Origin of the sequence: Devosia aurantiaca, from assembly GCF_011058215.1 — a bacterium.
In the GTDB taxonomy this organism is placed as follows: Bacteria; Pseudomonadota; Alphaproteobacteria; order Rhizobiales; family Devosiaceae; genus Devosia; species Devosia aurantiaca.
Map to the genome: position 1 here is coordinate 1 of NZ_JAALFG010000005.1, position 115,343 is coordinate 115,343.

94 protein-coding genes, 4 tRNA genes and 16 pseudogenes (1 of these 114 running past the window's edge) are annotated in these 115,343 nt (G+C 61.9%); 33 read left to right on the forward strand and 81 right to left on the reverse strand.

The genetic code is table 11. From position 1 onward, the window contains the following. The 9 genes and pseudogenes from G5575_RS22425 to putA all read right to left on the reverse strand — a co-directional run. Positions 1 to 320, reverse strand: a pseudogene (locus G5575_RS22425) (NADH-quinone oxidoreductase subunit D-related protein); the annotation flags it as partial. Positions 321 to 503: 183 nt separating this feature from the next. Beyond that, complete coding sequence (locus G5575_RS17375; RefSeq protein ID WP_164535433.1) at positions 504 to 740, reverse strand: hypothetical protein; 237 nt, start codon at positions 738 to 740, stop codon at positions 504 to 506. A 307-nt stretch (positions 741 to 1,047) separates the two neighbouring features. Continuing rightward, positions 1,048 to 1,536, reverse strand: a complete 489-nt coding sequence (locus tag G5575_RS17380) for a complex I 30 kDa subunit family protein (protein ID WP_407924880.1) — start codon at positions 1,534 to 1,536, stop codon at positions 1,048 to 1,050. A gap of 210 nt (positions 1,537 to 1,746) precedes the next feature. Further along, complete coding sequence (locus G5575_RS17385) at positions 1,747 to 1,989, reverse strand: NADH-quinone oxidoreductase subunit B family protein (protein WP_164535434.1); 243 nt, start codon at positions 1,987 to 1,989, stop codon at positions 1,747 to 1,749. 213 nt (positions 1,990 to 2,202) lie between these two features. Next, positions 2,203 to 2,554 (reverse strand): annotated as a pseudogene (gene ndhC / locus G5575_RS17390) (NADH-quinone oxidoreductase subunit A). A gap of 420 nt (positions 2,555 to 2,974) precedes the next feature. Next, a complete protein-coding gene (locus G5575_RS17395) occupies positions 2,975 to 3,310 on the reverse strand; it encodes a hypothetical protein (RefSeq protein WP_164535435.1) in 336 nt (111 codons plus the stop codon). Between the two features lie 137 nt (positions 3,311 to 3,447). Next, positions 3,448 to 4,047 carry an outer membrane protein gene (locus G5575_RS17400; protein ID WP_164535436.1) on the reverse strand — a complete coding sequence of 200 codons (600 nt, stop codon included), beginning with the start codon at positions 4,045 to 4,047 and terminating at the stop codon, positions 3,448 to 3,450. Between the two features lie 298 nt (positions 4,048 to 4,345). After that, positions 4,346 to 5,047, reverse strand: a complete 702-nt coding sequence (msrA, locus tag G5575_RS17405; RefSeq protein ID WP_164534712.1) for a peptide-methionine (S)-S-oxide reductase MsrA — start codon at positions 5,045 to 5,047, stop codon at positions 4,346 to 4,348. A gap of 93 nt (positions 5,048 to 5,140) precedes the next feature. Then, a pseudogene (putA, locus tag G5575_RS22430) lies at positions 5,141 to 8,533 on the reverse strand (bifunctional proline dehydrogenase/L-glutamate gamma-semialdehyde dehydrogenase PutA). Positions 8,534 to 8,650: 117 nt separating this feature from the next. Between putA and G5575_RS17415 the strand changes: the two are divergent. Beyond that, complete coding sequence (locus tag G5575_RS17415; RefSeq protein ID WP_207633121.1) at positions 8,651 to 9,133, forward strand: Lrp/AsnC family transcriptional regulator; 483 nt, start codon at positions 8,651 to 8,653, stop codon at positions 9,131 to 9,133. A gap of 26 nt (positions 9,134 to 9,159) precedes the next feature. Here the strand turns inward: G5575_RS17415 and G5575_RS17420 are convergent, their stop codons facing one another. From G5575_RS17420 to G5575_RS17525, 24 genes and pseudogenes are all read right to left on the reverse strand, one after another. Then, a complete protein-coding gene (locus G5575_RS17420) occupies positions 9,160 to 9,981 on the reverse strand; it encodes an HpcH/HpaI aldolase/citrate lyase family protein (RefSeq protein WP_164535437.1) in 822 nt (273 codons plus the stop codon). After that, positions 9,978 to 11,174 carry a CaiB/BaiF CoA transferase family protein gene (locus G5575_RS17425; protein WP_164535438.1) on the reverse strand — a complete coding sequence of 399 codons (1,197 nt, stop codon included), beginning with the start codon at positions 11,172 to 11,174 and terminating at the stop codon, positions 9,978 to 9,980. Before G5575_RS17425 ends, G5575_RS17420 begins: the two co-directional genes overlap by 4 nt. After that, positions 11,171 to 12,228: pseudogene (locus tag G5575_RS17435) on the reverse strand (ABC transporter ATP-binding protein). The gene G5575_RS17425 and the pseudogene G5575_RS17435 overlap by 4 nt, the downstream one beginning before the upstream one ends. 15 nt (positions 12,229 to 12,243) lie before the next feature. After that, positions 12,244 to 12,624: a hypothetical protein gene (locus G5575_RS20790; RefSeq protein ID WP_235936122.1), complete on the reverse strand. Its 381-nt coding sequence runs from the start codon at positions 12,622 to 12,624 to the stop codon at positions 12,244 to 12,246. Further along, the gene (locus G5575_RS17440) at positions 12,585 to 14,342 is read right to left on the reverse strand and encodes an ADP-ribosylglycohydrolase family protein (protein ID WP_235936123.1); all 1,758 of its coding nucleotides are present in this window, start codon (positions 14,340 to 14,342) and stop codon (positions 12,585 to 12,587) included. The genes G5575_RS20790 and G5575_RS17440 overlap by 40 nt, the downstream gene beginning before the upstream one ends. A gap of 126 nt (positions 14,343 to 14,468) precedes the next feature. Continuing rightward, positions 14,469 to 15,638: an ADP-ribosylglycohydrolase family protein gene (locus G5575_RS17445; protein ID WP_164535440.1), complete on the reverse strand. Its 1,170-nt coding sequence runs from the start codon at positions 15,636 to 15,638 to the stop codon at positions 14,469 to 14,471. 147 nt (positions 15,639 to 15,785) lie between these two features. Continuing rightward, entirely contained in the window at positions 15,786 to 17,255 is a 1,470-nt protein-coding gene (locus G5575_RS17450) for an extracellular solute-binding protein (protein WP_164535441.1), read from the reverse strand. Between the two features lie 192 nt (positions 17,256 to 17,447). After that, entirely contained in the window at positions 17,448 to 18,347 is a 900-nt protein-coding gene (locus G5575_RS17455; RefSeq protein ID WP_164535442.1) for a carbohydrate ABC transporter permease, read from the reverse strand. Then, positions 18,347 to 19,225, reverse strand: a complete 879-nt coding sequence (locus tag G5575_RS17460; protein WP_235936124.1) for an ABC transporter permease — start codon at positions 19,223 to 19,225, stop codon at positions 18,347 to 18,349. The genes G5575_RS17455 and G5575_RS17460 overlap by 1 nt, the downstream gene beginning before the upstream one ends. Positions 19,226 to 19,362: 137 nt before the next feature. Beyond that, positions 19,363 to 20,418 (reverse strand): LacI family DNA-binding transcriptional regulator, encoded by a 1,056-nt coding sequence (locus G5575_RS17465; RefSeq protein ID WP_164535444.1) that lies wholly within the window; start codon positions 20,416 to 20,418, stop codon positions 19,363 to 19,365. Between the two features lie 212 nt (positions 20,419 to 20,630). Further along, a complete protein-coding gene (locus G5575_RS21305) occupies positions 20,631 to 21,320 on the reverse strand; it encodes a gamma-glutamyltransferase (RefSeq protein ID WP_207633240.1) in 690 nt (229 codons plus the stop codon). After that, on the reverse strand, positions 21,320 to 22,288 hold the full coding sequence (locus G5575_RS21310; RefSeq protein ID WP_207633241.1) for a gamma-glutamyltransferase: 969 nt from the start codon (positions 22,286 to 22,288) through the stop codon (positions 21,320 to 21,322). Before G5575_RS21310 ends, G5575_RS21305 begins: the two co-directional genes overlap by 1 nt. A 2-nt stretch (positions 22,289 to 22,290) precedes the next feature. Then, positions 22,291 to 23,172: an ABC transporter permease gene (locus G5575_RS17475; protein WP_164535445.1), complete on the reverse strand. Its 882-nt coding sequence runs from the start codon at positions 23,170 to 23,172 to the stop codon at positions 22,291 to 22,293. Beyond that, positions 23,165 to 24,118 (reverse strand): ABC transporter permease, encoded by a 954-nt coding sequence (locus tag G5575_RS17480; RefSeq protein ID WP_164535446.1) that lies wholly within the window; start codon positions 24,116 to 24,118, stop codon positions 23,165 to 23,167. Before G5575_RS17480 ends, G5575_RS17475 begins: the two co-directional genes overlap by 8 nt. A gap of 84 nt (positions 24,119 to 24,202) precedes the next feature. Next, positions 24,203 to 25,729, reverse strand: a complete 1,527-nt coding sequence (locus tag G5575_RS17485; RefSeq protein WP_207633243.1) for a peptide ABC transporter substrate-binding protein — start codon at positions 25,727 to 25,729, stop codon at positions 24,203 to 24,205. Between the two features lie 142 nt (positions 25,730 to 25,871). Then, positions 25,872 to 26,801 carry a 2-hydroxyacid dehydrogenase gene (locus G5575_RS17490; RefSeq protein ID WP_164535447.1) on the reverse strand — a complete coding sequence of 310 codons (930 nt, stop codon included), beginning with the start codon at positions 26,799 to 26,801 and terminating at the stop codon, positions 25,872 to 25,874. Between the two features lie 163 nt (positions 26,802 to 26,964). Next, positions 26,965 to 27,956, reverse strand: a pseudogene (locus tag G5575_RS17495) (ABC transporter ATP-binding protein). Continuing rightward, positions 27,949 to 28,971, reverse strand: coding sequence for an ABC transporter ATP-binding protein (locus G5575_RS17500; protein ID WP_164535448.1), 1,023 nt, complete (start codon positions 28,969 to 28,971; stop codon positions 27,949 to 27,951). The pseudogene G5575_RS17495 and the gene G5575_RS17500 overlap by 8 nt, the downstream one beginning before the upstream one ends. Beyond that, complete coding sequence (locus G5575_RS19625; protein ID WP_207633244.1) at positions 28,968 to 29,657, reverse strand: DUF885 family protein; 690 nt, start codon at positions 29,655 to 29,657, stop codon at positions 28,968 to 28,970. The genes G5575_RS17500 and G5575_RS19625 overlap by 4 nt, the downstream gene beginning before the upstream one ends. Next, positions 29,612 to 30,586: pseudogene (locus G5575_RS20800) on the reverse strand (DUF885 family protein); the annotation flags it as partial. The pseudogene G5575_RS20800 and the gene G5575_RS19625, both read right to left, overlap by 46 nt. Beyond that, complete coding sequence (locus tag G5575_RS17510) at positions 30,583 to 31,698, reverse strand: Gfo/Idh/MocA family protein (RefSeq protein WP_164535449.1); 1,116 nt, start codon at positions 31,696 to 31,698, stop codon at positions 30,583 to 30,585. The pseudogene G5575_RS20800 and the gene G5575_RS17510, both read right to left, overlap by 4 nt. After that, the gene (locus G5575_RS17515; protein WP_164535450.1) at positions 31,695 to 32,777 is read right to left on the reverse strand and encodes a ketopantoate reductase family protein; all 1,083 of its coding nucleotides are present in this window, start codon (positions 32,775 to 32,777) and stop codon (positions 31,695 to 31,697) included. The genes G5575_RS17510 and G5575_RS17515 overlap by 4 nt, the downstream gene beginning before the upstream one ends. After that, complete coding sequence (locus tag G5575_RS17520; protein ID WP_207633245.1) at positions 32,704 to 33,975, reverse strand: hypothetical protein; 1,272 nt, start codon at positions 33,973 to 33,975, stop codon at positions 32,704 to 32,706. The genes G5575_RS17515 and G5575_RS17520 overlap by 74 nt, the downstream gene beginning before the upstream one ends. Positions 33,976 to 33,986: 11 nt before the next feature. After that, the gene (locus tag G5575_RS17525; protein WP_164535451.1) at positions 33,987 to 34,397 is read right to left on the reverse strand and encodes a VOC family protein; all 411 of its coding nucleotides are present in this window, start codon (positions 34,395 to 34,397) and stop codon (positions 33,987 to 33,989) included. Between the two features lie 128 nt (positions 34,398 to 34,525). Here G5575_RS17525 and gcvA point away from each other — a divergent pair, with 128 nt between their 5' ends. Further along, positions 34,526 to 35,416: a transcriptional regulator GcvA gene (gene gcvA, locus G5575_RS17530; RefSeq protein WP_164535452.1), complete on the forward strand. Its 891-nt coding sequence runs from the start codon at positions 34,526 to 34,528 to the stop codon at positions 35,414 to 35,416. 128 nt (positions 35,417 to 35,544) lie between these two features. On the opposite strand, the gene G5575_RS17535 is transcribed toward gcvA, so the two are convergent. From G5575_RS17535 to G5575_RS17555, 5 genes are all read right to left on the reverse strand, one after another. Next, positions 35,545 to 35,621: transfer RNA gene (locus G5575_RS17535), tRNA-Asp, on the reverse strand. Positions 35,622 to 35,840: 219 nt separating this feature from the next. Beyond that, positions 35,841 to 35,916: transfer RNA gene (locus G5575_RS17540), tRNA-Val, on the reverse strand. 131 nt (positions 35,917 to 36,047) lie between these two features. Further along, on the reverse strand, positions 36,048 to 36,323 hold the full coding sequence (locus tag G5575_RS17545) for an HU family DNA-binding protein (protein ID WP_164535453.1): 276 nt from the start codon (positions 36,321 to 36,323) through the stop codon (positions 36,048 to 36,050). A gap of 197 nt (positions 36,324 to 36,520) precedes the next feature. Further along, positions 36,521 to 37,726 carry a TCR/Tet family MFS transporter gene (locus tag G5575_RS17550; protein WP_164535454.1) on the reverse strand — a complete coding sequence of 402 codons (1,206 nt, stop codon included), beginning with the start codon at positions 37,724 to 37,726 and terminating at the stop codon, positions 36,521 to 36,523. Between the two features lie 118 nt (positions 37,727 to 37,844). Next, on the reverse strand, positions 37,845 to 39,323 hold the full coding sequence (locus G5575_RS17555; protein WP_164535455.1) for an NAD(P)H-hydrate dehydratase: 1,479 nt from the start codon (positions 39,321 to 39,323) through the stop codon (positions 37,845 to 37,847). A gap of 174 nt (positions 39,324 to 39,497) precedes the next feature. Between G5575_RS17555 and G5575_RS17560 the strand changes: the two genes are divergently transcribed. Together G5575_RS17560 and G5575_RS17565 are read left to right on the forward strand one after the other, a co-directional pair. After that, complete coding sequence (locus tag G5575_RS17560) at positions 39,498 to 40,139, forward strand: PilZ domain-containing protein (RefSeq protein WP_164535456.1); 642 nt, start codon at positions 39,498 to 39,500, stop codon at positions 40,137 to 40,139. 312 nt (positions 40,140 to 40,451) lie between these two features. Beyond that, positions 40,452 to 40,892: a PilZ domain-containing protein gene (locus G5575_RS17565; protein WP_164535457.1), complete on the forward strand. Its 441-nt coding sequence runs from the start codon at positions 40,452 to 40,454 to the stop codon at positions 40,890 to 40,892. A 62-nt stretch (positions 40,893 to 40,954) separates the two neighbouring features. Here G5575_RS17565 and glnA read toward each other — a convergent pair. Beyond that, positions 40,955 to 42,362, reverse strand: a pseudogene (gene glnA, locus G5575_RS17570) (type I glutamate--ammonia ligase). 52 nt (positions 42,363 to 42,414) lie between these two features. After that, the gene (locus G5575_RS17575) at positions 42,415 to 42,753 is read right to left on the reverse strand and encodes a P-II family nitrogen regulator (RefSeq protein ID WP_046136017.1); all 339 of its coding nucleotides are present in this window, start codon (positions 42,751 to 42,753) and stop codon (positions 42,415 to 42,417) included. Between the two features lie 327 nt (positions 42,754 to 43,080). On the opposite strand from G5575_RS17575, the gene G5575_RS17580 reads away from it, so the two are divergent. The 5 genes and pseudogenes from G5575_RS17580 to G5575_RS17600 all read left to right on the forward strand — a co-directional run bounded on the left by G5575_RS17580 (position 43,081) and on the right by G5575_RS17600 (position 47,170). Then, a tRNA-Leu gene (locus tag G5575_RS17580) sits at positions 43,081 to 43,165 on the forward strand. Between the two features lie 45 nt (positions 43,166 to 43,210). After that, a pseudogene (gene tig / locus G5575_RS17585) lies at positions 43,211 to 44,589 on the forward strand (trigger factor). A 599-nt stretch (positions 44,590 to 45,188) separates the two neighbouring features. Next, positions 45,189 to 45,497: a PRC-barrel domain-containing protein gene (locus G5575_RS20805; RefSeq protein WP_235936133.1), complete on the forward strand. Its 309-nt coding sequence runs from the start codon at positions 45,189 to 45,191 to the stop codon at positions 45,495 to 45,497. 117 nt (positions 45,498 to 45,614) lie between these two features. Next, entirely contained in the window at positions 45,615 to 46,781 is a 1,167-nt protein-coding gene (locus G5575_RS17595) for a GGDEF domain-containing protein (RefSeq protein ID WP_164535459.1), read from the forward strand. A gap of 92 nt (positions 46,782 to 46,873) precedes the next feature. Beyond that, complete coding sequence (locus G5575_RS17600) at positions 46,874 to 47,170, forward strand: GIY-YIG nuclease family protein (protein ID WP_164535460.1); 297 nt, start codon at positions 46,874 to 46,876, stop codon at positions 47,168 to 47,170. Positions 47,171 to 47,329: 159 nt separating this feature from the next. Here G5575_RS17600 and G5575_RS17605 read toward each other — a convergent pair whose 3' ends face one another. Then, a complete protein-coding gene (locus G5575_RS17605; protein WP_164535461.1) occupies positions 47,330 to 48,844 on the reverse strand; it encodes an ATP-binding cassette domain-containing protein in 1,515 nt (504 codons plus the stop codon). A gap of 664 nt (positions 48,845 to 49,508) precedes the next feature. Between G5575_RS17605 and parE the strand changes: the two genes are divergently transcribed. Next, complete coding sequence (parE, locus tag G5575_RS17610) at positions 49,509 to 51,512, forward strand: DNA topoisomerase IV subunit B (protein ID WP_164535462.1); 2,004 nt, start codon at positions 49,509 to 49,511, stop codon at positions 51,510 to 51,512. On the opposite strand, the gene G5575_RS17615 is transcribed toward parE, so the two are convergent. Continuing rightward, the gene (locus G5575_RS17615; protein ID WP_164535463.1) at positions 51,509 to 52,336 is read right to left on the reverse strand and encodes a DUF1206 domain-containing protein; all 828 of its coding nucleotides are present in this window, start codon (positions 52,334 to 52,336) and stop codon (positions 51,509 to 51,511) included. The two genes, parE and G5575_RS17615, sit on opposite strands and share 4 nt — an antisense overlap. A gap of 328 nt (positions 52,337 to 52,664) precedes the next feature. Between G5575_RS17615 and G5575_RS17620 the strand changes: the two genes are divergently transcribed. The 3 genes from G5575_RS17620 (at position 52,665) to G5575_RS17630 (ending at position 55,397) form a co-directional block, all read left to right on the forward strand. Beyond that, the gene (locus tag G5575_RS17620) at positions 52,665 to 54,197 is read left to right on the forward strand and encodes a DEAD/DEAH box helicase (RefSeq protein ID WP_164535464.1); all 1,533 of its coding nucleotides are present in this window, start codon (positions 52,665 to 52,667) and stop codon (positions 54,195 to 54,197) included. Positions 54,198 to 54,334: 137 nt separating this feature from the next. Beyond that, positions 54,335 to 54,796 carry a hypothetical protein gene (locus G5575_RS17625; protein ID WP_164535465.1) on the forward strand — a complete coding sequence of 154 codons (462 nt, stop codon included), beginning with the start codon at positions 54,335 to 54,337 and terminating at the stop codon, positions 54,794 to 54,796. 46 nt (positions 54,797 to 54,842) lie between these two features. Then, the gene (locus G5575_RS17630; RefSeq protein ID WP_164535466.1) at positions 54,843 to 55,397 is read left to right on the forward strand and encodes a GGDEF domain-containing protein; all 555 of its coding nucleotides are present in this window, start codon (positions 54,843 to 54,845) and stop codon (positions 55,395 to 55,397) included. Positions 55,398 to 55,509: 112 nt separating this feature from the next. On the opposite strand, the gene G5575_RS17635 is transcribed toward G5575_RS17630, so the two are convergent. The 8 genes from G5575_RS17635 to G5575_RS17670 form a co-directional block, all read right to left on the reverse strand. Then, positions 55,510 to 56,775 (reverse strand): 3-phosphoshikimate 1-carboxyvinyltransferase, encoded by a 1,266-nt coding sequence (locus G5575_RS17635; RefSeq protein ID WP_164535467.1) that lies wholly within the window; start codon positions 56,773 to 56,775, stop codon positions 55,510 to 55,512. Positions 56,776 to 56,853: 78 nt separating this feature from the next. Beyond that, positions 56,854 to 57,234 carry a HesB/IscA family protein gene (locus G5575_RS17640; protein ID WP_164535468.1) on the reverse strand — a complete coding sequence of 127 codons (381 nt, stop codon included), beginning with the start codon at positions 57,232 to 57,234 and terminating at the stop codon, positions 56,854 to 56,856. A 50-nt stretch (positions 57,235 to 57,284) separates the two neighbouring features. Then, the gene (locus tag G5575_RS17645) at positions 57,285 to 57,617 is read right to left on the reverse strand and encodes an SUF system Fe-S cluster assembly protein (protein ID WP_233280669.1); all 333 of its coding nucleotides are present in this window, start codon (positions 57,615 to 57,617) and stop codon (positions 57,285 to 57,287) included. A 49-nt stretch (positions 57,618 to 57,666) separates the two neighbouring features. Continuing rightward, positions 57,667 to 58,887: a cysteine desulfurase gene (locus G5575_RS17650; RefSeq protein WP_164535470.1), complete on the reverse strand. Its 1,221-nt coding sequence runs from the start codon at positions 58,885 to 58,887 to the stop codon at positions 57,667 to 57,669. A gap of 141 nt (positions 58,888 to 59,028) precedes the next feature. Further along, positions 59,029 to 60,243, reverse strand: coding sequence for a Fe-S cluster assembly protein SufD (gene sufD / locus G5575_RS17655; RefSeq protein WP_164535471.1), 1,215 nt, complete (start codon positions 60,241 to 60,243; stop codon positions 59,029 to 59,031). Continuing rightward, the gene (gene sufC / locus G5575_RS17660; protein ID WP_164535472.1) at positions 60,243 to 61,004 is read right to left on the reverse strand and encodes a Fe-S cluster assembly ATPase SufC; all 762 of its coding nucleotides are present in this window, start codon (positions 61,002 to 61,004) and stop codon (positions 60,243 to 60,245) included. The genes sufD and sufC overlap by 1 nt, the downstream gene beginning before the upstream one ends. Before the next feature lie 93 nt (positions 61,005 to 61,097). Next, positions 61,098 to 62,627 carry a Fe-S cluster assembly protein SufB gene (gene sufB, locus G5575_RS17665; RefSeq protein WP_164535473.1) on the reverse strand — a complete coding sequence of 510 codons (1,530 nt, stop codon included), beginning with the start codon at positions 62,625 to 62,627 and terminating at the stop codon, positions 61,098 to 61,100. A gap of 66 nt (positions 62,628 to 62,693) precedes the next feature. Beyond that, positions 62,694 to 63,839 (reverse strand): cysteine desulfurase family protein, encoded by a 1,146-nt coding sequence (locus G5575_RS17670; protein ID WP_164535474.1) that lies wholly within the window; start codon positions 63,837 to 63,839, stop codon positions 62,694 to 62,696. A 280-nt stretch (positions 63,840 to 64,119) separates the two neighbouring features. Here G5575_RS17670 and G5575_RS17675 point away from each other — a divergent pair, with 280 nt between their 5' ends. Both G5575_RS17675 and tyrS read left to right on the forward strand, forming a co-directional pair. Continuing rightward, the gene (locus G5575_RS17675; protein ID WP_164535475.1) at positions 64,120 to 64,782 is read left to right on the forward strand and encodes an alpha/beta hydrolase; all 663 of its coding nucleotides are present in this window, start codon (positions 64,120 to 64,122) and stop codon (positions 64,780 to 64,782) included. 134 nt (positions 64,783 to 64,916) lie between these two features. Then, complete coding sequence (gene tyrS, locus G5575_RS17680) at positions 64,917 to 66,155, forward strand: tyrosine--tRNA ligase (RefSeq protein WP_164535476.1); 1,239 nt, start codon at positions 64,917 to 64,919, stop codon at positions 66,153 to 66,155. A gap of 65 nt (positions 66,156 to 66,220) precedes the next feature. Here the strand turns inward: tyrS and G5575_RS17685 are convergent, their stop codons facing one another. Next, positions 66,221 to 69,709 carry an AsmA-like C-terminal region-containing protein gene (locus G5575_RS17685; protein ID WP_164535477.1) on the reverse strand — a complete coding sequence of 1,163 codons (3,489 nt, stop codon included), beginning with the start codon at positions 69,707 to 69,709 and terminating at the stop codon, positions 66,221 to 66,223. Positions 69,710 to 69,845: 136 nt separating this feature from the next. Here G5575_RS17685 and G5575_RS17690 point away from each other — a divergent pair, with 136 nt between their 5' ends. Together G5575_RS17690 and G5575_RS21955 are read left to right on the forward strand one after the other, a co-directional pair. Then, positions 69,846 to 70,334 (forward strand): peroxiredoxin, encoded by a 489-nt coding sequence (locus G5575_RS17690; RefSeq protein ID WP_164535478.1) that lies wholly within the window; start codon positions 69,846 to 69,848, stop codon positions 70,332 to 70,334. 67 nt (positions 70,335 to 70,401) lie between these two features. Then, positions 70,402 to 71,520 carry a M23 family metallopeptidase gene (locus tag G5575_RS21955; protein WP_207633247.1) on the forward strand — a complete coding sequence of 373 codons (1,119 nt, stop codon included), beginning with the start codon at positions 70,402 to 70,404 and terminating at the stop codon, positions 71,518 to 71,520. Here G5575_RS21955 and prfB read toward each other — a convergent pair. Further along, a protein-coding gene (prfB, locus tag G5575_RS17700; protein WP_164535479.1) for a peptide chain release factor 2 occupies positions 71,517 to 72,639 on the reverse strand; the annotation gives its coding sequence in 2 pieces (ribosomal slippage) (positions 71,517 to 72,569 and positions 72,571 to 72,639; 1,122 coding nt in all). The genes G5575_RS21955 and prfB overlap by 4 nt on opposite strands. Before the next feature lie 99 nt (positions 72,640 to 72,738). Between prfB and G5575_RS17705 the strand changes: the two genes are divergently transcribed. The 5 genes and pseudogenes from G5575_RS17705 to G5575_RS17725 all read left to right on the forward strand — a co-directional run bounded on the left by G5575_RS17705 (position 72,739) and on the right by G5575_RS17725 (position 76,749). Further along, positions 72,739 to 72,814 (forward strand) — tRNA-Arg (locus G5575_RS17705). A gap of 120 nt (positions 72,815 to 72,934) precedes the next feature. Next, entirely contained in the window at positions 72,935 to 73,846 is a 912-nt protein-coding gene (osmF, locus tag G5575_RS17710; protein ID WP_164535480.1) for a glycine betaine ABC transporter substrate-binding protein OsmF, read from the forward strand. A gap of 32 nt (positions 73,847 to 73,878) precedes the next feature. Next, positions 73,879 to 75,074 (forward strand): annotated as a pseudogene (locus tag G5575_RS17715) (ABC transporter permease). Further along, complete coding sequence (locus G5575_RS17720) at positions 75,071 to 76,006, forward strand: ABC transporter ATP-binding protein (protein WP_164535481.1); 936 nt, start codon at positions 75,071 to 75,073, stop codon at positions 76,004 to 76,006. Before G5575_RS17715 ends, G5575_RS17720 begins: the two are co-directional and overlap by 4 nt. Further along, positions 76,003 to 76,749: an ABC transporter permease gene (locus G5575_RS17725; protein WP_164535482.1), complete on the forward strand. Its 747-nt coding sequence runs from the start codon at positions 76,003 to 76,005 to the stop codon at positions 76,747 to 76,749. The genes G5575_RS17720 and G5575_RS17725 overlap by 4 nt, the downstream gene beginning before the upstream one ends. Here G5575_RS17725 and G5575_RS17730 read toward each other — a convergent pair. The 3 genes from G5575_RS17730 to G5575_RS17740 form a co-directional block, all read right to left on the reverse strand. Beyond that, positions 76,746 to 78,482, reverse strand: a complete 1,737-nt coding sequence (locus G5575_RS17730; protein ID WP_164535483.1) for an ABC transporter ATP-binding protein — start codon at positions 78,480 to 78,482, stop codon at positions 76,746 to 76,748. The genes G5575_RS17725 and G5575_RS17730 overlap by 4 nt on opposite strands. A 64-nt stretch (positions 78,483 to 78,546) precedes the next feature. Further along, entirely contained in the window at positions 78,547 to 79,362 is an 816-nt protein-coding gene (locus G5575_RS17735; protein WP_164535484.1) for a sensor histidine kinase, read from the reverse strand. 92 nt (positions 79,363 to 79,454) lie between these two features. Next, entirely contained in the window at positions 79,455 to 80,126 is a 672-nt protein-coding gene (locus G5575_RS17740) for a PDC sensor domain-containing protein (RefSeq protein ID WP_164535485.1), read from the reverse strand. 157 nt (positions 80,127 to 80,283) lie between these two features. Here G5575_RS17740 and G5575_RS17745 point away from each other — a divergent pair, with 157 nt between their 5' ends. Together G5575_RS17745 and G5575_RS17750 are read left to right on the forward strand one after the other, a co-directional pair. Then, complete coding sequence (locus G5575_RS17745) at positions 80,284 to 80,772, forward strand: CAP domain-containing protein (RefSeq protein WP_164535486.1); 489 nt, start codon at positions 80,284 to 80,286, stop codon at positions 80,770 to 80,772. Next, positions 80,762 to 80,992, forward strand: coding sequence for a sulfurtransferase TusA family protein (locus tag G5575_RS17750; RefSeq protein ID WP_235936126.1), 231 nt, complete (start codon positions 80,762 to 80,764; stop codon positions 80,990 to 80,992). Before G5575_RS17745 ends, G5575_RS17750 begins: the two co-directional genes overlap by 11 nt. Here G5575_RS17750 and G5575_RS17755 read toward each other — a convergent pair. Next, positions 80,989 to 82,158, reverse strand: coding sequence for a D-alanyl-D-alanine carboxypeptidase family protein (locus G5575_RS17755; RefSeq protein ID WP_164535487.1), 1,170 nt, complete (start codon positions 82,156 to 82,158; stop codon positions 80,989 to 80,991). The genes G5575_RS17750 and G5575_RS17755 overlap by 4 nt on opposite strands. 153 nt (positions 82,159 to 82,311) lie before the next feature. Here G5575_RS17755 and G5575_RS17760 point away from each other — a divergent pair, with 153 nt between their 5' ends. After that, positions 82,312 to 82,728 (forward strand): winged helix-turn-helix transcriptional regulator, encoded by a 417-nt coding sequence (locus G5575_RS17760; RefSeq protein ID WP_164535488.1) that lies wholly within the window; start codon positions 82,312 to 82,314, stop codon positions 82,726 to 82,728. A 3-nt stretch (positions 82,729 to 82,731) separates the two neighbouring features. Here G5575_RS17760 and G5575_RS17765 read toward each other — a convergent pair whose 3' ends face one another. After that, a complete protein-coding gene (locus tag G5575_RS17765) occupies positions 82,732 to 83,631 on the reverse strand; it encodes a division plane positioning ATPase MipZ (RefSeq protein WP_328766531.1) in 900 nt (299 codons plus the stop codon). 574 nt (positions 83,632 to 84,205) lie between these two features. Between G5575_RS17765 and G5575_RS17770 the strand changes: the two genes are divergently transcribed. From G5575_RS17770 to trmFO, 3 genes and pseudogenes are all read left to right on the forward strand, one after another. Then, the gene (locus G5575_RS17770; RefSeq protein ID WP_164535489.1) at positions 84,206 to 84,355 is read left to right on the forward strand and encodes a DUF1127 domain-containing protein; all 150 of its coding nucleotides are present in this window, start codon (positions 84,206 to 84,208) and stop codon (positions 84,353 to 84,355) included. Positions 84,356 to 84,499: 144 nt separating this feature from the next. Beyond that, a complete protein-coding gene (locus G5575_RS17775) occupies positions 84,500 to 85,060 on the forward strand; it encodes a type 1 glutamine amidotransferase domain-containing protein (RefSeq protein WP_164535490.1) in 561 nt (186 codons plus the stop codon). Between the two features lie 42 nt (positions 85,061 to 85,102). Next, positions 85,103 to 86,484, forward strand: a pseudogene (gene trmFO / locus G5575_RS17780) (methylenetetrahydrofolate--tRNA-(uracil(54)-C(5))-methyltransferase (FADH(2)-oxidizing) TrmFO). Positions 86,485 to 86,595: 111 nt separating this feature from the next. Here trmFO and G5575_RS17785 read toward each other — a convergent pair. The 4 genes and pseudogenes from G5575_RS17785 to yajC form a co-directional block, all read right to left on the reverse strand. Further along, positions 86,596 to 87,441: a phytoene/squalene synthase family protein gene (locus G5575_RS17785; protein ID WP_164535491.1), complete on the reverse strand. Its 846-nt coding sequence runs from the start codon at positions 87,439 to 87,441 to the stop codon at positions 86,596 to 86,598. Positions 87,442 to 87,589: 148 nt separating this feature from the next. After that, complete coding sequence (locus G5575_RS17790; RefSeq protein WP_164535492.1) at positions 87,590 to 87,985, reverse strand: Mth938-like domain-containing protein; 396 nt, start codon at positions 87,983 to 87,985, stop codon at positions 87,590 to 87,592. Positions 87,986 to 88,161: 176 nt separating this feature from the next. Further along, positions 88,162 to 90,725 (reverse strand): annotated as a pseudogene (secD, locus tag G5575_RS17795) (protein translocase subunit SecD). A gap of 60 nt (positions 90,726 to 90,785) precedes the next feature. After that, positions 90,786 to 91,136, reverse strand: coding sequence for a preprotein translocase subunit YajC (gene yajC / locus G5575_RS17800; RefSeq protein WP_164535493.1), 351 nt, complete (start codon positions 91,134 to 91,136; stop codon positions 90,786 to 90,788). A 177-nt stretch (positions 91,137 to 91,313) separates the two neighbouring features. On the opposite strand from yajC, the gene G5575_RS17805 reads away from it, so the two are divergent. Continuing rightward, positions 91,314 to 92,168: an ATP-binding protein gene (locus tag G5575_RS17805; protein WP_164535494.1), complete on the forward strand. Its 855-nt coding sequence runs from the start codon at positions 91,314 to 91,316 to the stop codon at positions 92,166 to 92,168. A 54-nt stretch (positions 92,169 to 92,222) separates the two neighbouring features. Here G5575_RS17805 and G5575_RS17810 read toward each other — a convergent pair whose 3' ends face one another. The 12 genes and pseudogenes from G5575_RS17810 to G5575_RS17870 form a co-directional block, all read right to left on the reverse strand. After that, positions 92,223 to 92,885, reverse strand: a complete 663-nt coding sequence (locus G5575_RS17810) for a murein hydrolase activator EnvC family protein (RefSeq protein WP_164535495.1) — start codon at positions 92,883 to 92,885, stop codon at positions 92,223 to 92,225. Then, positions 92,806 to 93,489 (reverse strand): LysM peptidoglycan-binding domain-containing protein, encoded by a 684-nt coding sequence (locus G5575_RS17815; protein WP_164535496.1) that lies wholly within the window; start codon positions 93,487 to 93,489, stop codon positions 92,806 to 92,808. The genes G5575_RS17810 and G5575_RS17815 overlap by 80 nt, the downstream gene beginning before the upstream one ends. A gap of 124 nt (positions 93,490 to 93,613) precedes the next feature. Further along, positions 93,614 to 94,389 (reverse strand): annotated as a pseudogene (gene surE / locus G5575_RS17820) (5'/3'-nucleotidase SurE). After that, positions 94,389 to 95,717 (reverse strand): serine--tRNA ligase, encoded by a 1,329-nt coding sequence (serS, locus tag G5575_RS17830; protein WP_164535499.1) that lies wholly within the window; start codon positions 95,715 to 95,717, stop codon positions 94,389 to 94,391. Before serS ends, surE begins: the two are co-directional and overlap by 1 nt. Positions 95,718 to 95,944: 227 nt before the next feature. Continuing rightward, on the reverse strand, positions 95,945 to 96,763 hold the full coding sequence (gene tatC / locus G5575_RS17835; protein WP_164535500.1) for a twin-arginine translocase subunit TatC: 819 nt from the start codon (positions 96,761 to 96,763) through the stop codon (positions 95,945 to 95,947). Further along, positions 96,696 to 97,433 (reverse strand): Sec-independent protein translocase protein TatB, encoded by a 738-nt coding sequence (gene tatB / locus G5575_RS17840; protein ID WP_164535501.1) that lies wholly within the window; start codon positions 97,431 to 97,433, stop codon positions 96,696 to 96,698. The genes tatC and tatB overlap by 68 nt, the downstream gene beginning before the upstream one ends. Before the next feature lie 58 nt (positions 97,434 to 97,491). Continuing rightward, positions 97,492 to 97,716, reverse strand: coding sequence for a twin-arginine translocase TatA/TatE family subunit (locus G5575_RS17845; RefSeq protein WP_164535502.1), 225 nt, complete (start codon positions 97,714 to 97,716; stop codon positions 97,492 to 97,494). A gap of 119 nt (positions 97,717 to 97,835) precedes the next feature. Continuing rightward, positions 97,836 to 98,476: pseudogene (scpB, locus tag G5575_RS17850) on the reverse strand (SMC-Scp complex subunit ScpB). Next, positions 98,473 to 99,257: pseudogene (locus G5575_RS17855) on the reverse strand (segregation and condensation protein A). The pseudogenes scpB and G5575_RS17855 overlap by 4 nt, the downstream one beginning before the upstream one ends. A gap of 42 nt (positions 99,258 to 99,299) precedes the next feature. Beyond that, positions 99,300 to 101,333, reverse strand: coding sequence for an SPOR domain-containing protein (locus tag G5575_RS17860; RefSeq protein WP_164535503.1), 2,034 nt, complete (start codon positions 101,331 to 101,333; stop codon positions 99,300 to 99,302). Between the two features lie 96 nt (positions 101,334 to 101,429). Beyond that, a complete protein-coding gene (gene argS / locus G5575_RS17865; RefSeq protein WP_164535504.1) occupies positions 101,430 to 103,175 on the reverse strand; it encodes an arginine--tRNA ligase in 1,746 nt (581 codons plus the stop codon). 29 nt (positions 103,176 to 103,204) lie between these two features. After that, positions 103,205 to 104,418 (reverse strand): annotated as a pseudogene (locus tag G5575_RS17870) (deoxyguanosinetriphosphate triphosphohydrolase). A gap of 63 nt (positions 104,419 to 104,481) precedes the next feature. On the opposite strand from G5575_RS17870, the gene G5575_RS17875 reads away from it, so the two are divergent. Next, the gene (locus G5575_RS17875) at positions 104,482 to 104,868 is read left to right on the forward strand and encodes a HesB/IscA family protein (RefSeq protein WP_164535505.1); all 387 of its coding nucleotides are present in this window, start codon (positions 104,482 to 104,484) and stop codon (positions 104,866 to 104,868) included. Positions 104,869 to 104,894: 26 nt separating this feature from the next. Further along, complete coding sequence (gene xth / locus G5575_RS17880; protein WP_164535574.1) at positions 104,895 to 105,689, forward strand: exodeoxyribonuclease III; 795 nt, start codon at positions 104,895 to 104,897, stop codon at positions 105,687 to 105,689. On the opposite strand, the gene G5575_RS17885 is transcribed toward xth, so the two are convergent. From G5575_RS17885 to G5575_RS17920, 8 genes and pseudogenes are all read right to left on the reverse strand, one after another. Further along, positions 105,686 to 106,495 (reverse strand): tetratricopeptide repeat protein, encoded by an 810-nt coding sequence (locus tag G5575_RS17885; protein WP_164535506.1) that lies wholly within the window; start codon positions 106,493 to 106,495, stop codon positions 105,686 to 105,688. The two genes, xth and G5575_RS17885, sit on opposite strands and share 4 nt — an antisense overlap. A gap of 389 nt (positions 106,496 to 106,884) precedes the next feature. Next, a complete protein-coding gene (locus tag G5575_RS17890; RefSeq protein ID WP_164535507.1) occupies positions 106,885 to 107,892 on the reverse strand; it encodes a CorA family divalent cation transporter in 1,008 nt (335 codons plus the stop codon). A 5-nt stretch (positions 107,893 to 107,897) separates the two neighbouring features. After that, positions 107,898 to 110,650: pseudogene (locus G5575_RS17895) on the reverse strand (valine--tRNA ligase). 623 nt (positions 110,651 to 111,273) lie between these two features. Then, entirely contained in the window at positions 111,274 to 111,978 is a 705-nt protein-coding gene (locus tag G5575_RS21960) for a DUF2497 domain-containing protein (RefSeq protein WP_164535508.1), read from the reverse strand. 189 nt (positions 111,979 to 112,167) lie between these two features. Then, complete coding sequence (locus tag G5575_RS21315) at positions 112,168 to 112,542, reverse strand: TolC family protein (protein WP_165700266.1); 375 nt, start codon at positions 112,540 to 112,542, stop codon at positions 112,168 to 112,170. Continuing rightward, positions 112,509 to 113,537, reverse strand: coding sequence for a TolC family protein (locus tag G5575_RS17910; protein WP_164535509.1), 1,029 nt, complete (start codon positions 113,535 to 113,537; stop codon positions 112,509 to 112,511). Before G5575_RS17910 ends, G5575_RS21315 begins: the two co-directional genes overlap by 34 nt. Positions 113,538 to 113,664: 127 nt before the next feature. Continuing rightward, complete coding sequence (locus tag G5575_RS17915; protein WP_164535510.1) at positions 113,665 to 114,312, reverse strand: protein-L-isoaspartate O-methyltransferase family protein; 648 nt, start codon at positions 114,310 to 114,312, stop codon at positions 113,665 to 113,667. A 98-nt stretch (positions 114,313 to 114,410) separates the two neighbouring features. Beyond that, complete coding sequence (locus tag G5575_RS17920) at positions 114,411 to 114,581, reverse strand: hypothetical protein (RefSeq protein WP_164535511.1); 171 nt, start codon at positions 114,579 to 114,581, stop codon at positions 114,411 to 114,413. Between the two features lie 81 nt (positions 114,582 to 114,662). On the opposite strand from G5575_RS17920, the gene G5575_RS17925 reads away from it, so the two are divergent. Both G5575_RS17925 and G5575_RS17930 read left to right on the forward strand, forming a co-directional pair. Then, a complete protein-coding gene (locus G5575_RS17925; RefSeq protein WP_164535512.1) occupies positions 114,663 to 114,812 on the forward strand; it encodes a hypothetical protein in 150 nt (49 codons plus the stop codon). A gap of 377 nt (positions 114,813 to 115,189) precedes the next feature. Then, positions 115,190 to 115,343: the 5' portion of a thermonuclease family protein gene (locus tag G5575_RS17930; protein WP_164535513.1), read on the forward strand. Its footprint extends 266 nt past the window's final position; 154 of the gene's 420 nt are visible here — the first part of the coding sequence; the start codon lies at positions 115,190 to 115,192; the stop codon falls past the right edge of the window.

Genomic DNA, 115,343 nt, shown 5'->3' on the forward strand with positions numbered 1-115,343 from the left:
GGCGCTGAGATGGGCGAAGCCCGACGCACGGATATGGCAGCGATAGGGCTTGTTGGTGCCATCGGACACCGGATAACTTGAACTGCCAGAAAGCGCTTCCACGGCGGCATAGATCTCTCCGGCCCGGGACGGCTTCGGTGTAGCCAAAGCTTGAAGTGATGGATCAGCGCTTCCATCGACTGCTTCTGCCGCTTGGGCGGAACGACCTTGCCGTCGGCGATATGATCGGGTGCCGTCTGGTGCGTTGAGCTTGGCGACGCACTGGCTATGATTTCGTTGGCCTGGCGCATTTCTTCCATGCGGACCAGGTAGCGATCATAACAGTCGCGGTCTTTTGATCAGATGTCGTTCCATTTCTAAGAAGCGCAGCGTCCGGGCTGCGGTTTGCGCAGTTCTGCAGGCAGCGCCCGATGCGCGCACCATGACCATCTGGAGAAGCCCCTGCCCCGAGGCCTCTTCGAGCGGCGACGCCAATCGACATTGCGCGCCGAAAATGGTGCCGGTCAGCCGCTGGTCAGTGTCGTCCAAAGCCTTGGGAGACTGGTGGCAGAACGACTCGATGTCGTCGACAAGCCTGCGGCGGTCCTGATGGACGCCACCGGGACCCGGAAGTAGGCCACGTGCATGCGGGCGCCGGAGCGCTCGTAGAACACCATGAGCTTTCGCTGTTCGAAACCCCAAAGCGGGGGCGTCAGCGCGCCGATGTCCATGGCCTGCGTGGTCCGTTCATCGTTGACCAAAGGCGCCCGATTTCGGCATAAAGCACGCCCGAATCAGCTGCGCACGACGCGGGACTTCGATGCCCAACCATGCGCTCGTGATCGCATGAGCATATTCCTGGTTCATCGGTACCGCGTAATCAGAGACGGTCAAATATCGCCCAGGCTGGAATAGAATCGGCTGATCAACAATTGCCACGCGATCACAAGAGGCAATCTGCGGATCGACGCGCTCGACAAGCTCGCCAGTTCAGGATCATGCGCAGCACACCGTGCGCCGAGGGGTGCACGGGGCCGAAAATGAGAGTGAAGTTGCGAAACGTCGACTTCAGCCATCAGTTCTTAGCCTTCTCGTCGCGGCAGCACGTAATCCGTGCCTTCCAAGGTGACAGGTAATCGAAAGAGCGGAATTCTGGGCTAGCGCGACGGGCTCGTAGACCACGCGCCGGCGCTCTTCGTCGTAACGGACTTCGACAAAGCCGGTCATCGGGAAGTCTTTGCGCAGCGGATGCCCGTCAGCCGTAGTCGGTAAGGATCCGCGCAGATCGGGATGACCGGAGAACAGCACGCCGAAGAGTCGTAGAGCTTCTCGCTCGAACCAGTTTGCGCCGGGATAGATGTCGCAAATCGACGGAACCGGCGTTTCGTCATCGGCCTGAAGCTTGACGCGAACGCGATGGTTCAGGTGCGGGCTCAGAAATGGTAGGCGACGTCGAAGCGGAATTCGCGCGCCGGATAGTCCGCACCGCAAACATCGAGGGAAGGCAATGAAGCGGCACTGCGGATCGTCACGCGAAAGCGCGCGACCTCGGCCCAATCGAGTCGCGCTCGATGTTGATCGTGTCCGAAGGCCACCTCGAAATCAGTGACGCGCTACCCAGGTGGTGGTGATATGCTCGCCTTGGTGCGCGTTGAGGCGGTCGAGAACTAATGGCCTGATCCATGTCCCTGCCCCTAGCGCTCGATGGTGCAGATCTTGCGGCAAGTCACCGTAAAGCGCTTCAGCGGTCAGGCGGGCAGCAGGACACTAGACGTCCACCGGCAGCACGCGGTCGCAACCGCGAACGACGGAATAGGAATAGTGGCAATAGCCGCCGCCGTTGGCGCAGGAGCCATGAAATGACGTAGCGCGGCTCCGGCATCTGGTCGTAGACCTTGCGCAGAGCAGCGCCATCTTGTTGGTCAGCGTGCCAGCCACGATCAAGACGTCGGATTGGCGCGGCGACGCACGCGGCGCAGCACCGAAGCGCTCGACGTCGTAACGCGGCATCGACATCTGCATCATTTCGACGGCGCAACAGGCCCGTCTGCATCCACATCAGCGAACCGGTGCGTGCCCAGGTGATGAGCTGTGCCACGGTCAGAAAATGAACCACTGAAGCTTATAAGCGGTTCGTGACGCCAGTGAGAACGGATCGTCAGCTCAGCAGACCTGGTGCCGGATCAGCACGGTGTTTCAACGTGACCAGAGGAGAAGCGGTGCTCAATCCATTCGAAGGCTCTGCCGCCATTCATAGATAAAGCCGATGTTCACATGAGGAGAGAATGTCATCGACCAGAAGGCCGAACCAGCCCACATCCCGGAATGCGACGGCCCATGGAAACAGGAACGCGACTTCAAGATCGAAGATGATGAAGAGGATAGCGACCAGGTAAAGCGGACATCGACCTTCATGAGGGGCATGGGGCGCCTGAATCCAGCTGAAGGCCGAAACCTTTCCGGATCGGGCCTTCACGAGTGACCAGAAACGGCGCCACCAGCAAAGCCAGGGCGATAACGGCAGCAAGGCCGATAAGAGGACAATCGGCAGGTAAGCGCTGAGCAAATCGTTCATGCGGCAGCCTAGTTTTCAGACGGCCAGAGCGGCCGATGGGCGTGCGAGGAATCGATGCAATTGGGGCATGCGAACCGACACGGCGGTGATGGGCAACGGATTGAACTAAGCATCAACCGTTTCAGGGAAAGAAAACATGAGCGAAAACATCATGTAACAAGCTGGCGTGAACAAAGGCAACCTGCCTTTGGCATGAATAACTCTGCTTTTTGCTGTGCCAAAAACCAAAACGGCGAACCGATCGCTCGGTCCGCCGCATTGGGTTGCAAGTTAGATAGTGGCGAGCATAGCCCGCCACACTGCAATCTTAGAAGTGGTAGAAGACGCCGACGGTTGCCTTGGCGGCTTCGAAGAAGTCGTCATCAGCGTCGTCGAACGAGCCAACGCCAACAACTTCACCACGAACCGACACAGCGTCGGTCACAGCGAACTCAACGCCGCCACCGAGCTGGTAGAGGCCAACGCTGTCGTCGCCATCGGTGGCAACGCCAACGCCACCGAGGGCGTAAACGAGGACGGGTCGGTGACGACTGCGCCAGCGCGGAGGTTAGCGAAGAACTGACCCTGGTCGACGATGTCGTCGCCCCAGACGTAGTCGCCGGTGACTTCAACACCAACCAGGAACGGGTCGGCCGGGATGAAGTTCACGCCAACAGCAGCGCCGATAACGCCAGCGGCGTCAATGTCGTCAGCGAAGAAACCGCCGGCGCGGGCACCGACGTAGAGACTTTCCCAGTCAAAGCCGTACGATTCCATGATCGGCTGCGGGAGTCGGGATGATGAGGTCAGCAGCAGAGGCTGCGACCGAACCAATGGCGGCGAGCGAAACGCCGAGAAGAAGCTTGCGAATGATCATTTTTGCCTCACGCTAGATGTTCGATAAATTTGACAGATCAGAACCAGGTCGCAACGCGCGGATGCCCTGTTTGGCCTTTGCCGATCCGATGGTAGAAGACGCCGACGGTTGCCTTGGCGGCTTCGAAGAAGTCGTCATCAGCGTCGTCGAACGAGCCGATACCAACAACTTCACCACGAACCGACACAGCGTCGGTCACAGCGAACTCAACGCCGCCACCGAGCTGGTAGAGGCCAACGCTGTCGTCGCCATCGGTGGCAACGCCAACGCCACCGAGGGCGTAAACGAGAACGGAGTCGGTGACGACTGCGCCAGCGCGGAGGTTAGCGAAGAACTGACCCTGGTCGACGATGTCGTCGCCCCAAACGTAGTCGCCGGTCACTTCAACACCAACCAGGAACGGGTCGGCCGGGATGAAGTTCACGCCAACAGCGGCACCGATAACGCCAGCGGCGTCGATGTCGTCAGCGAAGAAACCGCCAGCGCGGGCACCAACGTAGAGGCCTTCCCAATCGAAGCCCGAAGCAGATGCGATGATCGGCTGCGGGGTGGTCGGGATGATGAGGTCAGCGGCCTGAGCGCCACCAACCATCAGAGCTGCGGCGGAAACGCCGAGAACCAAAGAACGTACAAACATGCTTGCACTCCCAATAGAGTTAACCGTAGTCGAGCCGATAGATGCCTCAAGCTCCTGGGCCTGACAAGAGAGCCAAACGCCAAATTGGGCGGTTCGGCTAACGCACGGTGACCATTTGAAGGCACCTGTTGCAGGAATGTCCCGCAATTGGCTCATTTTGAAACAAATGCCCTTAGAAAGCGTCGGTTTGTTGGTTGTGCCGAGGTCGAATTCGGTCCTTCCGAACGAATAGCGAGTCGATTCTAAGTGCTTTGGTAAGGAGAAGGCCGCGAGCGACTGCCCGCGGCCACAGTAAGAGTCAGGCTGCTGGGAGCGTGCCGACAAGCACAGGGTCGGCGCGGAAGTGGTCCGGGAAGATTTGTTCGAGCGCTGCAACCTTGGGCAGGTCGTGGACGACGATATAGGGCCATTCCGGGTTCAGCGTCAGGAAGTCCTGATGATACTGCTCGGCAGGATAGAACGCCTTGAACTGTTCCAGCGTCGTAACGATCGGCCCTTCGAACAACCCAGCCGAGTCGAGCTGGGCGATATAGGCCTTGGCCACCGCCTCCTGATCCGGGCTCGTCACGAAAATGGTCGAGCGGTACTGCGTGCCGTGATCGGGACCCTGGTAATTAAGCTGCGTCGGGTTGTGAGCGACCGAGAAATAGATCTGCAAGAGCGTGCCGAAGCTGATCTGGCCTGGATCGTAGGTGATCTCGACAGTCTCGGCGTGTCCTGTGTCGCCCCGACCGGTTTGCTCATAGGTAGCCGTCTCGGCCGAACCACCGGAATAGCCCGACACTGCACTGGTCACGCCCTTGACGCGCTGGAACACGCCCTGAACGCCCCAGAAGCAGCCGCCGGCGAGAATGGCCTTTGCCGTGCTGCCGGTTTCGGTCAGGTCCTGCGCGGGCGACGGAATGACGACCGGCGCTTCCTGGGCAATGACTGGCCTCAGGCTTGCGACGAGCGGCAGGGCGGCAAGCCCAAGGAGAAGGGAACGGCGGTGAATGGGCATGATGACCTCGGCGCTGAATTGGCTAACGGCTTGTTCGCCCACTATGCGTCCGAAGTTACAGGCCGACAAACACTGTCACGCCACGGTGAAGCCTCAGCTTGCCTGAGACATCAGGCTGGCATTGCCCCGGCGGCCGTCGTGTCGATGCAGACATGGCGCTCGAGCAGGAGCAGTCCAGCCTGATCTACCGCGGTTAGCAATGGCACGATCGGGCCGGAACGAGCGGCCAGCGCCGATCGAACGGCCTTGAGCCCTGCCCCGTCGCCAAAATAGGCGACGGCATCGAACGTCTCAACCAAACCATTTTCGAGCGTCGACAGAAGCGGCCGGCAACCGGCTTGCTCGGCCATCGCCTGCTGCGCCTCTAGGTGTTGCTCGGTAGGACCGAGGCACAGCACGACACCACGGCGCCCGAAATGCAGGACATTGCTTTCGCCGGTCGGCCCCGGCATCACCATCGCAGCCGGGTCGACAGCGTGTGCGCCTTGCGTGAAGCGCGGGAGATAATGCGGGCCGCCAGCCTTGGGACCGGTGCCGGACAGCCCCTCGCCACCAAAGGGCTGCGATCCGACGACGGCACCGATCTGGTTGCGGTTGACGTAGATATTGCCAGCCCGGACGCTTCTGGAGAGCTGCCGCACGCGCGACGAGATCCGGGTGTGAAGCCCGAAGGTCAGCCCGTAGCCGCTGGCATTGATGGCGGTGACGACCTCATCGAGCTCGGCCGCTTTGAACGTCGCGACATGCAGTACCGGTCCAAAGATTTCCTCGCTGAGCTCCTCGATGCCGGCAATGCGCAACACCGCGGGCGCCACAAACGTGCCCTCTTCCGGCTCCGCCAGCTGATGGATCAGCTTTCCGGCCCGCGCATAGGTCTCGACATGCGTGAGGATTTTGGCGCGCGCCGCGGCGTCGATCACCGGACCGATATCGGTCGCGAGATTCCAAGGATTGCCAAGCCGCAGCTCGTTCATCGCGCCCTTCAGCATGTGCAGGGTGCGCTCGGCGGCGTCTTCCTGCACATAAAGAACGCGCAGCGCCGAACAGCGCTGGCCAGCGGACTGGAAAGCCGAGGCCAGAATATCGCGCACCGCCTGCTCAGGCAGAGCAGTCGAATCCACGATCATCGCGTTGAGACCGCCGGTTTCGGCGATCAAGGGTGCGGTGGGCGCCAGATTAGCGGCCATCGCGCAATCAATGCTGTGCGCGGTCGGCAGCGAGCCGGTGAAGACGACACCATTTACCGCCGGGTTTGAAACCAGTGCCTGCCCTACCTCCCCGCCGCCCGGCAGAAGCTGGACGGCATCGGCGGCGATGCCTGCTTCGTGCATCATCTGCACCGCGCGATAGGCAATCAGCGGCGTTTGCGGCGCCGGCTTGGCGAGCACGGCATTGCCGGCGACCAGAGCGGCAGCGATCTGGCCGGTAAAAATCGCCAGCGGAAAATTCCACGGCGAGATCGCGACGACCACGCCCAGCGGAGCCGCTGGAGCCTGCTGTTCGGCCTGCTCGGCGTAATAACGCAGGAAGTCGACCGCTTCGCGCACCTCGGCCACGGCATCGGCCCAAGTCTTTCCAGCCTCTCGCGCCAGCAGGGCAAACAGTTCGGCGCGGTTGGCCTCGTAGAGGTCGGCCGTGGCGCGCAGCAGGTCGGCACGCTTGCCCACCGGCACGCGTGACCAGTCCGAACCCCTCGCTGCGGCGATGGCCAAACTGACATCCTCGACTGCGGCTTCTGCCACGTTGCCGACATGATCTCGCCGATCAGCCGGGTTAATCACTGGCTTGGCGCCGCGCATCGCTGTCGGTCCGGCGAGGATTGGGCGCGCCTGCCACTGCGCTTTTTCGAAGGCATGACGAGCGTCATCCACCTCGCCAAAAGCGATGGGATCGGTAAGGTCGAGCCCTGCGGAGTTTCGCCGAGGCGCAAAGATCGCTTGCGGCGCCGGAATGGCCGGATTGGCGATCGCTTCACCGAGAGCAAGGATCTTGCCGATCGGATCCTCGGCGACGGCGGACGCCGGAATGTGCTCGTCGGAGATCTGATAAACGAAGGAACCATTGGCGCCGTTTTCGAGCAGCCGCCGCACGAGATAGGCCAGAAGATCCTTGTGCGCCCCCACCGGCGCATAGATGCGCGTGCGCGTTCCGGCCGTGGTGCGCAGCACATCGTGCAGGCGCTCACCCATGCCGTGGAGGCGCTGGAATTCGTATGTTTCCGGCGTGCGTCCAGCCTCCTTCGCCAGATGCAGAACGGCAGCCGCGGTATGCGCATTGTGCGAGGCAAATTGCGGATAGATGCTCGGCGAGGCAAAGAGGCGACGCGCTGCCCGCAAGATAGCTGATGTCGGTCGACGCCTTGCGGGTAAAGACCGGATAGCCATCCAGCCCCATGACCTGCGCACGCTTGATCTCGGCGTCCCAGTAGGCGCCCTTAACCAGCCGCACCATGATCCGCCGGTCAAGAGCGCTGGCGGTGGCCTCGAGCCAATCGATCAGCGGCAAGACGCGTTTGCCATAGGCCTGCACCACGACGCCAAAACCGTCCCAGCCTGCCAGTTCCGGCGTCGTCAGGACTTCGGCGATGATATCGAGCGACAGATCGAGGCGATCGGCCTCTTCGGCATCGATGTTGAAGCCCATATTGGCCTTCTTGGCCGCGATCGCGAGCTGGCGCGTGACCGCCACCAATTCGGTCATGACCCGCTTGCGCTGAGCGACCTCATAGCGCGGGTGGAGTGCAGAAAGCTTGATCGAAATGCCCGGATTGTCGCGCACCGACTTGGCGGTGCAATGCGGCGCCAGTCGCGCGATTGCCGAAGCATAGGCATCGAGATAGCGTGCCGCGTCCTCCGAGGTGCGGGCGGCCTCGCCCAGCATGTCGTAGGAGTAGCGATAGCCCAGCGCTTCGGGCTTGCGGGCATTGCTGATGGCTTCCTGGATGGTACGGCCGAAGACGAACTGACTGCCTAAAAGCCGCATGGCTTGCGCAACGGCCGTCCGGATGACGGGCTCGCCGAGCCGAGCCACCGCGCGATGCAGCGCATTCTTTGGCCCGACTTCGGGCTCGCCCAAAACGTCCGATGTCAGGTTCAGCGCCCAGGACGAGAAATTGACCAGCGCGCTCGACGAGCCACCAAAATGGCTTTCCCAGTTGAGGCCACCGACCTTGTCGTGGATCAGCGCATCGACAGTCTGGGCGTCCGGCACGCGCAGAAGCGCTTCCGCCAGGGACATCAGGGCGACGCCTTCATCGGTCGCGAGCCCGTACTCGGCGAGAAACGACTCCATCAGCCCGAGGCGATTGCCGGCGCGCACCGTTTCCACCAGCGTTTCCGCGTGGGTCGAAATGGCCTCGCGATCCGCCTCTGTCAGGCCCGTTTCCGAAATGAGCTGGCGGACCAGACTGGCCTCATCGGCAAGATTCTTGGCGCGAAAAGCGAGACGTGCATCAGCAATGTCGGACAAGGAAGCGCTCCATGGCATGCCTTCTAAGGCACCTGAGCAATGCCAGAACGCTTGCAGGCGTTTCGCCTTTTCAGGCTGCCGCTGGTCACATTTCGCGTTATATTCGGCATGCAATTGCGGACGATCGCCTACACCATGAAGAATAACGACACTTTAGACCAGATCGACCAACACATCCTGGCTGAGCTGGCGCGCGACGCCCGCATCAGCGTGGCGGAACTCAGCCGTCGCGTGAACCTCAGCAAAACGCCCTGCCAGGCGCGGATCAACCGCCTCGAACAGGCAGGCTATATTCTCGGATATCGCGCGATTATCGATCCGGAGCGCCTGGGCAGGCCCCACGTCGCCTTCGTGGAAGTCAAGCTCAGCGATACCCGCAACGCGGCACTGGCGGCCTTCAACAAGGCGGTGCAGGCCATTCCCGAGATCGAACAGGCGCATATGATCGCTTCAAGCTTCGACTACCTGCTCAAGGTTCGCACGCAGGATATCGCCGAATATCGAGAGGTTCTGGGCGAAAAGATCAGCAGCCTGCCCCACATCGCCCATACCAGCACGCATGTTTCGATGGAGGCCGTCAAAGGCGACGCGCCGAGCCTGAAGTCCAAGACGGGCTAGACGCGGCGGGGCTGCCTCTGGGCACTTCAGCTCTTGCCAAGAATCGCGCGAGCCCTGGCAACCACCGGGGCATCGACCATGCGGCCATCGACCTCGAAGGCGCCATCTCTTTCGGCTGCGCGCTGCAGCACGCGATTGGCCCAGTCGCGCTGCGCTGCGCTCGGGCTGAAAGCCGCGTTGAGGATGGGAACAAGACTGGGATGGACGCAGGTGGCGCCGTCAAAGCCATGCTGTGCGGCCTCCCGCGCCGCGGCTCCGACCCCAGCTTGGTCCGAGTAATCAGCCGTGGATTGGAGCAACCCGAAGGAGAGCAGTCCCTGCTCCTTGGCGGCATAGTGAACCAGCAGTTTTGGCAGCCGCAGCACATCGGGTGTCGGTTCGGCGCCGAGCGACAAAGCCAGGTCTTCGCCGCCCACCGAGAGACCGAGCAGGCGCGGCGCCTTGACGATAACACGCGCATCCAGAACCGCCCCGATATCTTCCAGCAGGGCGACAAAGGTGATCGGCGGCCGTCCGGTCTCTGCACCCACTTTATCCAGGGCAGCGATCAGCTCGACAATGTCTTCGGCTCTTCGCACCTTGGGCACATACAGCGTTGCGGCCCCGGCGCGGCATGCTGCAGCCGCGTCTTCGACAACTCTTTCGCCGCTGTTGATGCGCACGAAGACGCTTGCCCCGTTGCGACCGACAGCTTTGACGGTCTCCAGCAAATGCTCTCGTGCCTGATCCTTGGCATCTTCCGGAACAGCGTCCTCGAGGTCGAGGATGATCGCATCGGCGCCGCGCTCATGCGCCTTGGCAAGAAAGCGCTCGGAATGCGCCGGGACGTAGAGCAGCGAGCGGATCATGGGGCTTCCAAAGTGCGTGGATCGATCCCGGCTTCGCGCAAGATCTCGGCCGTGTGTTCGCCCAGGCCAGGCGCTTGCCGGCGCCAAATGCCGGGCGTTTCGGAAAGGCGCGGGACGATGTCGTGCATGGGCAGGGTGCCGAAGCCATCATCCTCGGCATCGACGATGATTTCACGCTCATGAAAATGCTCATCAGCCATGGCATCGGCGATGTTGTAGACCGGGCCGACCGTGGCGCCCGCTGCACGCATCGTCGACAGAGCCTCTTCGCTGCTGCGGGTGGCAAACCACGCGCCGATCGCCGCGTCGACAAGGCCGCGGTTCTTCACGCGGTCGGAATTGGTGGCAAAGCGGAGATCGCCGTTCATGTCCGAACGGCCGATGACCTCGAAAATGCGCCTGGCCACGGCTGGGGTCGACCCGGACAGTGCCAGATATTTTCCGTCGGCGCACTGGTAGACATTGCGGGGCGAGGCCGTGTTGGAGGCGCTGCCGACCCGTTGCTTGATCTTGCCTGTCACGGCATGGATGGCAGCCTCCGGGCCGAGCACGGAGAACATCGGCTCCAGCAAGGACAAGTCGATGACCTGCCCGCGCGCCCTGCCCGTCTGGCGCGCATAAAGCGCCATCATCGTCGCCGACGCCCCATAGATGCCGGCGATCATATCGGCCAGCGCCAGGGGTGGCAGCACCGGCTCGCGATCCGGGAAGCCCGTGCGATCGGCAAAACCGCTCATTGCTTCGACAATGGTGCCAAAGCCCGGCAGCTGAGAATACGGGCCAGTCTGGCCGAAGCCGGAAATCCGGACGACGATCAGGTCGGGGTTGCGCTGCAACAGCTTATCAGGCGCCAGGCCCATCTTCTCCAGCGTGCCGGGCCGGAAATTCTCGATGAAGACATCTGCCGTATCGACCAGCTGCCAAAGCGCTTCCATCGCCGACGGCTGGCGCAGGTTGAGCATGACCGAGCGCTTGTTGCGCCCATAGGTCTTCCAGAACAGAGAGTGCCCGTCGTCCTTCCAGTCGCGCAATGGGTCGCCCTCGGGAGGCTCGATCTTGACGACGTCTGCGCCAAAATCAGCCAGCTGGAGGCTCAGCATATTGCCAGCCATCAGCCGCGACAGGTCAAGCACGCGAATGCCGTCAAGGGGTCCGGTAGCGGTGGGATCAAAGCGCCTCGTCGCAAAACTCACCGCAGCCGAAGCCCCGTTGCCTTGTCGAAGACGAAGAGCTTTTGCGGGTCGATCACGAGGTTGATCTGTTCACCCGGCGACAACAGCGCGTGGTCGCGCACGACAATGGAAATGTCCTCGCCGCCGACACGGGCCAGCACTTCCTGTGCGTCGCCGGTGGGCTCGACCACGACCACTTCCGCAGGCACGCCCTCGGACCCGAGCGTGATGTGCTGCGGGCGCACGCCGTAGACGATCTCGGTGCCCGCAGCAGTGTCGAGCGGCGTACCGAGCGGCATCGACTGGCCACCCTTCAGCGCGACCGCTGCACCCCTTCGTAACGGGCTTCGAACAGGTTCATTTCCGGCGAACCGATAAAACCGGCGACAAAAAGGTTGGCCGGATTGTTGTAGAGTTCGAGCGGCGCCCCGGCCTGTTCGATACGTCCGCCATTGAGCACGACGATCTTGTCGGCCATGGTCATGGCTTCGGTCTGGTCGTGGGTCACATAGACCATGGTCTTGCCCAGCCGCTGATGCAGCCGCTTGATCTCGCCGCGCATCTTGACGCGCAGTTTGGCATCGAGGTTAGACAGCGGCTCGTCGAAGAGGAAAGCGCGCGGATCGCGCACGATGGCGCGGCCCATGGCCACGCGCTGGCGCTGTCCGCCCGAAAGTTCGCGCGGCAGCCGATCGAGCAAGTCGATGAGGCCTAAGATATCCGCTGCCTCCGCCACCCGGGCCTTGATTTCAGCCTTGGGCGTGCCGGCGAGCCGCAAGGAAAAGCTCATATTGTCCGCCACCTTCATGTGCGGATAAAGCGCATAGGACTGGAACACCATGGCGATGTCCCGTTCCTTGGCCGGCATGTTGTTGACCACCTTGCCGCCGATGGTGATCTCGCCGGCCGTGATGTCCTCGAGCCCCGCGATCATCCGCAAGAGCGTCGACTTCCCGCAGCCGGAAGGGCCGACCAGCACGACGAATTCGCCATTCGCCATTTCAAGCGAAATGTCGTTGAGCACCTGGACGTGGCCATAGCTCTTGCCGACATGTTTGAGTTCGATTTCCGCCATGCTGGTCTCCTCCCGTTATGCCGTTTCGATGATCTCGAACCGGCCCATGCTCAGCCGTCCGATCGCGCCGAGCCGAATGCCGGCCATGCCGTATTCGTAGTCGCTATCGGTCGCCGTCAGCAGCTCCTGCCCGTCGACCGCAAAGCCCAGCTGGTCGCCTTTCGCCGTGAGCGCAAACTCGTAGCTGCGCCCGATCTCCGGCTTGAACGGAGCGCGGGCAAGGACCGTCGAGCCAAAATCCTCCTTGAGGATCACCACCTCGTCCCCGTCAAAGCCCGCCGCATAGAACCGCCCGGTGCCCTGCACCCGCGCCGTCACCAGTTGCGACGCACCCGACAGCCGCTGCACATCGGCTTTCACCACGACGTCGCGGGCATAATAGTGCCCGGTCCACATGTCGGCGTCGGTCGCCGTATGGCCCTGGATGCGGCCAAAGCTCTTGGTCCAGTGACCGCGATTGAAGGTGAAACGAGAAATCGCGCCCCATTCCTGCACCTCGGTTTCCGGCTCGATGACGGTGTGTCCCGCCCCCTCGACCCGGAAATCGGCAAGGAACAGCCGGCCAAAAACTTCAGCCGCCCGAAATATTCGATCGAGATCCCGATCTCGTCGATCGCCTCGACGCCCTCCGGCACGACGAAGCTATAGTCCTGCCAGCCTTCCGCCGAGGGCACGTCCCATGCACCCGTCTCCTCGATGGCGCCGCTCATCGTGCGCCGCACGTAAGGCGCCACGCGCAGGTTGCCGTCGCCGTTCCAGGGATCGAGCCAGAGCTTGAAGCTGACGGTCTGCCCCGCATCCACCACCGGCGAGAACATCGGGCGATAACGTTCGTCGTCGAAATCGCTGCGGCGGTAGAAGGGCTTCCAGAACACACGCCCACCCTGCCCGCGTTCGAGCCGGTCGAGCTGAATTTCGAGCGAGCCGCGCGAACCCTCCGCATGCCGTTCGCCAGAATGGCGCAGCGAAATCTGGTTGAAGCCCTCGGTGCGGAAGCCATGCGTCGAACCCGGCAGGTCGAAGTCGAAACGTAGCCCGCGGCGAGTGAAATCTTCGAGCCAGAGCGCGGGAACCTCTCGCCCGGCCAGCTGCAGCGCAAAAACGGTCAGCTCGCGCGCAAAGCTCGGGATATCGACGATGTTGATGGTGCCAACGATGCCCGAGGCGACAAGAAAATCGTTGATGGGTTTCCGATACTTGCCCCAGCCCTCGTCGAGCCCCTGGAAGGTCGCGACGATCGCTGCGGCATTGCCGGCATTGCAGTCGGTGTCCCAGCCCGCCATGGTGGCAATCTCGGCCGTGCGTGGCAGGTCGCCCTTGCCGTAGAGGATGGCCATGATGGTCACCCCGGCATTGGGAATGATGTGGCAGACGCCGGGATAGCGATCATAGCCCCAATCCGCCGTCAGCATGTCGCGGCAGGCGCGCCAGTCGTCGGGATTGGCCCTGTGGAAGTCGATGACGGCCCGGCAAACCCGTGCATAGGTCGAATTGGCATCAACCGTCGCCATCGCCGTCTCGACGATTTCATCGATGCTGGTCGCCTCGAAGGCTGCCGCGATCGCTGCGGCGCAGAAGCGGGCGCCGTTGAGCCCGTCGCCGTCATGTGCAACCGATGCGGCCATGGCCGACATGTCGGCGGCCCGTTGCGGATTGCCCGGGTTCACCCAACCCCACGAGTCGATGAAAATCTGCCCACCGATCTGCTCGGCAACCGTCGTGCCGTTCTGCGCGATGGATCCGGATTGCGGCGCCGGAATGCCGGCGCGCAGGTTTCGATAGGCGGTGTGCTCGGTCGATACGCCAAAGCCACCCCACCAATACATGCCATGCTCTTCGGCAGCGTAGTTGAGCCAGGTCTCGCCGACGTCCTCGGCCGTCGCGCCCAGGCCATAGTCCCGCAGCGCACGAATGAAATAGACGGGCCCATTGGTGTCGTCGTCCGCGGCGAAATTCTTGAAGTCGCGCAGGTACTGGGTCACCTCGCCATAGGTCTTCTGGATGCGCTCATAGCTCCAGATAGTTGGCTCCACCGGGGCGCCGAGACGCACGCCAATGGCCTTGCCGATAAAGCCGGCATAGATCTTTTCGAGGATTTGAATTTCAGAGAGCATCGTCGTCTTTCGAGGCAATAATTTCAGTAGACCTCATGCTGAGCCTGTCGAAGCAGGAGGTCGTGGCAGTTGCGGTGCAAGCGGCCTCGTGGTTCGACAGGCTCACCAAGAGGTCTTGGAGGAGCATCAGGCCAAACCCAGTTCCGCCCTGGCCACCCAGCGCGCCTCCGATGCCGCCCGATCGGCGGCGATGATTTTTCTCGCAACATCCGCGAAGGCGTCCGCTGAAGCTTGCAGAGCCATCCGGTTGGCCCGGTCGATCTGCGCCGCGTCCTCGCTGTCGATCACGGCCTCGCCATGCATGGCGCCAAGGATTGCGCCGGCCATGACGCCGATCGAGTCCGTGTCGCGGCCCGAATTTATGCCATCGACGATGCTCGTGCGGAAATCGCCGTCGTTCAGCAGGCAGAAGCCCAAGGCCAGCGGCAGTTCTTCGATCGCCATCAACCGGCTCGGGCGGTAGGCGTCGGACAGTCGGCCTGCCTTGTCAGAGCGATGATTGACGTCGTCGCCCATTACCGAATAACGGCCGATCACTTCGTGGAAGGCCTTGTACACCGCTTGATTGTCATCGCGCTGCCCGCGCAGGCGTCGGGCCGTTTCGGCGATGTCGGCGATTGCGGCATGGGTGCCGTCCTTGGCCAAGGCCAGAACGGTGTCGACGATCGCGTCGACAGTGGTGTTGGGTACGAAAGCTGCTGCGACAGCTGCAGCCATAACCCCGGCGGCCTCGAGCCCGTAGCTTTCCTGATGCCCGGCGGCGAAAGCGATGGCCTCGTCATAGGCCGCGCGAGGATCTGCAGCATTCACCACGCCGATCGGCGCGATATACATGGCCGCTCCGCAGTTCACCATATTGCCGATGCCGCCCTGTCGGGGGTCGCAATTGCTAAGCTGGTGGCGCTGGAAAATCCATTTTTCGGGATAGAACAAGCGGTCGATCAGCATGGCCTCGCGGTCGAGCTCAGGCACCCAGCGCGGCGTCCAGGCGATCTGGCGCACCATGCCATCGGCCATGTCCCAAGCATCGAGATGCCGTCCGGTCTCGGCATAAATATCCATCAGCGCCAGCGTCATCAGCGTATCGTCGGTGACGATGCCGTCGCCGCGAATGCGATGGTTCCGCTCGGCCGCCGGCAGGTCCATCTTGTGCCAGCGCGTCATCACCGACGTCACCCGCCCATAGCGCTCGCGAATCTGCGCAGCCGACAGCTTCTCCACCGGCGCCCCAAGCGCATCACCCAGCGCAATGCCATGCAACATGCCGCGAATGCGAGACTGGAGGGTTGGGGTCATCGGCACTGGTCTTTCAATTTATCTGTCAGTCACTGACGTTTCAGTCGACTCCTCCCCCTTCTTCAGGGGAGGGTCGGGGTGGGGGTGCTGGCGCCTCCACGTGTTGGGAGGTTGCGGAAGGCGAAGAACCCCCACCCAGCCTCCCCCTTAAGGAGGGGGAGGAGTCGCTCTCGTTGTTGCGGAGCTAGCTGCCCAACACCGTCGCCGCATACTCCGCCATGCGTGCACCGCCCGCGGGTTGTACTCGTCGACGAATTGCTGCCACTGGTCGAGGGTGGCCTCACCCGTCACGAAGCGGGCGACCCAGGAGCGATAGACCTGCTCGGCGGCATCGACTTCGGCGGCATATTCGGCCGGCCAGACGAAGGCATTGTCGGCGACAAAGCCGTTCTTGATGTTGTCGAGCGCAGTCTGCGCCGTGGGCGACAGCAGCGGGGTCGGCGGGGTCCAGTTGGCGGCGTTGAAGAAGCGCGCATACCAGGTCGAAATCTGGTCGGTGAAAGTCACCGCGCCATCTGCGCCGACCGTGTGGTGCACATCGGCAAAGCCCAGACGTTCGAGGTCCTGGCCTTCCTTGGACGCCATGAAGTCGAGCAGCGCCACGGCCGCTTCCTTGTTTTCGGAAAGCGAGGAAATGGCCCAGCCACGCGACTCTTTGGAAACGTCGACCGCAGCCAGACCCTGCCCGCCGGGGCCGGTCGGAGCCGGCAGCACGGCCAGTTCGATCTCTTCGCCAGGATGGGCCTGGCGCATTTTGCCGGCATAAATGTCGATGACTTCGGGCGAGGAGCCGAAAATCACCCCGGCCTTGCCGGTGTAGAACTTGTCTTCCTTGACGTCGAAGGTGTTGGTGACGAATTCCTTGTCGAACAGGCCTTTTTCGGCCAGACGCGCATAGAACTCGATCTTGGCCTTTTCAGCGTCGGTGACGCGCGAATTGACCCACTGCCCTTCGGCATTCTTCATCCAGGTGCCAGTGACGCCGAACGCCTGGTTGAAGATGGAGTCGAGTTCGCTCGTATTGCCGAAGCCGGTCAGGCCCAGCGTGTTGCCCGGCGTACCATCGCCATCGAGATCGGCATCGTGGATGGCCTGGAACAGGGCTTCGTATTCCTCGACCGTGGTCGGGGCTTCGAGGCCGAGTTCATCCAGCCAATCCTGACGGATCACCGGTTGCGGCCCGCGCGGCGGGTAGATGTAGAGCAGGTATGGGTAGTTGGCGAGGCGCTCGACATTGTGCGGCCAAAGCGCGGCCTTGATGTTCTCGGAGCCTTCGATCCAGGGCGTCAGGTCTTCCAGGATGCCCTGTTCGGCCATCTTCTGGTCGCCGCCCTGGAAGTAGATTACGTCCGGAATATCGCCCGACAACAGCATGACGCCGAGTGCATCGGCATAGGCAGCCGTGCCGCTGGGCAAGTCGATGGTCTGGATGTCGATGTCGTGGCCCTTGGCCTTGAGCCCCGCTTCGATCTCCTCGATCAGCCGCACGTCATCGGGGTTGGTGGTCAGCAGATCCTTGCTGACCAAGCGCAACGTCGTCTGCGCCATGGCCGGGACAATGCTCGCCCCCAACATGGCCACGGCCGTCGTGGCCAGAAGCAGTTTCTTGAAAGTCATTGTTCGTCTCCTCCGTTTCTTAGTCACACCGCTTGCACGGAATTCTTTCTGGATGGTGGCCCCCACCCAACCTCCCCCTGCAGAAGGGGAGGAGGCAGCTCGGCGTCTGTGGCACGCCTAGCGCCTCCCACCGGACCACTCCTCCCCCGCCTTACGGGGAGGCCGGGTGGGGGCTCTTGGCGCGACCATCCCTCATCCCTTGAGCGCCCCTGACATCGTCCCCTTGGTGAAGAATTTCAGGATCAGCGGGTAGATCGCCAGGATGGGCAGGATGGTGATGAAGATCATTCCGGCTTTCAGAGCGCGGATGTTGATCTGGGCAGCGCCGATATTGCCGCTGGCATTGGCGGCGCCGACGATCGCCACGCGGTCGCCCTCGATAACGAATTGGCGCAGCACTACCTGGAGCGGCCACTTGGTCTGGTCGTTGAGGTAGATCATGGACCGGAAGAACTCGTTCCAGTGCAGCACGAGATAGAAGAGCGCGATGGTGGCGAGAGCGGACCTGGCCAGCGGCAGCACGACCAGGAAAAAGGTCTGGAACGGGTTGGCGCCGTCGAGCTCTGCCGCTTCCAGAAGCTCCTTGGGGATTTCCTCGAAAAAGCGCACGAGGATGATCAGGTACCAGGCGCTAATTACCTTATACATGATCACGGCCCAAGGCGTATTGAGCAGGCCCAGCCGCTTCATCAAGAAATAATCCGGGATAATGCCCGGTTCGAAAACGATGGTCACCAGTACGGCGATGAAGATCAAGCGCCGGCCCGGGAGGCCCGGCCGCGACAGGCCCCAGGCCATGAGCGCGGTGCCCAGGACACCAATCGTCACGCTGGTCGCCGTCATCCAGATCGAGTTGAAGAGGCCGCGCTGCACATTCGGGTGCTGCAGCAACAGCGACCAGACTTCGAGCGAGAACCCGTCCGGAATGATCGACAATCCGGAGAACCCGGCGACGCGGCTTGGTTCTGTGAACGACAACGCCAAAAGGTTGAGCAGTGGCTGCAAAGTGAAGACCACCAGCAACAGCAGGGTCGAAACGATGAGGATGTATTCGATCCGTTCGAGCGGCGTGCGGCGGGACTGGCTGGCCATTACCACACTCCCTTTCCGGTCAGGCGCTTGCTGACGAGATGCGAGGTGACGATCAGGACCATGCCGATCACGGCCTTAAAGAGCCCCGCTGCCGTCGCCAGCGCATATTCGCCTGTCGAAAGACCGAGTCGGTAGACATAGGTGTCGAGGATGTCGATCGTCGAGGCGTTGACGTCGTTCTGAAAGTTGATGACCTGATTAAGGTCGGCGCTCAGGAACAGGCCCATGTTGAGAATGAACAGGGTCGCGATGGTCGGCACAATGCCGGGAATGGTGACGTGCCAGATCTTCTGCCAGCGATTGGCGCCGTCGATTTCGGCAGCTTCGTAGAGCTGCGGATCGATGGCAAAGATCGCGGCCAGATAAAGCAAGCTGTCCCAGCCGGCAGACCTCCAGATTTCGGAGATCACCAAGACCCAGCGGATCGAGGCGGGATTGGTGAGGTAATTGCTCGGCGCGCCGAAACCCATGGCCTGCTGGATCTGCCCGACCGCGCCATCGGTCGGCGACAAAATCGCGATAAAGACGCCGGCGATCACCACCCACGACAAGAAGTGCGGCAGGTAGATCGCTGACTGGATGGTGCCACGCAGCTTGCCGTTGCGAATTTCGTTCAGCAGCAGCGCGACGATGATCGGCACGGGAAAGACGAAGGCGATCTTCATCGCCGAGATGATCAGCGTGTTTGCCAGCACCTGATAGAAGATCGGCGAGGCGAAGAGCTGCTGGAAGTTCTTGAGCCCGACCCAGATATTGGGCGGGATGATGCGCACCTGCTCGAAAGCCATCTTGGCTTCCCATATCGGGACATAGTGCCAGATGAAGAAGAAGAGGAGGCCCGGCGCCATCATCGCGTAGTAGGGCCACCACTGGCGCAACTTGGCACGCCAGTCTTGTACGGATGCAGCTCCTGAACGTTTGTTCAGGACCCGTTCACGCAAGACCTCCAGGCTCCCGGGAACGTTCCCATCCGAGAGCACGTCAGCGACCTTTTGCCCGTCCTTGGCAACCATGCCTAATTCCTCCCTGCCCCAGCCGCTCGCTTGGGCGCCATGCTCGACAGGTCGGCGAGTGATCCCCGCTCTAAGAGGCGGCATGGCATGTAGATGCGCCGATGTTCCGGCTTGTGTTCGATTTCGTCGAAGAGACCCTCGACCGCCCGCTCCCCGATGGCGCGACCAGGCTTGGCGACGGTCGTCAGCCCCGGCCAGGCGAACTCGCCCGACGGAATGCCGTCAAAGCCCAGAACCGAGACATCGCGCGGGCAATCAAGCCCGGCGTCGCGCACCGCCATCATGGCGCCAAGCGCCATCATGTCATTGGCGGCAAACACCGCGAGATGCCCGACGCGTGGCTGGTCAAGCAGGCGTTTCATGGCCTCGCGCCCGCCCTCGACCGTATATTCCCCGTCCTCGATCGGCATGATGGCCGGGTCGATATCGCGCTCGACGCAATGTTCGTGCACGGCACGCAGAAATCGCGCTCGGGCAAGGCGAGACTTCGGCCCGAGGATCAAGGCCGGCGCCCGGTGCCCCTTGGCGACAAGATGATCCAGGCCCAGGCGCACCGCCTGGGCAATATCCGAACCGACACTTGAAATGTCAGGAAAACGCTCAGCGCTCGACCCGATGAACAGGCATGGCAGGCCAAACCGGTCGAGGTCGTCAAAACTGTCCGAAACCGGATTAACGATGGCGCCGTCGACGCGTGCCCGGCGCAGCGTGCGCAGATGCGCTGCTTCCGCCTCGGGATCCCAATCGGACGAGAAGACCAGCAGCGATGCCCCTGCCCGCGCCGCCCGATCCTGCGCGCCGCGCGCCACATCGGCCCAGAACGGATTGGTAATATCCGGAATGACCAGCCCCAGCATGCCGCTGCGGCCCGATCGCATTCCCACCGCAAGGTGATTGCGCTCGTATCCAACGGCCTCGGCCGCCTTGACCACGCGCTCCCGCGTTTCCTCGGTGATATTGGACGAACCCGCAAGTGCCCGCGCAGCAGTGCTCTTCGACACACCAGCGCGCTCGGCAACATCGATAATGGTGGGCCGACGATTGCGGCTTTGTCCCATGGCTCTTCCCTATAGCCGGATCCTCCTCCAGCTTTGTGGGAACGTTACCGCAGACACAGCCAATGTCAACCAGCTTCACAAGCTTTCATTATCTCACACCCCTCCCGGCTGAGGATAAGTTTGTCTTGCGCAAAACGTGGGCATCCATCTGGCTTGCGCTTTTCGTGGAGAAGATCATTACGTTGGCGCTTCAGCGAAGGACATGCCCCGATCTACGCCAGAGCGGCCGCCATCCCGGTTCGGCGGAAATCCGCGCTGGCCAGCAAGCGCTCTCCGTCCCGCCAACTCATCTGGAACGATCCCTGGTTCCAGTCCCATTGCGGCATGGGTCCGAGCAGCAGACCCATGGATGTGAGCTCGGTCACCGTCTTGGCCGACAAGCGGCTCTCGACATGGAGGGTGTAGTCATCCTCGAGCGGCAGCATGCGCGGCGCGTCGGATGCCGACTGTGGGTCCATGCCGAAATCGAGGATGTGGACGAGCATCTGCGCCACCGTGGCATAGACATTGCCCGGCGTGCCGAGGGCCAGCCAGGGCGCACCGTTGTTGAGCACAAAGGTATTGCCCAAGATGTTGCGCATGCGGGCGCCCGGCACGCGGAAGTTCGAAAAATGCGCACTCATCGATGTCTGCTCATGCGAGCCCATCATGAAGACGCCGTCCACTGCCATGCCCGGAATGCCGCCGGACTGGATGGTGTTCATCATCTGGATCCAGTTGCCCTGGGCATCGACAATCGAGATTTCGCAGGAGCCGACGGGCGGCTTGCGGCTGGCGCTGTTCCAGCCGCTGGCGGCGAGCGCCGCGTGGCCACGGGTCAGGCGCACATGCTCGGTCAGGTCGACATGCGGTTTGCTGGCCGCGATGAGCCTGGCCTGGCTCGCGTGATAGGCCGGATCCATCAACACCGCCGCGGCGTCGCCCCCACCACCGGATCATGCATGAAGCCGCAGGCCTGTTCGGCGAGCCGCAGCGCATGGGCCATGGTAAAGACATAGTCGGCGCCAAAGGGCTCCATCTGGCTGATGCCGGCATGATCGAGAATGCCCAGCACCATCGCGCAAAAGGCACCTTGCCGCTCGGGCGGAGCCAGGCCGACGATCTCGTGGCCGCGATGGCTAAAGCGCAGCGGCGTCTGCCAGCGCGGCGGATTGGCCGTGAGGTGGTCGAGGCGCACCGGCCAGCCGAGTTCGTTGCCAGCAGCTACAAAAGCCTTGGCCCAGCCACCGGTCGTAAAATAATCCGGCCCCTCTTCTGCAAGCCGCTTCATGGTCACGGCAACGGCCGGGTTGCGTACCACCTGCCCCACTGGCGTCAGATAGCCATTGGGCATGAAGACGGCGCGGCCGGACTCGAAATAGGTGCAGAACGGGGCGGCAAAAACGTTGACACCATACTCGAACGAGGACACGGCGTGGCCGCTCTCCGCCCATTCCACTGCCGGCGCGCAAAGCTCGGCCCAGCTTTTGCTGCCATAGCGATCATGCAGCGCCGCAAGTCCGGGCATGAAGCCGGGAATGGCAGCTTGCGGGCCCGGAGCCCCCTCGCGGGCCCAGCCTCCCACCCCGTTAATGGGGCGAAACGGCGGCATGTCGGGTGCCAGTGTGCCCAGGGCGTTGAGTTGCTGGGCTTCGCCCTTGGCGCCATCCCAATAAAGGCAAGACACCATGCCGGCATGGCTGGTCAGATGTGGCTCGACCACGGCTTGCACCAGCGCCGCCGCGATGGCCGCATCAGCAGCATTGCCGCCGTCGGCCAGAATGCGGATGGCAGTTTCGGTAACTATCGGATTACCCGTACTGGCCACGGCGCGGCCCTCGGCCAGGGGTTTTGGTCCCTGGTCGGCGATATAGCTCTCAAGCGGGCGCATGCTTACTCCCGAGGCTCCATGGCGTCACGCAATCCGTCGCCTAGGAAGTTGACCGCCAGCACGGTGAAGAGGATAAGGAGACCGGGCGGGATAGCGAGCCAGGGCGCAACGCTCAGCCAGGAACTGGCGCTGTTGAGGAGGTTGCCCCAGGTGGGAACCGGCGGCTGGATACCGAAACCCAAAAAGGAAAGGGCTGACTCCAGCATGATGGCGCTACCGACCGCCAATGTCGCCGAAACGGTGATCGGACCGATGGCGTTGGGAAGAATATGGCGGAACATCAGCCGCGCGCCCCCTGCCCCCAAGGCGCGCGCGGCCTCGACGAATTCGCGTTCGCGCAAAGCCAGGAACTGGCTTCGCACGAGGCGCGCCGTCCCCATCCAGATCAGCATGCCGACGATGGCAACGAGGAGCGGCGGGCTTGGCCGGAAGAGACCGGACAGCAACAGAACAAGCGGCAACGTCGGGATGGACAGCATCACGTCGGTCGCCCGCATCAGGATCGTATCAGTCCAGCCTCGGTAAAAGCCGGACAAGGCGCCAACCAGAGTGCCGGCGATGGTGGCAATGATCGCGCCTGCGAGGCCGACTGCAAGAGATACCCGCCCGCCATGCATCAGGCGGGTCATCATATCGCGGCCAAGTTCATCGGTGCCGAGCCAATGCTGTGCCGTCATCGGCCCTGGCGAGCCGATCAACATGAAGTCCTGCCCATCATAGGTGTAGGGCGAGAAGAACGGTCCGAGAATGACCGTTAGCGCCAGGAGCAACAGGAAGACGAGGCCAAAGACGGCGCCCCTGTGCCTCAGGAAGCGTTTGACGACGCGCCGGCCGTAGCTCTGGGGCGGTCTGGCAGAAATGGCGGGCGCACTGATATCAGCCATAACGGATCCTTGGATCGAGCGACGCATAGGCGAGGTCGGCGATAATATTGGCAAGGATGATGCCAAGCGAACCCATCATCATGAGGCCCATGAGCATTGGGTAGTCTCGTCCGTCCATGCTTTCCATGAACAGCCTGCCGATGCCGGGCCAGGCAAAAACCGTTTCGGTGATGACCGCGCCGGAAATCACCGTCGCAAAGTCGACGGCAATGACGGTGACGGCAGGAATCAAAGCATTGCGCAAGGCGTGCAAAATGACGACGCCGCGCTCCGACCGGCCTTTGGCGTAAGCGGTGCGGATATAATCCTGGTTGAGGACATCGATCATGCCGGATCGTATGAAGCGGCTCCAGCTTGCAATCGTCGCGAGCGAGAGCACCGCGGCCGGCATGACGATGTGGCTGAGCCGGTCCATGAAGTCGCCGCCGCCGATCGACTTGTAGCCTGCCGACGGAAGCCAGCCGAGCTGGACCGAGAACAGCAATTGCAGCAACAGGGCCAGCCAGAAAACCGGAATGGAAATGCCGGCAAACGAGGCCAGGGTCAGGCTAGAATCCAGCTTCGATCCGCGGCGCGATGCGCTGATGATGCCCAATGGGATCGCCAGCAGAAGCGAAATCAGCAGCGCCAATCCGCCCAGCTCGAGCGTCGGTCCAAGTCGCAGAACGATTTCGCTCAGCACCGGTCTTCCGGTGCGGATCGAGTAGCCCCAGTCGCCCAAAACCATGGACTTGAGCCAAAGCACATATTGAACCGGTACGGGCTGATCGAGACCATAGGCGGCAGCGATCTGCGCCAGCGCTTCCTTACTGACCGCCGGATTTTCGGTGTACATGTCGAGGGGGCCACCCGGCGCCAGATGAATGATGGCGAACAGAATGACCGAAATACCCAGCAGCAGAGGGATGGCGCTCAGCAGTCGTCGCAGCACGTAACCTAGACTCATGCCGCCTCCGGGTTGATGGGCACGTTAGAAAAACAGATACGCCGCCCGGCAGGAACTCTCCGGGCGGCGTTCTAAGGAAAGGTCTTAGCCTTCCATATACCAGGCAGCGGTATCGACGAAGTTGGTCATGTTCGTAGGGTTCGGCACGAAGTTCTTGAGCTTGGTCGTTTTGGCGATCAAGGCAACGTTGTTAACCAGCGAGATCGTGGGCAGGTCTTCCGCCAGGATGGCCTGGAACTTGGAGGCCGCGACCTTGCGTTCTTCAGGGTCCAGCGTGTTCTCGAATTCGGCCATTGCGGCATCCAGTTCCGGATTGGAATAGGACTGGCCATTGTTGGCGCCGCCCGTGCCCCAGAAATCATGATAGACCGGGTTTGCCGAGGTGATCCAGCGGCCATAGATCAGGTCGTAGCCGCCGTTGTAGCGGGCTTCGCGATAGGCGACGCCGGTCTGGTTGTTGGCGGTCGCTTCGATACCGATGGCCTTGAGCTGGGCGATGATCACCTGCTGGGCCAGCTCGTCGTCGGCGCGGCCGGACTGCACCATGAAGGCATAGCTCAGGCGCTCGCCGTCCTTTTCGCGAATACCGTCGCTGCCCAGGGCATAGCCGGACTCGTCCAGCAAGGCGTTGGCGGCGTCGACATCGTAAGCCAGCACCGGAACGCTGTCGTCATAGAAGTCGAACACTGGCACGACCGGCGACTTGATTGCCTTGGGGAAGCCGCCCTGCGCGCGAATGATGACTTCGCGATCGATGCCCATGGCAATGGCCTTGCGCACATTGAGGTCGGCCAGCGAGGGGCGCTTGAAGTTGAAGTCGAGGTGCTGCCAGCTGAGCTGGGGACCTTGAATGATTTCGATCCCCTCGATGCCCTGAACCTGGTTTGCCTGGCTATAGGGGGTCGAAACCACCATGGTCACTTCGCCCGACTTGAGTTGGGTGATCAGGGTATTGGTATCGGGGATCATCTTGAAGATGATGCTATCGAGGTAGGGCAGCTTGTCGCCGTTCTCGGCGGTGCGCCAGTAATCGTCGTTGCGAACGGTCTCGACATACTGGCCGCGCACGAACTCGTTGACCTTGAACGGGCCGGTACCAACAGGGGTTTCGTTATAGGACGAGGTGTTGAGGTCGGTGCCCTCGAGTAGGTGCTTGGGCATGATGCCGAAGGTGAACAGCGTTGCGGCGAAGGTCGGCGCAATGGTGTTATAGTTGACAATGACGGTGTAGTCGTCCGGGATATCGATGCTTTCGACTTCCGAGGAGCCATCCTTGGACTCGGCGATGAAGGCCGGGTCCTTGACCGCTTCCCACGTGTACTTCACGTCAGCCGCGGTGAAGGGTTCGCCGTCGTGCCACTTGACGCCTTCGCGCAGCTTATAAGTGATCTGCATGGTCTTGCCGTCCTCGGACACGACGATGCCGCCATTTTCAACGGTCGGCACTTCGGTGGCGAGAACGGGGACATAGTTGGCGTCCTTGTCCGGCGCGATGAGCCCCTCGATCACGGCAGCCTGGGCGTCGCCGAGGAAACCGGTCGAGTACGGGTTCATGGTGTCGATCTCATAGGTGAGACCAACGATCAGCGTACCGCCGGGGCCTGGGCCCAAGCGGGGAAAGCGCGCATTGTGGAGAGTGCTGCAGTACCGGCAAGCATGCCTTGAAGCACGACGCGGCGTGAGAGTTTAGTGTTCATTTTCGTCCCTTCCTTGATCTTATACTTAGTCGCACACGCCGGTTTTCCGGTCTTGTTCAATAGCCCAGATTGCGATCGACGACGTTGCGCACCGGCTCGCCGTTCTCGAAGCGTCGGATGTTCGCGGCCATCTCCTTGACCGCCATATGCTGGTGGGTTGGCGCCGCCACATGCGGCGACAGCCGGACCTTGGGGTGACGCCAAAGCGGGTCTTCGGCCGGCAGCGGCTCGGTGCGAAAGACATCGAGCGCCGCGCCGCTGAGCTTGCCGCTGTCCAAAGCCGCGATCAGGTCGGCATCGACAACGTGACCACCACGCGCGCCGTTGATGAAGAAGGCGCCGTCGTTCAGCACGTCGAGCAGCTTGGCATCGACAACGTCTGCCGTTTCGGCCGTCAGCGGCAAGAGGTTGACCAGAATGTCGGCGCCGCGTGCAGCGTCCAGCAGTTGATCCTTGCCGGCAAAGGTCTTCGCACCCTCGACATCGTGCTTGGAACGCGCCCAGACGCGCGTGTTGAAGCCGAAGCGCACGAAATGCTCCGCAACCGGCCGACCCAGCGCACCGGCGCCCAGCACGGTGACCGTCCGCTCGTTGGCAAGCTTTTCTGCCTTCGGAGACCACTCACCCTTGGCCTGAAGCTCGGTGTAGAGGAAGAGATTGCGGTGCCAGGCGAGCGCCTGCGCCAACACCCACTCGGCCATGCCAAGCGCTAAGCCCTCATCCACGAGGCGGACGATCGGTAGTTCGTCCGGCACTTCGCCGCTGGCGAGCAGATGCTCGATGCCGGCATTGAGGCTTAGGACGAGCTTCAGGCCCGGGACAGCGCGGATGACGCCGGGCAGCGGACGGCCGACGACGATGAATGGCACGTCGGCATCGCCCGCCTTGGGCTGCTCGGTCAGGACCTCGAAATCCGGCAGCTCTGCACGGAAAAGTTGGGCCAGTTGTTCAGGATTTCCGCGCGAGGCAATGAATAAACGTTTCATGACAGGAGCATGATGTGTCCAGCTTGGATCATGCAATGGCCGAAAAAATTCAAATTCCCAGCACTTGAGATCATGCAATCTGGAATTTGGCCGCAAAACAACAAAGCACGCGCCGGGTCTGGCGCGTGCTTATCCACAGTGCTCGCGATTTGATCAGGCGGGCCTAGGCCAGCGGCTTGCGCAGGTCCAGTTCGTGGCTGCGAATGCAAGCGGCACGATGCCCGCTTTCAAAGGTCTCGAGCGGCGGCACGACCTCGGCGCAGGCGTCAATGGCGTAGGGGCAACGCGTGCGGAAGACGCAGCCAGAGGGCGGGTTGATAGGGCTGGGCAAATCGCCCTTGAGCGTGATGCGCTCGCGCCGCACCGTTGGATCCGGCACCGGCGCCGCATCGAGCAAAGCACGCGTATAGGGATGGCGCGGGTTCGAGTAGAGCTCGGCAGCCGTCCCCATTTCCATGACCCGACCGAGATAGAGCACGATGACGCGGTCGCAGAGAAATTCGATGACCGACAGATCATGCCCGATGAAAAGCAGCGACAGGCCCAGTTCGCGCCGCAGATCCTGCAGCAGATTGATGATCTGGGCCTGGATCGAGACGTCGAGCGCCGAAACCGGCTCGTCGGCAACAATGAATGCGGATTCACCGCAAGTGCCCGGGCGATCCCGATGCGCTGGCGTTGCCCACCGGAAAACTCATGCGGGAACCGCGCAGCGGCACTGCGCGGCAACCCGACCTTTTCCAAAAGATCGCCCACGCGCTGTTCGCGGTCCCTGCGCGTGCCGATCTTGTGCAGCATCAGCGCCTCGCCCAGCGTCTGGCCGACGCTCATGCGCGGGTTCAAGCTGGCATATGGGTCCTGGAAGATGATCTGCATCTTGCTGCGCAAGGCCTTGAGATCACCCGCCGAGAGCGTCGTGACCTCTTCACCATCGAGTTGCACCTTGCCCGAGGTCGGCTCGACCAGCCGCAGCACGGCGCGGCCAAGCGTCGTCTTTCCGGACCCCGACTCGCCGACGAGGCCAACAACCTCGCCCTTGCCGACGGTGAAGGACACGCCATCGAGCGCGCGCAGCGTTGCGCCTTCCTTAAAGAGCGTCTTGCCGATCGGATAATGGACCTTGAGGTCTTCGACGACGAGGAGCGGCTCAGCCATGGACTTCGTTCCAGCGGATGCAGCGGGCCCGATGTTCGGGAACGACCGGCAGGAGGGCGGGCACGGCGGCGCGGCATTCTGGGATCACCCAGGCGCAGCGCGGGTTGAAGTCGCAGCCCTGAGGCGGATTGCGTGGATCGACCACGCTGCCGGGAATGGCGCGGAGCCGCAGTTCCTGGCCTGATGCGCGGGCGGCATGATCGATCACGGGAAGGCTATCGAGAAGACCGCGCGTATAGGGGTGGCTTGGGCGGGCGAAGAGCTCGCGTACCGGTGCAGTTTCAACGATGCGGCCGCCATACATGACAGCGACCCGATCGGCGACTTCGGCGACGACGCCCAGATTGTGGGTAATGAACAGGATGCCCATGCCGATCTCGCGCTGCAGGCGCCGCATGAGTTCGAGGATCTGCAACTGCACCGTCACATCAAGCGCCGTGGTCGGCTCGTCGGCGATCAGGAGCGCCGGATTGCAGGCCAGCGCCATGGCGATCATGACGCGCTGGCGCATGCCGCCGGACATCTGGTGCGGATAAACTTCGGCACGGCGAGCGGGATCGGGGATTTCGACCAGCGCCAGCATTTCGATGGCGCGCGCCCAGGCCTGCTTGCGGGTCAGGTTTTGATGGAGGCGCGCCGCTTCGGCGATTTGAGCGCCGACCTTCTGGGTCGGATTGAGCGAAGTCATCGGCTCCTGGAAGATCATGCCGATTTCGTTGCCGCGAATGGCGCGCATGGCGCCTTCCGGCTGCTTGACGAGATCGACCACCTGGCCCGAGCGGGTACGAAACAGCATTTCGCCGCCCGTGATGGCGCCGACGCCCTTCTGGATGAGGCGCATGACCGAAAGACTGGTGACGGATTTGCCCGAACCGCTTTCGCCCACCAGGGCGACGGTTTCGCCCTGACCAATGGTCAAGTCGACGCCCTTGACCGCACGGACGATGCCGGTTTCGGTCGAGAACTCAGTGACGAGGCCGCGGATGTCGAGCAGCGGGTTGGTCTGATCCGTCATGGGTTAAGGTGCCCTGCCCTTTCCATTTCCTCGGCGATCCAGGCGAGCGGCATATGGCCGTAGCTCAGGAGGTGATCGTGGAAATCGAGCGTGTCGCCCTTCCAGCGCTGGCGCAAGCTCTTGATGCCCTCGACGCCCAGCCAATACATGAGGCGCGAGCCCGGCAGCATGGAATTTCGGACCACTTCGCCCTCGACGCGGGCAGCGGCAAAGCCGGCCTCGCGGTAAAAAGCCATGGCTTCCTCGAGGCTCCAGTCGCCTAAATGCAGCTTTATGTCGACAAGAACACTTGCGGCATTGCGGCGCTCGAATTGCTTAAGGAGCAGGATTTCGGCTGGGGTGTAGAAGCCCGGAACTTCCATCAGCAGGTCTTCGACATAGCAGGCCCAGCCTTCGATCAGCGTGCCTGAGCCGAGAAAGGCTAGACCCAGGGCGCAATCGGTGCCGGCGATACGCGCCAGACGCGACTTCGCCGCACGGGCGCGGGTGTTTTGCGTGTGATGGCCGATGCTGCCGTGGTGCACGGCATGGATGGTCTTGACCATGGCGGTGTTGTTGGCGCGCAAAAACGCACACTCATCATCGCCGGGCGGGGTAACCCAATAAACGCTGCCGGCGTCGGGATTGAGGCCGGGGGCGAGCGATAGAACAGGAAATAGAGCGGCTGGCTGATCTTGCGGAAGCACGGCGCCATCCAGCGATAGTCGAGGTCGTATTCCTGCGCCGGAGTGACGAGCGCGGCGCCCTGGGCGATAGCGCGGACATCCCACTCCATGTAGCTGTCGAAAACCTCTTCGGCGTCCGACGGGTGGATGTCGGCAAGTCCGGCGATGATCTCCGCCGCCGAACGGCTGGGGTCGATGGCGCGCGCCATCTCGGCCATCTCGTCGGCCATCCGCTTGTAGGCAGCTTCTGCCATGTCGACGGCTTCGCGTGGAGACATGGGGAGGCCGTGAATTTCGGCCATAAGCTGGGTAAGATAGGCCTCGCCACACGCCGGATCGGCATCGGGCTGGGTGTCGAGTGCGGCAGCGAAGGCTTCGAAGGCGTCGGCAGCCTGGCGCGCGGGCTCGGCCCAGTCGTCGGCAAATTCTTCGTGCAGCTTTATGTCGGTGCGCAGGAAACCGGCCATGGCCGTTGCTTCCTTTTGCGCGCGCTTGACCCAGCCTTGGGTGGCCGGCACGCTGTCGAGGCATTCGATGGCCGCGCGGAGGAAAGTGCCGATGCCGTTTAGCCGCGCGATCAGCGCCGCGTGACGGATCGGCATGGATTGCGGCAGCAGAAGTGAAATGATGGAGAACGCCGCTTCTCCCGAATACCAGGCGGGGTTATGGAGCCGTGGCCGTGTTCCGGCTGCAAGCCGCTGCATCCGAAGTTCGGCCAGCATCATGCGCCGGTCGAGCCGGTCGCCCAGGTCCTGTGGTTCTTCGCTTGCTTCCAAGCGGACGAGAAGATCGTCGATCTCGGCAATCTCTTCATTGAGCGTTTCGGGCCCGGCCGGCGGCAATTCGCTATCATGGGCCTTGTCGCCCATGAAGGTCGCATCGACCGGACGGAAGCGCCAGTGATGGGCGAGGAAGTCGTCGACCAGCGCCGGATCGTAAGAAACCGTCATGCGTGTCTGCCCGGCAGGTCGACCCAGCGGCGCTCGAAATGCGCCTTGATAATCGCATCAACAATTTCCTGGCTCTTGGCGCCGTCGAAGAAGGTGCATTCCTGCGGGCGGTCCTCGAGGATTTCATCGACGAAATGACGGACGAGATTGCGATAATAGAGTTCGGGCCAAGGCGTATTGAGCGTCGTGCCCGGCGGCAGGGCTTCGGGGCCGACATCGTAGGGGATGAACTCGACGGCTTCGGCCTTTGCGATCTTGAGGGTTTCGGCGGTGCCGAACTCAGAGATCAGCCGGGCAACGGCGGCGCCCTTCGAGCCATAGACGCGAATTTCGACGCCGGGATAATTGCCCACGGCCACATAGGAAGTCTGGAGGAGACCCTGCGCGCCGTTGGCATATTCGACCAGCGCGACAGCGCCGTCTTCGACCTTGATCTTCTGCAGCCCGACTTCACCGCGGACGATACGCTCGGGGATAAAATTCTTCATGGTCGAGGCGACGGAGCCGAATTCGCCGCCGAGCCAGCGCATCAAGTCGATCAGATGCGAGCCATAGCCGACGATGGAGGCCGGGATCAGAGAATTGCGGTCGACGCCCGGAGTAATCTGGCGTAGCGGCTCCTGCGGGTCGAGCCACTGTGAATTCTGCTCAAAGCCGTGGATGTGGAAGACTTCGCCCAGCGTGCCGTCATCGATCCACTTCTTGATCTGACGGACGGCGGGCGAATAGCGGAAGGTGAAGCCGAGCTTGGTGCGGACGCCCTTGGCATCGGCCTTGGCGGCCGCATCGAATGCCGGCGCGGCTTCAGTGTGGAGCGGCTTCTCAGAGAGCACATGCTTGCCGCCTTCGATGGCAAGAAGGCTCAGCGGCAGGTGCGTGTGGGTCGGGGTGCAGACGTCGACCATCTGCACGTCCGGATCGGCGATGAGCTTTTCTGGGTCGGTATAGACTTTCCTCGCCCCGTACTTCTCACCCATGGCCTTGGCGCGATCGGGATCGAGATCGCAGACGGCGATCAGGTCGACGCGTTCATGCGCCTTGTAGCCGGGAAGGTGCGCCTTGTCGGCCCAGGTATGCGCGCCAATAAGGCCGACGCCTAGTTTAGTGCTCATGGCAGGGTCTTTCCGATCTCGGCCGCATAGGCTTCAAGTTCATCATAGTTGTGGAAGCCGAGCTGGCGCTTGCCGTCTTCGATCTCGTAGATCATGCCGACCATCTTCTCGTTGAGACGGGTATCGGCACCGGCCTTCTTGCCAAACTCGATGAGCTTACCGGCAAAGGCGCGGGTCTCGGACGGGCGCTTGCGATAAACGATATCCCACCAGATACCCGAACCCTTCTTCTTGAAATTGTGGGTCGGCTTGTTGTCCTGGTCCTTCTTGAGGAGCCAGATGGCGTGGTCGATATTGGCGAGGAGTTTCTTGGTGTCCTCGGCCGTCTTCACGCGATAATTAGCTGGATCGAAGAAGTCGAAGGCCTGGATGTCGATGTTGTTGGCATCGGCGATTTCGAGGGCTTCCTTAACTACGGCACCGGCGAGGCGGGCATAGCGCTCGACGCCAAGCGTGTCGCGAATCTTGGCATCCGCCAGCGCAGAGAAGACGACTTGGGCGGAGTAAACTTCCTTGGCCCAGATCTGACCCCAGATACGGTCCGAATACTGAACCTCGGTCAGGGCCGAGAGCGCATCGCCGATCTCCTTGAGCCGCGGCGTCATCTCGCCGCTGAGTTCACCGAGCTGGATGGGGCCTTCGTGGACGAATTCGATGTATCCGGGATCAACCAGCGCACCGCCATAGTTGGGAATAGAGCCGATCACGATGTCCTTGCCCGGCAGGCCGGCTTCGTCGAGCAGCGCCACCATGTCGGGCTCGTTGAAGCCGTTCTGGTAGGAAACGACGGCGCTGTCCGCTTTCAACAGCGGCACGATTTGCTTCAGGGCCTCGAGCGTGTGCTGCGACTTGGTCGCGATCAGCACGACGCCGAGATCGCCCGAAAGCTGATCTGGGGTCGCAGCCTTGACCTTGACGTTGAGATCGCCGCGGACGCCGTCGATGGTCATGCCGTTGGCGTTAAGGGCATCGACATGTTCTTTCCAGCGATCGACGAGCAGCACGTCATGGCCGGCTTTGGTCATGTAGGCGCCGGCCAGACCGCCAATGGCGCCGGCACCGATAATGGTGAACTTCATTGGCCTGAACCTTCTTAGTTGGCGACCTGGGGGAACATCGAAAGGCTCTCGGGCGAGTTCGCATAGGAGTAGAGTGCCTTGATGAAGGCTGGGCGCTCGCGTCGGTCACGCGCTCGCGCACCTTGCGGACGATCTCGTTGCCCGCCCAATAGGAGGAGATGAAGGGACCGCGGAACGGGTGGGCGGCCATGCGCAGGCGCCCCTGTACCCAGGCTTCCTGGCCCATGGCGGTGGTGCGGAGGTAATTGGCGACGTCTTCGCGCGGTACGCCATCGACCATCAGCATCCAGGCGGCGCTGGTCTGGGCGGCAGAACGGACACGGCGCAGCTCGATGTGGATCGCGTCATCGTCGTCTTCGACGAAATCGATCAGGTGTACGCCCTGGTCGCCAATGCCTTCCTGAACGCAGCCAGTGATGGCGTCGGTGGTGATGAGGAGCGCGTCCGCGGGCGCTTCGCCGGCAGCGACGGCAGCCTTGGTCGAAAGCAGCTGGGTCGAGTGACCAGGATAGACTTCGTGGCAGACCAGGTGCTTCAGCGCAGCGCGGGTGAAGCTCAGGTCAAAATTGAGGTCCATCTTGCCTTCGTTGAAGGAGCAGCGGGCGGTGTAGAACATGCCGCGGACCGGGTTGAGCACCATGTCATAATCGCCAGTGTCGAAGATCATGGCGTCGGTCTTGGCCTTGGCCTGCGCCATCAGTTCGCGGAACACCGTCTCCACCTGCTCTGCAGGCACGGCGCGTGCTTCTTCCCAGGCCGCGACGCGCTCGCCGAGCGAGCCATTGACGAAGCCGGAGCGCTTGAGAACCGCGTCGAGTTTGGCGAGGGCATCTTCGATGACCGCTTCGTCCTCACGCCCGGCAGGGGCGCCCACGAGTTGGGTGACCTTTTCCTCAAAGCTGGGGCTTGCGCCGGCCAGCATCTTGGTGGCGGTGCGGACCGAACGGATCATGCCTTCGAGAAAGACCTTGCGCGGGCCCGCTTCGAGCTTGGCGGCCTCTGCGGCTACCGTATCGAGATCGGTCTTGATCGCGTCGACATTGTCGTATTGGCGCGCCGAAACAGTGTCGGCGCCCAGGTAGATCGGCACCAGGCCTTCGCCGCCCAGAAGGCTGCTGTCTGCCGGCTGGCGGCGCTCATAGGCATCGATGCCCATGGTGATGGAAGTGAGGTCGCGACCGATCTCGAAGGAATTCATGGCACCAAAACTCAGTGTTCGAAGATGGCGTCGGGGTTGCGGAAGGACTTGAATTCCATCGCATTGCCGGACGGATCGAGAAGAAAGAACGTGCCCTGCTCGCCCGGTTCGCCTTCGAAGCGGATCTTGGGTTCCATGACGAAGGGGTAGGATGCGCCGCGCAGGCGGTCGATCAGGCCGTTCCAGGTTTCCCAAGGAAGCACGGCGCCGAAATGGTGCAGCGGCACCATGTCATTGCCGACCTTGGACTTGGCGACGGGCTTTGGATCGTTGTTGATATGCGCCGAAAGCTGATGCCCAAAGAAGTCGAAGTCGATCCAGTTCTCGGCTTCGCGGCCGACCTTGCAGCCGATGACCTCGCCGTAGAACTTTCTTGTGCTTTCTTTGTCCTTCACTGCGAAGGCCATGTGGAATGGGATCATTTGGGCGGGTCCAGCCAAGGGGTATGGGTTAGCGCTTTGTCGCGCCTTCTTGAAAAAGCTAGCGGCTTGGCGGCGAGAGGCAAGGCGCATAAAGATTGCCCTTGCATGACCCTATGGAATGATAATTCGTGAAACGACGCGTTCTCCCCTCACTCAACGCATTAAGAACCTTTGAAGCCGTGGCCCGGCACAATTCCTTCACCCGCGCGGCGGAGGAACTGAACGTCACGCAAAGTGCCGCCAGCCGGCTGGTGCACAGCCTTGAAGAATATCTCGAAGTCCCGCTCTTTACCCGCCGCAGCCGACGCATCCAGCTGACCGACCAAGGCACCTATTACAGCCGCCTCGTCAGCCGCTCGCTTGATCTTCTGGAAGCAGGAACGGTGGAACTTATGAGCTCGCGCGCCGGACAGGGCACGCTCTCGGTCGGCATGTTGCCCACCTTCGGGACTCGCTGGCTCCTGCCCCGCCTGCCCTCGTTCCAAAAACTTCATCCCGACATTTCGGTGAATGTCGTCTCCAGTGACGGCGACCTCGATTTTACTCGCGAACGCATCGATATCGCCATCCGCTTCGGCCATGGCGAATGGAGCGACGCGCTTGTCGATCCGCTGATGGGCGAGGAAGTGCAGGTCGTCTGCTCGCCGCTTCTGGTCGACCCCGACCGCCCCCTCGACCACCCAAGCGACATCACCCGCTACCGGCTCATCGAGCACTCCACCCGCCCCCATAGCTGGGAACATTGGTTCCGCTCGGTTGGCGCCGAATTGTCCCCGATCGACTGGGGCCCGCGGCTCGAGCATTTCTTCATGATCATCGAAGCGGCCAAGGCAGGCCTCGGCATGGCGCTGCTGCCGACCTTCCTGATCGAGGAAGAACTCCGAACCGGTTCCTTGATCGCACCCTTTAAGACCCGGGTTTCCGGGCCGGGCGCCTATTACCTCGTCACGCCGCAAACCAAAGCCGGCCTGCCCCGCGTCACCGCTTTCCGGCGCTGGGTCTTGGGGCAGCTGGCATGATTGACAGAACGGCCGGCTCAAACCGGCCGATGCTGCACACAGCAAATCGCACCGCGTTCCAAGCCAGAAACACGGTGACTGCAAAACTGTAACTGAGGTGAGAAAAACGCGCAAACCCTGGAAAAGGGTGGCGCGAGAGACGGGGCTCGAACCCGCGACCTCCGGCGTGACAGGCCGGCGCTCTAACCAACTGAGCTACTCCCGCAGCGCTTGCGAACAAGTCATCCGCGCAACGTGTGGTCCATGTACTGGCACCCCGGGGGAAGTCAAGCGATGGAACACGACAATTTTGCGAAACACTTTTAGGCTGTGGAAAACCCAAAGTTTGCAGACACTAAGGCTGATCTCTTGATGCACCGCGCCAGCTTCGCACCTGGTGCGAATTGATCCGGCAGCCCACAGCATTTCGAAGGGAGGAAGGGAATGGTGGGCGATGACGGGCTCGAACCGCCGACATCTTCGGTGTAAACGAAGCGCTCTACCAACTGAGCTAATCGCCCGTCCGCATGGCGGATCGGAATGTTGCCTGATTAGGGGCACGGCACCTGCCCGTCAACAGCGATTTGCCCAAAAACAAATCGGCCCCGGCGAAATCGCTCAGGGCCGATTGCTCAGAACAACGTTCGGCAGCTTAGCCGTTGATCGCGTCCTTGAGGCCCTTGCCGGGCTTGAACTTGGCCTGGTTGGAAGCCGGGATCTGGATCTCGGCGCCGGTTGCAGGGTTGCGGCCGGTGGAAGCCTTGCGCTGGGAGACAGCAAAGGTGCCGAAGCCAACCAGACGAACTTCTTCGCCGGCCTTCATGGCGTCGGAGATGGCCTCGAACACTGCGTCAACCGCTTCGGCGGCCTGAGCCTTGGTGATCGTAGCCTTGTCGGCAACGACGCCAACCAGATCGTTTTTGTTCATAGCGTTTCCTCACAGTGAATGCCCGCCGTCACTGGCGAACCCAAAACGACGACTTCCTTTTGCGATTCTTCGCAAGACGCAAGGAATTCCGGGGTTTTCGGCCCGCAGGGCGGTGTAAAGCTGTTAATGAACCGGAAAAACCGTGATCGCAACCCCGCTTTGCCGGAAAAGCCCGGTTCTCTGGGGAAAGCTCGGGTTTATGCAACGGGCGTGGTGGCCGCAGAGGGACGCGTGCGCCCCATGGCGACGAAGAGTGGCACGACCAGAATATAGATGCTGATGGCCACGAGCCAGATCGCGCCCGGCCAGCTTGGCCGGAAGGCATGGTAGGTGATGCTGAAAAACAGCGGACCGAATACGGCGGCCAAACTCACGAGGCTGGCGAGCACGCCTTGAAGCTGCCCCTGCCGATCCTCGCCGACCTGGCGGGTGGTGAGCGATTGCAGTGCCGGAATGCCGATGCCGCCAAGCGCAAAGATCGGCGCCATGAGGAAGAGGACGTAGCCCTGCGTCGCAAAGGCCATGGTCAGCATGGCGCCCACTTCGAACAGAACGCCGACGATCAGCGCCCAGCGTTCGCCCAGTTTAGCGACCGCAGGGCCGGTGACGAAGGCCTGAGCCAGAGCATGGCAAAGGCCCCATGCCGCCAGTGACAGTCCGATGACCGTGCCGTTCCAAGTGAAGACATCTTCGGAAAAGATCGCCCAGTTGGTCGGGTAGACCGTGCCGACGAAGTTCAGGATCAGGAAGATGCCGATCAGTGGCAGGAGCGGCTTGAAGCTCAGTGCCCAAGCCAATGGCTTAAAGGGATTGAGGGTCGAGAGGCTGAACCTTGCCTCCCGCTGGCCGGGGCGCGATTCCGGCAAGACAAAAAGCGCGAGGCCAAAGTTGAGACCATTGAGCAGCGCGGCGCAAAGGAATGGAGCGCGGACCCAGATGTCGCCGAGAATGCCGCCGAGCACCGGGCCAATGATAAAGCCGATGCCGAACATGGCATGGAAGTAGCCGAAGCGCTTGGCGCGCTGGTCCTCGTCGGAAATGTCGGTGATATAGGCGGTCGCGACGGCCATGTTGTTGGCGCTGGTGATGCCGGCAATGGCGCGGCCGATCACCAGGAGCCAGAGATGGGGCGCGAAGGCCATGACAATATAGTCGATGGCAGCGCCGGCCAGCGACACGAGCAGAACGGGGCGGCGGCCGAAGCGGTCGCTCAGGACGCCAAGAATAGGTGAGAACAGGAACTGGCAGGCAGCATAAAGCGCCAGCATGATGCCGAGCAGTGTGGCGATGTCGCTGGTGTGGCCCACCTCGCGGAGCAGCGCCGGGAGGATCGGAAAGACCAGACCGATGCCGATGGCGTCGAGCATGACCGCGGCCAGGATGACGATCAGGGCTTTGTTCATCTTCTGGCTCCGGGGATGCGGGCGCATGGTGTAGAAGGCTTGCGCAGGAACGGCAATATGGGGCGTCGCTGACAAAGAATGGCAGCAAGGCATCCCGGAAGCGCAGCTTCGGGTCAGATTATGCCAGGCGCAAAGCGCGGGGTATAAGGTCGGGCAGATCCTCGCTGAGCATGCCGGGACCACCGAACTGGTTGGCAGCCTCGGCATGGAGCCAGACCGCAGCGGAGGCTGCTTCAAAGGGCTGCATGCCCTGCGCCAGAAGCCCGGCGATCATGCCTGCCAGCACATCCCCTGCCCCGGCCGTCCCAAGCCAGGACGGCGCATTGTCGTTGATGGCGGCTCGTCCGTCCGGGACAGCGATCACCGTATCGCTGCCCTTGAGCACGATAAAGGCGCCGGAGCGCTCGGCGGCGGTTCTGGCGCGGGAAAGCTTGTCGCCTTCGAGGTCACCAAAAAGGCGCTTGAACTCGCCTTCATGCGGCGTCAGCACGCTTGGTTTTTCAGAATTCTTGATGGCGGCAAAAAGAACCTCCGGCTCGTCGGCAAAGCTCGTGAGCGCGTCGGCATCCAAAACCGCTGCGACCCTGGAGTCTAAAGCCGACCGCACATTGAGCGCCGTGGCTTCGCCAATACCCGCAGCAGGGCCGATCACGACCGCGCCGATCTTCTTCTCGGCAAGGAATTCAGCGAGCGCGCTGGGCTGGGCGATTTCCCGAAGCATGATGGCCGTGACATGGGCCGCATGCACCAGGAGGGCATCGCGTTCGCCCACAAGGGTGACGAGGCCCGCCCCGGTGCGAAAGGCGCCAAGGGCCGAAAGGCGCGCCGCTCCCGTCTGCAACGCATTGCCCGAAACGACCACGACATGGCCGCGGTCGAACTTGTGGCCGTCTTGATGCGGTTGGGGAAGCGCCCAAAGTCCGGGACCGTTGCGCCAGGTTTGAGCGTCGATGGTCTCGAGCACAGTCTCCGGCAGTCCGATGTCGGCGACGATCAACTCGCCGCAGTTTATGCGTCCGGGAAGCAGCAGATGGCCGGGCTTGCGGCGAAAAAAGGTGACCGTCGTCGTGGCTCTGACCGCAACGCCACGCTGTTCGCCGCTGGCACCATCGATGCCGCTGGGAATGTCGACGCTGACGATCGGCAGAGCAGATTGGTTTGCCTTTTCGATGACGCTAGCGAAGCGCCCGGAAACCTCCCGATCAAGGCCCGCGCCGAGCATGGCATCGACAATGAGGTCGTAGCCGGCGAAGGCGATATTGTCCCCGTTGCCGATGGTGCCAGCGTACCGCGCCGCCATGGTCGCGGCATCGCCTTTGAGCGAAGCCTGATCGGCCAGAAGGTGCAGGTCGACGTGCCACCCCTGCTCGGCCAGCAAACGGCCAACAACAAAGCCGTCGCCGCCATTATTGCCGGGCCCGCAGAGGATCGCCACCCTGCCCTTTTTAAAGCGACTGGTGATGGCGCTGGCGACCGCGGCACCAGCCCGTTCCATCAAGTCGATCAACGGCACGCCGTGTTCGGTCGCCAGCCGGTCGGCTTGGACCATCTCCTTGGGCGTGAGCAGAATTTGGGCTTTTGCATTCGCTTGGGTCATTAGCGCACCATATCTTCGTCGAAGCAAAATGCACTTGGGCGGCAATGGTCACGCCAAAGGACGGTCTTATAGAGATTTTTACCTAAACGCGTTTTTACTGAGGACATCGGGGAATGTCCGAGCAGATCAGCCAGGGTAACTGGCAGGTGCGAAGACGGTGAGGAGCGTCGTGCCTTGGTCACCGGGTTGGACAAAGAGGAAAGCAGACCGAATTACGAGTGGCATGATGTGCGCTTTATCGGTGCGCTTATCGGCCGCTATGCCCTGCCCGCGCGCCGCCAACCCGAGGACGAAAAGCTCCCCGTCTATGCCTGCCGGCTTTGCTCGATATCGACGCGTATGCTGGTGGCCATGGGACCGGTGGTCGGCGAGGAAGGCGAAACCGTTTCCGCCCATTTCGACGAGTTCGGCATCCTGCGCGGCCGCATCGCCCGTCGCCTGCCGCAAGGCTTTGTCATGGACATCACCATTTCTGACAGCGAACGCGAAAGGCTGGGCGCAAAGATCGCCTGGCAGAAAAAGTGCGTTCACTCCCAGGTGCCCGATAAACGCGAGCACAAGCGCTTCCAGCCGCGGGACCCGCGCACCACGATCGTCACCGGCGACGGCACACGCCACTCTTGTTTCATCATCGACGTTTCCCAGTCGGGCGTCGCTGTGTCGGCTCCGATCTGGCCCGAGATCGGCACGCCGATGGCTGTGGGACGGCTCGTCGGCCGGGTCATACGCCATCTCACCGTCGGCTTCGCCGTGCAGTTCGTCGACATCCAGGCGCTCGACGAGCTTGAGAGCTTGCTGCAACCGCTCGGCAATTGATCCGGTTAGCAACAGGTTACCGTTCGCGCGTCAATTTGCGCTCAATATTCAAGCCGATGTTGAGATGCATGCTCCATTCTGCTCCTGACCCAAGGAGGCAGTTTTGGCCCAAGTTTTGGAACGCGTTGACGTCGCAGTGCATGGGATCAGGACAGTTTCGGGCCGCTATGCCATCGGCGCCGACGAAGGCTATCCGGGCGTCAATCTGTTCGCCTGCCGGCTTCGGATGATGTCGAGCGATGCGTTCCGGGTGACGGCACCGGTCATCCCGCCCCCGGGGAATCGATCCTTGCCACTTTGGAACCATTCGGCGTGCTGCGTGGCCATGTGGAGCGGCAGTTCGAAGACGGTTTCGTGGTCAATATTGAACACCACGGCTCGAGCCGCGAAAACCTCAACCGCGCCATCAAGCAGTTTACTGAGACGCTCTGGACCGAGGCCGGCGAGCGGCGCGGCGCCAAGCGCCTGCTGCCGCGTAATCCCCGAACGGTGTTCGCGCGGCCCGACAACTGGTCGCAGCCATGCCTTGTGATGGATTATTCCGTCACCGGCGCCGCCATCTCATCGGCCTTCCAGCCCGCCGTGGGCGAGGTCGTCACCGTGGGCACGATCACCGCCGAAGTTGTGCGCCTGTTCGATGTCGGCTTTGCCGTGCGCTTCTTCGAGCAGCAAAGCGAAGACGATGTCGAGGCCGGTTTGCAGGCGCCAAACGACTGGGAACAGATGCTGCGACGAGCTTTCGAAGGCCGGTAGGCGCACAAATCCAAGCCGAAAAAGGGGCCCCGCGGGGCCCCTTTTGATTTCCACTCTGGCGATTAGGCCGAGTAGTACATTTCGTATTCTACCGGGTGCGGGGTCATTTCGACGCGGTGAACTTCCTGCATCTTGAGCTCGATGTAGGCATCGATGAAATCGTCGTCCATGACGCCGCCGACCTTGAGGAACTCACGGTTCTTGTCGAGGCTTTCCAGGGCTTCGCGCAGCGAACCGGACACGGTCGGGATTTCCTTGAGCTCGTCCTTGGGCAGCTCGTAGAGATCCTTGTCCATCGGGTCGCCCGGGTGGATCTTGTTCTTTATGCCGTCAAGACCAGCCATCAGCAGCGCGGTGTAGGCGAGGTAGGGGTTCGCCAGCGGATCGGGGAAGCGAACTTCGACGCGCTTGGACTTCGGCGACTGGCCGAAGGGAATTCGGCAGGAAGCCGAACGGTTACGAGCCGAGTAGGCCAGCAGAACCGGAGCTTCGAAGCCCGGCACCAGGCGCTTGTACGAATTGGTGGTCGGGTTGGTGAAGGCGTTGATGGCCTTGGCATGCTTGATGACGCCGCCGATATAGTAGAGGCAGTCCATCGAGAGACCGGCGTACTGGTCGCCGGCAAAGAGCGGCTTGCCGTCCTTCCAGATCGACATGTGGCAGTGCATGCCCGAGCCATTGTCGCCATAGACGGGCTTGGGCAGGAAGGTCGCGGTCTTGCCATAGGAATTGGCGACCTGCTGGACGGCATACTTGTAGATCAGCACGTCGTCGGCCGACGCGATCATCTGCTTGTACTTCATGCCGAGTTCGTGCTGGGCGGAAGCCACTTCGTGGTGGTGCTTTTCGATGATCACGCCCATCTGGCCCATGGCCTCGAGCATTTCACCGCGCATGTCCTGGGCACTGTCGAGCGGCGGAACCGGGAAGTAGCCCTTCTTGATGCCGATGTGGTGGCCGTTATTGCCGCCTTCGTAGTCGGGCGTTGTTGGTCGGCAGTTCCGACGAATCGATCTGGAAGCCGACCTTGTAGGTGGTGGTCGAGTACTTGACGTCGTCGAAGATGAAGAATTCGGGCTCGGGGCCGAACACGACGGTGTCGCCGATACCGGAGGACTTCACCAGGCCCTCGGCCTTCTTGGCGATCGAGCGCGGGTCGCGGTTATAGGGCTGGTAGGTGGCGGGCTCGAGAATGTCGCAGTTGATGGCGAGGGTCGAGGCGGCGAAGAACGGGTCGATATAGACCGAGGTCGGATCGGGCATGAGCACCATGTCCGACTCGTTGATGGCCTTCCAGCCGGCGATCGAGGAGCCGTCGAACATCACGCCGTCTTCGAACATGTCGGCATCGACAACCGAAGCGTCCAAGGTGACGTGCTGCAGCTTGCCGCGCAAGTCGGTGAAGCGGATGTCGAGATACTTGATGTTCTCGTCCTTGATACGAGCAATGATGTCGGCGCCAGTCGTCATAGGTGTTTCCCCTGGATTTAGACGGAATGCGTTGGTGTTGGTGGCGCGGCGCCTAGAGCGCGTCGTCGCCGAATTCGCCCGTACGGATACGGATCGCCTGCTCGATGGAGTAGACGAAGATCTTGCCGTCGCCGATGCGACCGGTTTGCGCGGCATTGCGGATGGCTTCGATGGCCTTCTCGGCGAGATCGTCGGGGCACACAACCTCGACCTTCACCTTGGGCAGGAAATCCACCACATATTCGGCACCGCGATAGAGTTCGGTGTGGCCCTTCTGGCGGCCAAAACCCTTGGCTTCGGTGACGGTGATGCCTTGAAGGCCCACTTCCTGCAGCGCTTCTTTGACTTCGTCGAGCTTGAACGGCTTAACGATCGCCTCGATTTTCTTCATTGCGTGCCTCCGCTGGCCGTTTTCGGCAGTTACCGCACAGAAGTATGCATGGGCTGTGCCAGCGAGTGCCAACTCAAATTATAGCAGGTTGCTCAATCACTTATCAGTCGTCAGCTTTGTTGCTGATAGCCCGCGATGTTCTACACTTGATCAACTTACAGGCATTTTGCCCGAAAAGTAGGCAAAACCTGCTTCGTCGCAGCCCGCTTGCGTCCGGCGCCTGATGAAATAAGCGCCACATCTTGTTGCGCCATTTCGCAAGACAAGGCTTTGACTGCCCTACTCTCTTCCTATAGATGCAACGCCAACCCGGCCACGGGGACCTTTGCGGGTGTGGCGGAATTGGTAGACGCACTGGATTTAGGTTCCAGCGCCGCAAGGCGTGGAGGTTCGAGTCCTCTCACCCGCACCATACGGCCCCGGCCGAACGAGATGAACCAATACGGGATCAACCCCAATGCAGGTAACTGAAACCCTCAACGAAGGCCTGAAGCGCAAGCTCAGCGTCACCATTCCGGCTGCGGACCTCAACACGCGCCTCGACGCCAAGCTGCAAGAACTCAAGGGCCAGGCCAACATCAAGGGCTTCCGTCCCGGCAAGGTGCCGACCGCCCATCTCAGAAGGTCTATGGCCGATCCGCCATGAGCGAAGTGATGACCGACGCGATCAATTCGACCGTCAGCGAGACGCTGGACGAGCGCAAGGAACGCGCCGCCGCCCAGCCCAAGGTCGATCTGCCGCAGGACCAGACCGTCATCAACGACGTGCTCGATGGTAAGTCCGATCTCGCCTTCGAAGTCGAATATGAAGTGCTGCCGCCCGTCGCGCTGATGGACTTCAACGGCATCAAGATTTCCAAGCCCGTGATTGAAGTCACCGACGAGGAAGTCGATGCCGAGGTCAAGCGCGTGTTCAACCAGAACCGCGGCTTCACCAACAAGGGTGACGAAGGCGTTGTCGAAAACGGCGACTACCTCGGCCTGTCGTTTGTCGGCAAGATCGACGGCGAAGCCTTTGAAGGCGGCACCTCCGACCACGCGCATCTCACCGTTGGTTCGGGCGAGTTCATCCCCGGCTTCGAAGAGCAGCTGATCGGCGCCAAAAAGGGCGAGACCCGTGACGTCAAGGTGACCTTCCCGGCCGACTACCAGAACAAGGAATTGGCCGGCAAGGACGCGACTTTCGAGGTCAACGTTCTCCATGTCGACGGCCCCAATGCCGGCGAGCTGGACGACGATTTCGCCAAGCGCCTGGGTCTTGAAGACGTTGCAGCGCTGCGCAAGGCCGTTCGCGAGCAGATGGAAAACGCCCTCGCCTCCATGGGCCGCCAGCACATGAAGCGCCAGGTTCTGGACGCGCTGGACGATGGCCACAAGTTCGACGTTCCGGCCCAACTGGTGGAAGCTGAATTCAACACCATCTGGCAGCGTGTCGAGCACGAAATCCAGAGCCACGGCCGTAGCTTCGAAGACGAAGGCACGACCGAAGAAGAAGCTCGCGAACAGTATCGTCGCATTGCCGAGCGCCGCGTACGCCTTGGTCTCGTGGTCGCCGAAATCGGCAACACCACGGATGTCCAGGTGACTGACGAAGAGCACCAGCAGGCGCTGATCGCCGAAGTCCGCCGCTTCCAGGGCCAGGAACAGCAGGTCTACGACTACTACCGCAAGAACCCGACCGCGCTGGCCTCGCTGCGCGCGCCGATCTTCGAGAACAAGGTCGTCGACCACATCATCAGCCTCGGCGAAGTCACCGACCAGCCGATGTCGCGCGACGAACTCGCCAAGCTCATCGAAGCGGGCGAAGAAGACGTGCCGGAAGAGCACCACCACTAAGCGTGGCAGAAAACTGAATCGAAAAGGCCGCCTCTAGGGGCGGTCTTTTAGTTTGCGCTGTAACTGGAGAAAGACACCCCCTTCCGAGCGACGCTAGGCTCGTCCCCTCACCAAGCTCTGCTTGCCTTCCCCTCTGAGGGGGAAGGTAACATCGAGTGTGTAGCAGGCTCTACTCATAGCCCCAGCGCCCACCCTCCCCCTCAGAGGGGAGGGAACCGAAGCTAGGCCACTTGGCCGTAGCGCAGGTGGGGGGGGGCCTTTGGCCTTGGCCACCACCCCAAATTGAACCTTTTCGCCGCTCCCCGCTTCTCCCAACTCCAAAGAGGAGATGCGTCATGCCGAAATACACTGCCGATGCGCCATTGCAGCCCAAGGGGGCGCATAACCGGCGTTTGTCTCTGGGTCTCGAACCCGAAGCGCTGGCGGCCGAAGCTGGGGTGACCACGGAGCAGCTGCGCGATTACGAGCGTACCAGCCCAGACCACGACTATGACATCGAAGTTGCGCAGCTGGTCTACTCGGCGCTCGACCGGCTGGAGCGGGTCAATCCCAACCTGCAGACCGGTCGCGGCGACGAGGGCCAGCCCAATGCCCCGGTTTTGAAGGACCATGCCAATCACGTCCGCCTAAAACCGTCCGAGTTGAGCTCCAAGACTCTCGAGGGCGCACCGATCTACGACGCCCACAATGCCGAAATCGGCAAGGTGTCCCACCTCCATGGCAGCGGACCCAGTGCCGAAGTCATCGTAGATGTGGGTGGCTTCCTGGGGCTTGGCGCCAAGCCAGTCGCCGTCAGCATGGCCCAGCTCGATTTCATGCGCGACGAGAACGGCCACATCCATGCACTGAGCCGTTTCAGCAAGCAGGATCTGGAGCACATGCCGGAGCATAGTCACCACCACCACTAAGCTACTGGTCAGAGCCAAATTTAAGCCGCGTTGGGATGCATTTTCCGGCGCGGATTAATATTGGCTTATGCAATGACGCCGTAGATTGCCGTCCGTAACAACGAGTTCGGGCGAAAGATGGCAGGTCAGGTATACCTATCCCTGCTCAACCCTTCTATCGCCTTCAGTTTCGCGGGCCTTGTTGCCCTGTTATGGCGCCGCTGGCCGAGCCAGACCCATCTCTTCCCGCTCAGCGTTTCTTTTCTTTATCTCGGCATCGGCTTCATCACGCATGAATGGCCCCTGCTGTCGCGCCCGGGCTCCATAAATTATTCCAGCAATGCCCTGTTTTTCGCGGCTGTCGTCCTCGCCTGCAGCAGCGCACTTGTTCGCGCCCGCGTCGGCGTGCCGGTGCTGCTGTTCGGGCTGATCATCGTGATCGCGGTGGCGGGCTTTGCCTGGTTCACCGTGGTCACACCATCGACGCTGTCACGCATCTATTTTCTCAACGGTTGCTTTGCCGTCCTGGCGCTCGTCACATCGTCACGCCTGCTGCAGACGGGCGCACATTCCCTTGCCGATCGATTGTTCGTGGCGGGCGTCGCCATGGGCGGGTTGCTGGCGGCCGGGCGTCCACTGCTGATGGTCACGGGCGTCCTCAAGCTCAATGACAGTGGCGAGCTTTCCCAATCCGCGTATTGGGATTCGGTGCTTGGCCTGACGCCACTCTTGTCGGTGATGGTCATTTCGCTTTTTGTATTCGCATTGGTGCTGGACCTGATGACTGGCCTTCGGCGCGAGGCGGATCAAGATTACCTGACCGGGCTCCTCAACCGTCGCGGTTTCGAGATCGGCGCCGAAACGCGCCTGGCAGGCAGCGCCGGGCGCCACGCAGCAGCGGCCCTCCTTGTCGCCGATATCGACGATTTTAAGCAGATCAACGATCGTTTCGGCCATGCCGTTGGCGACAAGGTCATTGCCGCCGTCGGCCAGGTCTTGGCTCAGCATGGACAGGCCGACCTCGTCGGCCGTACCGGTGGCGAAGAATATGCCCTCTTCTACGAAACAGGGTCACGCCACACTCTTGAAACCTGCGCCGAAGCCGTGCGCACCGCCATGACCAAGCTCCACCTCGCGGGCCTGCCCGCAGGATACCGGCTGACCATCAGCATCGGCCTTCACCTCCGCGACGGCATCGAAAGTCTCGACGACATGATGCGCCGCGCCGACCGCGCGCTCTACGAAGCCAAGTCCGCCGGCAAAAATCGTGCAGTGCTGGCGCCGGTGAGATTGCGGTCGGTTTAGGGACCTTGCCTTTTACCCGACCATCAGTAGCCCTCATGGTGAGGTGCGTAGCGAAGCGAAGACCCGAACCACGAGGGCGTGGCAGGTCGATAATGAAAGTCTCGGTCTACATGGTCCGGTGTTCGGACGGCTCCTACTACACCGGGCTTACCAAGCGCGATCCAGAAGAGCGCGTCGGCGAGCACAATGCAGGCGTTGTGGATGGCTACGCCCATAGTCGCCGGCCGGTAGAACTCGTCTTTTCCGAGACGTTCGAGCGGATCATCGATGCCATCGCTCGCGAGCGTCAGATCAAGGGATGGTCGCGGAGGAAGAAAGAAGCGCTTATTCGTTACGACTATGAGGCATTGCCAGACTTAGCCAGCCGAGCAAAGAAGCGCCTGGACTGAGATCGTGCCACGCCCTCGTGGTTCGAGGCTCGCAAGAGCTCGCACCTCACCATGAGGGCTACTGGGGAGCATGAAGCTGCACTTACAGTAGCCTCATCCTGAGGTGCGAAGCGCAGCGAAGCCTCGAAGGACGAGGCGTGGCACCGTTAACACAACGCGCTACCCCTCTGCCATTTCCGCCAAAAACTCTTCCGGCCCATCGACTTCGACCAGCTTGCGCCGCTCGATCAGCAGGAACCGCGTGCCGATCGCCCGCAGGAAGGCGCGGTCGTGGGTGACGAGGACGGTGGTGGCGCCCTGCTCCCTTATATCGTCCTCGAGCTGTTCTTGGCCGGGAATGTCGAGGTGGTTGGTCGGCTCGTCCAGAAGATAGAAGTTGGGTTTTGCGAGGCGCAGCGCCAGCAGGGCGAGGCGCGCGCGTTGCCCTAGCGACATGGTCCGGATCGGCTTTGATTGCCGGTCCGGCGGGAAGCCGGCACCGGCGAGAAGCGCAATGCTGCGGCGGTCGCCTTCGTCGAAGCGGTGCAAGATGTAATCGAGCGGTGACGGATCGAGCGGCAGCCAAGCCAGCGCTTGATCGAGATAGCCGGAAGCGATCTGCGGGCTGAGCTTAAGGCCCGGCACCGGCTTGCCGCCAAGGGCTTCTGTGACGATGCGCATGAACTGAGATTTGCCGGTGCCGTTCCGGCCGAGCAGCACGATGCGGTCGCCCTGAAAGATATGGAGCTTGTCGATCGTGAACAGTGGCTTGCCATCGGGTGTCAAGACAGGAAAATTTTCGAACCCCATCATGACGCGGGCATCGGCGCCGGAATTGCCGAGCTTCACTAGACCAGTGCGGTCGCGATGCACCTCTTGCACCTGCGTCTCGATCTTTTCAGCGCGGTCGCGCAACTGCTTGGATTTGACCACCAGAAGGTCGCTGCCCGAATTGATGCCGACATTGGTAAGCTTTGCAGCCTGTTTGCGGAGCTGGTTAGCATATTTCAGATCGCGTTCGCGCTGGGCTTCGGCAGCAGCATCGACCTGGTCGAGCTCGGCGCGCGCCGCCGAGTAGGCGAGCGGCAAATAGACCTGTTCGCTGGGGCGCAGGAAGAGCGTTCGGTTGGTCGTGGCGTCGAGGAAGGCACGGTCGTGGCTGGCGATGATCACCGGCAGGGTCTTGGCCGCGTAGGAGAGCCAACGTTCGAGCATGGCAATGCGGCCAAGATCGAGGTGGTTGGTGGGCTCGTCCATGAGGAGCGCGTCGGGCTGCGTTACCCAACAACGCGCGAGAAGCGCCATTCGCTGCCAGCCGCCGCTGAGCTCGCCCAAGCGTTTTTCACGTAAATCGGGCGGGATGCTGAACTCTTCCATGACAACATCGACCCGCCAGCCTTCGCTGTCGAGGGTCGCTGCGCCGAGGGCCGAGCCGATGAATTCGGTCACGGTCTGGCGAAGGCCGGTTTCGGGCACTTCTTGCGGAACATAGCCGATGGCCAGGCCGCGAGACCGGGTGATTTCGCCCTCGCTGAGCTCTGTCAGCCCTGCCATGCCCTGCAGCAGCGTGGTCTTGCCGCGTCCGTTTGGCGCAACAAGGCCAACGTGGTCGCCATCGCCGATGACGAGGTTGAGGTTGGAGAACAAAAGTTCGCCAGCACGGTGGCCGGCATTGCGGAGGCTGATCATGCCCATGATATAAACTCACTGGATAGGCGCGATCTCGGATCAAGCGCCATTGCCATCAACGTGGGCAGGCCAGTGGTGTCGGAGGTGTCAGAACGTCCGGACCAGAACTGGTCAGCCCTGCAGCGGAAGCCACAGGGCGTGGACGGGTCCACGGGAACGATGCGTGTAAAGAATAGTCATGCAGCCCTCCCCGGTCCTCGTGTTGACGACGAGCCAATACCTAACTCACGCTGCCGAAGCAACGCAAGAGAGGTTTTAGGCGAAGAAGAAGAGAACGCTCGTGCCCAACAAGGCGCCGAGGCGAGAGACGCGAAACGTGGCCAGCCGGTACGCAAAACTAGATCCGACATCAGGCCCGAAACGCTTCGAGACAACCTTATCCGCTTGGTACGCAAAACTCGGAAGATCGGCTCGCATACGGCAACTCCAGACAAAAACCGTATGTCCACTGGTATAGCGGATGGCACTTAAGAAAGTGCTTTCGAGATACTTACAGGAGGTAAACCGGACGCCTTATCTTGGGACGCCGGGGCACATACATGTAGGATGGATAAGTGTTCATAACCCGTTCATCGGGACGGTCCAGGACCCGCCCGCCGATGCCCGCGGACACTGTTGAATTATGCTAAAAATAGCCTTGCCCGATTCGGGCACAAGCATTGGAATGTGCATGTCTGATCTTTTCGGAAGCGCCGCGCCGGCCAATTCGGCGCCCAAGCCCAAGAGCAAGCCGGAGGCCCCTGCCCCGGTGCCGTCGAGCTATGGCGCGGCAGATATCGAGATTTTGGAAGGACTTGAGCCGGTTCGGCGGCGTCCGGGCATGTATATCGGCGGCACCGATACCAATGCCTATCACCACCTCTTCGCCGAGGTGATCGACAACTCGATGGACGAAGCCATCGCCGGCCACGCCAACCGCATCGAGGTGCACTTAGGCGCCGACGGATACATAACGGTTACCGATAACGGCCGCGGCATCCCGGTCGAAAAGCACCCGAAATTCCCAAATAGATCAACGCTCGAGATCGTCCACACCGTGCTTCACGCCGGCGGAAAGTTCGACAGCAAGGCCTATGAAACCTCAGGTGGCCTGCACGGCGTCGGTGTCTCGGTTGTCAACGCGCTGAGCGATGACATGGTGGTCGAGGTGGCGCGTGATCAGCAGCTGCACCGGATCATTTTTTCCCGCGGCAAGGTGGTGCAGGACGTCGAAAATGTTGGCCGGGTAAACAACCGGCGCGGAACGACGACGCGTTTTCATCCCGACCCCGAAATTTTTGGTGCCACCGCCCACTTTTCGGCTGGCCGCATCTTCCGCATGACGCGCGCCAAGGCCTACCTCTTCGGCGGCGTAGAGCTGCGCTGGAGCTGTGACGAAAGCCTTGCCAGCGACGACGTACCAGCGAAGGCGGTGTTCCACTATCCCGATGGCCTCAAGGATTTCATGGCCGCGCGGATTGAGGGCGAGACGCGGATTACCGACGAGATTTTCTCCGGCAAGAGCGGCCGGCCAGGCAGCCATGGCTCGGTGGAATGGGCGATCGCCTGGACGCTGGGCGACGGCAGCGTGCAGAGCTATTGCAACACGGTGCCAACGCCGGATGGCGGCACGCACGAAGCCGGCCTGCGCATGGCGCTGCTACGTGGGCTCAAGAATTATGCCGAGCTGACCAAGAACAAGGCGGCTGCAAACCTGACAGCCGAGGACGTGCTGACGAGCTGCTCGGCAATGCTGTCGGTCTTCGTCCGCGAGCCAGAATTCGTGGGTCAGACCAAGGACAAACTGGCTTCGGGCGAGGCGACGCGCATCGTTGACACTGCCTTGCGTGATGCGTTCGATCATTGGCTGGGTTCCTCGCCAAATCAGGCGGGGAAGCTGCTGGACTGGGCCCTGGAGCGCGCCGATGAACGGATGCGGCGGCGTAAGGAAAAGGAAATCGACCGCGCAAGCGCGACGCGCAAGCTGCGCCTGCCGGGCAAGCTGGCCGATTGCACGCAGAATGCGGCGCAGGGAGCCGAGCTATTCATCGTCGAGGGCGACTCGGCTGGTGGCTCGGCCAAGCAGGCGCGCAATCGAGCCAACCAGGCGGTGCTGCCGCTCCGGGGCAAGATCCTCAACGTAGCTGGCGCCAGTCGGGAAAAGATGGCGGGCAGCCAACTGATCGCCGACCTGATCCAGGCGCTCGGTTGCGGCACGCGCGACCGCTACAACGAAGATGATCTGCGCTACGACAAGATCATCATCATGACCGATGCCGACGTGGACGGCGCCCACATCGCATCACTGCTGATCACCTTCTTTTTTCAGGAAATGCCACGGCTGATCGAGGGTGGGCATCTCTACCTCGCCCTGCCCCCGCTCTATCGCATCAGCCAAGGGCCGAAGACCCTCTATGCCCGTGACGAGGCGCATAAGACCGAGCTGATGGCAAGCGAGTTCAACGGCCGGTCCAAGATCGACATCACGCGCTTCAAGGGCCTCGGCGAAATGCCTTTCGCGCATCTGCGCGAAACGACGATGTCGCCGAAGTCGCGCACGCTTTTGCAGGTCAAGATCCTGGACGACCGCGATGCGACGCGGACGACGGTCGACCGGCTCATGGGCAGCAAGCCCGAAGCGCGGTTCGACTTCATCCAGGAAAACGCCGCCTTCGTCACCGATCTTGATATTTAGGCAACGCCTGGAATTTTCGACGCAGTCTGCTTTATGTCGGACGCGTCGGGAGCATCGACCTGGCGATAGCGCGCTTGAACGCCACTATAAATGCCGAAGGCGATAAGGCCGACGGCAGCAAGGGTATAGAGCACACCGCCATAGGGCAGCGACTGAATCCAGTCGAGGGCGTCGGAGAGACCGCCGGCCTGTTCTGGGTTCACGGTAAAGGCGGCGTAGATCATGAAGCCGCCGGTGACCGCCAGGAGTAGACCACGCGCGGCAAGTCCGAAGACGCAGATTGGATGCAGAACGTTTTCGTGCGCGGATGGAAGCTTGATGCGCTTCTGATATTCCTTCGAGAAGCCGCGCCATGCCTGGACCAGGCCGCCGATGATGAGGCCCACGCCCACGAGGCCGAGAAGCACGTTGCCGAAAGGCAGCTGCAAAGCGGAGGCGGCGGCTTCGCTTTCTCCGCTGGAGCCGGAACCCGAACCGCCGCCGCCCATGCCCAGTGCCATGGTAGCTGCCGTGAAGGCTAAGGCGATGTTGACGACGGCGCTGCCGATGCTGGCGAGACGGCCGACGATGCCCTTGGCGTCGTTCTTGACGTGATCGGCATTGAGCACACCCTGTGCCAGACGCCAAAGAACGTGGCCGATGAGGCCAATGGCGACGGCGCCAAGCAGGATACGCCCGAAAGGCTGCGAAAGCACCGTGGACAAGGCATTTTCGGTGGTAGCGGAAGAGCCGGCGCCCCAAATCGCAAGCGCTCCGAGCAACATGTAAACGATGCCGCGCGCTGCATAACCCCAGCGTGCCAGAAGTTCAAACTTGTTGCCCATGACGTCCTCCGGATTGCGTGAACGGCAACGCGTCTTTGTTGCTGGCTGTTCCCGAAAGCTCCTCGCATTTACCGCTTTTGCGTGTCGAACGGGCAAAACCGTTGACTCGCAAGGGGTTTGCGCTATGGTCCGCGCCGCTGGAGCACTCCGGCTGGCGGATTTCCGCCGGCTCCCAGATGCCTCAGGGCCACGTCCGCAATGCTCCTTGCCGCCCAGTGGCCACTGGTTGCCTACGCTCTTTAGCGGCGCAACGGACCACCCCGACGCACCGTTCGAATTGGTCGAACTGGATCCGGCTTCGGGCACTCATCTGAACGGATAACGCGACTTGACCGACGACTTTTCCGGACTTGGCCTTTCCAGCAAGGTAGCCGATGCGGTTGCCACAGCCGGCTATACGAAGCCGACCGAAATTCAGGCACAGGCCATTCCTCACCTTCTGCAAAAGAAGGACCTGATCGGTATTGCCCAGACCGGCACCGGCAAGACCGCCTCATTCGTCTTGCCGATGCTGACGCTGCTCGAAAATGGGCGCGCCCGCGCCCGCATGCCGCGCACGTTGATCCTCGAGCCGACGCGCGAGCTGGCGGCCCAGGTCGCCGAGAACTTTGAGAAATACGGCAAGAACCATCGGCTGACGATGGCGCTGATCATTGGCGGCGTGTCCTTTGAAGACCAGAACAAGAAACTCGATCGTGGCGTCGACGTCCTTATCGCGACACCCGGCCGGCTGCTCGATCAGTTCGATCGCGGTAAGATTTTGCTGACCGGGGTCGAGATCCTCGTCATCGACGAAGCCGATCGCATGCTCGACATGGGCTTTATCGACGACATCGAAAAGATCGCCTCGCGCCTGCCGCCCCGCCGGCAGACCATGCTGTTCTCGGCCACGATGGATCCGCAGATCGAGCGGCTGACAAAGAAGTTCCTGAAAGACCCCGTGCATGTGCAGGTGTCGCGCACGGCTTCGACGGCCGACACGATCGACCAGAAGCTGGTTAAGGTCGGGTCCAAGCCCGAGGACAAGCGCGCGACGCTGCGCGACCTCATCCGCGCCTCTGAAGGGCTGACCAACGCCATCATTTTTTGCAATCGCAAGCGTGATGTGGCGACCCTCGCCCGTTCGCTGGAACGGCACGGTTTTTCGGCCGGAGCGCTGCACGGCGATATGGACCAGAAAAGCCGTATGGAGACGCTGGATGCCTTTAAGGGCAACCGGCTGACGCTTCTGGTCGCCAGCGATGTGGCCGCACGCGGGCTCGATATCCCGGCGGTGAGCCATGTCTTCAACTTCGATGTGCCGGTGCATGCCGAAGACTATGTGCACCGCATTGGCCGAACCGGTCGCGCGGGTCGGTCGGGCGTCGCCTATACGCTAGTCGCGCCTGCCGATGGCAAGCATCTCGATGCCATACTCAAGCTTATCCAGAAGCCTATCGACTACCTCGACGTAAACTCGAAAGCGGCGCCGACTGAAGAGACGTCAGGTGAAGAGGCCGAAGCCAAGCCGAGCCGGGGACGCCGTGGGCGTGCCGGTAAACCTGACAGGCAACGCACCCGGCCGGAGGAAGCCGTCGAAGCTAAAGCGACTGACGACGTTGCAACCGAGGACGAGGGCAAGGCCGAGCGTCCTGCACGCGCCAAGTCGCAGAGCAACCGTCGACGGCCAGAAAAGTCGAACGAGCAAGCAACCACGTCGGATGATGTTGATGCGCTTACCTCGGAAAGCCCTGCCCGCGTAGAGAATCGCCGACGTCGGCCAAGTGAACGGCCGGTCGAGGAAGAGACTTCCGACACGCCGTTTGGCGATGCAGGGCCAATTCCGGCCTTTTTGTTGCGGCCAACACGTATATCGCAATAATCGGAACGGAATATTAGCGGACATCTGTCGAAACTGGGCTTGCTGAGGTTGGCGCCTGATTTTGATGGCGCTATCAAGGGCAGACGACTCGGGTCCGGCTTATGCCGGGCCGGGCGCAACGAAGCGCGGGGTGGGCGGTGTCGGATCAGGAATTTACGCGAGCGCTAGGCTATGCCAATGCGGCGTTCGATCTTCTGAAGCGCAGCGGCATTCCGCCCTACCCGCAGTTTTATGAGTTGCTCTACACCTATGCGACGGGCGTCAACCCGTCGCTCAACACCCGGCTTAATTCGATTTTTCGTGGTGGCGAGAAGCCGTCATCGGAGCTGGCGGAAACGCTCTTCAACGAGTTTCTGAAGTCCGACATGACCGAGCGCATGTCGAGCGTTTCCGAACGCATGCATGCCCGCATCGAGGCGGTGCATGATGCGATCGACACGGCGATGTCGACGGCGAGTTCTTATTCCGGATCGTTGCAATCGGCGACTGGGGACCTCGAGGGCGACCTTTCCGACGCAGACATGAAGGCGCTGGCGGCGCGGCTTCTCAGCGAAACCCGCCGGATGCAGGAAACCAACCTCGAGCTCGAAAAAGCTTGAGGCGTCGCGCGACGATATTTCCTCGCTTCAACGCGACCTCGACGACGTGCGCCGCGAGTCGATGCTCGACCCGCTGACCAAGATCGCAAACCGCAAAAGTTTCGATGAGGGTCTTGCAGACGCCCTAACCGAAGCGCGGGAAACCAACACGCCGGTCAGCCTGATCCTGGCCGATATTGATCACTTCAAGACATTCAACGATACCTATGGTCACCAGACCGGCGACCAGGTGCTTCGCCTTGTGGCGATGACGCTCAAGTCCAATATCAAGGGCAAGGACCTGGCAGCGCGTTATGGCGGCGAAGAGTTTGTCGCGGTGCTGCCTTTTACCGACCTTCATGGCGCGGTGATCGTCGCTGAAAACGTCCGTAAGGCGATCCAAGCCAAGGAATTGCTGAAGCGCTCGACCAACGAGAAGCTCGGTCGCATCACAGCGTCCTTTGGCGTGGCCAGCTTCAACCCGAACGACAATGCCGTGTCGCTGATCGAACGGGCGGATCGCTGCCTTTATGCGGCGAAACACGCCGGTCGCAATCGCGTGGTCAGCGAAAGCGAGTTGGTGGACATTGTTGAGGCTCCGAAGGATGCTTCCGCGGCTTGAGGGCGCCTTTAGACCTCATGGTGAGCCTGTCGAACCACGAGGTCGGGTAGCCAGATTGTGCCACAACCTCGTCCTTGGACGGGCTCAGGATGAGCTCTACTGTCGAGCTAGTTCAGTTGGACGGCGTCAGTTTTACGCCGAGACCTTCGAGCATGTCCCAGTATTGCGGGTAAGTCTTGCCGGTGCAGGCGGGATCAAGGATCGTGATCCCTGCGATCTTTAGACCGGCGAGAGCAAAACTCATGGCAATGCGGTGATCGTGGTAGGTTTCGATGCGCGCCGGCAAGTTCTGGCCGGCGAGAGCTGGGTCGGAGGCAACCAGAAGATCATCACCTTCTTCCGTCGCGAGACCTGGCCGAATTCGGTTGAGCTCATTGGCGACGGCGCGGATGCGGTCAGTCTCCTTGACGCGGAGATTGGCGATGCCGACGAAGCGGACCGGCATATTGTTGAACGCGGCGACTACCGCAAGGGTCGGTACGGCGTCCTGCATTTGCGAGCCATCGATGACGGCAGGCATGTTGGGGTATGAGGCAATGACGGCCTGCGCTGCCGCGTCGGGCTGCGTGAAGGCATCGGCCGCGACACCGAGGTCAATCGTGCCGCCGGTAAGCGCTTCAATACCCCAGAGGTAGGTCGCAGCGGAGGCGTCGGGTTCGACGTGAAAATCGGTGGCGTGGTAGCCGGTGGACTGCACCAACCATGCGCCGTCACCAGCTTCGGTGACATCGGCGCCAAAGGCGCGCATGGCGGCCAAGGTCAGGTCGACATAACCGCGGGCGCCGATGTCCTTGCCGGCGAGCGCAACTTCGATGGGCCCGTCACCAAATGGCGCGGCCATCAGCAAGGCCGAGACATATTGGCTGGAGAGCGAAGCGTCGATTTCCACCCGGCCCTTTCCGAAGCGGCCAGTGCCGTAAATGGTGACTGGCGGGCAGCCGCTGGGCGCTTCGGCAGATATGCCAAGGGCGTTGAGCGCGTCTACCAGCGGCCCGATCGGGCGCAGGCGCATTTCGTCATCGCCGTCGACGATGACCGTTCCGTCCAGAGTAGCGACCGCGGCGGTGAGAAAGCGTGTGGCGGTGCCGGCGTTCCCTAGGAAGAGTGGTGCCGCTGGCGTGCGAAGCTTGCCATCGCTCGTAACAAGGAAAGTCGTCGCGTCCGGCTCTTCGACCGTGACGCCCATCTCGCGAAGCGCACGGGCCATCAAGGTCGTGTCCTTGCTCTTGAGCGCGCCGGTAAGGCGGCTCGTGCCGTTTGCCAGCGCTGCGAGCAGGAGGACACGATTGGTGATCGACTTCGATCCGGGCGGTGAAACGCGGCCGGAAAGCGGGCGATTGGGCGGGGTGATCGTAAGGGCGGGCGGGAGCGGCTGCATGCTTGGGATATGCACGAGCGTTGCTTTCTTGGCAACGCTCGAAGGACCTTCTCCCGCGAAGGGAGAAGGAAGAGGAGGCTATGCCCCTGCCCTGGCCTCAGCCAATGCCTTGAGGTCAGCCGGGGCAAGCGTCACGCTTTCGCCGCAGCCGCAAGCGCCGGTCTGGTTGGGATTCTTGAAGGTGAAGCTCGAGCCCATCTTGGACTCTTCGAAATCCATGACCGTGCCGAGGAGATACATCGTCGCCTTGGGATCGACCCAAACGTTGACGCCGTGATCTTCCACATGGTCGTCGCCGGCGATTGGCGCTTCGACATAGTCCATGGTGTAGCTCACACCAGCGCAGCCAGCATTCTTGATGCCTACGCGGAGGCCGACGACAGGCTTATTGCTATCTTCGATGATCTCGGTGATGCGCTCGGCAGCGGCATCGCTCAGGGACATGATCTTGAAGGGCATCCGGAGACCTTTATCGGCGTTTCACGATATATAGTGCGAAACGCGCCGCATTACCACCAGTTCAACGCGACTTGCGCTTCTTCGCTCATGCGGGACGCATCCCAGGGCGGATCGAAGACCATGTTGACCTGAACGTCCTGGATGCCCTCGACGGACCGCGCGGCGTTTTCCACCCAGCCCGGCATTTCGCCAGCAACCGGGCAGCCTGGCGCGGTCAGCGTCATGTCGATGGTGAGGTTGCGGTTGTCGTCAAGGTCGACGCGATAGACTAGGCCGAGCTCATAGATGTCGACCGGGATTTCCGGGTCGTAGACGGTTTTCAGCGCGCCGATCAGATCAGTGGTGATGCGCTCGACTTCGCCTTCCGGCAGAGTGGTCGGCATGGTCGGCTGAATGCGGGTATCAATAACGTCTTCGGTCATGTGCCAACCTTTAAGCGAAAAATTTCTGGGCGCGCTCAATGCCGTCAACCAGCGCATCTACGTCGTCCTTGCCATTATATAGGGCGAAGGAGGCGCGGCAGGTAGAGGTGACGCCGAAGCGTTTCAACAGCGGCTGCGCGCAATGCGTGCCGGCGCGAACGGCGATGCCGTAGCGGTCAAGAATTGTGGCTACGTCGTGGGCGTGGGCCGACGCCAGCTCGAAGGCAAAAATACCGCCCTTGCCTGGCGCGGTGCCGATGAGGCGGAGCGAGTTGATGCGGCTGAGGCGCTCCTGCGCATATTCGGCGACTTCGTGTTCGTGGGCAGCGATGGCGTCACGGCCGAGAGCGTCCATGTAGTCGAGCGCGGCGCCGAGGCCCATGCCCTGGACGATGGGCGGGGTGCCGGCTTCGAAGCGGTGAGGTGGCTCGTTGTAGGTGATGTCGTCGAGGGTGACGGTTTCGATCATCTCGCCACCGCCCTGATAGGGCTGCATTTCGGCGAGGAGATCGTATTTGCCGTAGAGGACGCCGATGCCGGTGGGGCCATAAAGCTTGTGGCCGGTCATGATGTAGAAGTCGGCGTCAAGATCCTGCACGTCCACCTTGGTGTGCACGGCGCCCTGCGAGCCATCCACCATCACGGGAATGCCGCGCGCGTGGGCAATCTCGACGACCTGCTTGATCGGCGTGATGGTGCCGAGCACATTGGACATGTGGGTGATGGCGACCATGCGGGTGCGGTCGGTGAGGGCTGCTTCGAAAGCGTCGATGTCGAAGCTACCGTCGTCGCGGACGTCGACCCAGCGCAGCACCGCGCCCTTGCGCTCGCGGTGGAAGTGCCAGGGGACGATGTTGGAATGGTGCTCCATCGTCGTCAGCACGATCTCGTCGCCTTCGCCAATGCGCGGTCCGGCAAAGGAAGACGCGACGAGGTTGATCGCTTCGGTCGCCGACTTGGTGAAGATGACTTCTTCGATGCGACCGGCATTGAGGAAACGCCGCACGCTTTCGCGGCCGGCCTCGTAGCCTTCGGTGGCGCGGTTGGCGAGGGTGTGGAGGCCGCGGTGAACGTTGGCATATTCGTGGCGAAAACCGCGATCCATGCGATCAAGAACCTGCACCGGCTTTTGTGCCGAAGCGCCGGAGTCGAGGTAGACGAGGCGCTTGCCGTGGATCTGCTCGGACAGGATCGGGAAATCGGCGCGGACTTTTTCGAGGTCGAAGGTCATTATGTCTCCACCGCAGTGGTGTGTTCCCCTCCCGCTAGAGGGGAGGGGTTGGGGGTTGGGGTCCATCAGTGACCCACCATACGACCCCCACCCTCGGTCCCTCCCCTCAAGGGGGAGGGCTGCAACAACCGAGAGTTCGCGTTACTTCCCGGCCAGCAGCCAGGTATCGATGATGCCGTTAAGCGCTTCCGCCAGAGCTTCATTTTCGATGGGGTCGACGAGTTCAGCTATGAAGCCGCGGACGAGCATCGTTTCGGCTTCAGCCTTGGGGATGCCGCGGCTGAGGAGATAGAACAGGCTGTCTTCGTCGAGCTTGCCGCAGGTCGACCCGTGGCCGCAGACAACATCGTCGGCGTAGATTTCGAGCTCGGGTTTGCTCAGGATTTCGGCGTCGTCGGACAGCATCAGGCCCTGATGCATGAATTTGGCGTCGGTCTTCTGCGCGTCGCGAGCGACGACAAGCTTGCCCTGCACCACGGCCTTGGACCGACCGCGCGTGATGGACTTGAACAGCGGCTGCGAAGAAGTGTTCGGCACCGCGTGATTGGTTTCCATGGTGATGTCGGCGTGCTGGCCCTCGGAGACGAGGTTGAGCCCGGTGACATCGGCATGGGCACCCTGCCCGGCCATGCGCGGGTACAGGTGCGTGCGGGCCAGATCAGAGCCGGCGTGGATGATTAGCGTGCGCAGCTTGGCGCCGTCGGCGAGATGATATTCGTTGGTCGCAAAGTGCGAAGTGTCGCGACCGCTGAGATCAACGGTGACGTGGGTCACCACTGCATCCTTGCCGAGTGCAAGATAGGTCGCGTGATTCCCAACATGGGCCGCGTCGGAGCCGGTGAAGGTTTCGACGATCGTGGCCGTGGCGCCGTCGGCAACGAAAATTTTGAGCGCATCCGCAACGTGGGCGGCCACACCTTCGATGCGACGCGCAATCTGGATGATCTGATCGACGCCGGGGGCGATGTCGAGCGACATGGCTTCCCGCACGAGACCGTTGTTGATGTGGATCAGCGTGTCATCACGCGTGGTCAATACGCCGCCACGGACCGTCCCAACGGTGACTCCGGCAGGAGCGGTCCCCTGCTGGGAAGCGACGCCGTTTACGATCGTCAAGTTGTACGAGCCTGGCAGATCAAGTGCTGGCACATCAACCTGGTTTGCCGGCTGGGCCATCGGCGGAACCGCGCGCAGCAGGGTTTTCAGATCGGTGTAATGGTAGCTTTCGACGCGGCGCGTCGGCAGGCCGGCTACAGTAATGCGCTCAGCAGCCTGATCCGCACCAGCGAATTTGAGCTGATTGATCAGCGCCTCTTCGGCAGCGCCGAGGCGAACAGGGAAGTTGGGGCGGACCATCAGGCAGCCTCACCGCCGTAGTTGGCGTAGCCTTCGGCTTCCAGCTTGAGCGCCAGCGACTTGTCACCACTCTCGACGATGCGACCGTCCGAGAAGACGTGGACCACGTCTGGCACGATGTGGTTGAGGAGGCGCTGGTAGTGGGTGATGACCAGCATGGAGCGCTGACCGTCACGGAGCGAGTTGACGCCCTTGGACACGACCTGCAGCGCATCGATGTCGAGACCGGAGTCGGTCTCGTCGAGCACCGCCAGCGAGGGCTTGAGCAGCGCCATCTGCATGATCTCGGCGCGCTTTTTTTCGCCGCCGGAGAAACCGACATTGAGCGGGCGCCTGAGCATATCGCTATCGACATTGAGCTGAGCACCGGCTTCCTTGACGAGGCGCATGAACTCCGGGGTCTTCAGTTCATCTTCACCGCGCGCTTTGCGTTGCGCATTGAGCGCCGCCTTGAGGAAGGTCATGGTCGCAACGCCCGGGATTTCGATCGGGTACTGGAAGGCGAGAAAGAGGCCAGCAGCCGCGCGCTCGTCGGCACCCATTTCGAAGATATTCTTGCCGTTAAGCAGCACCTCGCCTTCGGTGATTTCGTAGTCTTCCTTGCCCGCCAGCACATAGCTCAGCGTCGACTTGCCTGAGCCATTGCGGCCCATGATGGCGTGAACTTCACCCGGCGGAATGATGAGGTTCACGCCTTTGAGGATTTCACGATCCTCGATGCGGGCATGTAGGTTGCGGATTTCAAGAACGGGGGTCGTCATTTTGTGCTCCGGTCGGCTGCCATCTCGGCGCCGGTAGTTGAGTGCCCGACCTCGTGGTTCGACAGGCTCACCATGAGGTCTCAATCGATCGAGTTAGCCGACGCTGCCTTCGAGGCTGATCGAGATCAGTTTTTGCGTTTCGACCATGAATTCCATGGGCAGGTGCTGAAGCACGTCGCGGACGAAGCCGTTGACGATCAGCGCCACCGCTTCTTCTTCCGAAAGGCCGCGAGCCTGGCAGTAGAACATCTGGTCGTCGGAGATCTTGGACGTCGTCGCTTCGTGCTCGAACACCGCAGTGCCGTTGCGGCTCTCGATATAAGGCACGGTGTGCGCGCCGCACTTGTCACCGATCAGCAGCGAGTCGCACTGGGTGAAATTGCGAGCATTCTTGGCCTTGGCGTGGGCCGAGACCTGGCCGCGATAGGTGTTGTCCGAGAAGCCGGCGGCGATGCCCTTGGAGATGATGCGGCTGGACGTGTTCTTGCCCAGGTGGATCATCTTGGTGCCGCTATCGACCTGCTGGTAGCCATTGGAGATAGCGATCGAGTAGAACTCGCCACGCGAGCCGTCACCGCGGAGGATGCAGCTGGGATATTTCCAGGTAATGGCCGAGCCGGTTTCGACCTGAGTCCAGGAAATGTGCGAGTTGACGCCGCGGCAATCGCCACGCTTGGTGACGAAGTTGTAGATGCCACCCTTTCCGTTCTTGTCGCCGGGGTACCAATTCTGGACCGTCGAGTACTTGATCTCGGCATTGTCGAGAGCGACGAGTTCGACCACTGCGGCGTGGAGCTGGTGCTCGTCTCGCATCGGGGCGGTGCAGCCTTCGAGGTAGGAGACGTAGCTGTCGTCATCGGCGATGATCAGCGTGCGCTCGAACTGGCCGGTCTTCTTTTCGTTAATGCGGAAATAGGTCGACAGCTCCATCGGGCAGCGAACGCCCTTGGGGATGTAGACGAAGGAGCCATCGGTGAAGACGGCGGAATTCAGTGTTGCATAATAGTTGTCGGTGACCGGGACGACGGTGCCGAGATATTGCTGGACAAGTTCGGGATGCTCGCGAACGGCTTCCGAGATAGAGCAGAAGATAATGCCCTGCTTGGCGAGCTCTTCGCGGAAGGTGGTGACGACGGAAACCGAGTCGAACACGGCGTCGACGGCGACATTGGCCCCAAAGGGCGTGCCGACGCTCTCGGCCGCGCCTTCGACGCCGGCGAGGATCGCCTGTTCCTTCAGTGGAATGCCGAGCTTGGCGTAGGTGGCCAGAAGCTCCGGATCGACTTCGTCGAGGCTCTTCGGACCCTTGAAGCTCTTGGGGGCGGAATAGTAGCTGATCGCCTGGAAGTCGATCTTGGGGTAATGGACCTTGGCCCAGTTGGGCTCTTCCATGGTCTGCCAGCGGCGGAATGCCTCGAGCCGCCAGTCGAGCATCCATTGCGGCTCGTCTTTCTTGGCGGAGATCATGCGCACGGTGTCTTCGGTCAGGCCGACCGGCGCGACGTCGGATTCAATATCGGATTCAAAGCCGTACTTGTATTTGTCGACGTCAAGCGCGAGCACTTGCTCGACGGTTTCCCGATCGATCTCTTCCTTGAGCGTGGGAATTCCGTAGTCCGTCATCAGGCTCTCCTTATGTCCATCGACGGTTCAAGGCCGTCGCGAACGCATAGTCTTGGTCTATGGCGACTAGGCCGCCTGCCCCGCGCGCCGCTGGCGCGAGACGATCGATTGGTAACCAGCAAGGAACGCGTCGGCGTCTTCCACCGTCGAATTCCAGCCGAAGCTGACGCGGAGCGCGCATTCCGCAAGGGCCTTGTCGACGCCCATGGCGGCGAGCACGTGGCTGGCGCCAACTTTGCCCGAGGAACAGGCCGATCCGGACGAGACCGAGATACCGGCCAGATCAAGCGACATCATCGCGGTGGCGTTGCGAATGCCGGGCACCGCAAAGTCGACGACGTTGCCGATACGCTCGGCGGCTTCACCGAAGATCGTTACGTCCGGGGCCATAGCACGCAGGCCAAGCTCGACGTGGCGCGTCAACCCCCTCATCGCTTCCGCATCGTAGTTCGTGGCCTCGGCCGCAGCGCCAAAGGCCGCGATCAGGGCCGCAGATTCCGTCCCACCGCGACGACCCTGTTCCTGGCCACCACCGGGGATCAGACGCACCAGATCGGCATGGCTCTTGACCAGCAGCGCACCGATGCCGGCTGGGGCGCCAATCTTGTGACCGCTGATGGCCATCATATCGGGTGCGGAGGCGGCGAAATCGAGGGGTAGCTTGCCGAAAGCCTGGACGGCATCGATGAACAGTGTGTGACGGGTCGGGCCGACCATTGCGTTGATGCGGGTGATAGGCTGGACGACGCCGGTTTCGTTGTTGACCCAATGAAGAGCGACGAGCAACGACAGGTTCTCGGCATCAGCGCGGGTGATCGCTGCGGCGAATTGATCGAGGTCGATGCGACCATCTGCATCAAGACCGATGGTCCAGACCGGAAGACCAGTGGCTTCGGCGGCCTTGGAGACGGCGGCATGCTCGCCAGCGCTGATGACGATGGCGTTTGAGGCAAAGGTCTTGCTGCCGCTGACGATGGCCTGGGTGATGGCTTCGGTGGCGGAACCGGTGAAGACAACCTGCTTGGGTTCGGCGCCGGCGAGGCGTGCGACCTGGCGGCGGCCGGTTTCGATCGTGTCGCGCAGCGCGCGGCCGTGGGCGTGGACGGAGGACGGGTTTCCGACCAGATCGAGCGCGGCAAGCAGCGCTGCCCGCGCTTCGGGTCGAAGCGGGGACGCGGCATTATGATCAAGATAGATCGCCGGTCTCGTCATTGCGCCTTCCGGGCGATGCACGCCCAACATAGCTATAATGCTTGATCCGGGACGCTCGGGCGCCCTATCGACCAAACACTTCTTGAATTTTCGCGCCCAACTTCATTACAAGGGGCGCACCTGATGGCCGGATACGGCCAGAAACCACTTTTTGAACAATTCTAAAGTGACTTTCGGAGCCATGTTTTAGGGTTCGACCCGCGGTTAGTCAAGCCGCGCACGGGCGTTCCCCAGCTATCGAAAGGCCGCTGCCACAGAGCCGGAAAGGCCGGAACATTCCATGCCAGAAGTGATCTTCAACGGTCCCGAGGGACGCCTCGAAGGCCGGTACCAGCCAGGCAAGGAGCCTAACGCTCCGATCGCCATCGTGCTGCACCCGCACCCGCAGTTCGGCGGGACGATGAACAACCAGATCGTCTATAATCTCTTTTACATGTTCGCCGAACGCGGCTTTTCGGTGTTGCGCTTCAACTCGCGTGGCGTCGGCCGCTCGCAGGGCATGTTCGACCATGGCATCGGCGAACTTTCGGACGCTGCGGCGGCGCTCGACTGGCTGCAGATCATCAATCGCGAGTCGCGCGGCTGCTGGATCGCCGGTTTCTCCTTCGGTGCCTGGATCGGAATGCAATTGCTGATGCGCCGGCCTGAAGTCGAAGGCTTCATTTCGGTGTCGCCGCCGGAAAACCTCTACGACTTTTCGTTCCTTGCCCCCTGCCCTTCGTCGGGCCTGATCATTCATGGCGACAAGGACCGCGTGGCGCCGCCGAGTTCGGTGCAAAAGCTCGTCGACAAGCTCAAGACGCAGAAGGGCATCACCATCGAACAGCAGATCGTTGAGGGTGCAAACCACTTCTACGAAGGCAAGATCGATGAACTGACCGCGGCGTGCGCCGAGTATCTCGACCGTCGCCGTCAGGAGATCGCGGACGGTGGCGGGCGCTGAGCTAACAGCGCGCATTTGGCGATTTGTTGGAAGGGACCTCATCCTGAGCCTGTCGAAGGTCGGGGTCCCGCGTGCACCGACCTCGTGGTTCGACAGGCTCACCATGAGGTCTCACTTTTCTCAGTGATGACCAAATGACCAAGTTTAAATCCGACTTCCTCCGCACCCTCTCCGAGCGCGGCTTTATTCATCAGGTTTCCGACGAGACCGGGCTTGACGAGCTTTTCGCCACCGAGACCGTGACCGCCTATATCGGCTTTGATCCGACGGCGTCGTCGTTGCATGTGGGCAGCTTGATCCAGATCATGATGCTGCATTGGCTGGAAAAGACCGGCCACCGCGCTGTTGCCCTCATGGGCGGCGGTACCGGCATGGTGGGCGATCCATCGTTCAAGGACGAAGCCCGCAAGCTGATGACGGTGGACACCATCCAGTCCAACATCGACGGCATCAAGCAGGTGTTTTCGAACTATCTCAATTTCGGCGATGGCAAGTCGCTGATGCTCAACAATGCCGAATGGCTTTTGCCGCTGAACTATCTCGAGTTCCTGCGCGATGTGGGCCAGCATTTTTCGGTCAATCGCATGCTGAGCTTTGATTCGGTGAAGCAGCGGCTCGATCGCGAGCAGTCGCTGAGCTTTCTCGAATTCAACTACATGATCCTCCAGGCCTACGACTTCGTCGAGCTCAACAAGCGCTATGGCGTGCGGTTGCAGATGGGCGGTTCGGATCAGTGGGGCAATATCGTCAACGGCATCGACCTCGGCCATCGCATGGGCACGCCGCAGCTTTACGCGTTGACGACGCCGTTGCTGACGACAGCATCCGGCCAGAAGATGGGCAAGTCGATGAACGGCGCCATCTGGCTCAATCCGGACCTCCTTTCGGCCTACGATTTCTGGCAGTACTGGCGGAACACCGAGGACGCGGACGTCGAGCGGTTCCTCAAGCTTTATACGACGCTGCCTCTGGACGAGGTCGCCCGGATCGTTGCTGGCGACATCAACGAAGCCAAGAAGCGGCTCGCGACCGAAGTCACCGCGATGATCCGCGGCCGTGCTGCGGCGGAAGAAGCCGCGGAAACGGCGCGTGCGACATTCGAGACCGGCAAGCTTGATCTGTCGCTGCCGACCGCCGAAGTCACGCATGCGGAGCTTGCGACCGGAATTGGCGTGCTGGCGGCCTTGGTCAAGGCTGGTTTAGCTGCGTCGAACGGCGAAGCGCGTCGGCATGTGCAATCCGGCGCGGTACGGGTCAACGATGCGGTAATCGAGGACGAAAAGCTTAGTCTTGCGGACAATGCCTTGTTGCCGGAAGGCGTGATCAAGCTTTCGGTCGGCAAGAAGCGGCATGCGCTGATCAAGCCGGTATAAATCTCCCCAGCCTGCCCCGTAGAAAGCAGTGAAAACAAGAAGGCGTCGCGAAAGCGGCGCCTTTTTTAGTGTGCGGTAGATGTTGTGCCCTGGCGGAACTCGAAGAGTTCGCGGAGGAAACCGGGGGCGAGGATGGAGAGCGGGTTGACGACGAATTGCGGCTGACCGAGCGGTCCACGGACGGCGAAGGTGACGCCGACCAGGCCTTCGCTGTCGCGGCCGCCGAGCAAGGGCCCGAGCAGGGGGATTTGCGCAAAGGCATTGTTGAGGCCGAAGAGCGGGACGAAGGTGCCGGTGAGGTCGTACTGGCCGCGATCGGTATAGATGAAGCCGCGCAGGTTACCGCCGACCGTTGCGCCAGCAACGACGGCATTGGTGACTTCGACGCTCTTGTCGCGCCGGACAAAGGTAACCTCGCCAGCCGTGAAATCGAGGCGATTGTTCAAGGCGATGGCGTCGCGCGAATCGGCGTGGTTGCCGACGATCTGGGCGACGTTGTCCTCGTCGACGATGGCGAAGTTGCGCAGTACGAGCTGGCCGACTTCGACATCCTGCTTGCGGTCGGTGGTCATCACCAGGCTGCCGGAACCACCGGCCAGCTGTGAGTAGACGCCGAGGAGGCGCAGGATCGTCCCGGCGTCGTTGAAGGCAACCGAAAGTGAGCGTCCGTTGGGCGCCGGATTGGTCGTGACGGAGATGGCATTGCCTTCGTCGAACTGGGCGGAGAGGATCGCGCGCGAAAGTTCGCCATTGCGAAGTGCCAGATCGAGATCGAGGTTGAAGGCGGTCGTGGCGTAGAAGCCGATCGCTCGATCGAGCTGCACATCGAGGTTTATAGACTGATCGAGTTGAGTGGTCTCGATGCCGCCGCTGCCGGTGTCGAGGCTGAAGAAGCGTCCGAGCATGGGTTTCAGATCGAGCTGCGCACCGCGAATGGTGACGTCGAAGCCGCCTTCGAGCGGGGCAAGCTCCACCTGTGCGCTGTCACCCTTGCTCAAGGCGAAGGTATCGAACTTCGCCGAAACGAGGCCGTCGGTTGCGTGGAAGTCCAGAACTCCGGCGAGGCGAACATCGCCGAAGGACAGGGAGATGTCTTCGAGGTGGGTTACCTCGCCATCGGGGCGAATGATCGCCTCGAGCGTCCCGGGCGTGCCGAGAGCTTTGGAAATGCCGAGGTCCCTAATGTCGAGGCCAGCGCCCTCCAGATCAACGGACATCTGGAGGGCTCCGTCCGTCGTCGGCTGCGCAACGAACTGAACCTGGCCGCTCAAGAACTCGGACGCGTCAAAACCCATAGCAGCGAGGTCATCGACGGCGACCGTCGATGCAATGCGAAGAGCGGGGTCGGTGGTGGGCGTGCCTTCCACCGATATTTCAGCGACCATGCCGTCGATATCTGCGGTGCCGCCGAGCTGATAGCCGGCCTGATTGGCCGAGAAGGAAAGCTGACCGTTGCTGATGGCGCGGCCCTCGATCGGCTCCGCGCTGCCGAAATCGGCGACGGTGCCGTTGGCGACATAATCGATCTTCATCGGCCGTTTCTGCTCTTCGTCGGCAAGGGCAATGGTGGCGACGAGCCCGAGGTCGAGCGTGCCGGTGAGGCTTTGGAGATCGAGTGGCAGTTCGACGGCGCTTAGCGCGTCGGGCTGTTGTTCCTGGGCAAGCGCGATCAGGGCTGGAATGGGTGCGTTGACGTCGCCCGATATCTCGACGATCGGCTCCTCTGGGTTGGTGTTGTCCATGACCAAGGCCGGGTTCCGGATCTCTATGGCGCCGCCAGCTGTCTCGACCCGGCCGCCGCCGCCGGACACGGAGAAATTGCCGTCATAGGCGATGCGAGTTTCACCGATAATCTGGATGGGCGGCATGGCTTCGGTCGCTTTGATGGCGACGCCTTCTCCATTGATCTCGATGTCCATGCTGTCCGGCGGCAAAGGCTGATCGCTGCCGCCGGTGAAGTCCATGGCGCCGACCGGGAAATTGAACTCCATGCGGGCGTTCTTGACTGTTCCTTGTGGGACATTGGCGACAAACCAGTCCCGGCTTTCGCCGCCCATGATGTATGGCCAGAGGCGTTTGAAATCGTCGGCGGTGATGCCCTGCCCGGCCACGGACATGTCGATGCCAATGCCGTCCTGAACGAGATCGATCCGCCCGGCGGTGGCCACCGAAGCATTGCCGCGTCGAGCAACCAGCCGGTCGATACCGAGTGCGCCGTAAAGCGGCGCTGACCAACCGGAAAACTCTACCGTGTCGAATGGGACGGCGGGCGTCGCCAGATCATTGGGGTTGATGCTGACCTCACGCGCGTCGATCGACATGCCGACGGTCGGTCCATATTTTTGGTCGAGCCCCATGGCGAAGACGCCGGCGATAATGGCGCGGCTGTTGCCGATCTGGAGCGTCCCTTCCGCCAGGGAGAATTGTCCGAGCTCAGGATACCATGAGATGTCGAGGATCGAGCTGGCGATGGGGAAATAGTCGTCCTCAAGGCGCAGATCGAGGCCGGTCAGGTCGATCTTGAATTCGCCATCGATCAACTTGCCGGTGTCGCCGGTGAAGGTCACATCGATCGACACCGCACCGGCGCCACGCATGGCCGCGACGCTGTCACGGTCATCGACGAAAGGCATGAGGGCGGAAAAATCGAGATTGGTGACGTCGGCCTGAAGGCGGCGGGTGCCGTCTTCGTCCAGGGAGCGCTCGATGCTGCCGATCACGGTGCGGCCGCCGATCAGGGCGGAAAACTCGCCAACGGTCGTGCCTGTGCGGGCATCCGGGCCGATATCGAGATTGGCAGCAGCGATCTCGCGATAGATGCCGTAGACCGGATCGGTCATGTCAATGCGGGCATCCCGCACCACGAGACGGGAGAAGCGGCCGAGCTCGGTTTGCTGGACGAGGTCGCTGAGCGACTGTTCGCTGGCTTCAAGATTGTAGATCAGCCAGTCATTGTCCGAGCGCATCGGCGGGGCTTCGCCAGCGCTATTGGCGATGCCGGTAGGCGAAATGGCGATGGGCGGAAAGGTGTCTTCACCTTCGAGCACACGAATGGTGTAGATGGCGCCGTTTTCGCCTTCCACCACCTCGAAACGGCCAGGGCGTGGTCCATAAAGATCTTGGATGATCTGCACGTGTGGGGCTACGACGGTGATGGTCGTGCCTGGTTGGCCAAAAAGGGCGCGGGCGGGCGAAAAGCCGACCTCGAGCGCTTCCATGGCGATGAAAGCGCCGCTCTTGGTGTCGCGATATTGAACCGGCGCGAAGCGGATCACGGGCCAGACGCCGCCCTCGAGCGCGAGCGCCATATCGCCCATGGAGAGATCGGCAGATGGCGGGATAAAGGACTGCACGAAGCCGCGAATGGCGGGACCGGTAAACGGCAGGCGGATCGGGGTAATCAGCAGCGTAATATAGAGCAGGATGAGGATGGCTGAGGGAATGCCGAGAAGCCAGACCGCAACCTTGAAGGCCCGTCGCGATTTCGACCTTTGCCGCGGCTTGGCGGTTGGCGCAGGATCAAGGGTATGGTCTGGACTAGATGCTTGGTTCACTGCCGCCATACCAGGCGAGCCGGGCCGCTACCCTGCTCGCAGAATCATCCGCCCGCAGGCGGTCCAATGCCCAATGATACCGGCTGGAATGTGGCGCCAACAGCCCTATCGCAGTGACTTAACAAGGGGATAGACGATGACGCATCTGAACGAGGGCGACCCTGCCCCAGACTTCACGCTTCACCGTGATGATGGCACAGCCATTAGCAGCCAAGCACTAGCGGGCCATCCGATCGTGCTGTTTTTCTATCCTGAGGATGACTCTGGTGGCTGCGTTGATGAGAATCAGGAGTTTTCTGCGCTCTCGGATGCGTTCAGCGTTCGCGACACTTTCCTTGTCGGCGTCTCACCTGATACTTCGGAAACGCACAAGAAGTTTAGAGAGAAGTACGGATTGAAAGTGCCGTTGGCTGCTGATCCGCAACGGAAAATTATCGAGGCGTTCGGCTTGTGGCAGATGAAGAAGCTTTATGGGCGCGAGTTCATGGGGCTTGTGCGCACGAGCATCATCATCGACCAGAATGGGCGGATCGCACGCATCATCCGGGCGACGCGGATCAAGGGCCATGCCGCCAAGATGCTGGAGGCGCTGGATGAAGTGATTGCCGGCGAGGTCGGCGCCTGACGTTTTCGGCTTTTTAACCAAGCGCGCTCATAATCGGTTCACCATGTGAGTGCGTGAGGGCGGTGCGGTGTTCAGACGGGTTGAGCAGGGGCAAAGAGCTATTCGCGCCGGCATCCACCCAGCGCTGTTCTACGGCATGTTCGCGGTGCTGCTCGGCGGCAACGCGCTTTCCGGCACGGCGCTTTTGATGGCCCCAGATATCGCGCGGCTGATGGGCGGGCAGAACGAGCTAGTCGTGACTGCCTACGAGGATCGGCTCGCGCAGATGCGGGTCGAGATCGATCGTCTCCATTCGCGCTCCTATGCTCAGGCCGGTGACATCAACCTGCAGCTGCAGGAGCTATCTCAGCAGCAGGACGTGCTACTGGAACAGCATCAGCTGGTTAAGGCGCTCGTCGAAAAGGCGGATCAATTGGGCATTGCCTCGATCGAGATGCGTGGCACGCCGCCCGTCGCAGCACCGACGATTTCGGGGAATCCGGATGTTGCAGCGACCGCGGCATCGGTGAACCAGATGATGACCGAGACGCAGCAGGCGATGGTGGGTATCGCCAGCGCGGCCAATGAGCGAACCGACGGCATCGTCAGCGAAATGGATCGGCTGGGAATTGCGCTGGAACTGCCCGAAGCGGGGCTGAGCGGCGTTGGCGGACCGCTGCTGGAGGCTTCGGACGGCGAGGGCTCGCCGATGATCGATGATGCCAATTCGGTCATGGATGCGCTGATGCGCTACAAGGCGGCGCGCGATGGGGTCAATTCAGCGCCGGTACATATGCCGATCTCGGGCAATTTCCGGCAGAGCTCGACCTTCGGCAATCGGAGCGATCCGTTTACTGGGCGCAAGGCGTTTCATTCCGGTCTGGATTTTGCTGCCGCTTCTGGAACGACGGTTTTCAGCGCGGCCGACGGGGTCGTCAGTTTTGTCGGCGACCGCTCAGGCTATGGCAAGGTGGTGGAAGTGCGCCACGCCAATGGGATCGTCAGCCGCTATGCGCATCTTAGCGCACAGCTGGCGCGCGAGGGACAGAAGGTGACGACGGGGACGCCGATCGCCAAGGTCGGATCGACGGGACGTTCGACCGGTCCGCACCTTCACTTCGAGGTGCGGCGGGGCGAAAATGCGCTCGATCCCAAGCCGTTCCTCGATGCCGGGAAACGGCTTGGGGTTATGCTGGGCCAGGGCTAGTCGGCAGCTACGTCGGTGGCGACGCCGACGCGCTGGGCCAGGGCCGCTTCCATAAACTCGTCGAGATCGCCATCCAGCACCACTGAGGGCTGGCCGCTTTCAACGCCGGTTCGCAGGTCCTTGACCATCTGGTAGGGCTGCAGCACGTAGGAACGGATCTGGTGGCCCCAGCCGATATCGGTCTTGCTGGCAGCTTGGGCGTTGGCCGCTTCTTCGCGCTTCTGCAACTCCTGCTCATAGAGACGAGCCTTGAGCATGTTCATGGCCGTTGCACGGTTCTTGTGCTGGCTGCGCTCCTGCTGGCAGGCCACGATGATGCCGGAAGGCACGTGGGTGATACGGATGGCCGAGTCGGTGGTGTTGACGTGCTGGCCGCCGGCGCCGGATGCGCGATAGGTGTCAACCTTGAGGTCGGCTTCGCGGATTTCGATATCGATGGAGTCGTCGACCACCGGATAAACCCAGCAGCTGGAGAAGCTAGTGTGGCGACGGGCAGCGGAGTCGTATGGGCTGATGCGAACGAGGCGATGGACGCCGCTTTCGGTCTTGAGCCAGCCATAGGCATTGTGGCCCTTGATCTGGATGGTCGCCGACTTGATGCCGGCTTCTTCGCCGTCGTGCATTTCGAGCACTTCGACCTTCATCTTCCGGCGCTCGGCCCAGCGGGTATACATGCGCAACAGCATGTTGGCCCAGTCCTGGCTCTCGGTGCCACCGGCGCCGGAGTGAATTTCGACATAGCAGTCATTGCTGTCGACTTCGCCGGAAAGCAAAGTTTCAATCTGGCGACGCCGGGCACTGCCCTTGAGCTCGATCAGCGCGGCTTCGGCGTCGCGCACGATCTCGCCGTCGCCCTCGGCTTCACCGAGCTCGATCAGTTCGACATTATCGGCGATGCCGGTCTCGAGCTCGCGTACGGCCTTGACCGCAACATCGAGTTCGTCGCGCTCGCGCATGGTGACGCGGGCTTTTTCCGGATCGTTCCAGAAGTCGGGAGATTCGGTTTGCGCGTTCAGCGCGTCGAGACGGACCTGTGCAGTATCCCAGTCAAAGATGCCTCCTCAGCAGGGTCAGAACCTGCTCGATTTCGGCAACGGTCTTTTCGATTTCCGCGCGCATTTCATGTTCCTTGTTCGGCGCCCCGTTTAGCGGAGAGGGCCGGGAGGATCAACCGCCGCTTGAAAATGAAGGTGCCCGCTGGTACTCCGGCTCATGGCTGGTCCCGTAGCTCAGCAGGATAGAGCACCGGATTCCTAATCCGGGGTCGTGGGTTCGAATCCCGCCGGGGTCACCATTTTCGTCGCCGTGGTCAGCGTCGAGTGATCTGCCAAGGGTTGGCAGCCGTAATAATTATCTCCAGACTGTGGAACCAAGCTCCAGCTTGCGACTTTCAGACCCAATTGGGGATTAATCTATGTCTATCATGAAGCTTTTGGCTGGCACCGCTGCCGGCGTTGTCTTGTTGACCAGCGCTGCTTCGGCGCAGGTGGTCGTGTCTTCCAAGATCGATACGGAAGGCGCGCTTTTGGGTAACGTCATTCTTCAGGTGCTTGAAGATGGCGGCATCGAGGTGACCGACCGTATTTCGCTCGGCGCAACGCCGATCGTGCGCGCCGCCATCGAAGCGGGCGAGATCGATATCTATCCCGAATATACGTCCAATGTGGGCTTCTTCTATAACGTCTCGGACGATCCGGCCTGGAAGTCGGCCGACACGGCCTATGCTTTCGCCAAGACGCTCGATTACGAGAATGCCAACATCGTCTGGCTTCAGCCGGCGCCCGCGAACAACACCTGGGCCGTCGCGATTACGCAGGCCATCGCTGACGAGAACGACATCACAACTTTCTCCGATTTCGGCAAGTATGTCGCCGACGGGGGCGAAGTGAAGCTTGCGGCTTCGGCCGAGTTCGTGAACTCCGAGTCCGCCCTGCCTGCTTTCCAAGAAGCCTATGCCTTCACCATGCAGCCCAACCAGCTGGTGGTGCTATCCGGTGGCGATACCTCCGCGACGATTGCCGCGGCCGCACAGGGCACCGATGGCGTCAATGCCGCCATGGTCTATGGCACCGACGGCGCGATCGCGGCGGCCGGACTTGTTGTGCTTGAAGACGACAAGGGTGTGCAGCCTGTTTATGAGCCTGCGCCGATCGTGCGCGAAGAAGTGCTAATGGCCAATCCGGAAATCAAGACGCTGCTCGAGCCCGTGTTCCAGAAGCTTGACCTGACCACGCTGCAGACGCTTAACGGCCGCATCCAGGTCGATGGCGAAGCTGCCGCCGATGTGGCCCGCGACTGGCTGACCGAAAACGGGTTCCTGAGCTGAGTTGACGTGGCGGCCAAGGTCGCCTCATTCGCATGTCTCAGGCCCAAATATCGCTTTCGCCTGATCTAAGGGCGCCTCGCTTGGATAAACTTGGCGTGGTTGTCGCTTTGATCGTCGTGGCGGCAATCGCGCTTTTGCCGTTCGTGATTTCCAAACCCAACCGGATCGTTCTAGGCGAACCCCTGCCGATCTACCTTGCTCTGCCGCAACCGCTGGCGGCTTTGGTGCTGGTTATTGTTGGCGGCGGCACGATAATGGCGCTGTTGCGCACCCCTACCCTATGGCGTCTGCTTGTGGGCTTTGGCCTGGTGATCGGGCTGACGATCATGCTTGGGATGTCGGCAGACGGCTTGACGCCTGAGGGGAACACTGTCGGCCGGGTATCACCGGGGGCGGGATTTTGGCTTTTGTCATTTGCCTTTGCCCTGGTTGCTGCCGATGCCTTGATCCGCTTGCGGCTAAGCCCAGTGTGGCGCTTGGCCAATCTGGCAGCAGTCGCCTCCGCTTTTGGCATCATCCTTATAGCGGGGCTGTTGGACGATGTTTCCATGCTCCGCGAATATGCCAATCGCGGGCAGGCTTTCTTGGCGGAAGCGCGGACGCATCTGTTTTTGGCATTCGGCTCGCTTGGGGCGGCTACGCTGATTGGCGTCCCGCTCGGCGTTCTGGCTTACCGCTTCCGCAAGCTGCGCGTGGGTCTGCTCAACACGCTCAACGTCGTTCAGACCATTCCCTCGATCGCCCTTTTGGCCTGTTGATCGCACCGCTCGCCTGGATTGCAGCCAATGTGCCGGGCGCGAGAGCTGCCGGTGTTTCCGGTATTGGTGCGGCGCCGGCCATGGTCGCGCTTTTTGCCTATTCGCTGCTGCCCATCGTCGCCAACACAGTTTCGGGGCTGCAGTCGGTGCCGGCAACAGTCAAAGAAGCGGCCCGCGGCATGGGGATGACGCGCATGCAGATGCTGTTCCAGGCTGAAGTGCCCCTGGCGCTCCCCATCATCCTCACCGGTATCAGGGTGGTACTGGTGCAGAATATCGGCCTGGCGACCATCGCGGCGTTGATCGGAGGCGGTGGTTTTGGGGTCTTCGTGTTCCAGGGCATCGGACAAACGGCCATGGACCTGGTGCTGCTCGGCGCTATCCCAACAGTGGCACTGGCCTTTGCCAGTGCGGTGGTGATGGACGCGTTGGTCGACCTCGCATCACCCGGAAAGGCGCGCGGCGCATGATCGAAATCAATGGGCTGAGCAAGGTCTTCGATGGCTCAACAGTGGTCGACACTGTTTCGCTGACGGTTGCCAGCGGCGACATCTGCGCCGTGGTCGGCACGTCGGGATCGGGCAAGACGACGCTGTTGCGGATGATCAACCGGCTGGTCGAGCCGAGTGCCGGCAGCGTCCTGATCGATGGCCGAAACACGCGCGACTTTGCTGGCTATGAGCTGCGGCGGCAGATCGGCTATGCGATTCAGGGTAATGGGCTTTTTCCGCATCGCACAGTGGGCCAGAATATTGCGACGGTGCCCAAGCTCCTGAAGTGGGATCGGGAGCGGATCAGCGCCCGTGTCGATGAGCTGCTGACCCTGTTCCAGCTAGATCCGGCGCAGTACCGCCATCGCCTGCCGCGCGAACTTTCGGGTGGCGAACAGCAGCGCGTCGGGGTGGCCCGGGCGCTGGCGGCGGGGCCGAATATCCTCCTTATGGACGAGCCGTTCGGCGCGCTCGACCCGATCATTCGCGGCAAGGCGCAGACTGACCTCCTGGCGATCCAGCGCCGGCTCGGCACGACGATCGTTCTCGTGACCCACGACATGAACGAGGCGATCGCGCTGGGTAGCCGGATTGCTGTGATGGACAAGGGGCATCTGCTGCAATACGCGACGCCGGCCGAGATCATCACCCATCCTGCCAACGAGTTCGTGGCGACGCTGATCGGTAGCGGCGAGCGTCCGTTCCGGCTGTTATCGCTCGACATCGTCCTCAACCATATCGAGCCTGGGGACGCTCAGGGCGAGAGCGTGGATGCGCATGCGAGCTTGCGCGATGCCTATGCGGAATGCCTGTGGTCGGGGCGCGAGGCGCTGCCCGTGACGGACAAGGGTGTGCACATCGGCCGGGTCACGCTTCAGCGCTTAAGCCAGCTGGCGGCAAGGCCACAATGAACTGGGGCCTGGTATTTCGGGCCGCTCTCGCGGTGGTCCTCTTGGCGTTTCTCGTCAGCCCGGACAGCTTCGCGCCGCTGTTGCAGCCGCTCGTCAAATACGGGGCGCCGCCGATCTACCATCAGGGCAACTTGCTCGAGATTACGCTAAACCATCTCTGGATCACCTTTGCGGCGACATTGGCGGCCACGATCTTTGCCGTGGGGCTCGCGATCCTTGTCACCCGACCTTTTGGCGCCGAATTCCTACCGCTGAGCCGCAGCATCGCCAATGTCGGGCAGACGATCCCTCCGGTGGCGGTGCTGGCCCTGGCTATTCCGCTCCTCGGCTTTGGAACCGAGCCGATCCTCGTGGCGCTTTTTCTCTATGGGCTCCTGCCGATCTTCGAGAACGCGCTGGCCGGGCTCGCCAATGTGCCGCGCGACGTTGAAGAAGCGGCGCGCGGCATGGGGCTGACGCCCTGGCAGCGGCTGGTACAGATCGAGTTGCCCTTGGCTCTGCCGGTGATGCTGACGGGCATAAGGATAGCGGCCGTGATTTCGCTTTCCACCGCGACGATCGGGTCGACGGTGGCAGCGAAGACGCTTGGGGAGGTGATCATCGCTGGGCTCACCACCAACAACACTGCCTTCGTGCTGCAGGGCGGATTGATCGTCGGCGCCTGCGCGGTGCTGATCAACGATGGCCTGCTTGCCCTCGAGCGCGTGCTCGCCCAGCGCACCGGACGGGCGCAGAGAGCCTAGGGGCGGTTCGGCGTGGTAAGGCCGCCGAACTGAGCCTGGTGGAGGTGCGCATAGGCGCCGGCGCGGGCGAGCAGCGCTTCGTGTGGACCTTCTTCGACAATGCCGGTTTCGTCGACGACGACGATGCGGTCGGCATGCTGGATGGTCGCGAGACGGTGGGCGATCACCAGTGTGGTGCGACCGCGCGAAAGTTCGCTCAGTGACTGCTGGATGGCGAGTTCGGTTGCGGTATCGAGCGCCGAGGTGGCTTCGTCGAGGATCAGGATGGGCGGGTTCTTGAGGAAGATTCGGGCGATGGCGACGCGCTGCTTCTGGCCGCCCGAGAGCTTGACGCCGCGTTCGCCGACCATGGTGTCTAAACCGTCGGGCAAGCGGGCGATGACGTTGTCGAGGCGGGCCTGGCGGGCGGCCGCGAGAATGTCCTCGTCGCTGGCGCCGAGGCGGCCATAGGCGATATTTTCGCGCAGGGTACCGCCGAACAGGAAGACGTCTTGCTGGACGATGCCGATCTGGCTGCGGAGGCTCACTTGCGTCATGTCGCGGATGTCGATGCCATCGATGCTGATGGAGCCGCTGTCGATCTCATAGAAGCGCGGCAAGAGCGCACAAAGCGTAGTCTTGCCGGCGCCGGAGGGACCGACGACGGCGACGGTTTCACCGGCTGCGACCTTGAGGTTTAGGCCGGAAAGGATGGGACGGCCTGGTTCGTAGGAGAATCCGACATCGGTGAAGGCGATGTCGCCGCGCAGATGCGAGACGTGTTTGGCGCCGGGGCGGTCGGCGATGTCGGGATCGGTGTCGATCAGCTTGGTAAAGCGGGTGAAGCCGGCGATGCCCTTGGGGTAGCTTTCGAGCACGCCGGTGATCTTGTCGATGGGGCGCATGAAGACGTCGACCAGCAACAGGAAGCTGACGAAGCCGCCATAGGTCATCTCACCCTGCACCACGAGCCAGGCGCCCATCAGCATGACCGTAAGCTGGGTCATTCGGGTGGACAGATAGGTGATTGTGATGCTCGCCGTCATGATGGCGTAGGCTTTGAGCTTGGTGGTGCGGTAGGCCTGGTTATTGCCTTCGAACAGGCGCGACTCGTGGCCCTCGTTGGCGAAGGCCTTGACCACGCGGATGCCGCCGATGGAGTCCTCGACGCGGGTGTTGAACTCCCCTACCCGGCCGAAGAGCTCGCGCCAGTTCTGCGTCATGCGCGAGCCGTAGCGGCTGACGAGCCAGGTCATGATGGGGACGATGACGACGGTGACCGAGGCGAGTTGCCAATTGGTCAGGAACATCAAGATAAAGGCGCCGATAAAGGTCATGACCGCGAGGAACATGTCTTCAGGGCCATGGTGGGCGACTTCGCCAACGTCTTCGAGATCCTTGGTAACGTGGGTGATCAGGTGGCCGGTCTTGTGGTTGTCGAAGAAGCGGAAGCTGAGCTTTTGAAGGTGGTCGAAGACCTGCCGACGCATGTCGGTCTCGATGGAGACGCCGAGGACGTGGCCGAAATAGTTGACCACGGCATGGAGGACGGCATTGAGCGCGTAAATGGCAAGAAGGCCCGCGCCGGCGGCGACGATGAGGCTGAAATTGGATTGAGGCAGCAGTTGGTCGATGAAATAGGCGACCGCCAGCGGGAAGGCCAGTTCGAGAAGACCGGCGACGACGGCGCTGCCGAAATCGAGGGCGAAAAAGCCCTTATAGGGCGCGTAGTATGAAAAGAAGCGCTTGATCATCATAAGCTGACTTTGGAAATCGGCTTATGCCATGCCCGATGCGGCGGCGAGCCTCAAGCTCTAATTAGGCCGGGGTCGCGACCGGTTTGGCATGCGCCGCGTCGTGGCCTGCCGATGCAAGGGCAAGGTCGGCCTCAAAGCGGGTGCCGTTGTCATTGACGAACTTGTAGGTGCCGCCCATTTGCGAGACCACGCCGCGGATCAGGCGCAGGCCCATGCTGGTGGGCGTGTCGGGCAAGGTGCCGAAGCCGACACCGTTGTCGGCGACGACGAGTTCGCAGCGGCCATGGCCCAAGTCTTTGACCTTGACCTCGATAATGCCGTCTCGGCCGTCGGCAAAAGCATATTTTAGCGCGTTGGTGATCAGCTCGCTCAGCAGCAGCGAGAGCGGCGTGATGTGATCGCGGTCGACAGCGACGTGGTCGACGGCATAGCGAACCTCGGCGTTGGAGCCATAGGCATGCACGACCTCGTTGACCACGACCGGGATTAGGGCGTGGGCATCGATGTCCTCATATTTGTCATTGCGGTAGATGTGCTCGTGCATCGCGGCCATGGCACTGAGCCGGCTTTGCAGGTCGATCTTGGCACTCTTGGGCATATCCTGCATGCGGACCAGCGACTGCACCGACTGGAGGTTATTTTTGACGCGATGGTGGATTTCGCGGAAGAGCATGACGTTGGTTTCATTGGCGGCCTCGAGCTCGGCCCGGCGCTTTGCATCGCGGCGCAAGAGGCGGATGACATAAAGACCTCCAGCGACCAGTGCGATCATGATGGGCGCGACGATAATGAAAACCGAAATGATGGCGTTGTGGAGAGAGGACCAAGTCGTATTGGTAGCAACCGATGCCAGAGCGACGATGTCCGTGCCGGGCACGACGCGATAGCCGACGACCCTCGATATGCCGTCAATCGGGGAGGTCTCTGAGAAGTAGGAGCCGGTATCGGCTTCGCGGAGATGTTCGGTGATCAGCGGGTGATTGAAAGGTCGACCGGACCATCCGGTGCCGGGTAACGTGCCATGAGGGCGCCGTCGCTGCGGACAAGGCTGACGGTGGAGCCAAGATCGAAATCCAGAGCCTGGAAGAATTCTTCCATGACCGAGCCGTCGAAGGAGACCATTACGGCACCGGCAAATTCGCCTTGGCGCTGCACGCGACGGGAAAAAACGAAGACCTGTTCGCCGGTGAGGCGGCTGATCAGCAGGCCCGACGTATAGAAATTGAGGCCCGCCTGAGCGGCCTTGAAATATTCCCGGTCGGAAACGTCGACCTGTTCAGTGTTCGGCACCGTGGAGAAGATGGTGTGGCCGGTGCGCTCGATGATGTAGACGTTGACCTCGTTGGGCAGCCCCCGCACCGCGGCCTGCAGGGTGTCGCGGTTGATGTCGAGGTCGGGGCCGAGCACAGCGTCCATGCGACGCAGGGTTTGTTCGGCGACCTGGGCCATCCAGCCGGCATTGGTGGCGACGACGCGGGCACTCGATTCGGCGCGCTCCTCAAGGCGCTGTCCAGTCTGCACAACTGCTGCCGCAACGAAGTATGTGAAGACGCCCGCGAACGCCAAAAAGCACAAGAGCAACAAGGCAATAGCCACAGTTGCTGCACGGACTTCCCGCACTGGCTTATTGCCCTCGGCCAAAGCATGCTCCCCACAATGCTGCCCAGTTTCGAGCGCTCTTCTGCGCCCGAAATGGGTCAACACGCAAGACCCAGTCAACGACAGCGTGATGCTGCTGTTAACGTCACGGCAGGCCACAGCTGTTAATTGCGGCTAACTGGCAGAGAGAAGGAAATCTATGTCTCAACGCGTCTTAAAATCCGCCGTAGCCGCTTTGTCCCTCGCCGCAGCTTTGGCACTCGCCGGCTGTTCCTCCTTCGGCGGAGCCGCGCCGACCTCGGCCACGGCCCTGGCTCCGGCGCTTTCGGCACGCATGGATCAGCCCAATGCCGTGCTCGACTCCCAGCAGGCGATCGGATTGATCAACGCCTATCGCGCGACCAACAATCTCCCGCCACTGGTTGCAGATGCGGGCCTCAACGGTACGGCACAGGCACTGGCAAGCCAATATGCCCAGACCAATGTCGCACCGACCAAACCGCAGGCACTGGCGCAGATGAAGCTTAGTGCCGGTTACGCGACCTTTGCCGAAACTTTCTCGGGCTGGCGCAACAATCCTGCCGACGCGGTCGGTCTCTTAACCCCGGCCAGCAAGGCGGGCGTGGCCGTGGCATTCAACCCGACATCGAGCTACGGCATCTACTGGGTGCTGGTTCTTGGCAACTGAGCGGCTGACCATCGACGCCAGGGGGATCAAATGCCCCCTGCCCGTCCTCAAGATGGAAAAAGCTCTGGCAGACCTGCAGCCGGGTGCGCTTCTGGTCGTGCTAGCGACCGACCCGATGGCAAAGGTCGATATTCCGCTTTATTGCCGGCAAAAAAGCCACGCATACGCGCTCGACGAGAGCGATGGCGTATATCGATTCACAATCACCAAAGCAGGCTAGAGATCGGCGGGACGCGGCCGTGGCATCGGGATGTTGAGACCGCCTGCCGCCACGGGGGTCGTCACCGGCCCCTTGAGCGCGGCGCTTGCGAGCGGTGCACTGAATGTCGGCGTGTGGGCCGGACGAGGACGCGGCAGCGCGATGTTGTTGCGCACGCGACCAAGATCGACCGCGGTATATTCATGCATGGCAATCTTGTCGGTCAGGAAGCTGGGCTGACCCGCCATCCCGATCGGGAAAAGAGCCTCCTGCGACTTCACATAGGCTTCGGCTTCCTTGCCGCAAATTCGCGAACGCATGTCGACCGGGGTAACGCCGGTGGCATTTGACAGGGCGAGAACGTTTTGGCCGGTGGATTGATACTGCCCGTTGAGGGCGGCCGACAACATTTCTGCAGCACGCTCATTACGCTCGCGGCCGGAGGAGCCGCCTAACACCACTGCCAGAAGCTTGCGGCCGCCCCGATCGACGGTGGCAACAATGTTCAAGCCCGAGGCGCAGACATAGCCCGTTTTCATGCCGGTGGTGCCGGCAAAGCCTTCGAGGAGGCCATTATTGGACTCAAGACGCGCATTGCCGAGCCGCACGACGCCGGTGCCGAACATTGGCATGAATTGGGGGAAAGTCTGCTCGATATAGAGCGAGAGCACGGCGAGGTCGCGGGCGGTGGTTACCTGCGCTGCATTGTGAAGGCCATGCGGATTGACGAAGTGAGTGCCTGATAGACCCATGCGCTGGGCCACGTCATTCATCTTGGCGACAAAGGCGGTTTCGTTGCCGGCGACCGTTTCGGCCAGAGCGACGGCAATGTCGTTGGCCGATTTGACCACGAGGATATAGAGCGCGTCCTTGAGCGAAATGGAGCTATCAACCTTGAGCCCTGACTTGCTCGGCGCCTGGTTGAAGGCATTTTTGGAAATTGTAACCGGCGTATCGAGTGTCACCGTTCCCTTGCTCAATTCCTCGAAAACCACATAGGCCGTCATGAGCTTGGTCAGCGAAGCGGGATGCCAGGGCTGGCCGGCCTCTTGCGCGTAAAGCACCTGAAGGTTGCTGCGGTCGACCAACAGCATCGGGTTGGCCCAGGCCGGCACCAGGGCGGCAAGGGACAGCGCAATAGCAAGGACTAGGCGGCGGACAAACAAGAGCGCGCTCCGGATGGTCATTTGTGAACGCGCCCTCTTAGCAGCGACATTAGGGTAGCTCAAGGAAAGGCGGGCCTGGCTGACGGGCATTTGACAACACGCCTGTTCGCGCCACTAGGCACAACAAGTAACTGCGTCTATATTTGTGCCTAAGCATCATCCATGGAGGCACCAATGTCGCTGCAAGACACGTCGCAGGTTTCGAACTGCTCCGCCATGTCGGACGTCCTCAACCGCATTGGCGACAAGTGGAGCGTGATGGTGGTAGGCATGCTCGGCCGCAACGGCACGCTGCGCTTCAACGAACTCAAGCGCATGATCAATGGCGTGTCGCAGCGCATGTTGACGCTGACGCTGCGCAATCTCGAGCGCGATGGGCTGGTGACGCGGACGATCTATCCGGAAGTGCCACCGCGCGTCGAGTACAGCCTGACCGAGCTTGGAAAGACCCTCCAGGGTCCGATCAGCGCGTTGTGGGATTGGTCGGCGGAAAATCACTTTGCCATCGTCGAGGCGCGGGCGATCTATGACCTACGCCAGGACGCGACGGCTGCGGCGGAGCCGCGCAAGATCGCCTATGCGCGGGGCTGAGGACTAGCTTTCGCTGCGCGCCGCCATGTGCGCGAAGCGGTTGACGTCGCCGGGCTGACTGGCCAGCACTTCGCGACGCGCTTCGGCACGGCGGCTGGCCGTCAGATTGAGGGCAGTCACGAGGGCCCGATATTCCTGACGCGCGCTCATATGCGACATGGATGGCATGCCGCCCAGGAGTTCTTCGTCCAGCGGATCGAACACCGTCATGCCGGTAGAAAATAGCGACCGGAAGATGACGCGTTCGGCAATACCGTCGGCGACCCGGCAACCCAGGCGTGCGGCGATACGGTCCAACATGGTCTGAACTTGGCGCATGTTGCGCGAGGACAGCATGGAAATGCGATTGCGGACCAAGATCCAGTCGATGTTCTTGCCATCAACCGACAGCCGCTCGGAGCGCGCACGCTGCACCAAGCGGGCATAGTGGCTGAGCTCGCGCGGCTCGCCGGTGACCGGGTCCACCTGGGCCATGACGCTGAGATCGATGAGACTATCATTGACCGGGGTGATCAGGGTGTCGGCAAGAGAATGCGCTAGACGGGTTAGGTTGGTATCAAACCCCGGCGTGTCGACGACGATGAAATCGGTGCTCGCTTCGACCTCGCCGATGGCCTGGCGGAAGAGGTCAAATTCGATGCGATGATTTTCCTTGAGGGAATCGCCGCGCGCCAAAGGCAGATGGAAGTGAGTGGTGTGCGGCAAGTTCAGGCCCTTGCTGCGCGCCCAGTCGCGGCGATTACGAACATAGTGCGTGAGGGTCTGCTGGCGGCTATCGACGTCGATGGACGCGACCTTGTGGCCTTGGTGCAGCAGGAAAACAGCCAGGTGAAACGCGGTGGTGGATTTACCCGACCCGCCCTTCTCGTTGCCCAACACAATGACATGCGCGCCTTGCCGCACCGTCGACCCCCAAATCAGTTCGGCTGGAGTTTCTGTTCTCGCTTGGCGGCGCACAAGCGAAAATATTGAATTCAGGTTAAAGCTTGCGTCATTGTTCCCATGCGTCCGTTTGATGAAACTGGCATGCGCCGAGTGCATGCAGAGGTTGACGTAAACGGCATGGCACTGACCGCCAAATACGCTCATGGTCAGCGTTGCCGACGCCAGCCACAAGGACGACGCCGATGTTTGTGCGAGCCGTATGGCGCCTCAAGCGCCTCGTCGACATCAAGCAAACGTTGCGGGAAATGGACGTTCCTACAACGCGAGATGCTGACATACTCGGGCTTTCGGGCCCCGACTTCTCGAAGATGACGCGGTCTTTGTTCGACCGCTAAGACCTCAAGGCAAAAATGCATGGCAAGGCCGCCGGATTTTCGTCCGGCGGCCTTGGCTTTGCCGGGAACGTTAATGGAGGCTGAACACGCGATCACGTTGCTATGTAAAAAGCGCATAGCTTGATTGATCAATATCGGACTGCTCGCCTTGGAAGGCTTTGGCTATATAAGTCCCTGTAGACGACAGGAGACATCAAATGGACATCCGCAAGACTTTCCAGAAGTGGGCCGCGTACCAGCAGACGGTTCGTGAACTTGCTTCGCTCGACAATCGTCAGCTCAACGATCTGGGCATTGCTCGCACCGACATCAGCCGTGTTGCTCGCGATCATGCCAACAATCTCTAAGATCGCTGGCCTCGATACTTATAAGCGAACACCCGCTTCTCTCTGAGATGCGGGTGTTTTGCTTTAGCGGGCACGTGATCGCTAAGGCTGGAACAATGACTGATTTCTCCCGTTTGGTCTGCGCACCCAAAACAGGAGAAGATGATGCAGAGCCTTTCGGGCAAAGCCATCGCCATTCTGGCGACGAATGGTTTCGAACAATCCGAACTTGAAACACCGCTGAAGACGCTGCGCGCGGCCGGTGCCGATGTGCATGTGATTTCGCTCAAGGCGGGCGAGATCAAGGGCTGGGACGAGGACGACTGGGGCAGTGCCGTGCCGGTCGACAAGACCCTCGATAGCGTTTCGGCGGATAGCTATGATGCCATCGTTCTGCCGGGCGGCCAGATCAATCCGGACCTCTTGCGCGTCGAAAGCAAGGCCATCGACTTCATCAAATCGTTCTGGCAGCAGAAAAAGGTGGTCGCGGCCATCTGCCATGCGCCGTGGTTGCTGGTGGAAGCCGGGATCGTCAAGGGCCGCAAGGTGACTTCGTTCAAATCGATCAAGACCGACGTTATCAATGCCGGCGGACAGTGGGAAGATAGCGCGGTGGTCACCGACCAGGGGCTGATCACCAGCCGCAATCCGGGCGACCTCGAGGCTTTTTGCGAAAAGATCGCCGAAGAAATCAACGAAGGCCGTCACGAACGCCGCGCCGCGTAAGCAAAGATTGCCGAGACATGGCGGGCTTGCTATTTCCCCGCCATGTCAAACCAACCCATTCACATCATCGGCGGCGGGCTCGCCGGTTCTGAAGCTGCCTGGCAGGCCGCGGAAGCGGGCGCCAAGGTCATCGTCCACGAAATGCGCGGCGTCAAAGTCACCGATGCGCATTCGACGGACAATTTTGCCGAGCTTGTCTGCTCCAACAGTTTTCGGTCCGACGATCATGAGCAGAATGCCGTCGGGCTCCTCCATGAAGAGATGCGCCGCTGCGGCTCGCTGATCATGCGGGCGGCGGACCAGCACAAGCTGCCGGCCGGTGGTGCGCTGGCGGTGGATCGCGACGGCTTCTCGCTGGCGGTCACCGAGGCAATCCACAATCATCCCAATATCACTGTCGTGCGCGAGGAAATCGCGGGCTGGCCGGATGCGGATTGGAGCCATGTGATCATTGCCACCGGGCCGCTGACCTCCCCTGCCCTGGCGGCTGCAGTCCTGGAAAAGACCGGCGAGGATTCGCTGGCCTTTTTCGACGCGATCGCGCCGATCATCCATTATGACAGCATCGACCACGACATTGCTTGGAAGCAGTCGCGCTACGACAAGGCCGGGCCCGGCGGCACGGGGGCGGATTATCTGAACCTGCCGATGGATCGCGACCAGTATTATGCCTTTGTCGAGGCGCTGATCTCGGCGCCGCTGCATGAGTTCAAGGATTGGGAGAAGGTGCCATATTTCGATGGCTGCTTGCCGATCGAAGTGATGGCAGAGCGTGGGCCGGAAACGCTGCGGCACGGACCGATGAGCCGGTTGGTCTTACCAATCCGCGCAACCCGACGGTCAAACCCTATGCCATCGTGCAGCTACGGCAGGACAATGCGTTGGGCACGCTGTGGAACATGGTCGGGTTCCAGACCAAGATGCGCTACGGTATCCAGGCCGAAATCTTCCGGATGATCCCGGGGCTGCAGAACGCGCAATTTGCGCGGTTGGGCGGCTTACACCGCAATACATTCATCAACTCGCCAAAGGTTCTGTCGGCCGATCTCAAGCTCAAGGTCGATACGCGGATCCGCTTTGCGGGCCAGGTAACCGGCGTCGAAGGCTATGTGGAAAGCGCTGCCTGCGGGTTGATCACGGGGCGGCTGACGGCGGCGGAAGCGCTGGGCGGCAGCATGGATGTGCCGCCGATGACAACGGCACTGGGCGCCCTGATTGGGCATATCACCGGTGGGCATGTCGAGGCGGAGAGTTATAGCGGGGCGCGCAGCTTTCAGCCGATGAATGTCAACTTCGGGCTGTTCCCCGAGGTGACCGTGGAGAAACCGGAAGGCGTCAAGCGCTGGCGGGGGCCCGAGAAGACGATGGCAAAGCGCCGGGCGATTACCGGACGGGCGCTGGAGGATTTGAAGGCTTGGGCTTGAGACCTCATGGTGAGCCTGTCGAACCACGAGGTCGGGCACGCAGATCTCGCCGCGACCTCGTCCTTCGTCCTTAGACAAGCTCAGGACGCTAAGGATGAGGTCTGCTGAAGCTTAGCGGTTCCTGAGCGACCACAAGGTCAAGCGGCCGATTTTTTGCCAGTCTGGTTGGTCGCGTGACGGTGCGAAGGGGTTTGTGACGGACCTTTTCCAGTTGGCGAGCTCGCTTTCGAGCAAGGCGATGATGGCGAAGGCTGGGCGCAGCTGGGACGGAAGCGCCGCGATCGCGGTACGGGCCTTGGCGAGGTGGGCGTCGGCGAGTTCGGCGATCTGGCTCAAGGCAGCGTGCAGACCTTCCGAGTCCTGACCGGTGAAAAGCTCACTTTCCTGAACACCGTTGGCTTCGAGAATGGACCAGGGAAGCATGATGCGCCCTTGCGCAGAGATATAGCCCAAGGCGCGAAGGTGGCCGATCATGGCTTGGGCGACGCCCAGGTGGCCGGCCGCGTCTCCGGGTTCGACCGCTTCGCCATTGTTGAGAATCATGGCCGAGAGCTGCAGCAGGGTCGATGCGGTTTCGCCGGCATAGCCTTCGAAGGTTTCGAGGTCCGGCATTGGATCGTCGTAGAGGTCGAAGCGGCGTGCGGCGATGAGGCGGGCAAAAGTTCCGGTTGGAAGGTTAAAGCGCTCGATCGTTTGGAGCAGCGCATCGGCGAGCGGGTTCTGTCGGATGTTGCCATGTCCGCTGCCGGTGATGGCGTCGGCCCACCATTGCAGGCGAATTTCTCCCGGTGCCGGGCCGGAGACACGATCGCGGATGGCGGCGATGTCGGCGTTAAAGGCATAGAGCGCGATGATGGCGGCACGGGATTCGGCCGGGAGGACCAGCGTTGGGAGGTAGCGGTCGCGGTCGGTGGCGCGGAGGGTCGTGGCGGCGTGGGTGAAGGCGTCAGTGGTCATGGCGCGCCACTTTTGAAGCTGGAGCTTGCGGCAAGAACCCCCACCTCGCCTCCCCCTTTAGGAGGGGGAGGAATCCAATCGAGTCCAGACCGCCGATGGGGCTCCTCCCCCGACTTCCGGGGAGGTTGGGTGGGGGCTTCCCGACAAGTTAGCGCGCATTCTCGACTGCGATCAGCGCGGCGGCGACGGGGCGGTCTTCCGCTAAAAGAACATTGTACGTTCGAATGGCGCCGCCGGTTTGGGTGGCTTCGACGATGATCTTGCGGTCGCGTAGCGCGGCACGAATAGCGGGGTCGATAGGGACGATCTCTGTGCCGAGGCCAATCAGCAGAACGTCGATCTGGTCGGCCTGATCGATGATGGGCTGCAGGCTTTCAAGGGTCAGTTCAGCGGCGGAAGTGATGCTCCAGGCGTGCATGCCGGAGGGCAGGCAGAGGAGCGAGCCTTTGTGGGAAAGTTCGGCGAAGCGGAAGCCGCCATTGCCGTAGGCGGTAAGGCCGGTCTGGTGGGGGTAGTGGCCGGAGAGGGTTTGGGGGTCGGTCATCTGTTCCACCTCCACTGGGTGTCATCCCCGCGCAGGCGGGGATCCATCTTGAGATCGGAGGTTGGGCCCGGCCTTCGCCGGGGTGACATCCAGTGGGTGGCGAGCTCAGGAGAAAGGCCCCTCACCCGGCCCTTCGTGCCGACCTCTCCCCGGAGGGGCGAGGTAAGAGCCCTGCCCTAGACCGAGGCGCCGTCGTTGGCTTTGACTTTCTTTTGCTCGACCGCGGCGACTTCTTCTTCGGACTTCTGCTTGAGGCCGAAGTTGATGAGGATGGGGCCGTTGACGATGACCGAGGAATACATGCCGACGAGCGAGCCGAAGGTCATGGCGATGGTGAAGCTGCGGAGCGCTTCACCGCCGAAGAGGACCAGCGGCACGAGGCCAGCAAGACCGTGAACTGGGTCAAGGACGTGCGGACGATGGTCTGGTTGATCGAAAGGTCGATCAGCTCAGGCAGCGGCATCTTGCGGTATTTCTGGAGGTTCTCTCGAATACGGTCGGAGACGACCACCGTTTCGTTAAGTGACAGACCCACCAGCGTCAGCACCGCGGCAATGGAGCTGAGGTTGAACTCGAGCCCGGTGATCGAGAACAGGCCGATGGTCATGATGATGTCGTGCGATGTCGTCGTGACCGCGGCGAGCGCGAACTGCCACTCGAAGCGGAACCAGATGTAGATGAGGATACAGGCAAGCGCGATGATGACAGCAATGGTGCCAGTCCAGGCGAGTTCGCCGGAGACGGTGCCGCTCACCGCTTCGACGCGGCGAACCTCATAGTTCTCGCTGGCCAGTGTATCGGTAACCTGCTGCACGGCGACCTGGTCAGCCGACTGGCCGCCCTCCTGGGCCTGAACGCGGACCAGAACGTCTTCGGGCGTACCAAAGCCCTGGACCTGGATTTCGCCAAGGTCTAGGCCGCTCAGGAGTTCGCGCACCTGGCCGACGTCAGCCGGGCTGCCCTGATGCTGAACTTCGATTGCGGTACCGCCGACGAAGTCGATGCCGAGATTGAAGCCCTTGAAGTAGGCGGCGCCGATCGAGACGACGGACATGATGATCGAAAGCGCAATGACATAGCGCGAGATCTTCATGAAGGGAATCTTGGTGCCGTCCGGAATGAAGCGGAAGTGCTGGATCTTGAGCACTTTCGGGCGAACGCGTTTGTACCAGAGGTGCACCTGGTAGTTGGTGACCGTGTACGAGGTGAAGAGCGAGGTCAGGATGCCGAGGCCGAGAGTGACGGCGAAGCCTTGCACCGGTCCGGAACCCATGAAGTAGAGCACGACGGCGGCGACAAGCTGGGTCAAGTGCGAGTCGACGATGGTGCCCCACGCACGTTCGAAGCCGGCATTGATGGCTTGGAGCGGCGTACGCCCTGCCCGCTGTTCTTCGCGCATGCGTTCGTAGATCAGAACGTTGGCGTCCACGGCCATGCCGATGGTCAAGACGATGCCGGCGATGCCAGGCAGCGTCAGTGTCGCGCCGAGGGTGGAAAGCGCGGCGAAGATCAGAATGATGTTGAGGATCAGCGAGACGTTCGCGAAAACGCCCCAGAGGCCATAGGCGACGACCATGAAGGCGACGACGAGCACGGCGGCGACAACACCAGCGGTAAGACCGGCCTGGATCGAGTCGGCGCCAAGGCTGGCGTCAACGGTGCGTTCTTCGATGACGTTGAGGCTGGCCGGGAGCGCGCCGGCGCGGAGAAGCACGGCGAGATCGTTGGCCGAGGCCGTGGTGAAGGAGCCGCTGATCTGGCCCGAGCCGCCGGTGATCGGCTGCTGAATGACCGGCGCGGTGATGACGGTGTCATCGAGGACGATGGCGAAGCGCTGACCCACATTGCGGGCCGTGATTTCAGCGAAGGTGACGGCGCCGCGGGTGTCAAACTTGAAGCTCACCACCGGGATGCCGCGCTGCTGGTCATAGGCGGGCTGGGCGTCGATCAGGGATTCACCGCCGAGCGCCACGTCTTCGTAGAGCAGTTCGCGCGAGCCATCCTGGCTGTTGAGGATCATGGTGCCGGCAGGCAGGCCCTGGGCCTCGGCCTGCTCCGGGGTCATGCCGGGATAGACCATGTGGAAGGTGAGGCGCGCGGTCTGCGAAATGATGTTCTTGAGGCGGGTCGAGTCACCAAAGCCCGGAACCTGGACAAGAACGCGGGTATCGCCCTGGCGCTGAATGGTCGGCTCGGTGGTGCCGAGTTCGTCGATGCGCGAGCGGATAACTTCGATAGACTGGGCGACCAGCGAACTCATGCGCTGGGTGATGCCTTCGGGGGTCAGGGTGATCGAGAGCTTACCATCAGCCGTTTCGCCGAAAGCCAACTCGTTGACGCCGCCGCCGGCGGAAAACAGCGAATTGGACAGCGTATTCTGGATCGAGTTGATCGCGGTGACGGCCAGCTCGCGCTGGGTCGGATCGGTAAGCTCGATATAGATGGCGTTGGCAGCGGCATCGGTGGTGATGATGTTGCCGATGCCGTTCTGGTTGGCAAGGACGTTGCGGGCTTCGCGGCGAACGTCGGACAGGCGTTGCTCGACGATGCCGGCGCGATCGACTTCGAGCAGCAGGTGCGAACCGCCCTGAAGATCGAGGCCGAGAACCAGTCCGGGCTGCGGCAGCCATCCGGGCAGCGCTTGGCGCGCCGACTCGGGAAGAAAATTGGGAGCTGCAAGCAGGATACCCGCGATTGCGACGAAGAGGATCACAAATACGCGGAACGGCGACTGGTTCATGTAAGGCGTCCTAGAAAGGCAGAAAGCCGGGGCATGATGCCCCGGCTGGATCGGTTCGTCTTAAGCGACCGGCTTGTTGTCGTTAACCGGCTCGGACTTGGAACGCACATCGGCAACCATGCCACGGACCAGCTTGACCTTCACATTGGGCGAAATTTCGACTTCGAGGTCTTCGCCGTCGACGGCTTTGGTTACTTTGCCGACGATGCCCCCGGTGGTGACGACGGTGTCCCCGCGGCGGATGGCGGAGAGCATGGCTTGCTGGGCCTTGAGGCGCTTCTGCTGCGGGCGGAAGATCAGCAGCCAGAAAATCAGCACGAGAAGGGCGATCGGCATCAGCTGGATGAAGATGTCAGCCATGCCTCCGGGGGCTCCGACAGCATCCTGGGCATAGGCGGGCGTTACAAACATCAAGCGATCTCCTAATCGTTTCTTCTTGGCGCGCTTTTGGAAAAGGGTCGGCTGGTGCGGGCTGGACGCTATCCAGCGGTCCTGCACTTGCGCCCCGGCCAAAATCGCGCGGACTATACATTTCGGGTTGGCTGATTGCAAAGCCAATAGCGCCGCCCATTTCACAAGGACGAGACGGTGAAAACCAAAGACTATTTGAGCAGAATCGCCGATGCGCTGGAGATTCTTGCGCGCGGCTCCACAGCACCCGAACCGTTTCGGCTGGGCGAGGCTGACGCTTATCACTGGCAGGGAGAATCGGGGACGCTGCTGGCAGTGAAGAAAGTCTCGCGGGTGCCGTTACGGATGTTGCGCGGCATCGATCAGGTGAAAGGCATTTTGCTCAAGAATACCGAGCAGTTTGCGCGCGGCCACGGCGCGAACAATGCCCTGCTTTGGGGCGCGCGAGGCATGGGCAAGTCATCGCTGGTCAAGGCAATCCATGCCGATGTGCTGGAGCGCGAGGGTTTCGAGCGGCTGGTGCTGATCGAAATTGCGCGGGAAGATCTCGAAACGCTGCCCGTTTTGATGCGGGCGATCGCGGGCCAGGATGCGCGGTTTATCGTGTTCTGCGACGACCTCAGCTTTGATAGCGGCGAGACGAGCTACAAATCGCTCAAGACCATTCTGGACGGCGGGCTCGAGGGGCGGCCGGAAAATGTGCTGTTTTATGCGACGTCGAACCGGCGGCATTTAATGCCGCGGGACATGATCGAGAACGAGCGATCGACGGCGATCAACCCGGGCGAGGCGGTGGAGGAGAAGGTGTCGCTGTCCGACCGGTTCGGGCTGTGGTTGGGCTTCCACGATTCGGACCAGGACAATTACCTGGCCATGGTCAGTGGATATGCCGAGTTCTATGGGCTCGCGATCGACGCGGAAACGTTGCGGGCGCGGGCGATCGAATGGGCGGCAACGCGTGGGGCGCGGTCGGGTCGTGTGGCGATCCAGCTGGTGCGGACGCTGGCAGGGGAAGAGGGCAAGGCTGTGTAAAGAAAAAGGGCCGCGCACCACTGCGGCCCTTTTCTGGAGATCTTGGGCAGGCGTTTAGCTGGCGAGCAGCGGGACGGGGTCGACCGGGGTTGCGCCCTTGCGCAGTTCGAAGTGGAGCTGCGGCTTGGAGACCGAGCCGGTCTGGCCGACTGTGCCGAGCGCATCGCCGCGGCTGACGGTGGCGCCCTTGGCGACGCTCATGCCGTCGAGATGGGCATAGGCGGACACGTAGCCGTTGGGGTGACGGACCAGGATCAGGTTGCCATAGCCTTCGACGCCAGAGCCGACATAAATGACAGTGCCATTTTCTGCGGCCTTGACCGAGGAGCCGGCGGGCACGTCGATATTGATGCCGGTGCCACGCGAGGCGGCAAAATCCGTGATGACGCGACCGGAAACCGGCCAGCGGAACTTTTCGCTGCCCGACATGGCGGGCTCGGCGGCCGGAGCCGGTGCAGCTGCGACCTGGGTCGGCGCCGGTGCGGCGACGGGGGCCGGAGCTGGCGTTGCGGCAGCGGCGGTCGGCGCCTGAAGGGTGCCGGCGGCGGGAGCGAGGCCCGGCGTGGTCGGCACGGTGGCGAGGGTCTGGACATTGGCAGCGGCGACCTGCACAGGTGCCGGTGCTTGCGGCGCGGAGTTAACGAGGTCGCTGCGGCCCGGAATGATAACCTTCTGGCCGACGACGATCTTGTCCGGGCGAGGACAGGCCGTTGGCAAGGACAAGCGCCTGAGTGGTCACATCGTATTTACGGGCGATGGTATAGAGCGACTCGCCGCCGGCGATAGTGTGCGTGTAGGCACCATTGCTGTTTGCGGCAGCCGGTGCCGGCGGCATCGGAACGCTGGAATTGACGGGGAGCGAAGAGTTGGCGCCCAGAGCAGCGACCGCAGGAGCAGCCGGCAGCGGGGCAAGGGTCTGCTGTGCGGGCATGGCTTGCGGGGTTCCCATTGGTGACGACGAGTTCAACGAAGGCAAAGTCTGCGACTGCACGGTGGGCGTGGCGCCCGCCGGCTGCATCCAACCCGACGAAGCGGGCGCAGGAGGCAATGTGTTGCCACCACCATTCCAGCCACCGACCTGCGCAGGCGGCAGGTATTGCTGCATGCCGGCAACCTGCACGTTCTGTGCGGCGCCAAGGCTTGCGGGCATGGGCTGATTGAGCGTGGTGGGTGGGCGCGAATTGATCGCGCTGGTGGTCGTATTGTCGCCAAGGGTACGGCTGCCAAGGCTGGAACAGCCGGACAAACCAACCGCTGCCACTATGACACCGGCCACGGCGACTGCACTTCTCGGGGTCCGCAGGGAAACGCGATCACGCATCGGCTTACTCGTACGCAGGATACTCAACAACTGAGTTTGAAACTACGCGGGTAAGGTAAAGACGAGTTTAAAGCCGATGCAGTTTGAGTGGAATTGTGTGAGCGTGATTCAGGGGTGGGTAAGGTTAAGAAGCGGTAGGAAGCTTCAAGGAAGCGAGCCGCTCCAAGGCCACCCGATGCGTGATCTGCAGGGCCATGGGGGTGACGGTGATCTTGTTGCCTTTGCGCAGGACTTCAAAGTCGGCCCCGGGATCAAGCGGCAGGGGTGTTTCAGGGATGGCCATGAAGAAGCCACCGGGATTGTCGCTGGCGTAGTGACGGATGGGAGAGCGCGAGAAGCGCTGGTGTGGGACGGCGGCTAGACCGGTGACCTCGGATGTGTCGCAGAAGGGGAAGTTGACGTTGTAGAAAACGTCGTCGCCTTCATGGGCCGCGAGGATCGCCTCAACCGTTCTGGCGCCGAAGTGGACGGCGTTGGCCCAGTCAGCCTGGCGCGAGCTGTTGTAGTCCATGCACTGGCTCATGGCGATACCTATGGCACCTTGGAGAGCCCCTTCCCTGGCGCCGCCTGCCGTGCCCGAGCAGTTGACGATGTCGCCCAGGTTCTGGCCGGCATTGACCCCGGAGAGAACGAGATCGGCAGGCTTGTTGCCAAGGAGATGGGTCATGCCGGCAACGACGCAATCGGCGGGGAACCGCCGACGACGGCGAAGCGGCGGGGGCCGCGTTCATCGAGGGTCAATTCACGCCCAAAGGTGAAGCGGTGCCCTGCCCCGGATTGATTGCCGTCGGGTGCGACGATCCACACATCGTCGCTCAATTGGGCGGCGATATCGGCCATGATGGCAAGGCCCGGCGCATCCACGCCATCGTCATTGGTGAGGAGGATGCGCAGGGCCATCAGCGCGAACCGATGGCGGTGAGGCCACCCATATAGGGCCGGAGCGCTTCGGGGATGGCCACCGAGCCATCTTCCTGCTGGTAGTTTTCGAGCACGGCAATAAGGCAGCGGCCGACGGCGGTGCCGGAGCCGTTGAGCGTGTGCACATAGCGCGGTGCCTGCTTCTCACCGGATGGACGATAGCGCGCTTCCATGCGTCGGGCCTGGAAGTCGCCGCAGACCGAAACCGAGGAGATTTCACGATAGGTGTTCTGGCCGGGGAGCCAGACTTCCATGTCATAGGTGCGGCGGGCACCAAAGCCCATGTCGCCGGTGCAAAGCTTCATGACGCGGTAGTGGAGACCGAGGCGCTGCAGCACGGTTTCGGCGGCCGAAAGCATGCGCTCGTGTTCGTTGAGCGATTCTTCGGGCGTAACGATCGAGACCAGTTCGACCTTGTTGAACTGATGCTGGCGCAACATGCCGCGGGTGTCGCGACCGGCCGAGCCGGCTTCGGAGCGGAAGCACGGCGTAAGCGCGGTGAAGCGGAGGGGGAGTTCCTCTTCCAATAGAATGGACTCGCGAACCATGTTGGTCAGCGGCACCTCGGCAGTGGGGATCAGCGCAAGGCGGCCATCACCGTGTTCGGTGAAGAAGAGATCTTCCTCAAATTTTGGCAGCTGGTTGGTGCCAAAGAGCGCTTCATCGCGCACGAGGACCGGTGGCTGCACTTCGAGGTAGCCGTGTTCGGTCGTGTGCAGGTCAAGCATGAACTGGCCGAGGGCGCGTTCGAGACGGGCTATCTGACCCTTGAGAATGACGAAGCGACTGCCGGAGAGCTTGGCAGCGGTCTCGAAATCCATGTCCTTTTCGGCAACGCCGATATCGAAATGTTCCTTGGGCGCAAAGCTCAGATGCGGTTTGGGCGGGCGAACCTTGGCTGCAGTGGCTTCGCTGCCGTTGGCACCGAAATATTCGACATTGTCGCTTTCGTCGTCGCCGGGCGGAACGTCGTCTAGCGGCATGTTGGGGAGGGCGGCGAGGCTGTCGCGAAGTTCCTTTTCGACGCCGCGTTCCTCCCTCTCACCTTCTGGAATGAACTCCTTGAGGCGACCGACTTCGGCCATCAGCTCCTGCGCCCTGGCTTCGTCCTTCTGCGCCTTGGCCTGGCCTATCTGCTTGGAAAGGCTGTTGCGCTTTCCCTGCGCTTCGTTGAGGCGAACGATAACCGCGCGGCGGCGCTCGTCGATGGCGATGAGATCAGCGGAGCGGACGGAGACATTCTTGCGCACCGACATGGCCTGATCAAAGGCTTCGGGGTTGTCTCGGATCCACTTGATATCGAACATCGTTGGTCTCGGGCCCAGGCCCGCCTCGTTGGTGACCGGGTTTGTTTACGGAGGTGGGTGTGGGGGTGCAAGGGGGAAGGTGTGGGCCCTGGTGGATGCGCGGGCGCCACCACCCGGCCTCCCCTTTAGGCGGGGGAGGAGTTTGGCCGGTGGGTGGCCGAGAACGTGCTCCGTACACGATGCGGCTCCTCCCCGGCTTACGGAAGAGGCTGGGTGCCGGGTCTTGGCTAAGCCTGTTCGGCTTCCCGGGCCGCGAGGGCAGCCTTGCGGCGGCGTTCTATGATGCGGACGGAGAGGATGGAGAGCTCGTAGAGGCCGTACATCGGGAGCGCGAGGCCGATCTGGGAGACCGGATCGGGCGGGGTGATGAAGGCAGCAATGATCAGGATTATGACGATGGCGTAGCGGCGGCCATGCTCGAGCGTCTTGACCCCGACTAGGTCCAGTTGTGCCAGGAGGGTCAAGACGACCGGCAGCTGGAAGCAGACGCCGAAGGCGAGGATCAGCGTCATCGCTAGCGCCAGATATTCGGAAACCTTGGCGAGCAGCTTGATTTCTTCGGTCTGCATGCCGGCAAAAAAGCCGAGCGCCATGGGCAGAACGACGAAATAGACCATGGCTGCGCCGAGCAGGAAGAAGATCGGCGTTGCGATGAGATAAGGCACCAGTGCCTTGCGCTCGTGCTTGTAGAGGCCCGGAGAAACGAAGCCGTAGATCTGCGTGGCGAGGAACGGGAAACCCAGGAAGATCGCGCCGAAAAAGGCGAGGTTGACCTGCGTGAAGAAGAATTCCTGCGGCGCCGTGTAGATCAGCTCCATGTCACCCGGATTGGGGTAGATGGAGCGGTAGGGGTTGAGGAGAATATCGAAGATCTGGCCGGCGAAGAGGAAGCAGATCACCATCAGGACAACGATGGCGATGGCGCTGGCGATCAGGCGCTTGCGCAGTTCCACCAGATGCTCAAGCAGCGGGGCTTCGCTACCGGCGAGTTCGTCTTCGACTTCGGGCTTCGACTTGTCTTCGAGCTGGGGCTTGGTATCGGCCATTATTGTGCGTCTCCGGCCGGATCAGCAGGCTTTTGCGCGGCGCACGCGGCTTTTTCGGCGCGGCTGCGGCGTCGGCGGTTGTCGCTGCGGCAGGCTTGGTCGCGCGTTTGCGTGCCGGCTTGATGACGACCGGAACCGGTTCGGTGTCGGCAATCTCGACGTGATCGGCATCTGCGGTGGCGACATGGGCCGGCTTTGTGACGCGTTTGCGGGCGGCCCTCACCGGCGCGGTCTTTTCGATGGGCGCGAGGTCAGCCGGCTTTTCGGTTGGCATGAAGCCATATTCCGCGGCCAGCTCGGTGCTGGTCTTGGGTGCGGCGGGCATGCCGGCCTTGGCGCGAATTTCGTCGGCGACGCTTTCGACCTTGGGATCAGCGGGCTTGATGATACCGGACGGGCTTTGGGTGCCGTCCTTGTTCATGGTGTTGAACTCGCGGCGGATTTCGTCCGCCGTCTGCTTCAAAGGTGCGGTGATTGTAGAGCGCAGGTTGCGCACTTCATCAAGGCCGGTGGTCTTGTTGATCTCGCGCTGGAACTCGCGCCCCATGCGTTGAATCTGGCCGATCACCTTGCCGACGCGGTTCATGACGATCGGCAGATCTTTGGGACCGATGAAGATCAGCGCGACAACGCCGATCACCAGCATCTCTGTCCAGCCTAGGCCGAGCATGGCAATAGTCTCCCCATAGCGGCGGGGCCGCTCTTAACTCCAGGCAAGGAGTTGCAGATCAGACGTCGCGCGTGGTCGAGGTCTTCTCGGCTTCGCGCGCCGCTTCGATATCGGCGGTGGTCTGGATGCGGTCGGCAGGACGATCGTCGTCCCTCATGCCCTTCTGGAAGGCTTTGATGCCGGAGGCGACTTCGCCCATCATGCCGGAAATCTTGCCACGGCCAAACAGCAGGATGACAACAACGGCGACAACGAGAATGCCCCAGATAGACGGCGCGTGCATGGTGGTTCCTCTAGATTCTGGTACGCGTTACACGCGATAAGTAACCCGAGAAATAGGTTCAAACGCGGGCAAACACAAGAACGCACTCGTGATGGCAAGACAAAGGCGCGTGTGCTGACCTAGGCGCCGTCGTCCTCGTCTTCTCGCTCACCGGTGTTGGCGTCGTCGAGCGGATCCTCGTCCGGGTGGAGCATGCCATCGAAGGGAAGCGGGATCTGGAGGTCTGGTGGCAGGCGGCCGGACAGAAGCCCCGAGCCTTTCAGTTCATCGAGCCCGGGAAGATCGGAGAGGCTGTCGAGGCCGAAGTGATCGAGAAAAGCCTCGGTCGTGCCGTAGGTGACCGGTCTGCCCGGCGTGCGGCGGCGGCCACGCATGCGCACCCAGCCTGCTTCCATCAGCAGATCGAGCGTGCCCTTGCCGGTTGCGACGCCTCGGACGTCCTCGATTTCGGCGCGGGTGGCGGGCTGGTGATAGGCGATGATGGAGAGGGTTTCGAGCGCGGCGCGGGAGAGCGGCCTGGTTTCGTTTTGCTCGCGCTGGAGGAGAAAGCCCAGGTCTTCTGCGGTGCGGAAGGCCCAGGCATCGCCGCGGCGGACGAGGTTCACTCCCCTGCCCCGTATTGCGCCCGAAGAATTTCGAGCAGCGCGGGGATGTCGGCTCCTTCGAGGAAGGGTGCGATATCGGCGGGACGCAGAGGTTCGGCGGAGGCGAACAGCAGCGCTTCGACGATGCGCAGCTGCCGCCCGACGACGTCGCTCAAGGCTTGCTCCGGCGGCGGACGAAAAGCGGGCCAAAGGTCTGGGTCTGGCGGATGTCGATTTCGCCCTGGCGGACGAGTTCGAGGCTCGAGGCGAAGGTCGAGGCGCGAACGGTAGCGCGTTCGGCTGGGGTGGCGAGGTAATCGACGAGGTAGGAGTCGAGCGAAACCCAGTCGCCGGAGTCGCCGATCATGCGGGTGAGCATGTCGCGGGCGTCCTGGAGGGACCAGACGGTTCGCAGTTTCGGGCTATATTCGGGTTGGACGCTGCGCTCGCGCTGGCTGGCATAGGCTTTGAGGAGGTCGTAGAGACTGGCTTCCCAGAGCGAGCGGCGGCGGATTTCGATGGGTTCGGGCTCGCCGCGCGCATAAACCTGGAAGCCGAGCCTAGGCCGGTTCATCAAGCGGCTTGCCGCGGTGCGCATAGCCTCAAGGCGCTTGAGGCGAAGGGCGAGCATGGCAGCGAGCATTTCGCCCGAGGGCTCCCCGTCGCCCGCAGCCTGCGGCACCATGAGCCGACTTTTGAGATAGGCGAGCCAGGCGGCCATGACGAGGTAATCGGCGGCAACCTCCATGCGCCGATCGCGAATACCCGCGATAAAGTCGAGATATTGCTGGGCCAAAGACAGGACTGAAATGGCGGTGAGATCGATTTTTGCCGCCGCGCCAGGTCGAGCAGCAGGTCGAGCGGGCCTTCATAGCCTTGGACATCGACATTGAGGACGTCTTCGGCAGGCTTGGGTGCCGGCGTGTCGAACCAGTCAGGTTGATTGGTGCCCGTCATGGCCCATCCTTGGCCGCGCGGGCGGCCAAGGTCAAGCTTGGGTCAGAGGATCAGGCAGTCGCCGCCAGCGGCTTTGACATTTGTGCAGATATTTGAGGCACCGGAGCGATCCGAGGCGGGAACGAGGACACGATAATATATGCCGCGTTCGCCGAGATCGACGCGCTGGATTTCAAGGTTGGCGCCGCCGAAGAGCACGCCGTAGCGGGTTGCAATGGCCTGTGCCGATTCGCGGGCGGCTTCTTCGCTGCGCTGCGAGGAAAGCTGCACATAGGCGCCCGCCGTTCCGCCCGCGGGGACGGCAGCCGTTGCTGCAGCGGCGGGGGACGTGACTGTCGGGACCTCAGAAACGGATGTTGTGGTGGCACCGGCGGGTGCGGCAGGCGCCACACCGGCTGCGGGAGCGGAGACGGCTGCGGTTTGCAGATCGGCGGGACGCGTGACGGGAGTGGTTACGGTGCGGCCGGTGATGGGCTGGCCAGCAGCGTTGACAACGGGCACGACAACACCGGAACCGACGGGCACGACCGTGGGCGCCGCTGGCGCATTAGTGGCGGCTACCGTGGTTTCCGGCTGAGTTTCGGCGAGAAGGCTGGGCGTCGAGGTGTCGGCGCCAGGAACTTCCGGCACGTTCGGGCGATCGACCGGCAGGATGGAGGCGCCAGCGAGGCTATCGTCACCACTGACGATCGTGCCGTCAGGACGAACGGTAACGGTGCGAACCTTGCGGTTGACCAGGCCATCGGTGTTTGGCGTCACGGTGCCGTCGCTGCCGGGGGTCAGGACGCCCGGGGTACTGTCGAGCGCCGCGGTGGTCGCAGCAGCTTCGGTTACGGCTTCCTCATCGGCCTGATCGCGGGAGACCAGTTGCTCGTCTGCACCGGTGTTGTTGCCGGCAATTTCGTTGAAGACCACCGACTGCTGTGGCGCGGTTTCGACCGGCGCCGGGACTTCCTTGACGGCGGCCGTATCGGCAACGATCAGCGGCGCTGGTCCCGTGGGCGCTGCGCTTTGTCCGAGCATGAAATAAAGGCCAAGGCCGGCGGCACCCAAGAGGGCGACGGCGACTAGCGGGCCGGCAACGGCGCGGGATAGGCCCAAGACCGGACCGCGGCGGCGACGGGGAGCCACGGGCGCAACGTCTTCTTCGTAGGGCAGATCGCCTTCAGGATTGACCCATTCGACGCGAGCACCGGTTGCGGCAGCGGCGGCAAGGATGGCGTCGTCGACCGAGCCGGCGCCGGCTGGAGCATGGGCCGATGGTTCGGCCCGGCGTTCCGGATAGCGGGACGGCAGCACCGGAGTGGCGAGGCTGCGGAGTGCCGGGCTCGGCGCAGGTGCCGACACCGGCTGGTTGAGGCGGATAGCGGAGCCGACGAGATTTTCGATGTCGCGAAGCGGATCAGCCTTGGGCTCGGGCTCAGCCGGGACTTCGGCGATCGGCTCGATCTCGGGCGCGACTTTGACGGGCTCTGGCGAGGAGCCGACCTCGGGTTCTACAACCGTGACCGCGGTCGCGGCGGGCTGAACGGGCTTCGGCGAACCAAAGCCAAAGACGGGCGGCACGCCGAAATTGTCTTCGCGCGCAGCGGGACCGGGCACTACTGGCAGCGGCTCAGGCTGTGGTACCTCTTCGCTATTTTCACCGGCAAGCTCGGCAGCGATCAGATCGGCCAAGCTGTCGTGATCGAGCGCTTGTGGCTCCACGGACGGTTCGACAACAGGCTTGACCACAGCCGGCTGCGGCGGTGTCTGAACCTGCACGGGGGCGGCAACGACGACAGGCGTCACCGGCCCGGCTGGCTTATTCAGCGCGAAGTCGAAATTGAACGGCTCTGTCAGCGCTGGGGTCCGTGTCGGCGCGACCGGCTCAGCGCCAGGGATGCGGACCGTGCCCAAAGGCGCACGCGGCGCTGCGGCAGCTTGCGGCAGCTCGGCTCCAGGGATGCGGACCGGCGATTGCGGCGCTGGCGATCCAGGCTGCGGCTTGGCGGGCGTATCCGCGCGGGCATCGTCGGCCATGAGGCGAGCAAGCTCAGCGATCAGGTCGTCCGGTGCGTTTGTTTGTGCGGCCATTGAGTTCGGTTTCGCTGACGTTGTCGGCCAGCGCCCCTAGAAAGCGGAAGTTTCCAAATGGATTGTACCGCGAATGTTCACACCAATACGCCCGAATTATGAAAGCTCCTCGGGCGCCCCCACTCCCAGAATGCCCAGGCCGTTACGGATCACCTGACGAACCGCATCCACAAGAGCGAGTCGAGCGAGCGTCAGAGTCGGCTCTGTTGGGTTAACAACGCGTAAAGACGGATCATCCTTGCCCTTGGCCCAGAAGCCATGGAAGGCGGCTGCGAGGTCGTGGACATAGAAGGCGATGCGATGCGGCTCGTGCGCGACGGCCGCCGCGGCCACCGTGCGTGGCCAGGCGCCGAGCAGGCGTATGAGTTCGATGTCGGCTGCAGTTTCGAGCAGTTCTGTCTTGGCGCCTGCCAACGCTGCGTCGGAAACGTCGAGTTCGGGCATGTCGCGGGCGGCGGTGCGGAAGATCGAGCAGGCGCGGGCGTGGGCGTATTGAACGTAGAAGACCGGGTTGTCGCGGGTCTGTTCCTTGACCAGTGCGAAGTCGAAATCCATGGCCGCATCGTTGCGCCGGAACAGCAGCATGAAGCGGGTGGCGTCGGCGCCCACCTCTTCGACCAGATCGGACAAGGTGATGAGATCGCCGGAGCGCTTGCTCATCTTAAACGGCTCGCCATTCTTGAGCAGGCGGACGAGCTGGCAGATGCGAACGTCGATGTCCGCCTCGTTGTGCGATACAGCTTTGACCGCAGCCTGCAGGCGCTTGACGTAGCCGGAGTGGTCAGCCCCTAGCACGTTGACCATGTGGTTGAAGCCACGAAGATACTTGTTGCGGTGGTAGGCGATATCGGCAGCGAAATAGGTATAGGTGCCGTCGGACTTGACCAAGGCGCGATCGGTGTCGTCGCCATAATCTGTGGCGCGGAACAGGGTCTGCTCGCGGTCTTCCCAGTCTTCGGGCGTCTTGCCCTTCGGCGGGTCGAGACGGCCCTCATAGACCATGCCCTCTTCCCGCAGCCAGGCAAGGGTCTTTTCGATGTCCCCGCCGGCGCCGTGCAGCTGGCGCTCTGAGAAAAAGACGTCGTGATGAACGTTGAGCTGGGCAAGGTCGGCCTTGATCAGCTCCATCATGGCCGCAAGTGCCGTCTCGCGAGCGATCAGAACCGCCTCTTCTTCTGGCATGTCGAGCAATGCACGACCATGTTCGGCAGCGAGAACTTGGCCAACGGGGATCAGGTAATCGCCTGGATAGAAGCCGGATGGAATTTCAATGGTCTCGCCCAAGGCCTCGCGATAGCGCAGAAGGGCAGAGCGGCCGAGGATCACGGTCTGGCCGCCGGTGTCATTGATGTAATATTCGCGGGTCACGTCGTAGCCAGACCAGGCCATGAGCGACGCCAGGGCGTCGCCGAACACGGCGCCGCGGGTGTGACCGACATGCATGGGGCCGGTGGGGTTGGACGAGACGTATTCGATGTTGACGCGCTCGCCCTGCCCCAGGTCGGAACGACCGTAGTTGGCGCCTTGTGCACCCACGGCCTTCAGCACCTGGTGCCAGATGCTGTTGGACAGGCGGAAGTTGATGAAGCCGGGACCGGCGACCTCTACGCTTTCGACATCCGGAGCGTCCTTGAATCGCTCGACCAGAGCAGCGGCAACTTCGCGCGGGTTCTTGCCGAGCGGCTTGGCGACGACCATGGACGCATTGGTTGACAAATCGCCATGAGCAGGATCACGCGGCGGCTCCACCACGACGCGCGACAGCAGAGCTGCATCAAGCTCGGGATAGTCGGCGCGCAGGGCCTCGGTGACCCGCGTGGTGAAAAGCGCAAAAATGTCCATGTCGAACCTAAGGTTTGGATCGGGTCCGGTTAACGGAATTCCGGTCGAGCGTCAAACAGGCGGCCATGCTCGTCGAGCGCATAGGGATCGGTCATGCCGGCGACGAAATCGGCCACGATGCGCGCGCGGGCAGCACCTTCGACCGCCCTGCCCGCTTCACCCCAGCGGCCCGGCATGTCCGCCGTCTCCATGTAGCGGGAGAACAGTCGCTCTACCACGGCCTCGCTTTCGCGCACCGGCGTCATGACCGCCTCGTGGCGGTAAACACGCGCGAAGAGGAAGGTTTTGAGGCCCTTTTCTGCGGCGGCGGTTTCGTCGGAAAAGGTAACCAGCGTTTTGCCGGCGAGGCGCACGTCCTCGGTCGATGCCAAAGCGGCAGCGGCGATGTTGGCGGTGCTGGTTCTGATGACATCTTCCACCGCGCGGGTAATCATGCGGCGCTGCACTTCATGGGTTTGCCGCTTGCTGCCGATATAGGGGTAGAGGTCGAGCACTTCGCGCACGATCGAGCCGGCAAGCGGCACGTCGCGGAAGTCATCGAGAACCACAAGTCCGGCTCGCAGGGCATCGTCGATGTCATGGGCATTGTAGGCGATGTCGTCGGCAATAGCGGCAGCTTGCGCTTCAAGGCTTGCATAGGTTGCGAGGCGCAGGTCCGCTGGGGTCTGGATTTCCTCGATGCCGGTGGGGGGAGGCCGTGTTCGCGGTAGCGAGCCGTGGGCTGGCCCTGGTCGTCGACCAAAGGACCATTGTGCTTGAGAATTCCCTCCAGGGTTTCCCAAGTCAGGTTAAGGCCATCGTGCTCGGCGTAACGGTTTTCCAGCAGGGTGACGACGCGCAGCGCCTGGACATTGTGATCGAAGCCGCCGAACTCGGCCATGGCGCGGTCGAGCGCCCGTTCGCCAGCGTGGCCAAAAGGCGTATGGCCGAGGTCATGGCTTAGGGCGAGAGCCTCGGCGAGGTCTTCATCGAGGCGCAGGGCGCGCGCAATCGACCGAGCAATCTGGCTTACTTCCAGCGTGTGAGTCAGGCGGTTGCGGAAATGACGGCCTTCGTGGGCGAGAAAGACTTGAGTCTTGTGCTGCAGGCGCCGAAAAGCGGTCGAGTGGATAATGCGATCGCGGTCGCGCTGGAACTCGGAACGCGTCGGACTGGGCCCCGTGCCGAAGAGTCGCCCCAGAGACTGGCTGGGCTTGCTGGCATAGGCGGCGGTTTCGCTCATCTTGTTTACGGCCCTTTGCAACGGCTCTTCATGCGCCTATCTTAGCGGCAGCGTTATGACATTACGAATGCTGGTAGAACACCCATGACCGCTGCAGCTCTTGCCGACAAGCCCGCCGTGACCCTTTCTGATCGTGCCGCCAAGCGCGTGTCGCGTATCCTCTCGAAAGAGCAGCCCGGCACAGTGTTGCGCATATCGGTAGCTGGTGGCGGCTGTTCGGGATTCCAGTACGAGTATAATCTCGTGCAGGAAGCTGCGGCCGACGATGACCTCGTGCTGCAGAAGGGCGAGGCAACGGTGCTGATCGACTCGCTGAGTCTCGAATTTATGGGCGGGTCGGAGATCGATTTTTCCGACGACCTGATCGGGCAGTCATTTCAGATCAAGAATCCGAATGCTGTTGCATCCTGCGGATGCGGCACGTCTTTGCCGTCTAGATCAACTGAGGCTGCCATGCAAAGACCCGCCTGAGTTGATCTCGGAGTTCTGACATGACGTTGCGCATTGCCACCTGGAACATCAACGGCATCAAGGCGCGGCTCGAGCTTTTGCTGCGCTGGCTCGAAGAAGAAAAGCCCGACATTGTGGGTCTGCAGGAAATCAAGAGCGTCGACGAGGCCTTTCCGCGGGCCGAGATCGAGGCGCTTGGCTACAATGTCGAGACACATGGCCAAAAGAGCTGGAACGGAGTGGCGCTGCTCTCCAAGATTCGTTTCGATGAAGTGCATCGCGGCCTGCCCGGCGAACCGGAAGACGAGCAGGCCCGGCTGATCGAGGGCGTGTTCTCGGTCGAGGGCGGCATCGTGCGGGTCTGCAATATCTACCTGCCGAACGGCAACCCGGTGGATACCGAGAAGTTTCCGTACAAGTTGCGCTGGATGGACCGGCTCAACCGCTTCGTCGAGGAGCGGCTTCTTCTCGAGGAGCCGTTTGTCCTGATGGGCGATTTCAATCTTATTCCGGCGCCGATTGATGCGCGTAATCCGGAGAGCTGGTGGGGCGACGCGCTTTACCGTCCAGAGAGCGCCGAGCGTTTCCGCACGCTCAAGAATATGGGCATGACCGATGCGCTGCGCGCCGTCACCGGCGAAGAAGCGTTTACGTTCTGGGACTTCCAGGCTGGGGCCTGGCGGCGCAATGCGGGAATCCGCATCGACCATTTGATGCTGTCGCCACAGGCAGCCGATCGGCTGGACGATGTCGTCGTGCACAAGGACGTGCGAGGCTGGGACAAGCCCAGCGACCACGTGCCGGTGGAAGGCGCGTTCAGCTTTTCGGTCGGCGGCGCTTAAAGCTCGTTGTCGGCTTCCATGGCGCCGATGGTCGCGAGGCTAACCGCCGCAGCGCGATCCTCAGGGGTAGCGATGGATGTCGCGCGGTTGAGCAGCTCGTCGGCACTGGCCTGGTCGGCGCTGCCGGCGCAGGTAATGTGCGACTGATTGAGCCACATCAGACCTTCCGCGGCACGCGCAGGATAGGCATCCATGCCGTTGAACAGGAGATCGCCAAGTTTGGCTTGCGCCAGGCAATGACCCTTGATGGCGGCCTTTTTCAGCCAGCGGGCGCTGAGAGTGGGGCTCACGCCAAGACCGTCTTCCTGCTGATACAGCAAGCCGACGCGGTATTGCGCTTCGGCGTCACCGAAATAGGTCGCCGCGTGCAGAAGCATGCGATGCGACTCGTTGAGGTTTTTCTTGAGGCCGACTTCGGGGTCGCCCTGGAGAAAATAGTCGCCAAGCTTGACGAATGAGCGCGCAACGATATCGGCTTCAAGGCCGCGCGGCGCGGTATCGGCGTGCTGGATGGCGATCTGGGAATAGTAGTTGAAGGCCTTGACCGGGTCCTTGTCGACGCCTTCGCCATTTTCATACATCGTGCCGAGCTGCCAAAGCGCGAGAGGACGGCCCGCGGCGGCATCGCTTTCGAGGGCAGAAAGGTATGTGTCGTCGGAAACGATCGTACCGCCACCATCGAGGGTGCGTGCAAAATCGAAGGCGGCATCGGCAGCAGTCTGGGCGTGCGCCGGCGCAATGGCTGCAAGGCCAAGTGTCAAAACAGCAGCGGCGCGGGCCGCGAAAAGGGCGCAACTGGTGCGCATAGGGCTCCTTTCGCCCGCCGGGTGGCGGACGGGTCTGGCAGATGCGGCGCGCTCGACAAGTGCAGCGCCGGAATGTAACGGCAACTTCGTCGCGCGGTTGGCGGCGGGGGATGTAAACTCTAAAAACTTCGTAAACGAATATTGTGACAGCATTCAGCCGCGCCCATGACCAGAGTGCGTCAGACTTGCCGACAATTTTCGCATTGCTGCGCGCATAATCACCTATTGGCGGGTGCCATCCGCCTGAAAAGCTTGTCCGCTGGAGCGGCTGTGTTGGCGCCACGTTTAGTGGGAGATTGTGGCGCAAAATATCGCCAAATCGTTGCGGCGCGGGGCGCGAGGCGGGAATCGCGGACGATGTTGCGGAATCGTCACATGCCCTGCCGCGGCTAGAACCAGCGGAGTTTGCGCATCCACATGGCGATGCCGCCGCCAATCAAAACGAGAAGAATGCAAACGAACCAGAAGGCGGCGCCATGATCGGCCAGCGGGATGCCGGAAACGTTCATGCCGAGAAGGCCGGTGATCAGCGTCAAAGGCGAAAAAACGACGGTGACGGCGGCGAGCAGCAGCATGGCCTTGTTCATCTGCTCGGCGCGATCGTCGATGATTTCTTCGTGGACGAGGACGGCGCGCTCGGAGAGTGCCTGGAGTTCGTCGCCGATGCGGGCGGTGCGCATGGCGGCGTCGCGTAGGCGCAGGCGGTCGCGATCCGAGAAGAAGGAAAGGTCTTCGATCTCGAGAGTGGAGAGCGCGTCGCGTTGCGGCCAGACAAGACGGCGGAAGCTGATCAGGGTGCGGCGGAGCTGTTCGAGGTTGTCCTGCGCCTTTTCGGTGCTGTGGGTGATCAGCGTCTCCTCGATGCCGTCGAGACGCTCGCCCAGCATTTCAATCAGCGGCTCAAGGCGATCGGTGGCGCGCAGAGCGAGACGGGCAATGAGATCGGCCGGCGTTACCGGGGCGTGATGCGGCTGGTCGACCTTGGAGAGGCCGAGGAAATCGAGGATGTTGAGTTCGGAGGCGATAATGACGCGGTTGCTCTCGATCCAAACCGTAAGGAATTGGCGGCCGACGTCCTGCGGGGCAGCGCCGGGACGGACGACGCGGAGGACGATCAGGGCCTTATCGTCCATCACGGTGCAGCGGGAGCGCGAGGTGGGGGCGGTGATAAGGCCGGAGTTGAACTCTCCCAGCTCGTCCCGGAGCCAAATCTTGAACTCGGGGGCCTTCGAGTTGCCGACGATGAGCTTGAAGCCATTGGCGGGTGCGGCGGCGTGATCGACGCCGGGCTCGACACGCTTCATGCCGCCGGACCCATCGAAGATCAGGACGACGCCGACACCGACCAAGCCATTGCGCAAAGCGCGGTCATTGGGCTGTTTGACGGCGTCGTCCATGTTGGTCAGCTCAGGCGCTTGAGGGCTTCGAGGATCTTTTCGCGACGCTCGATGGCGGCTTCGCGGCGGGCTTTCTGCTCCTCGATCACCTCTTCGGGCGCTTTGGCGACGAACTGCTCGTTGCCAAGCTTCTTGTCGATCTGGGCAATCTCGGCGTCGAGCTTGGTGACTTCCTTTTCGAGGCGCGTGCGCTCGACGGCGATGTCGATGACGCCGGCCAGCGGCAGGGCGTAAGTCGCGCTGCCGACAACAAACTGCGCCGACTCGCCGGGCACCTCGTTTTGCGGCGAGACTTCCTCGAGGCGCGCCAGGCGGGTGATGAGCGAGGTGCCGGCGACGAGGCGCGCCAGGGTGTCCTCCCCTGCCCCGGTCACGACCATCTGCAGCTTAGCACCGGCGGGAACGTTCATTTCGGCGCGGACCGAGCGGACGTTGGAGATGACGTCGATCAGCCAGGCGAGTTCGGCATCGGCGGCAGCGTCTTCAACGCCGGAGAAGTCTGGCCACTCGGTGAGGATCAGAAGGTTCTCACGCGGGGCGCCAAACTTGCCGGTCTCGGCCCAGAGCTCTTCGGTTACAAAGGGCATCATGGGGTGGAGCATGATCAGGATCTGATCCAGCGCCCAGGCCGCGGTGGCGCGGGTTTCCGCCTTTGCGGCTTCATCGGTGCCCATGAAGACGGGCTTGGCAAATTCGACATACCAGTCGCAAAAAGTGCCCCAGACGAAGTCGTAGGCATTGTTGGCGGCTTCGTTGAACTTATAGTCTTCGATGCCGGCGCGAACGGCGGCCATGCCGCGGGCGGTTGCGCCGACGATCCAGCGATTGAGCGGCAGCTTGTTGGCCTTGGGATCGTAGCCTTCTACGCGGCGCGCTTCGTTCATTTCGAGGAAGCGGGCGGCGTTCCAGATCTTGGTGACGAAGTTGCGATAGCCCTCGACGCGCTGGGTCGAGAGCTTGAGGTCGCGGCCCTGCGCCGCCATGGCAGCGAGGGTGAAGCGGGTGGCGTCGGCGCCGTATTCGTCGACGAGCTTGAGCGGGTCGATGACGTTGCCCTTGGTCTTGCTCATCTTCTGGCCCTTTTCGTCACGGACCAGGGCGTGCATGTAAACGGTGTGGAAGGGCTCTTCGTCGAGGAATTCGAGGCCCATCATCATCATGCGGGCGACCCAGAAGAAGATGATGTCGAAGCCGGTGACGAGAACGTCGGTCGGGTAATAGCGCTTGAGCTCAGCGGTTTCGTCCGGCCAGCCGAGAGTCGAAAACGGCCAGAGGGCAGAGCTGAACCAGGTGTCGAGGACGTCCGGGTCGCGAGTCAGCTGGGTCGGCTGCATGTAGTGTGCATCGGCCATCCGCTGCGCCTCGGCTTCGCTGGCGGCGACGAAGGCATGGTTGTCCGGGCCATACCAGGCCGGGATCTGGTGACCCCACCAAAGCTGACGCGAAATGCACCATGGCTTGATGTTTTCGAGCCAGGCAAAATAGGTGTTTTCGTATTGCTGCGGCACGAACTTGGTGCGGCCCTCACGGACGGCGGCGAGTGCCGGCTGGGCCAGCACGTCGGCCTTGACCCACCACTGGTCGGTGAGGAATGGCTCGATGACGACGAGCTTGGACTTCTCGTCGTGGGGGACCATAATCTTCTTGTCTTCGATATGGTCGAGGCCGCGCAGCGGGTTTTCTTCGGCGAGTGCGGTCAGGTCGGCAACGATCGCCTTGCGGGCATCGAAGCGGTCCAGGCCGCGGTATTTTGCCGGGATAAAGTCGTCGCTGACGATGGCGCCGCGGGTGGTGAAGACGTTGATCGGCTCGACGCCGGCGCGAGCACCGACTTCGAAGTCGTTGAAATCGTGCGCCGGGGTGATCTTGACGGCGCCGGTACCCAGAGTGGGATCGGCATATTCATCGGCGACGATGGGAATGCGGCGACCGACCAAGGGCAATTCGACGAACTTGCCGACGAGGGACGCGTAACGCTCATCTTCCGGATGAACGGCGACGGCGACGTCGCCCAGCATGGTCTCCGGTCGGGTGGTGGCTACGATGATATAGTCGCGCGTCTCGGTGCCGGTGACGACACCCTCTTCATCCTTGACGGGGAACTCGTAGGTTACGCCATCGGCCAGCGGATAGCGCAGGTGCCACATGTGGCCCTTGACCTCGATGTTTTCGACTTCGAGATCGGAGATCGCGGTTTCAAGGCCCGGATGCCAGTTGACCAGGCGCTTGGCGCGGTAGATGAGGCCGCGCTTGTGCAGCTCGATGAAGACCTTGGTGACGGCGCGAACCATCTGGTCGTCTGGGAGCCGTTGGCGCCCATGGTGAACTTTTCGCGGCTGAAATCAGCGGAAGCGCCAAGGCGCTTGAGCTGGTTCATGATGGTGCCGCCCGACTCGCCTTTCCACTCCCAGACGCGCTCGATGAAGGCCTCGCGGCCCATGTCGCGACGGTCGAGTTGCTTTTCGGCAAGCTGGCGCTCGACGATCATCTGCGTCGCGATGCCGGCGTGGTCGGTGCCCGGCTGCCAGAGCACGTCTTTCTTCAACATGCGATTGAAGCGGACGAGGATGTCCTGGATCGTGTTGTTGAGCGCGTGGCCGATATGGAGGGAGCCGGTAACGTTTGGCGGCGGAATGACGATGGTGAAGGTCTCGGCGCCCGGCTTGGCCCCTGCCCCGGCCGCAAAGGCATTGGCCTCAAGCCAAGCGTCATAGATGCGGCTTTCGACGGCGGCGGGTTCGTAGGTCTTTTCAAGCATGGGGCACTCGCAACGGCATAGACCCGCCATTCTGGGCAAATGGCGGGGGAAAAAGGTGGGGAGACTTCAAGCAAATGCGGGGGTCGGGGTCAATGGTGGCGTGCGCAGGTGCCGCCCGGCCATCAGGCGTCGCGTTTACACGGTGAGAAGCGGCTTTCGCCCCGAAATAGATTGAAGTGAAGAGGCGAAAGCCGCTTCGCACGATCGGGATTTTTGCGCACGCCTCGGGCAGTCCACCCAGTGGTGACGGCGATTGCTTGGGCTCAAGGCGGGTGCGCGAGTTCCCATCTCCCCAAGTCCACACGCTCACCTGACCGGCGTCGGCATCCACGCACTCTCTCAGGCGACCCTGAAAGACCCATCTCCCCGTCCGGCGCTTCGTCGGCACCGCGTGTGTGACGGGGATAAGGGGAGAATAGCGCAGCGTTTCGGGGGTGGGGATAAGATGAGTAAGAGGCACTTCTTATCCTCTCCCGTTTGCGAGAGAGGAGAGGAGCACAGCGGAAAGGGGCGCCGCGTGCGCGTAGACATTGAACAGCACGGCGCGCAGAGTGTGAGGCACCCCCTCCACCGCCTTTGGCGGTCCCCTCCCCGCAAGCGGGGGAGGAAAGAAAAGGAAGGCACTACTCGCCGCGGGAAACGCGGGCGATTTCTTTTTCGACCATGCGCTCGACGACCGAGGGCAGGTTTTCGTCGAGCCACTCCTTGAGCATGGGGCGCAGCATGTCGCGCATCATGGACTCGATGGTGAGGCCCGGATTGCCGATGCCCAGGGCATTGAGCTTGCCGATGGAACCGCGGACAGCGGCGCGGGTGGCCGGCTCGAGCAGCTCGGAGGCCATGTCCGAGGTCAGCGTCGGATCGGGCAGCGGGGCAGCCTTGGCGATCAACGGTTCAGGCTGTGGCGGGCGAAAGGCGATGACCTCGGGCTGCGGCTGAGGCTGGGGTTCGGGTGCGCGGCTCGGCGCAGGATCAAAGCTTGGGAGCTCGTCATCGGGATCAAAACCGATGTCTTCGGCATCGACGAGCTGAAGCCCGGCATCTTCGGTTTCGGTATCGGCCAGAAGGGACTCAAAGCTCAGGCCGTCATCGCCTTCCTCGACGATCTGCGAGGGCGAAAGCGCCAGCGGCTCGATATCGTCCAGCATGTCGGAAAGATCGCGACTGTCGATGGTGGCGACACGCGCGGGCGCAGCTTGCATCGGAGGCGGCGCAGCCTGGATTGACGGGCGGCGCGGCGCACCGGCCGCGTCATCGTCTGCAATGATCTGCCGAATGGAGGATAGGATCTCGTCCATGGACGGTTCTTTTGCGGCCGGCTTGTTCATCAGTGCCTCTTACTCATGCGCCCGACTGAAGCGGCAGCGTCCGCAAACGCACCGCCTGATTCGTAAACACCAGCTTAGCGGGAAGGCCCCGAATAAGGAATCGCCCCAAGGCCCGACTTCATGGTCTTCCACGAAAAGTTGTGGCCGGGACAGGCCCGGCCACAAGGTCTTGCGTTTTTGGCGCGACGGCTATTCGACGACGGTGCGCAATTCCTGCCAGACGTCTTCGACGGCCTGGGTGTAGGGAACGGCGGTTTTGACCTCGACCGGCAGGCCAAGATCTTGGGCGGTGAGCCGGCCCATGGCGCTGAGCAGGGAGAAGGTCGCGACGACCTTGTTGCTCGAGGCATTGATCAGCGCTTCGCGAGAACTCGTCAGATCAGCCTGGGAATTGAGCACATCGAGCGTGGTGCGGGTGCCGAGGTCGCGTTCCTGGATAACGCCTTCCAGCACGGTGTTGCTGGAGGAAACCGCCGCCTGAGCGGCCTGGATCTGTGCATCGGCGCTCTGTATGCCGGACCAGGCCGAGATCACGGCTTCGCGAATCTGGTCATAGGCAGACATGGCGTCCACTTCGGCGCCGATCTGCTGCAGGTTGGCCTGGCGTACGCCGGAGCCTCCAGCGCGCCGCCGGCATAGATGGGGATGGTGACGCGGAAACCGAGCGAGGCGGAAAGACCGCCGCGGCTGGATGTGTTGCCGGCAACCGCGGTCTGGCTGTAATTGCCGCCGGCGGAGCCGGTGAGGGTTGCGGTCGGTCCAAAAGCGGCACCGGCGGCATCGCTGCCGGCCTGTGCCGCACGAATGCCGGCCTTGGCGAGAAGGATGGCGGGATGGCCAGCCTCGGCTTCGCTGATGGCGGACTGGACGGAATTGGGGATCAGCCGCGCATAGTTGTGCGACGTGCTGAGGCCTTGTGGCTGCGAACCGACAAAGCGGTAGTAGGTTGCTTCGCTGGTCTGGAGGGAGCCGACGGCGGCCTGGTAGGCGGCCTGACCCTGGGCGAGGCGGGCCTGGGCCTGGGCTACGTCGATACGGGTGCCCTCGCCGACATCGAGACGGTCCTGCGCGGACTGCAGCTGGGCGCGGAAGAAATCGACATTGGCCTGGCGCAGCGACAGAAGCTCGCGGCCGGACAGGACGGCCATATAGGCCTGGACGACCTGCAGCAGCACATTTTGCTCGGTGTTGCGGAGCTGGTATTCGGCCACTTCGGCGCCGGCGCGAGCCTGTTCGATCTGCGCTTCGGTCTGGAAATTGTCAAAGATGGTCTGGTTGTAGGAGAGCCCGGCATTGAGGGAGCTGGTTCCGGTCCAGGTGCCGCCGCTCAGGGCATAGCTCTGGTCGCCAGCTACCGAAGCGCCGAGGGTAGGCAGCTTGCGCGATTTGGCCTGGACGATATTTTCAGCGGACGCCTTGGCGTCGAGCAGCGCGGACTGCAGATCCGGGGCATGATCATAGGCGGCCGCAAGAGCCTGGGAAATCGACTGGGCCTGCGCCGGGCCAGTGGCCAAGAGCAAGGCGAGCGCGCTGGCGCTCAACAGATCGCGAAACTTCATTTACTCGCCTCCAGACCCCGCCACACTAACGCCCGGCAGATGGGGTGCACAATTAACCCAGGCAATACTTAACGGACTTTAATAACTGCAACCGCCAGATGTGGCCGGGCCGCAACAACAGGCACTGCTAAAATATGAACTCTTCGGCGCGCGTCGTCGGCTGCAGCACTGGCAGGGTCGCATCAAAGTGTGTTTCTTTCTTAAATCCATCGACGGCTGCGCGATAGCGGTGCGCTACCCCGACGCCCCCGCGCCGGATCAGCGCCACGAGGCGCCCGTTGCGATTGAGGCGGGCGAGGAGATCGGTGGGCTCGCCATCGAGCGCGCCTTCCACGAGAATTGCGTCGAAGCGCTGATCCAAAAGATCGTCGATGCCACCGGCAATGATGGTGGCGTTGGTGATGTCGAGGGTCGCCAAATTGGCTTGGGCTTGCTCGGCAAGCTGAGGATCGGTTTCAAGACCAGTCACATTCTGGGCCCATGCGGCAAGCACGGCTGTGCCGTAGCCAGTGCCGGCGCCAAGATCGAGGACGCGATCGGTTTCGGTGATGCCGGCGAGCTGCGCGAGGCGCCCGAAAACGGCTGGGGATGGAAGGAAACGCGCATTGCCCAGATCGTGCAACTCATCGATATAGGCAAGACCGCGGCGGTGTTCTGGGACGAACAGTTCGCGCGGAATGCGGCCCATGGCAGATACAAGCCGGCGCTCGGTAACGCCTGCGGCGCTGACCTGGCTGTCTATCATTGCCCGGCGGGCAGCGGCGAAATCGACCATGGATCGGACGTCCGGCAGAAAAGCATATGCTGGACGTGAATATGCCGCCGGGCGGCCGATGGCAACCTCGGTGGCAGGTTATGCACTTTTGCCGCGGATCAGCGCTTGGGCTGCTCGTCCTTGGCAGGCTTGCCGTTGGTCGATTCTACAGGCTGGTCCTGCTGAGCGCCATCGTCGCGGCGGCCCAGATCGTCGATGTTGTCGTCCTGCTGGTTGCCGTCGCCGGTCTCAAGCGGAGCGGGCGTGGATTTCACCTTATCGGGGCTCATGGGCTTCTCCTTATTGTCGCAAGGCAACTGCTGGCACGGCTCGGGTGTTCCATTTGGCACCGAAGACAGAAGGGGTTTGCGATGCCGGACAAGGACAAAGAGCATGACGAGGAGACGCTGCCGCCTGCGGGGCCGCATGCGACGCCTGACCTGACCGACAAGGAAAAGACGCCAGGAACGGGCTCGCTACCCGACGACACCGATGCAGAAGGGGATGTCGGCCCGGACTGAGCCCATTGTTCAAGCTCGGTTAACCGCCCTCTTGCATAAGAGCGAGGCGTCAAATACGTACTGGCGCCAGAGGCCGCGTGGCGGAGTGGTTACGCAGCGGATTGCAAATCAGCTACGACCGTTGATTTACCTCATAAACTTTGCACACACCGTCCTGACTTGATGCTGCTAACCGCTGCAACTGGAGAGCGTTTGCACACACGTTTAAGCCGTGCGATCATGCCTCATGGTCCGAGTTCCCAAGGCTGTCAGCATCGAGCATTTGGTCGGCGGCGAGAGCGTCGATACGGGTCGGGTATCAGGTTCTGACGGGCATGCGCTACTTGCTGAGATCGGCCGCAAGCTTGCAGACCTGGACAGAGCGAAAAGGGCCAATGATGATCCGAGCGCTTCCGGCTTTACTGTTTCTGATGACGGCCCCTGCCCTAGCCGGTGAGCCTCAACTTGAGATGTGCGGCAATCGTCCGAATACCTCGGACAAGACGTGTCTGGTAGATGGCGACACGCTATGGCTTTACGGCGAGAACATCC

Excerpts from the sequence above, each read along its gene's own strand:
- G5575_RS17615 (WP_164535463.1), bottom strand. The coding sequence starts at position 52,336 with ATGGGCAACAAGTTTGAACTTCTGGCACGCTGGGGTTATGCAGCGCGC.
- G5575_RS17640 (WP_164535468.1), bottom strand. The coding sequence starts at position 57,234 with ATGCCCTTCAAGATCATGTCCCTGAGCGATGCCGCTGCCGAGCGCATC.
- G5575_RS17515 (WP_164535450.1), bottom strand. The coding sequence starts at position 32,777 with ATGAAGTTCACCATTATCGGTGCCGGCGCCATTGGCGGTCTGGCCGGC.
- G5575_RS17555 (WP_164535455.1), bottom strand. The coding sequence starts at position 39,323 with ATGACCCAAGCGAATGCAAAAGCCCAAATTCTGCTCACGCCCAAGGAG.
- G5575_RS17450 (WP_164535441.1), bottom strand. The coding sequence starts at position 17,255 with ATGACTTTCAAGAAACTGCTTCTGGCCACGACGGCCGTGGCCATGTTG.
- G5575_RS17690 (WP_164535478.1), top strand. The coding sequence starts at position 69,846 with ATGACGCATCTGAACGAGGGCGACCCTGCCCCAGACTTCACGCTTCAC.
- G5575_RS21960 (WP_164535508.1), bottom strand. The coding sequence starts at position 111,978 with ATGAACAAGCCGGCCGCAAAAGAACCGTCCATGGACGAGATCCTATCC.
- parE (WP_164535462.1), top strand. The coding sequence starts at position 49,509 with ATGTCTGATCTTTTCGGAAGCGCCGCGCCGGCCAATTCGGCGCCCAAG.
- G5575_RS17845 (WP_164535502.1), bottom strand. The coding sequence starts at position 97,716 with ATGCACGCGCCGTCTATCTGGGGCATTCTCGTTGTCGCCGTTGTTGTC.
- G5575_RS17920 (WP_164535511.1), bottom strand. The coding sequence starts at position 114,581 with ATGAGCCCCGATAAGGTGAAATCCACGCCCGCTCCGCTTGAGACCGGC.
- argS (WP_164535504.1), bottom strand. The coding sequence starts at position 103,175 with ATGGACATTTTTGCGCTTTTCACCACGCGGGTCACCGAGGCCCTGCGC.
- G5575_RS17925 (WP_164535512.1), top strand. The coding sequence starts at position 114,663 with ATGCCGGACAAGGACAAAGAGCATGACGAGGAGACGCTGCCGCCTGCG.
- G5575_RS17510 (WP_164535449.1), bottom strand. The coding sequence starts at position 31,698 with ATGAGCACTAAACTAGGCGTCGGCCTTATTGGCGCGCATACCTGGGCC.
- G5575_RS17475 (WP_164535445.1), bottom strand. The coding sequence starts at position 23,172 with ATGGCTGATATCAGTGCGCCCGCCATTTCTGCCAGACCGCCCCAGAGC.
- G5575_RS17635 (WP_164535467.1), bottom strand. The coding sequence starts at position 56,775 with ATGCAGCCGCTCCCGCCCGCCCTTACGATCACCCCGCCCAATCGCCCG.
- G5575_RS17785 (WP_164535491.1), bottom strand. The coding sequence starts at position 87,441 with ATGACCACTGACGCCTTCACCCACGCCGCCACGACCCTCCGCGCCACC.
- G5575_RS17395 (WP_164535435.1), bottom strand. The coding sequence starts at position 3,310 with ATGGAATCGTACGGCTTTGACTGGGAAAGTCTCTACGTCGGTGCCCGC.
- G5575_RS17575 (WP_046136017.1), bottom strand. The coding sequence starts at position 42,753 with ATGAAGAAAATCGAGGCGATCGTTAAGCCGTTCAAGCTCGACGAAGTC.
- G5575_RS17550 (WP_164535454.1), bottom strand. The coding sequence starts at position 37,726 with ATGAACAAAGCCCTGATCGTCATCCTGGCCGCGGTCATGCTCGACGCC.
- G5575_RS17415 (WP_207633121.1), top strand. The coding sequence starts at position 8,651 with ATGAAGAATAACGACACTTTAGACCAGATCGACCAACACATCCTGGCT.
- G5575_RS21305 (WP_207633240.1), bottom strand. The coding sequence starts at position 21,320 with ATGGATCCGGCCTATCACGCGAGCCAGGCCAGGCTCATCGCGGCCAGC.
- G5575_RS17755 (WP_164535487.1), bottom strand. The coding sequence starts at position 82,158 with ATGACCATCCGGAGCGCGCTCTTGTTTGTCCGCCGCCTAGTCCTTGCT.
- sufB (WP_164535473.1), bottom strand. The coding sequence starts at position 62,627 with ATGACGGACTACGGAATTCCCACGCTCAAGGAAGAGATCGATCGGGAA.
- G5575_RS17885 (WP_164535506.1), bottom strand. The coding sequence starts at position 106,495 with ATGCGCACCAGTTGCGCCCTTTTCGCGGCCCGCGCCGCTGCTGTTTTG.
- sufD (WP_164535471.1), bottom strand. The coding sequence starts at position 60,243 with ATGGTCCGCCCCAACTTCCCTGTTCGCCTCGGCGCTGCCGAAGAGGCG.
- G5575_RS20790 (WP_235936122.1), bottom strand. The coding sequence starts at position 12,624 with ATGTGGACCGGGCACTATTATGCCCGCGACGTCGTGGTGAAAGCCGAT.
- G5575_RS17770 (WP_164535489.1), top strand. The coding sequence starts at position 84,206 with ATGGACATCCGCAAGACTTTCCAGAAGTGGGCCGCGTACCAGCAGACG.
- G5575_RS17420 (WP_164535437.1), bottom strand. The coding sequence starts at position 9,981 with ATGATCCGCTCGCTGCTCTACGTCCCGGCGCATTCCGAGCGCTTTCTT.
- G5575_RS17790 (WP_164535492.1), bottom strand. The coding sequence starts at position 87,985 with ATGACCGACCCCCAAACCCTCTCCGGCCACTACCCCCACCAGACCGGC.
- tatB (WP_164535501.1), bottom strand. The coding sequence starts at position 97,433 with ATGCTCGGCCTAGGCTGGACAGAGATGCTGGTGATCGGCGTTGTCGCG.
- tyrS (WP_164535476.1), top strand. The coding sequence starts at position 64,917 with ATGACCAAGTTTAAATCCGACTTCCTCCGCACCCTCTCCGAGCGCGGC.
- G5575_RS17525 (WP_164535451.1), bottom strand. The coding sequence starts at position 34,397 with ATGATCCCATTCCACATGGCCTTCGCAGTGAAGGACAAAGAAAGCACA.
- G5575_RS17605 (WP_164535461.1), bottom strand. The coding sequence starts at position 48,844 with ATGGGCATGATCAGCCTCCGCAATGCCGGCCACCGTGCTGGCGAACTT.
- G5575_RS17725 (WP_164535482.1), top strand. The coding sequence starts at position 76,003 with ATGAACTGGGGCCTGGTATTTCGGGCCGCTCTCGCGGTGGTCCTCTTG.
- G5575_RS17500 (WP_164535448.1), bottom strand. The coding sequence starts at position 28,971 with ATGACGGATCAGACCAACCCGCTGCTCGACATCCGCGGCCTCGTCACT.
- G5575_RS17860 (WP_164535503.1), bottom strand. The coding sequence starts at position 101,333 with ATGGCCGCACAAACAAACGCACCGGACGACCTGATCGCTGAGCTTGCT.
- G5575_RS21310 (WP_207633241.1), bottom strand. The coding sequence starts at position 22,288 with ATGCGCCCGCTTGAGAGCTATATCGCCGACCAGGGACCAAAACCCCTG.
- G5575_RS17445 (WP_164535440.1), bottom strand. The coding sequence starts at position 15,638 with ATGACCCCAACCCTCCAGTCTCGCATTCGCGGCATGTTGCATGGCATT.
- G5575_RS17545 (WP_164535453.1), bottom strand. The coding sequence starts at position 36,323 with ATGAACAAAAACGATCTGGTTGGCGTCGTTGCCGACAAGGCTACGATC.
- G5575_RS17760 (WP_164535488.1), top strand. The coding sequence starts at position 82,312 with ATGTCGCTGCAAGACACGTCGCAGGTTTCGAACTGCTCCGCCATGTCG.
- yajC (WP_164535493.1), bottom strand. The coding sequence starts at position 91,136 with ATGTTTGTAACGCCCGCCTATGCCCAGGATGCTGTCGGAGCCCCCGGA.
- G5575_RS17440 (WP_235936123.1), bottom strand. The coding sequence starts at position 14,342 with ATGCTCTCTGAAATTCAAATCCTCGAAAAGATCTATGCCGGCTTTATC.
- G5575_RS17675 (WP_164535475.1), top strand. The coding sequence starts at position 64,120 with ATGCCAGAAGTGATCTTCAACGGTCCCGAGGGACGCCTCGAAGGCCGG.
- G5575_RS17465 (WP_164535444.1), bottom strand. The coding sequence starts at position 20,418 with ATGGGACAAAGCCGCAATCGTCGGCCCACCATTATCGATGTTGCCGAG.
- serS (WP_164535499.1), bottom strand. The coding sequence starts at position 95,717 with ATGTTCGATATCAAGTGGATCCGAGACAACCCCGAAGCCTTTGATCAG.
- msrA (WP_164534712.1), bottom strand. The coding sequence starts at position 5,047 with ATGCCCATTCACCGCCGTTCCCTTCTCCTTGGGCTTGCCGCCCTGCCG.
- G5575_RS17720 (WP_164535481.1), top strand. The coding sequence starts at position 75,071 with ATGATCGAAATCAATGGGCTGAGCAAGGTCTTCGATGGCTCAACAGTG.
- G5575_RS17875 (WP_164535505.1), top strand. The coding sequence starts at position 104,482 with ATGACCGCTGCAGCTCTTGCCGACAAGCCCGCCGTGACCCTTTCTGAT.
- G5575_RS17385 (WP_164535434.1), bottom strand. The coding sequence starts at position 1,989 with ATGCCGCGTTACGACGTCGAGCGCTTCGGTGCTGCGCCGCGTGCGTCG.
- G5575_RS17400 (WP_164535436.1), bottom strand. The coding sequence starts at position 4,047 with ATGTTTGTACGTTCTTTGGTTCTCGGCGTTTCCGCCGCAGCTCTGATG.
- G5575_RS17730 (WP_164535483.1), bottom strand. The coding sequence starts at position 78,482 with ATGATCAAGCGCTTCTTTTCATACTACGCGCCCTATAAGGGCTTTTTC.
- G5575_RS17815 (WP_164535496.1), bottom strand. The coding sequence starts at position 93,489 with ATGCGTGATCGCGTTTCCCTGCGGACCCCGAGAAGTGCAGTCGCCGTG.
- G5575_RS17775 (WP_164535490.1), top strand. The coding sequence starts at position 84,500 with ATGCAGAGCCTTTCGGGCAAAGCCATCGCCATTCTGGCGACGAATGGT.
- G5575_RS17520 (WP_207633245.1), bottom strand. The coding sequence starts at position 33,975 with ATGAATTCCTTCGAGATCGGTCGCGACCTCACTTCCATCACCATGGGC.
- G5575_RS17600 (WP_164535460.1), top strand. The coding sequence starts at position 46,874 with ATGAAAGTCTCGGTCTACATGGTCCGGTGTTCGGACGGCTCCTACTAC.
- G5575_RS17890 (WP_164535507.1), bottom strand. The coding sequence starts at position 107,892 with ATGGACGACGCCGTCAAACAGCCCAATGACCGCGCTTTGCGCAATGGC.
- G5575_RS17480 (WP_164535446.1), bottom strand. The coding sequence starts at position 24,118 with ATGAGTCTAGGTTACGTGCTGCGACGACTGCTGAGCGCCATCCCTCTG.
- G5575_RS17490 (WP_164535447.1), bottom strand. The coding sequence starts at position 26,801 with ATGAAACGTTTATTCATTGCCTCGCGCGGAAATCCTGAACAACTGGCC.
- tatC (WP_164535500.1), bottom strand. The coding sequence starts at position 96,763 with ATGGCCGATACCAAGCCCCAGCTCGAAGACAAGTCGAAGCCCGAAGTC.
- G5575_RS17645 (WP_233280669.1), bottom strand. The coding sequence starts at position 57,617 with ATGCCGACCACTCTGCCGGAAGGCGAAGTCGAGCGCATCACCACTGAT.
- G5575_RS21315 (WP_165700266.1), bottom strand. The coding sequence starts at position 112,542 with ATGTCTGCCTATGACCAGATTCGCGAAGCCGTGATCTCGGCCTGGTCC.
- G5575_RS17915 (WP_164535510.1), bottom strand. The coding sequence starts at position 114,312 with ATGGTCGATTTCGCCGCTGCCCGCCGGGCAATGATAGACAGCCAGGTC.
- G5575_RS17650 (WP_164535470.1), bottom strand. The coding sequence starts at position 58,887 with ATGACCTTCGACCTCGAAAAAGTCCGCGCCGATTTCCCGATCCTGTCC.
- G5575_RS17745 (WP_164535486.1), top strand. The coding sequence starts at position 80,284 with ATGTCTCAACGCGTCTTAAAATCCGCCGTAGCCGCTTTGTCCCTCGCC.
- G5575_RS17455 (WP_164535442.1), bottom strand. The coding sequence starts at position 18,347 with ATGGCCAGCCAGTCCCGCCGCACGCCGCTCGAACGGATCGAATACATC.
- osmF (WP_164535480.1), top strand. The coding sequence starts at position 72,935 with ATGTCTATCATGAAGCTTTTGGCTGGCACCGCTGCCGGCGTTGTCTTG.
- G5575_RS17910 (WP_164535509.1), bottom strand. The coding sequence starts at position 113,537 with ATGAAGTTTCGCGATCTGTTGAGCGCCAGCGCGCTCGCCTTGCTCTTG.
- G5575_RS17595 (WP_164535459.1), top strand. The coding sequence starts at position 45,615 with ATGGCAGGTCAGGTATACCTATCCCTGCTCAACCCTTCTATCGCCTTC.
- sufC (WP_164535472.1), bottom strand. The coding sequence starts at position 61,004 with ATGACGACCCCCGTTCTTGAAATCCGCAACCTACATGCCCGCATCGAG.
- G5575_RS17670 (WP_164535474.1), bottom strand. The coding sequence starts at position 63,839 with ATGACGAGACCGGCGATCTATCTTGATCATAATGCCGCGTCCCCGCTT.